The organism is Gardnerella sp. DNF00109 (assembly GCF_049262845.1).
Lineage (GTDB): Bacteria > Actinomycetota > Actinomycetes > Actinomycetales > Bifidobacteriaceae > Bifidobacterium > Bifidobacterium vaginale.
Genome location: NZ_CP058406.1, coordinates 461,372 through 576,714 on the forward strand (window position 1 = coordinate 461,372; position 115,343 = coordinate 576,714).

Consider the following 115,343-nt stretch of genomic DNA (forward strand, 5'->3'; position numbering starts at 1 on the left):
TGGTAAAAGCCCAGTTGCTTCTGGACCGTACAAAATTGTTGAAAACGAAGTTGGCAAGCAAATTGTTATGGTTAGAAACACTAATTGGGATTCCAGCGCGGATTCAATTCGAGCTAATTACCCAGACAAGATAATTTGGAAGTTTGGTGTTGATCCTTCTGTTGCTGCCCAATCTATGATTCAAGGCAATTCTGGCGCAGACAATGCTATTCTTGCAGATTTTGTGCCTCCAGCTCAACGCGCACAAGCTAAAGCAAGCTACAAGTCGAGCAATCTTTTAGTTACAAGCGGTGACGGAGCGTTGGAATATTTGGCCATGAACAATCGCCGTATTAAAGATGTTAAGATCCGAAAGGCGATTCAGTACGCTGTAGATAAGCAGTCGTATCAGCGAGCAAAGGGCGGTGCGGTTGCTGGCGGTTTTGCAACAACGCTTATTACTCCAGGCGTAAGCGAGCGCAAAGTCTATAATCTCTATTCTGCAAATCCGCGTGGGGACGTAGAAAAGGCTAAACAATTATTAAAGGAATCGGGTAAATCTAAACTAAAGTTTAGTCTTATTGCTCGCCCAGATCAGGCGCAAGTGGCATCTTCTATTCAAGCAAGCTTAAAGCGCGTTGGAATTGATGTTTCTATACGAACTGTGGATTCGCAGATTTTTACCGATATGATTACTGGCGATTCTGGCGACTACGATTTAGCTTTGTCTAAATGGCAGCCTGATTTTCCTTCTGCGTATGCAAATATTGGTCCGCTTTTTGACTCTTCGCAAATAGGCGGCGGCAATTGGAATATATCTCGCTACTCGAATCCAAAAGTGGATTCCTTGATTCGTCAAGCTGTTGGCGTTATAGATAAGTCGCGTGCAGATTTGCTTTGGCAGCATGTTGATAAAGAGATTATGCGCGATTCTCCAATCGTTCCGCTTATTTACTCTAAGAACACTTATATTCACGGAAGCAATGTGGAAAACTTCTTTGTTGGGTCTTTCCCGGCTTATCCAAACTATGCGCGAGTTTCGCTTAGAAACTAGAAAAGGATTTAAGAAAATGTTGGAAAATCGCGAAAACCCAGTGCTCAGCGTTAGTAACTTGTCTATTGCGATTGGCAAAAATCAGATTACGCATAACGTATATTTAAACTTATATGCGGGCAAAATTAGTGCGCTGGTTGGCGAATCTGGTTCGGGAAAGTCCTTAACTTCGTTGGCGTTAATGGGTCTTCTTCCAGGCGATTTTAGTGTTTCTGGCAAAGCGGTTATTAATACAAGCGCTAATGACAGTTTGGATTTACTAAGCAATAATGCTCCGTATTCTTATATTCGTTCGGGGCTTATTTCAATGGTATTCCAAGAGCCATCTACAGCATTTAATCCAGTTATGCGCATTGGCAAGCAAATTGAAGAGTCATTAAAATATCATCACGAAAAGTTTGGCAAGATGAGCGCTCGCGCTAAAAAATCGCGAGTTCTTGATTCCCTTAGCGAGGTTGGCCTAAAGGATGTAAATCGCGTTTATAGGTCTTATCCGCACGAACTTTCTGGAGGGCAGCTTCAGCGCGCAATGATTGCAATGGCAATTATTAATCAACCTTCTTTGCTTATTGCAGACGAGCCTACAACAGCTTTGGATGTTACAACTCAGCGTAAGATTTTGCAGCTTTTGCGCGATTTAGCTAAAAAGCATAATATTGCGGTTTTGATTATTACGCATAATATGAGCGTTGTTAAGGCTGTTGCAAACACAGTTTATGTTATGAACAGTGGCAGTATTGTTGAAAGTGGGCTAGTTAAAGATGTGTTTTCTAATCCTAAAAACAGCTATACGCGATCTCTTTTAGACTCTATTGTTGATTTTGATATTAGTAATTTAGCTAGCGAATCAACTAGTTCGGAGGCTGGCGATTTTTGCGTAAACATTCAAAATGTTTCTGCTAAATATGCTAAGTATTCTAAAATTTTCAACCCTTCTAAATACGCAATAAGTGATTTGAACCTTAATATTTTAAGGGGGAAAACGCATGCGCTGGTTGGCGAATCTGGTGCTGGAAAAACAACGATTGCAAAGCTTATTTCTGGTCAGCTTAAGCCAGAATCTGGCAGCATAAGCATAGAGGGTCTTAATTTATACTCCGATTGCAAAAAACGCGCAAATCGCAAGATTTTAAGCAATATTGGGTTCATTTTCCAAGATTCTGGCTCGGCGCTAAATCCTTTAAAAACTGTAGGTTGGAGCATTGCCGAGCCTCTTATTGTCAATAAAAGTCTTAGCGAAGAAGAGCGCAAAAAGCGCGTGGAGCTTGTTCTTAATCAAGTGCATTTGCCATTAAGCTTAATAAACAGGTTCCCGCACGAGCTTTCTGGCGGTCAAAAACAGCGAGTTGGCATTGCGCGAGCGTTAATAAATCGTCCTTCTTTGATTATTGCAGATGAGCCAACTTCGGCGTTAGATGCAAATCATTGCCTAAAAATCCTAAATCTTTTAAGTAGCTTGCAAAAGCAGTACAACTTTTCGTGCTTGTTTATAACGCATGATTTGGCTTTAGTAAGCCGCATTGCTAGCCAAGTTAGTGTTATAAAAGGCGGAAGGATTGTTGAGCAGGGAAGCGTTAAAGATGTATTGCGTTTACCTAAAAATCCATACACGCGCAGTCTTATTGATGCTGTTTTGCAATGATTATGTTTGTGCTAAAAAGTACCATTGTAAGAGTTTATTAGGAGGTTTTTATGTCTTCGTGCGCTCCAATAGGTGTATTTGACTCTGGGTTAGGTGGTATTTCTGTAGTTCGTGAGCTTCGAGAAGCAATGCCAAATGAGCGCATTATATACTTTGGGGATTCTGCTAATGCTCCATATGGCATAAAAACTCCGCAAGAAGTGCGTGAGCTTAGTTTTAAGATTGTTGAGCATTTTGCAAGTCTTAATGTTAAAGCTATTGTTATTGCTTGCAATACTGCCACTTCTGCTGCTGTTAAAGATTTGCGTGAGCACTATAGTATGCCGATTATTGGCATGGAACCTGCTCTTAAGCTTGCTTGCGATTTAGGTGGCGGCAAGCCTCAGCGCGTGATTGTTGCTGCTACTCCTTTAACGCTTAAAGAGCGCAAGTTTGCGGAACTTATGAATCGTTTTACGCAAGATCACCAAATTTTTTCTAGACCGTGTCCAGATTTGGTAGAAATTGTGGAAAATGGTGATTTAGGCAATAAAAATATTGTTATGAGTGCTTTGCATAAGTATTTTGATTCTTATGATTTAAACAATATTGATTCAGTTGTTTTAGGCTGTACTCATTTTGTGTTTTATAAAAGTTATTTTCGTGAGTTTTTGCCTGATTGCGTGAAGATTGTAGATGGTAATGCTGGCACTATTCATCATCTTAAAAGCGTCTTAGATTCAATGAATCTTCTTGCGGATAAAGATGACGAGGGGAGTGTTTTGCTCACTAACTCCGATTCAAGCGATCGTATTGCTAAGCTATCGCAATCTCTGCTTAATAGTGACTGCTGATTATAACTTTAATTTAAATTGCAGCTTATAAATATGTGATGAAATATGTGATGAATTTAGTTGTATAAGCTTTTGATTCAACTAAATATAGCATGACCGTATTTGCTTAAAATTAATAGCACGATTACGAATATCCATAGTGAGTCTACGATTAAATCGTAGTTAATTCTGTAATACGCGTTTAGAATTTTATTTTTTAATCCAATTCCTTGCGCGCTAACTGTTGCGTGGCTAAGTGACATGAATTGTATAGTAGTGCAAAACATTAGTACTAAGCACCATGGGCAAAGAACTTGTATTACGAACATTGATTGAGAAAACAGCCAATACGCGTACAAGAGTGCGCATAACCCGCCTACCCAACTAAATATCGCTAGCCATTTTGGAAGTTTTACTTTTGCTATTCCAATTACAGCAAGTGTTACAAATACGCTTTCGGCGGCTATTCCAAAGAAGGCGTTAGGGAAGCTTAGTTCGCCAAATCGTATGAATTCTGCTTGCCATGTTTGAGCTACTTTAGAGCATGATATGAGAGTGTTTATATCGCATCCAAGCGCTTTGTGCGGTGTGCGCGCAAGAGCTAAAGTTTCAGAAGATAATATTAGAGATGTTAGAAGGGCTATTGCAGAAGTAACTAGCATAATAGCGTAAACCCAAGTAGCAGAATGTCTCCAGCCTTTTAATGAGTTTGTTTCGTAAAGTGTTTTTTCGTCTACATTGTTTTCCGTTTTAGATAGCTCATTTATATTTGTGAGTTCTGTTTGTGAATTACAGCTATCCATAAGTACTCCTGTAAACGCTAATAATGTAGGGATTAATCGTTTATAAGATAAACGTTACATGCCACAGTTTACGATAATTGTATGACTGTAACTAGCACTAGCGCTGATATTGATTTTTTTGCAAACCCTGATGAGAATAATTCTGGTTGGGATTTGCATTGTCATACCTTTTATTCCGATGGTACAAAGTCGCCAGAAGATTTGGTAAATGAAGCTAAAACTATTGGTCTTAAAGGTGTGGCTATTACAGATCACGATACTACTGCTGGTTGGAGTGATTTTAAAGAAGCTGCTAATATTGCGGATTTTCCAGTTATTTTTGGATCCGAAATCACATCTGTAGAAGGTAATATATCTGTTCATATGCTTGCTTATCGTTATAATCCAAACGACGAGTGCATTATTGAAATGTTTGATTTAACAAGGAAACGTCGTTTAAATCGTACGCGTAAAATGGTGGAGCTTATGTCGCACGATTTTCCGATTACTTGGCAAGATGTTCTTAATCAAGCAGGTAAAGGGAATCTGACTACGATTGGCAGACCACATATTGCAGATGCATTGGTTTCTGCAGGTGTTTTTGAAACAAGATCTCAGGCTTTTGCAGGGCCAGTAGCGCCTCATGGACCTTATTACATTCCTACGCCTTCTCCCAGCGTTGATGAAGTTATTAAAGTTATTAAACATGCTGGGGGAGTGAGTGTTATTGCACATCCTGCGGATTATAGTAGGAATCCTGTTATTCTTTCAGACTCTCAAATTGCTTATTACGCTAGTTTAGGTCTCGATGGTTTAGAAGTGTATCATCGTGGTAATTCTTTAACGCAAAGACAAAGACTATTTGGATTAGCAAAAGACTTGGATTTGCTTGTTACTGGCGGCTCTGATTGGCACGGAAGCGGGAAACCAAATAGTCTTGGTGAAGAAACAACTAGCGACGAAGTAGTGAGTAAAATCCTAAATCGCTAGTTTTGTAATTACAATGCGTTGAAACCAACAGTGTGTGTTGGGGTATCTCCGATTATTGCATAGGCAAAAGAGTTGCTAGGTACAACAATTTTCCTGTTATTTTTATCTGTAATGGTGATTAATTTTTCGTCTTTGATTGCATTGGTTATAATATTCTGCACGTCTTCTTCGCTTTGTTCTGATTCAAAGCTGATAGTGTCGTTTACGTGTTTAACTCCGATTGTTACCTTCATTTTGTTTCCTTTAATACTTTTGATACTTTTAATAATTGGTTTCTTTGATTTTACTTAATATTTAGCATCTAATATTTAGCATTTACGAATTACTCAGTTTGTCTTTAGCATCTTTAATAGCTTGATCTGCATCTTTTAGCATTGGGATAATAATAGTTGCTGGCTTATCTAAATCTTCATTGTTATTTTTGCCAGTATTTTCTACATTGTTATCTTTGCTTTCGATGCTGTTATTGCTCTCAATCTTGCTTTCGATGCTTCCGTCACTATTCTTGTTACTATTATCGGCGTTATTGATAATGCTATTTATAACTTGTGTTTCTAGATTATCAGCAACAGATGTAGTTTTAGTAGCATTCGTATTATCAGACTCTTTGTAAGAATCTTCTTGCGCTTGTGAATTTGAATAGTTCACTTTTGTAGGGTTTTCACTCGTGCTGTCGTTATTGCTGTTTAAAGCAATTGTCTGACTTTTAGCACTTATATTGCTCTCATTTGTGGCATCAGAAGATTCAATAGTATCGTCTTTAACTATATCTCCTACAGTTAGAGAAGACGCAGGATTTGCGCTTGAATTGTTGTTTTGATTAGCATTTGCGTTTCTAGAATTGTTTATACGCGTAAGCTCGTGAGCAAGACGTTCTACTTGTGCTTTAAAGCGCATGATCCCAGTTGTATCCGCACGCTGCAAAGCTTGAACAAAGTCGCCAACCTGCTCCATTTGAAGCCATAGGTTTGCGCGAAGCATAATCATGCTGTCTAATCTGGCTCCTAGCATTCTTCCGTAAGCGCTAAGAAGTGCATTCCTATGCTGTTCATTAAGTTTTGCAAAAATCCACGCTAAATCTCGCGCAGGATCGTTGATTTGCATGCTCTGCCAATTGGTTATTGCAGTAATCGTAGATCCAGAAAATAGAAAATCTCCATCTTTAAAACCGCCGTGAACAGGGCAAGTGTCAAATGCCCACAATCCATCGGTTTCAAGCACTCTGGACCAGTTATCGGTGATTTCAGTAGGAATGTGACCAGCTTGACGTAGCCTTTTAATCCAAGATGTTAATTGTGCTCGAATCTGACCAGTAGTAAAAGTAGGGTAGCCGCCTTTTGTTAAAAATGCTGGGCTTAGTCGGTGAATTGCGCCCATGGCTGTGCCAGCGTTTACGCAATCGTCTGTTGTAAGAAGGCTTAATTCTCTAGCGCTTCCGTTTAAATGTGGGCAAATCAATACTGTTGGATTATTAAAATCTGCCTGTCCAAGTCTTTCGCCATATAAGCTGTTTGAATCAGATTGGTTATCTTCTTGTGTAGATTGTGTAGATTGCGCAGCTTTTGTATTTTGCGTATTTTGATTGTTCTGGTTTGAAAGGGAGCCAGGAACAAACTTAAGCATTTCTTCGTGTGCAAATCCAAGAGCTGCAAGTCCTTTGGTTTTTTGCAGCACCCATGCTGCTCTAGCTCTGTCGTGTAAGCGTTTTTGCCCTTTTTTCTCGGAGCTTACAAAAATGTCATAAAGGTTACCAGAAACGTCTTGAATAACGGCATGAGATATTCCCGCAGCGGCATCGGTGGCGTTTGCCTGCTCACTTTGGCGGGTTCCGGCGAATTGTACTTCTGGCATGACCGATGAGGCCAGCGCTACCAACTTGAATCTGCTTATCTGTGTCACAGTTCAACAGTAATACAAAGCAGCGAGATATAGTCAAATAACCTTTAACCACATTTGTGTTTTAATCTTTTATTTTTTCTTTGTTTGCTGTAACAATAGAAATATGATTTCTTCTCCAGAGTCATTATTGAATGATTTAGATGATTCACAGCGTGCAGCAGCCATGGCGTTAAATGGTCCTGTTCGCATTGTGGCGTGCGCTGGTGCTGGTAAAACTCGCACTATTACACGCAGAATAGCGTATGCGTGTGCTAAAGGAGAATGGGATGAAAATCGCGTTTTGGCGGTAACTTTCTCTGTAAAGGCTGCTAAAGAAATGCAAGAACGTCTTAAAAAATTAGGTGTTAATAATGCGACTGTTGCAACTTTTCATTCTGCAGCATTAAAACATTTACGTAAGGTATGGGATTCAGTGTGCTCAGCTCCTTTTCCAAGAATAATGGATGATCCTAAAGAAGTTACAGAGCAAGCATTGATTCATTACACAGATCTTGCAAATATGACGTCTGTGCAAATAAGAGATATTATTTCAGAAATTGATTGGGCGAAAGTTTCGCTTATTGCACCAGATGATTATGCGAAAGCATATGCTTGTGTTCATAGAGAACTCCCTGCGGGCTTAGATGTTAAACAATTCGTAGAAGTTTATAAAGCGTACGAGATTGAAAAAAATACGCGTAATCTTATTGATTTTAACGATTTGCTCCTTTTAACCTGTCATATTTTAAGATCTTTCCCTAATGCTGCTAAACAGATTCGTAGTTTAATAGGTTGGGTTACTGTTGATGAGTATCAGGATGTTTCGCCGTTGCAACATGAGCTTCTTGTACTATGGTTGGGCGATAACCGCAATATTTGCGTTGTTGGAGATCCTGCCCAAACCATCTATTCTTTCGATGGTGCTAGTAGCTACGATTTACTTGAGTTTCCAAAAGAATTTGCACCAATCTACGCGGATATTAGTTTGAATACGGATTACAGGTCTACAGAACGTATTGTTGGTCTTGCTAATCGTGTTCTTTCACAATCTGCGTGTAGGCGTGATTATTTAAAATTAAAATCAAATATTAAGGGTGGCGCTCGCGTTTCCAAAAGTATTTATAATACTGATTACGATGAGGCTCTTTCTGTTGCTCAGCAGATTTCTAAAGCTGTTAAATCGGGGGATGCGCTTCCTACGGATTTTGCTATTCTTACGCGCACTAATGTTCAGCAGAATATGTTTTGTAGAACATTAGGTAGCTTGGGCTTACATTTTTCTGTTAAAAAAGATGCTGGTCTTCAACCTGATGTGCTCGATAATAATATAGATAATACAGAAGTAAGCAATTCCAATTCATCGGTTGCTGGCGACTTATCCTTTGCTGATACAGATAATAAGTTTGTAGATAATGTTTCCGAAAAGAAGCATGTTGATTTAATTAAAAAATCTTTACTTCCTGTAACTATATCTACAATTCACGCGTCTAAAGGTTTGGAATTTAAACACGTTTTTTTGGTTGGCTGTTCTGAAGGTCTTCTTCCTTTTGGATCTTCTGTTAGTAGAAGTGAAGATGAGGATGAAGAAGAACGCAGACTTATGTATGTTGCAATAACAAGAGCGGAAAAAACCTTGCATATTTCTTACGCTCTTTGCAAGGATTATGGAAGTGGTATGCAAAGAACTGTAAGTCATTTCTTAGAATAATTTGTTTAAAATAATTCTAAGAAAATCGCAAGTTTTTCCGCTCTGTTTTATTATTTCTATTCATTTATTATTCATTTGTTATTTATTTATTGTTATTTATTATTTATTTATTTATTATTCACTTATTATTTATTTATATCTGAATCGGGATTTGAATCAGAATCAGTTTCACCGTTATCTGAATCTTCGTCAGCATTGTTGTTTGCGTCATCAGATTCGTCGTCAGACGTGTCATTAGATGCTAACAGTTTGCTTAATTCATCGTCCCAATTCACATCTTTGAGTTTCTTTTCTAAATCTTCACTATTCTTGAAGTCTTCCAAATTAGGCATATTCATGCTTGATTCTTTTGACTCTTTATTTGTTTCAGTTTCCGATTCAGAATTAGACTCAGCATTAATTTCAGCATTAGTCTCAACATTATCATTTTTCTTATTTTCATAAGAATTTTCATGTTCAGACTCGTCGTTATCAATCTTAGAAGCTGACGACTCTTCATTATCTGTAGAATCAGCCTCATAGGATTTGCTTGCCTCATCTTTGTTTGTAGAATCTGCAGAATCTATTTGCTTATTATTATCTGTGCTATTTTCATCTGTAGTATTCGTTTTTTTATCACTTGCGTTTGCCTCATCCTGAGACTCTGGTAAATCAGGCAAAAGATCAGGATGATTCCACATAGAGTCTCGCTCCTCAATGCCTTTTTCGTTTGTGATTGAATCCCATAATGCTGCAGCTTCTCGCATTCTGCGCGGTCTTAATCTCAATCCGATAAGAGATTCAAAAGTTATTTCCGAAGGTCCACCTGCAGCGCGCTCGCGTCTCATCATCTCTCTAAGTTGATCGATGTGTGGAATATGTGCCATTCCAGCACGCCAAATAACGCAATCAACCCAACCTTCTGTAAGAGCAAGAAGTGTTTCCAATCCTCTAAGAGCCTGTTTTTGACCCTCCGTGTCTGTATCTGCAACTTTAGAAATATCTACCGCTCCAGAAACAGCTTCTGGATCCATTTCTTGAATATCTCTAAGCTGGTCTTCTACAGCATCTAAGTCAATAGAAATACCATCTGCATACTTTATAATCAGAGCTTCAAAACGTGGCATAAGCCATGGTACAGACGCAAACAAGCGAGCGTGTGCAAGTTCACGTAAGGCAAGATAATTCATAACTTCTGTTACGTCTAATCCCCAGGTTTTTGCATAATCTATGCAATTGTACGGAATGAGACCTCCAGCTGGATTGTTAAGTAATGCTATACCTTGATCGAAGCTTCCATGAACCTCGTGAGATAATGCTCCAGCAGCGTATCCTAGTTGCATAGCAAAAGATGTATTTCCGAGCAATCTCATAAACTGGTCAGGTTGTTTTACCTCATCTGGCATAGGGATTGGCATAATTCCATCGTATATGCCATCCACTTCTGTATCTTGTGAATCGCCGAATCTTGCGGATATTACGCTTGTAAACGCCTCGCACACAGATTTTGCAACAGGGTTCGCGAATTTAACCCACGAATCTATTGTTCCTTCAATCCAATCAGATCTAGAAAGAATATCAGGTGTTCCTGGCGCAGGATTTAAGTTGCAACTTGTGTCTAGCCACAAGTTTGCTTGGCTAAGTGCTCTTCTAGCACAGTCCGCAACTTCAGCGTTTACGGTTCCTCCATCGCTTGTTGATCTTTGAATAGCGATAGATTGTGCAAGCTTTTTATTTATTGGACCGTCTTCGAGAGTCACTCTCATTTCAAGAGGATTGTTTAATCCTCCTGTAGAAAAAGCTTGCATCATGGCGTGAACTTCGCCTGGTGTCGGAAGTCCTCCAATTCCACACCTTTCCTTGATGTGTTCGCGTATGTCAAAAGGGAGGTTCTCAAAGTTGTGCCATGCTTTTTCGCCTTGTTCAGAACCAAAGCAGTCGACGAGCCACTGGTGAATTTCTTCTTCGCTCATAGTTAAGTCCTTACAGTCTTAGTTAAAAGTCATCTAATATTTTCTACGTTATTTCGCATTCATTTATTAGTGTGACTTTTTGCAGCTTATTACAGATTCTACCTGATATACGGCAATTTTCATTCAATAAATCAATAATTTAAGTAACTTTTTTAATTTAATATTTTAAATGAATCCTAATTCCGTTATGCGTATGGCTTGAGTATAGAATTATTTCTTATGACTAATAAGATATTTGCTGTTTTTAATAATGTATGTATGACTGTTATAAGTTTTACGAGTAGAGTTTTTAATTATTTTGTTAAATATTTTTCTTCAAAATCCGTGCAGTATTTTATTGGACTGATCATTGGTGTTCTTGCGATTATTGTGCTTTTTCTTCCTAGCGCATATGTTGTTGAAGAGCCAGGGCCAACTCAAGACGTTTTAGGAAAATCTTCTGGAAAATATGTGATAAACGTAGATAATCCTAATAATCCTAATAAAAAAGCTGCTTCAGCTGCTTCGGGTTTAAAATCGCATTCAAAAAGTGGCAAATTGCTTTTAGTCACAGTAAATACGTCTGGAGTGCCAGGGTATGAGATTCCAAATATTTACGCTGTTTTATCTTGGTTTGATTCAAAAAAGCAGATTTTGCCGCGTGAGGTGTTAGTACCTGTAAATCAAAATGCAAGTGATTATAAAAAAGAAACAAATAAGCAGATGACTTCCTCGCAATCTTCTGCGCAAGTGGCGGCTTTGGATTATGCGAAGAAACATCTTAATGTGAATGTAAAAAACGTAAAAGTTAAGATGCATATAGACGATATTGGCGGTCCTTCTGCAGGAATGATGTATGCTTTGGGTATTTTAAACAAGCTAACTGGCGTAGATTTGGCTGGCGGCAAAACAATAGCAGGCACGGGAACCATTGATAATAATGGGAAAGTTGGGGCAATCGGCGGAATTCGTTTAAAGATGATATCTGCTAAAAGAGATGGTGCAAGATGGTTTCTAGCGCCAAATAGCAATTGCGATGAGGTGGTTGGCAATATTCCGCAAGGTTTAAACGTAGTAAGCGTTAAGACTTTAGATGATGCGTATAAAGCGTTGGAGAAAATTAAGGCTGGTAAAAGTATAAAGTCTTTTAAAACGTGTAATGCGAAGATGTAGAAGATGTAGAAGATGTTGCTTCATTTTTAACTCTTTATTTCTTTAACTCTTTATTTCTATTATCGAAAATCCTATATTTAGTATGTTTTATTATGCAAAGTGCTGCATATTGTGTTTTAAGACACGCCGAGTGTGATAATTTCGATGCTAAAAGCGAAAAATATAAAGTTTCCAATATATTTTTAACGTATTTTATGGTGATCTTTATAGAATCTAGGAATTTTTACGAATGTTAAAAAATGTGTAGATTTTCCTTGAATTTTCCTATGGGGGGGGGGGTACAACTGTATACGTGCTTTGCAGTAGTGCACTGTATTATTTTGCATTTGAGCGTTTGGAGCGAATTTAACTACTGGTTTTGGGGAAGCTAGGTATGCTTACGTTTATTTAACGCTTGCACAATAGTTTTCATCAGTAGTTTCGAGTCGGCTTACGTTTATTTACGTAACTTGATTGCGCGCTTTTTTGCTTGCAATGCAGTGTTCTGCACCCCGGGCAATGCTTGTTGGCTTATAAAACCAACAAGCATGAGTATTCGAGCAGCTTTTAGATTTTAAGAAATCGAGGCGTTAGAATGTCACGGCTTCATGGCTTATTGAACTTGCGTAAGCAGTTTAGAATGCTTAATGCTTCCTCTTCAAATAGTTGCAGCCGTACTCTCTCAAAGCGTTACGTTTTCCGCGCGCTTTTAGCAATGCTCGTTGCCGTCGCCACCATAGTAACCATGCTCATCGTGCCGCCAGTACAAGAAGCTAAGGGTTATGCAGATGGTAAAGCACCGATTCACGCTTGGTGGAATAGTTTTGGTACAGGCTTTGTGTCTGGTTCTGGCTTTGGAATAGGGGATGCTCCTAGTCAGATTGCTTCTAACGTTGAAGTTGTTCGCAATGTTTATGATTCTTCTACTGGTAGAAATAGAACTCAGATTAAATGGGAAGTGTTTTTCAATACTTATTCTCAAATGTACGAGAGTATTGTAACAGGTGAACCTTATAGCGGTAAGCAAGAAGATAAAGCGTTTGGTGGTAAAAGACCTCTTCTTATGGCTTGGCTTCCAAAAGGTATTGATAGAAAGAGTATAAGAATTAGTAGAAGGAAGTCTGGTAATAGAGCTGGTTACCGTAACTATGGCTGCTGGCCTGAAACAGACAAGTGGTATAGCGCGTTTTCAAAAGATAAACAGTTTGATAAAACTGATAACGGTCGTGGATGTAGAGCAATCCAGTATCAAGAGCCTATTGTTACAATTAATAAAACATTAGATGAGTTTGTTAACAGTAGTTCTAGATGGGCTCATTCGTTCGATGGTAATTTGTATGAAGGTAAAGCTGGTAAAGAGGGTGCTGGTAAAGATCAACAGCTATTTAACTCTTATTGGGATAATGCTTTAGGTACTTCCAGACTTACATCGTATTGCGATTCGCGAGATAAGCATGACATGTGCGAAATTAGAAACTGGAAGAATGATTTCTCTACGGTTCTTGCTGACTGGGAAGTTTCAGGTAATACGGCTTTTCAGTGGAATATCACTGCGTTTGTTGATGAAAGTATGGAAAATCGCTCAGATTTAGTATTGAAGAATCTTCCGTTCTCAGCTGGATGGAACTCTGGCAAAGGTACATATTCCGAAAGCGATTTTGGAGATTTAGAAACGAAGAAAAATGGTGCTGTAGAAGTTAGAAGTAAGTGGACTTTTATTGGACCTTTCGATAGTGATGGCGATGGTATTCCAGATTCTATGGAAGGTTATGACCATAAGAATCCTGATGCTTTGCCTGATTTTAGTAATAGTGATCAGCCGCATACTGTTTTGAATAATATTACTGATCCAAATGGTAAGACTGAAATCAAGTATCCTCAATATTCGTCTAGCATGATGAATGATTATGTAAAGAAATTAAATAATCAGAATTTAAGCTCGGACACTACTTATGGTGGCGTAGAGAATGTGCCTGTTACTACGTATGGTACGCCTGTAACAATTAAGCCGTACGTTAATACTGGTTCTTGGCAGGGGTGGGATTTAGGCGACTGGGACGGTCAATATTCTCTACAAAACCATTATGGCGGTCACTATGTTGCAGGAAAAGATACGGATACTACTACTAATATTCCATCAGATTTTCCTAACGGCTCTAGCATGAAGTACGAGCTTACTTCTATTCCACAAGGTATTACGCAATCAAGTAGTTGTAGTACTGGTAAGAATAATTCTGACAAAGGCTGTGTGAGTATAGATAGTAAAACTGGTTATATTACTTATAATCCAGGAAGGTTGGATCGTAAAACCGAAGGTATTACTTTTAAGGTGAAGATTACGCACCCAACTCCTAGTGCCTACCAATACAACTGTAAGTATACGACACCGATGGTTCAGGAAAATGTACCTATAAAAATCAAGGTTGTTTCTAATGCCATGTTGTACAACCCGCAGTACAAGGAAACTACTGTTGCATACGATCCAAATCAGAAGAAGTTTAACCCTACTGATAGCGAAGAGCCTAAGAGTGTACGAGCTAACAAAAAGCCGTGGGTTAGAGTAGGTAATCTTCCTAAAGGTTCTACCTTTAAGTTAGAGAAGTATGGTAAATACGGTTCTCCTGTGCTTGATTGGTCTAAGATTGATTCGAAAAATACAGGAAACGGCAAAGTGACGTTTAGCCCGTCTAAAACACAAGCTGGTAAAAGTGAAAAGACGCCTGTGCTTGTTACGTACCCAGATGGTTCTACGTCTAAAGATAGTGATGCAGGTAATTATGACAAGGTCGTGTATGCTACTGTTAAAGTTGGTGATTTGCCAATTTCAGGCGGTGACTTGAATCTTGGTTTATATGACGGGAATAGCATAAATAATAATGGTTTCTGGGGCTTTTCCTTTAGAGATAAAACGAATCCTCACGAGATCGATAAGGGTAAGAAAATAGGTCTGTCAGATAAGGATCACAAGAACCCTAATAAGGGTATTGTGTTTGATTCTTGGGCAAAGAATGGTAAAGGTCCTATTACTTTCCGCGTGATATGCCATAGGACGGATGTACCTAATTCTCCGTTCGCGTTGCTTAAGCCTAAAGAAGGAAACAAAGAAGCTAGCGGAGAGATTAACGGCTTGCATTTTGAGGATTTCCGACAGTGGATTCGAGATAACGACAAGCGTTGCAAGGGCAAGGATTGCAGTAACGATAATCTCTACCTTCACTCTAGAGAATACGAAAATGACACTATGGAGCGTTCGCGCGCGATGATTGGTGGCACGCCTAAGGAAGGCGGCTCGTACGAGTGTAAAGTGTTTGCTTTCCACGACAAGCCTGATGATAACAAGCTTAAGGACTATAGTGGTTCGTTGGACACATTTGATAAAGCGGCAAAAAATGGTGGTTCTACTGAGTATTCAATACTTTTTGATAACTATGAAAGTATTAAAGCGGCAACAAAAGGCTTAGAGTGGATTACTGACAGTTTCTACTTTAAAATCAAGCTCAAAGACAACCAAAAGTACAACCCGACTTATGTAAAGATGCCAACTATTCAAGCTGGTAAGTCAATTAAGGATGGTAGGTATAGCAGTCCAACAAAAGACAATATCAGCACTGATCAGCCAAAGAGCACTAAAGATGGAAATGATGTTTCGGAGGATGATCGAGCTAGCATTCTTGTTGGTGACCTTCCTGATGGTACGTGGTTTGAGATTAAGAATCTGATCAAGAAGGTTGATAAGAAAGATCCTAAAGACTGCCCTAAGGAAAGTGTGCAGTGGTCTAGGTTTGAAGATTTTGAAGACAACGTTAAGCGCGGCGCTGACAACAAGCCTGTTAAAGATAAAAACGGCAAAGTAGTTACTTTAGATCAGTCTAGTCGCGAATACGGTGCCGTCACCTTCCGTCCAGATAAGTGGCAGTCTGCTGGCGAATATTGGGCGGAAGTTAGAGTTCACTACCCAGACGGCTCGGTTTCTGACGGCGAAGGCTCTGTGAACGAGAAGCATCCTGTGTATGCGAAGGTGAATGTTACTGCTAAGCCTGGCAATAATACATTTGGTCTTAATTTGTTTAGGTATACAACGGATTCTCAATACAGAACTATCAGCGTTGAAAATGGCATAAACCTTCATCCAGGAGATTTACTCGCTGGTAACGATCGCCCTATGTTTGATTCTTACTTAACAAACGCGATTGGCAATCTTCATCAGCATATGATTTGCTCAAAGCAAGACAAGAATGGTAAGCAAACCGATTACACGTATGGCATTCTTCCTGGTCATGTTAATAATGAGAAGTCGCAGAAAGATAGCGAAAAAGACGGATTGCGACTTTTGGAACCGCAGACGATTTGGAAGCATTCATCACTTAAGGATCAGTTTGAGTGCAATACTAATGGCAAAAAGTGCAAGTCTGATACTTACTTATACGATGATTGGGTTGATAGCGATAAAAGCTATAACACTTTTGAGCGCACGCACGGATCTTTTGGTGGCGTGGCGCAAAAGACTGGCGACTATGTGTGCAAAGTCTACGTTATAAAGGGTGATCAGAAGAAGTCGGATGCGTTTAAGAATGCTGTTGAGGCTAATATCAAATCTAAGAAGAACGAAGACCCAGTTACAAGCGTTCTTAACGCTAGAGGTAATCCATATGGCAAAGAAGGCGAAGACTACAAAATTGGCGCATTCTCTGTGCATATTCATAGAGATAACCACTTCTACAACCCGGAGTACGCTGCTGTGAGCGTTAAGGCTGGTCAAAAGGTTGAGAATGTTGTGCCGAAAAGCGTTAAGAGCGCTAACGGTGCGGATAAATACCAGGATGCTGTGAAGGATGGCGCGCTTCCGGACGGAACTTGGTTTGAGTTTAAGGATGCTACTCACGGCTTTGAGGTAAAGGCTGACAGCACTGTTGGGAACAAGGTGTCTTTAGACTGGTCGTATTGGGCTGGTAACGCCGCAGATAATTCAGGTGATCAGAGCAATAAGCCTGATGATACCAAACAAAAGAATGGCAAGCACAATGCAAAGGGTGACGGCACTCGTTACGGCAAAGTGACATTCCACCCGGATCAATCTGTTGCGCCTAAAGCGTACTTGAAAGAGATTGTCATCCATTACCCGGATGGCTCCACTTCGGACGACCCGGATTCTGGAAACAACGGCAAGCCTGTGTATGCGAAAGTTACGGTTGGAAGTCTCAGTGGAGCTGACAAGGATCTTAAGATGATATTGCTAAGATCCCAAGACGCTGATCCTGTTGACACGCTTGGTGGCGGTAATTCTCTTACTGTTATGAGCGGCACGAGTCTTACTAAGAACCCGTATGTGCGCGCGTGGAGCTTGAAAGATCGTAGCAATATTTCATTGCGTATGATGTGCACTAAGCAAGGCGAGAAAAAGTGGAGTCGCGGGCTTGACAATACGCTCAATATGCACCTGAACCAGAATTACGGCGAAAAGGTGCAGCCGTGGGCTTTTGCAAGTGCTGAGCAGCGAAAGTCTTGCAGTCAAGACGGTAAGACTTGTGTGGCTAACTTGCTGTATGGCTTCACGAAGAATGGTAAGCAGGACAGCATAGAAAGCGCTGTGTCTCGCAGTGAAGACGATATTGTTGGCGTACCTAAAAAGGCTGGAAATTACACGTGCGCTGTGTTTGCGTTGAAGCCGAATGCACTGACGGTGTTTAATAACACGGTTAATGCTGGGCTTAGTGATGATAAAAAGTATTCGTCTACGGATATGAAAAATACTTGGTTTGAAGGCGTAGCCATTGGAAAAGACTGGAACAGAATTGCTGTTGATGTGAACGTGATCGATCCGCCTAAATTCGCGTTGCCAAAGACGGGCGGCATGAACTGGAACATGCTTCTTAGTGGTGTTGTGTTTGTTGGTACTTCTCTGATGCTTATTGCATTATTGCTTGATCAAAGCAAGTGGGGACGTGCGCTCATCGCTGAGATTATCAATATTATTAAAGTTTTTATCCGCAAAACCGCTAGAAAATGGCGCATTGAAAGGTGGCGATGCTGATGAAAATTTTCTGCAGCGCAAAAACTGCAGTGTCAACGTTCCATGTGTTGGCAATTGCATTGCGTAGTTGCGTTGCGTAGTTGCGTTACATAGTGATGTTGCACAGTGACGTTACATAGTGACGGCAATTATGCCGAAGCATGGTTCGGATTTAATCTTGCTGCGCGCGGCGCAAATCGTAGCCGCCGACAGAGTTCATACAACTTGCAATGGCTCCGCCGACCGTGCGCAACACAAAACAGAAAACTTATCTCTTAAACCTGCTCGAAAGAGCAATAAAAAAGGAGAAATTATGAACAAGATGACTAAGCAATGCGTGGCGGCAATCGCCTCGCTCGCAATGGCTGGCACGCTGTGCGTTGCTGGCGCCGTGGTTGCTGGCAGCTCAGCTTGGGCTGTAGATAATGCAGCTGCTGCTAAGGCTCCATGGGATAATGCCAATGGGACCGGTTCCATTACCATTAAGAAGAAGGATGATACTTCTGGTACAGCTGTTGGTCTTGACGGTGCAACCTTTACAGTTCAAAAAGTTTTAAAGATTGGTACTGCTGCTGTTCCTAATCTTGCGAAGCAAGAGGATTGGATTACTCTTGCATCTAAAGTTAAGGAACTTAACGAGGCTGCAAAAGCTGGTAATCCTACAAGTAAAGTCACGTTTGATACGACTTTTGGCAAGCAAGGCAAGATGAGCCAAGAAACGAAAACAGTTGATGGTGAAGCCGGCATTGCAAAGTTCGATAAGCTTGCAATCGGCTTGTACTACGTTGAGGAAACTAAAGTACCAACAGGCTATAGCCCTGAGTTTACTCCATTCTTTATAACTGTTCCGCAAATTACGCGTGAAGATGGTAAAACCACCAACACTTATACATATGATGTAAGCGTTTCTCCAAAGAACTGGAATGCTAATGGTGGTATTACTAAGGATGCTCAAACTAGCAAGATGGTAGGCGCTGGAGACACGCTTCCATACGTGATTACCGCTAAGGTAAAGCTTCCACTAACGCCTGCTATGGATCAAACTAAGTTAGCCAGCTCTAATTTCAAGGGCTTTAAGGTTTGGGATGATGCGTTAATATCCGCATATAGCAACCTTGATGGCTTTGGTAATACTGCAACTAATTATAAGGTTCAAGTTGGCGAGTACGATGCTAAAACTAAAGCTTTGAAGAATACTGCCGTTGATTTAACTGCAGCAAATAATGATTTTAGTGTAAGCGATAGTACTAATACGCCTAACGATAATGATCGTAAGCGCATTCTGTTCACGTTCGAAGATGCTGGTTTAACTAAGATTGCTAACGCATTTGGAACAGATTCTAAAGCGTACGCTAGTAAGGATATTCGAGTTCAGGTAACTTTGAATCTTAAGATTAATAAAGATTTTGGTAAAGACACTGTAAAGACTGAACTTACTAACAAGTATGGTTTTAACCCAGGCGGAGACAGCGGTAAGGATACACCTGGTACCGATACAAAGACTGTATTCCACAAGTTCCATGTCTTGAAGTATGACGGCACTGATACCTCAAAGAAGACAGTTCTTTCTGGTGCAGAGTTCAAGGCGTTTGCCGATCATGATAAAGCTTTAGCGTGCGCAAAAGACACAACTAAGTGTGCTGAAACTAATGGAGCTATGCCTGGCTTTGCTGCTGCTGCACCTACTAAGGCAGGAGATAGTACAATCACTACAACTGGCACTAGTGGCAAGACTTCTGATTATGTTGTAAAGACTACTGATCAGAATAGCAAGATTTATCTTGTTGAGGTTAATGCTCCAAATGGTTATGTCCGCTCAGAAGATGTTCATGAAGTGGATACTGCTAAAGCAAAAGATAATGAATCGCTTGAGGTTCCGATTGCTGATGTTCCAACGAGCAATAACATTGAACATTGGTTCAAGCTTCCTAATACTGGTGCTTACGGCGTGATTATCTTCGCCATCATCGGTTTGGGCTTGGTTGGCGCTGGTACATTCATGTACATGCGCAACAATCGCAAGAAGGAAGAAGAACAGGCTTCCTGATTTGCTCAGTTTGATTAGCAAATCATAAACGATTGAGTCTATAACGATTGAGTCTAGGGCAAAAACCCTAGACTCAATCCTATGTGGACTGTTAAAGCAACAAAACCCGTCGTTTTTCCGCTTTTTGTTGTTGATTTTGTGGTTTTAAGCAACATTTTCGGTAAGTTTTTCCCGATTTTGTTGTTAATTTTGCCGTTTTGAGCAACAAAAAGCACAAAATCCCACTGCGTTTGTAGCAAAATCAAACCAAATATTATCTTTCATTAAATAGCTTTAGCTTGGAGGAGTTATGAAGCTAGCCGATATTAGCAATTGGTGCCGCTTGTTGAGCGAGCGCGCTGTTGCTAAATTGTTTAAGAATAAGGCGAAGCGTACCTCCAGTGTGGCTAGCACGAGCAGTGTGGCTAGCACGAGCAATGTGGCTGGTGCGAGTGGCGTGGCTGCGGAAAAGTCGCTAGCAACCGAAGAGCAAACTCCACGATCCAACTCAAGCAAAAAAATAAACCAAAAAACACAGAAAAACTTAAAAACACAGAAAACTTTTATACATCGCATAATTGAGCCGATTGCGTTAGTGCTAGCAGGCGTATTGTTCTTCAGCTACCCAGTGGCGTCAACACTGTGGAACAACCACGTGTCTAAACAAATTTCCATAGATTACGACAAAGTAAGCTACAATCAGGCCGCTGGCGTGCGAGAATCTATTCTAAGAAGTGCGCGAAAATACAATGCGCGCAGAAAAAAATTCTTTACAGCCGACCCGTATGACGGCAGTGACAATTACAAAAAAACAGCAGACTATAAGTCATATATCAAACAACTAGACGAACCAATGGGAATTATGGGAATCATAAAAATCCCGAAAATTGGTGTAAAACTACCGATTTACCATGGTACTTCGCGCGATGTTCTAGCTCGCGGAGCAGGGCATTTGTATGGCACAGATTTACCTGTGGGCGGCAAAAACAGGCATACCGTTATTACAGCGCATACTGGATTGCCTACAGCAACCATGTTTGACGGTTTAATCGACATGAAGCGTGGAGACTACTTCTACATTGATGTACAGGGCGACACGATGCGCTACAGGGTGTTTCGCATTAGTGTTGTAGACCCGCAGGATATCAGTTTGCTGCAGCGTGAGCCTGGGCGCGATTTGGCGACTTTGCTTACATGCACGCCGTATGGTGTGAACTCGCATAGGCTACTGATTACGGGGTATCGCGTGCTGCCGGACCCAGCGCACGCTCCAGAAGATCATCTTCAGTGGCCGCTTTGGATGACGCTGTTTGTAGCTGCTATGATTCTTTCGCTGTTGATAATTTCAATCATGGTAACTGGATACTTGCAAAAGCGTAAGAATAAATCAGATTTGCGCGGCAAGCACATACTGCGCGAGACCTGCCTTCGCGCTTAAAGCGTAACGCGCGAACGATTTTCCCGAGATTGTTTACGTATTTGGTGGTTTTGGGAACAAACACGTGGAAAAAATAAACAAACACGGGGAGCGATACGCTAACCAAGAAAAGCGGAAAGTGGGCGATGAGGGACTCGAACCCCCGACATCCACCGTGTAAAGGTGGCGCTCTAGCCAGCTGAGCTAATCGCCCGCTTGAAACAAGATACAGTATGGTGTGTACTAGATGCGTGATTCGCGATTTGCGTGTGTCTTTCAGAGTTTGTGTTTTGCGTTTTGAAGCGTCTTAACAATCGCGTAGAGTATATTCAATAATGATATGTTCAGGAGGTCTATTGTTTATGGCAAGTAAACCCGATACTGCGCGTAATTCTTCTGGTATTGAGCGCGTAGGTAAGCGCAAGAAGGGTTACAGCGTAGAGCAAGTTAATGATTTTCTTGAGCGTGCCCATTCTTTGTATGAGTCCGACGACATTCGTCTTACACAAAAAGATATTCAAGACGTGTCCTTCGATTTAGAAGATGAAGGATACGCTATACCTCAAGTTGATGCGGCTCTTTCTAGGTTGGAACGTGCTGTTGTAGATAAAACAACCGAATACGAAATTTCTCATCGCGGTAGAATCGTTTGGAAAGCACAAGCCGATAGTGAATACCGTGTTTTGCTTAATCATTCTCAGCGTGATTACAAGATGCGTTTTGATTCTGGTCAATCTCGCAAGCCTTCGTATGATAAAAAACAGGTCGATAATGTTGTTAATAAGACCTTAGATAAGATTTCTATTCTTCTTGGATATAAGCCAACGTGGGGTAATAGTTCAAGCGATCTTGATGGCATTGACGCAATGTTTGTTTCTAACGTGTTGTTTACACAGCGTTCTGGTAAACATGGATATGATGAGCGTCAAGTGGATTATTATTTGAACGCTTGCATACGATTGCTTAGTAGGCTTGAATCTTACGATCGTGTTTCTAAGTACCTAGATTTTGATTCTAATGGTGCTGCCGCATCTTCTGTTAACGCAGCATATAGTCAGACGACGCCACAGCCTGTGCAATCTGCAAATCCTATGCCTCCATCTGTTCCCGTTGAGCATAATGCGGATTCGTTTGTAGTAAATCCTGTTCAAAATACTGTTGAAGCAGATAATCCTGTTGCAAATGATATTTTTTCTAGAACTACAGTTGATGAAGTAGATTCGCATCATATTAGTGCAGATAGTGTGCCAGTCGTTGAGCATGTGGCAGGTAGTGATAATAGTTCTGCACAGCATATTGAAGATATGCCTCAAGATAGGCAAAGCATTTTCGCACCTGTAGACAACAGTGTTGATAACAATAGTGGTGCTTCTCTTAACGATTTGCACCATGGGGATAGGGCTATTTTTACGCCTCATTCTGCTAATGTAGAGCCTAATGATGATACTGATGACGAGATGTCTCAGGCTTCTACTGTTATGCCTCCTACGTTCCCACCATCGTATGCTCCGAAAGATTCCTATTCGCAGACTTATACAAGAGACAGTGCTATTCCAGCTGCACCTAGCCAAGATTCTTATAGTCAGAATCATGTTAATGCTGCTAATGCTAATGCTGTTAATACTAAAGATGATGATAAGAATGATTCAAAGAATAGTGCTTCAAACCCTGTTGGTGATTTGAATTTGTCTCTTCTTGCATCTCCTAAATTTGAGCCGTCGCAAAGTCTCAATCTAGATATTCCAGATCTTTCATTCCCAGTTATGAATCATTTTAATGCTTCTTCTGAAGATTTTAATGCTAACAATGCTGGCAATAATGATTCAGATGATTTGGATGATACTGGCGAATCTAATTTCGGTGGTTTTGTGAATCCAAGCCACAACTGATCTATAAAAATACTTTGGATTAGCAGATTAAGAGTTTTTGATTTTCATGCCGTTGTATAACGATGAGGCTGTAGTTCTTAAGACTTTTCCTTTAGGAGAAGCGGATAGAATTGTAGTTATGCTTACTAAAAAGCATGGTAAGATTCGTGCTGTTGCAAAAGGTGTTAGGAAAATAAAATCTCGTTTTGGGGCGCGTTTAGAACCTTTTATGCGTGTGAATGCACTTTTTGCTACTGGAAGAACTTTTGATGTTGTTTCTCAAGCAGTTTTAGTTTCTGCTTATGCTGAGAGCATTTGTGCTGATTATGATTTGTATAGTCGTGCTAGCATGATTGCTGAAATCGCAGATGATTTGGTTTCGTCTTCTGCACAGTATCAGGATTCTTGTATGCAATACAATCTGCTAGTTGCAGCCTTATCTGCTCTTTCTAGGGGATTGCATAGTGCTGATTCAATTGGATTCTCATATGTTTTAAGAGCGTTAAAACTAGCCGGCTGGTCTCCTATGCTTAATGAATGCGTAGTTTGTGCAACTAAAGATGATTTATCATATTTTTCCTCTTGTTCTGGAGGAGTTATGTGTTCTAAAGATCATGATTTGCAGTCAATTAAGTGTAATGATTTAGCACGTTTTCAAATGATTTCTTTGATTAATGGCGATTGGAAGAATATAGACGGAACAGATATTGATTATTTAACGTATAGATGCGTTGAGCAGTGGTGTGAATATTATCTTGAGCGTCCAATTAAATCAATGCATTTATTAGAAAATAATATGTGATTTAATATAGCTTTTTTAGCGTCTTATTTAACGTTTTTGTGAACGTTTTAGTGAGCGTTTTTGTTAATTTTTTGTTTGAATTTTATAATAATTGTCCTCGCTGTCTGATGCAATAATGATTGATATCAGACACGGGTGCTCTTTCAAAGAGCTGAGAAGATTACTGTCTAACCGTTTAACGTGATTCGGTTAATGCCGACGTACGGAGTTTTCTGCAGGGTCGCCTTTGTTTGATAACTGATAATGAAAGGAGACCCTAATGGGTGCATCTGTTGAAGAAGAAACCGTGCGTCCATCTTTGCGATGGAATGTAGCTGATATTACGCTCACGGTTGTTGTAGCTGTAGCTTCTGGTATTATCTTCTGGGGTATCGGTTTGATTAGCGAGCCTATTTCTGCTGCTCTTAAGCTTATTCCAGTTCCAGGAGTCAGCGCATTGTACTACGGTTTGTTCTATTTTGCTGGTCCTTTGGCTGCTATTATGGTTCGCAAGCCAGGTGCAGCATTGTTCGGTGAGTTTATTGCTGCAATGGTTGAGTTGACTGTTGGAAGCCACTGGGGTGGTATCGGTACCGTTCTTCCTGGATTTGTTCAGGGCTTGTTCGCTGAATTTGCATTCTTGTTCTTCATGTATCGCAAGTGGAATGTTGGCTTAAGCGCACTTTCTGGCGCATTAGCTGGTTTGGGTGGAATCGTTTCAACCTACCCGTTCTACTATGCAGGTGTTCCAATCTTTGGTTCATTCATGGTGATTCACACTATTTGCAGCATGATTTCTGGTGCTGTAATCGGTGGCGTTTTGATGTGGTACTTGTATAAGGGTATTGCTGCCACTGGCGCATTGAGCCGCTTTGCTTCTGGCAAAGAAGTGCGCGCCTGATTTTACGGGTAAGATTACAAGTAAAATCAACTTATAAATTTGATTTGTGGGCGGGGATTAATTACCTCGCCCATTTTTGTAAAGTCGCAAGTTAAATCGCAAGTTAAGTTGCAAATAAAAGTCAAAATAAAATCACAAATAATAAAATCACAAATCACTATAAAACAAAGGAGTTAATATGCTAAGAGTACGTCTTGAATATGTGCATCCATGGACGAATCACGCAGGTATGTATCTTGCAAGAAAGCGCGGATTGTATGCACAATACGGATTAGATGTAGAGTTTACAAGCACAGATACAGAGCGCGGCGATGTTCCAGCATGTTTGGAGCGTGGAGAAGTAGATATAGCTCTTGTTCGTTTAAATCAACTTTTGGCTCATCAAAATGGTGCAAACAGGCTAACGTCGTTTGCTGTAATGAATCAATCGCAAATTGGTGGAATCATAACAAATAAAAACACGGGCATTACGCGATTTAAAGATCTAGAAGGAAAGCGCGTAGTAATTCCTATGGGCGTTAAGCGCCTATACACGGAGCTTCAGCAGGCGGTTGCTGCCGACGGCGGCGATTTTAGCAAGCTGATTACAATTGACCCAGGCCCATGGGAGCCAGACATTAGAGCAGTAGAACGCGGAATGTGCGATGCTTTTATTAACGTAGCTTGGTGGGAGCCATACCAGGGTTCGCTTCCATTTGATCAAGTTGTTGTTCTTCCATTCGATTCTATTGGCGTAGCGCCGCATCATTCTTACTATGTTTGCGCTCGCCAAGAGATGATTGAGCGAAATCCGCAATTAATACGTAACTTTGCAAGCGCAACAGTTAAGGGCTATGAGATGGCAGGAAAAGACCCTCAGGCTGGTGTTGATGCTTTGCAGAATGCGCTTTGCCATATTAGCCCAGAGGCTTTGCGTGCCTCGCTAGACGAAGTGATTCCGTCTTGGTACGACAAGAATGGTCGTTGGGGCACGGCAGACATGGCTTTGGTGGAAAACTACACTCGTTGGATGGGTGAAAATGGCCACTTAAGCGTGCCTCTTGATTGCGCGCTAAAAAGTTTAGAAAACGGGTGCGTAACAAACGAGTATTTGCCAGAATAGTCGTTAGTTTTGCATAAGCAAAGTCGCCAGCAGCCGCACATGAGCTAGTTGGCGTCAAATAATTCTGCAAAAAAATGCGCGAAAATCAATGAGCCTGTAGCCAAATATCTGTAAATTGGAGCGAATATGGAAAACGAAAGCAACGACCCTCAACTAGATATTGTTGCTCAAAGATGGGCAAATGTTGATTTAGATGAGGCAAATACTGTGTGCTCGCTTTTAGAGGAGTCGCTAGAAGTAGATTGCGTTTTAAGCCATAGTTTGCGCCCGATGGCTGCAGGTTCATTGCTTCGCGCGCATTACAAAGATAATGCATCAAAGCAATCTAAAAGTTTGGACGTTTATATTAAAAGATGCAGCACAAAAGTGAGGCAAGCTAGCACAATTAGACCGTATCATCGTTTTGCTGAGCATCTTTTACAAAACAAAATAAGCACACCAAAGTACTTGTATTTTAATAAAAATAGCGAGTCTTTAGGTTTAGAAAAGAATACTTCTGGCGATATTTGCGTAGACGGAACTCTTCTTGTAATAGGCGATTGCGCTTACGAAGTTACTTTAAAAGCTAGTGGAGAAGACCGATACAAAGACGCGTACACTTGGGATCCGCCTAAAACGTGCGAAGAAGCCAAAAATCTTGGAGCGATGATGGCAAAAATCGCCTTAGCTTCACAAAGTTTTGACGAGCCAAATCCTAAGGAAATCAACGCTTTTCAATCAAGATTTAGTCTTTGTGCAAGCGAAGACGTGCAAAGTGATGCCGAAGTTTGGTTAAAAAATAGGCCCGATTTAGCGAAATTCTTAAAAGAACAGAATCGTGATTTTGTAAAAGATTTAAGCGAATTTGCTCCAACATGCAAAAAAATTTACGATTTGGGGTACGCGAATCTAAGAAAGCAGTGGACTCATGGAGATCCGCATATATCTAATTTTATGTGGGAAGGTAGTGCTCCAAGCGCAGTATTTGACTTTGGAATGGCGTATAGAAACACAGCAATCTACGATTTAGCAATGACTTTGGAACGCAACACAATTCAGTGGGTAGATATTGCGAATGGCAAAAAAGATTCATTTAGAACAGACTTAGTTAAGTCAATTTTGCAAGGATATGCTATCGTTCGACCATTAACAGATGTTGAAAAAGAGTTGCTTCCGCTTATTCTTAGCGTAAGTCAAATTGAGCAATGCGTAGAATTTGTAGACTATTATTTAAAGTCAAATGGATCTTACGACTTTAAAATTTGGGGCTACGATACTGGGTTCTTAGAGCACGCTAGATGGTATAAATCTAGTTACGGAGAGCAATATTTAAACGCTTTAATAGAGATTTTGCGAGAAATATAAATATAGAGGATTTTGGCGGATTTTTTATCTGATTTAGCTGGCTTTTATTAAGCTTTGCAAAACGGGTTTAAGTATTCGTTCAATGGGGTTGTTAGATTTTAACTATGAGTTTTGAAAACGTTGACTACACTTCGTTAAATATTCCAGCAGCTCCATTTAGTGATCCTAGCCGCGTGCCAGATTTTCCTAAAGGTAAAGTTCCTCGACATGTAGGCGTGATTATGGACGGCAATGGGCGTTGGGCTAAAGAGCGCGGAATGATTCGCACCGAAGGGCATAAAGCGGCGGAGCCAGTGGTTTTCGACACTATTGCAGGAGCCATAGAAGCAGGTGTTCGCTATTTGAGCTTGTACACGTTTTCTACGGAAAATTGGAAAAGATCTCCTCAAGAAGTGCATTTTTTGATGGGATTTTCTAGAGATATTATTCACCGCAGAGTTGCGCAAATGAACGAGTGGGGAGTGCGCGTGCGCTGGGCCGGAAGACGGCCAAAATTGTGGAAGTCTGTTATTGACGAGTTGGAAAAAGCTCAAGAGATAACGAAAAATAACACTACGATTGACGTTGTTTTTTGCTTAAACTATGGTGGTCGCGCGGAAATCGCAGACGCTTGCGCGGCAATTGCTAGGGAAGTTAAAAGCGGCAAAATTAAGGGTGATCGCATTAGTGAGAAGATGATTGCGGAACACTTGTATAACCCAGATATTCCAGATTGCGATCTTGTGATTCGCACTTCGGGAGAGCAGCGCACTAGCAACTTTCTGCCTTGGCAAGCGTCTTATGCTGAGCTTGATTTTGTGCCAGAACTTTTCCCAGATTATGGTCGCGAAGCGCTGTGGAGGTCAATTGACCGTTATGCGCATCGCGACCGCAGATTTGGTGGCGTAAAAAACGCTTAAACTTATCTGTTAGTAGAATTAATTTATTAGTCGCAAGCTAGCCAAGCGCAAGCTGCTACAACAGCTGATTCAAGTCCACGATTTAGAGTTGGTTGCAAATCTGGAGCAAAAGCTGGATTGTGATTTCCAGGAGCATTTTTCATGTCTTCAAATCCACCTAATCCCCAGTATGCGTAAGGTGTATTAAAAGCGTTCGCGACTATAGAAAAATCTTCCGAAGCAGAAGCGCGCGAAATATTTACAGAGTCTTCTCCAAAGTATTCATCAAAAGCTTTACGCACGCGCAAAGACGCATTCTTATCATTATTCGTAAGCGGATAGCGGTCATAGTATGTAAATTCTGGTTTCTTAGGACATCTTGCAAGCTCGCACTCTCCACGCACAATTCGTTCAATAGCATTGTGTACAAATTTTTGAGTATCTTCGCTATAAGTTCTTGTGTTAATTAAAAGCTCGGCATCATCAGGAATAATATTCGACTTACTTCCTGCATTAAGCGCACCAACTGTAACAATTGCGTAATCTTTAGCTGCAAGTTCGCGAGAAACAATCGTCTGCAATTTAAGCACAATTGACGAAGCAACAACCACTGGGTCAACACTCAACTCAGGCATAGAACCATGTGAACCTTTACCAAAAATGTGCACGCGAATCGAAGCTGCAGTAGTTAAGAACGCGCCCGAACGAATACCGACTGTTCCTGCAGGAATAGCACCCAACACATGCTGGCCAAGGTAAACGTCAGGCTTTGCAATCATGCTCGTAATGCCATTTTCCACCAAGTATTTTGCGCCTTGAGCTGTTTCTTCTCCAGGCTGAAAAACGCCAATGTACGTTCCTCTCCAAGCATCTTTATGCTTGTTAAAAGCCTTCAAGGCTCCAAGTAGGCTGGAAATATGAAAATCGTGACCGCAAGCGTGTGAAACTCCAACCGTTTTGCCATTTTCATCTTGTGTCGTAACTGTTGAAGCGTAATCTTTTCCTGAATTTTCTTTAATTGTAAGCGCATCGATATCCGCTCTCATAGCGACAACAGGACCTTCGCCGTTTTTAATCTCTGCCACAACGCCTGTTTTTCCAACTCGCTTTGTTTCAATCCCAGCTTTGCTAAGAATATCAATAATTGTTTGAGCTGTATGATCTTCTTTCATTGACAGTTCAGGATGTTGATGAAAGTATTTGTATTGTCTTTCTCGTTCTGCTTGGGTTTCATCTAAATCGGATAATATTTTCTGAACTGCCGTAAGTTGCAGCATAAATTCCTGCTTTCTTTTGTTTTATTATAACTTTGTTGAGTTTTGAGATTATTTGATTTTAGTTTTATTTTTCTTTATTTCGTTCTTCAAGAATCTTGTCTACAAGAGCAGCTTTTGCGTCGATTTGATCGCTAAAACCAGGGCGAATGTCTAGTTTTAAAATAACGCCTGTGCGATAGCCTTTTTCAACAAGAACCATAGTTGCGTCTTTTACAACGCGCATAACGTCGTCAAATTCGCCTTCGATGTTTGTAAACATTGCGTTTGTTTCGTTTTTTAAGCCAGAATCACGAATCACTTTAACGCAATCTGCTACGTATTCGCTAAGTTCTTCGCCAACTCCGCTAGGAGCAATGCATAATGCTGCAACTGTATTAGTTTTGTGGCAATTCTTGTTATTGCAAGTATCGCAAGTATTGTTATCAGTGTTTTCGCTCATTTTAAATCCTCTCAAAGTGAAAAATATGTGTTGCAAAATTATGCTTATACTTTATTGTATTCGTTTAGCTTATATATGATACTTATATATGTTGCTTTAGCGTCACAGGGTTTTTCTATAATAAACACCGTTTTCACCCAAATTTTCTAGATTTACGAAAAAGGTGTATTGTGGCTGTTTCAAAGCTTGATGAAGTCGTATCCTTGGCTAAGCGTCGAGGATTTGTGTTCCCAGCTGGCGAGATTTATGGTGGTACGCGTTCTGCTTGGGATTATGGTCCTTTGGGCGTTGCGTTAAAAGACAATATTAAGCGCGAATGGTGGCGTTATATGGTCACTACGCGTGGCGATGTTGTTGGAGTGGATACTTCTGTTATTTTGCCTTCCCAAGTTTGGGTTGCGTCTGGTCACGTTTCTGTGTTCAATGATCCTTTGATTGAGTGCTTGAATTGCCATAAGCGTCATCGTGCAGATAAGCTCGAAGAATCCTATGCCGAAAAGCACGGCGACAAAATGCCAGAAAATGGCTTGAAAGACATTGCTTGCCCAGATTGCGGCACTCGCGGAAACTGGACGGAGCCTCGCGATTTCAACATGATGCTTCGCACGCATTTAGGACCAGTTGAAGACGAAAACAGCTTGCACTACTTGCGCCCAGAAACAGCTCAAGGCATTTTTGTTGACTTTAAGAACGTTATGACTGCTACACGCCAAAAGCCACCATTTGGCATTGCGAATATTGGTAAGTCTTTCCGTAATGAAATCACTCCTGGAAACTTCATCTTCCGCACTCGCGAGTTTGAGCAAATGGAAATGGAGTTCTTCGTAGAGCCTGGAACAGACGAAGCTTGGCATCAATATTGGATTGATACACGCGTAAATTGGTATGTTGATTTGGGTGTAAAGCCTGAAAATTTGCGTATGTATGAGCATCCTAAAGAGAAGTTAAGCCATTATTCCAAGCGCACTGTAGATATTGAATACAAATTCGGCTTCCAAGGATCTGACTGGGGAGAGCTTGAAGGTATTGCAAACCGTACCGACTACGATTTGTCTGCTCACGCTAAGCATTCTGGCGAGGATTTGAGCTACTTCAATCAGGCTACTGGCGAAAAGTATGTGCCTTACGTTATTGAGCCTGCTGCTGGTCTTACGCGTTCGCTTATGGCATTCTTGGTTGATGCTTACGACGTTGACGAAGCTCCAAACACTAAGGGCGGAGTTGACAAGCGTACTGTTCTTAGACTTGACCCTCGCTTGGCTCCTGTTAAAGCTGCAGTTTTGCCTTTGAGCAAGAAGCCAGAATTGCAGGCTGTTGCTCAAGATTTGGCTGCGGATTTGCGCCAGCACGATTGGGTTATTGATTACGATGAGTCTGGTGCTATTGGTCGCCGCTATCGTCGTGAGGATGAAATTGGTACTCCTTTGTGTGTAACAGTTGATTTTGATACTTTGGAAGATCATGCTGTAACGATCCGCGAGCGCGACACTATGCAACAAGAGCGCGTTTCCTTAGACAAGGTTGCAGATTACGTAGCAAGCCGCATTAACGAAAAGCGCGTTAAGTATCCGCAAGGTCCTGTAGAGATTGTTGGTACTCGCGCTGCAGACGGTGGTGTGGATGTTTCTAAAGAAAACGGTGTTGATGAATCGCAGCCTGTAAAGATTGCTCAGGCTGGCGGCTTGTATTAATACGCGTATAGTGAAAAATCGCTAATAAACAAAAACAAAATATATTAAAGTGAATGGAGTTAAAGCAATATGGATTTTTCTATTAAACCAGTAGATTTAGGGAAAATTCATATTGCAACTCCTGTTGTTTTATCTCCAATGGCTGGTATTACTAACTGGCCTTTTAGAGTGATTTGCCGCGAATATGGTCCGGACGGGCTTTACGTAGCAGAAATGATTACAGCTCGCGCATTAGTTGCAAGGAATCCTAAAGCCTTGCGTTTATGCCGTTTTGCGCCTAACGAAAAAGTGCGTTCTTTGCAACTTTACGGAGTAGATCCTTCTATTGTAGAGCTTGCTGCTCGAATTGTTGTTGATGAGAACATGGCGGATCACGTTGACTTAAACTTTGGATGCCCAGTTCCTAAAGTTACAAGGCGCGGCGGCGGTTCTGCTCTTCCTTGGAAAACAGATTTGCTTCAGGAGATTTTGCATCGTGTTGTTTCTGTTTGTGATCCAGCAGGAATTCCTGTTACAGCTAAATTCCGCGTTGGTATTGACGAAAATCACGAGACTTTTATGCAAGCTGGTCATATTGCGCAAGAAGAAGGATGTGCTGCTGTAACTTTGCACGCGCGTACCACTGCAGAATATTATGGTGGTCATTCTGATTGGAGCCGTATTGCTGAGCTTGTAGATGCTTTGGATATTCCTGTTTTTGGTAATGGCGATATTTGGGGTGCGGATGACGCTCTTGCAATGTTTAAAGAAACAGGATGCGCAGGCGTTGCTATTGGCCGCGGATGCCAGGGGCGTCCTTGGATTTTTGCTGATATTCGTTCTGCTTGCAATGGAAGCGACGATCGCGTTAATCCAAGTCTTGGGCAAGTTTGCAAGGTGATTTTAAGACATCTTGAGCTTTTAGTCGAGTTTTATGATGGCGACGAGCGAATGGCTGTTCATGACTTGCGCAAGCATATTGCTTGGTATTTAAAGGGGTTCCCTGTTGGAGGTGGAACTCGTAAGAATTTTATGGAATGTGAGTCTATTGAGGATGTCCAGCGTAATATTGATGCGTTAGATTCTTCGCTAAAGCTTCCTGAGCAAGTTTTAGACACGCCGCGTGGGCGAGTTCGTTTTGCAAAAAAAGTTCATTTGCCATATGGGTGGTTGGATTCTCGAATAACATCTCATAGTGAGCGTGAGGAGTTGTTTGGCGATGATCCAATGGATGCAAGTTACTAGGTTTTACTAGTGTTTTCTAGGGTTTTTGAGTATATAAAACATAATATAAACTACTGCTTAATATTTTAAACTTTTGTTAATAAAACGCATTAATGATTTGCGTATAGCACGGTGTATTATCGAATCGGTGACATTTTTTCAGTTTTTATTCATAAAACGCCGCCATTATCGAGCGTTTTGCGCTAAAGTAATGCGTAAACGTGCGTGTGAGTGACAGGAGACAACGGTGAGCGAGATTGCCCAGACTGACAATTTCAACGACAAAACCATAATCAAGGTAGTCGGCGTCGGTGGAGCCGGTGGTAACGCCGTCAACCGAATGATCACCGAGGGTTTGCAGAACGTAGAATTTGTGGCTATTAACACTGATGCCAAGGATTTGTTGCGTTCTGATGCTGACGTGAAGATTTCATTATCTGACGCTTCGAGTCGAGGATTAGGAGCAGGTGCTGACCCAGAAAAAGGCGCTAAAGCTGCTCAAGATCATCAATCTGACATTGAAGAAGCATTAAAGGGCGCCGATATGGTGTTCGTAACCTGCGGAGAAGGCGGTGGAACTGGTACGGGTGCAAGCCCTATTGTTGCCCGCGCTGCACACCAGCAAGGTGCTTTGACAATCGCAGTAGTTACGCGTCCATTCGGTTTTGAAGGACCTCAGCGTGCTGCATCAGCAAAACTTGGTATTGAGAATCTTCGTAAAGAAGTAGACGCTTTGATTGTGATTCCAAACGATCGTTTGTTGGAAATTTCAGATCGAACCATCGGAATTATTGAAGCTTTTAAGACTGCAGATACCGCATTGCTTGCAGGCGTTCAGGGTATTACAGATTTGATTACCATGAATTCTTATATTCATGTTGATTTCTCTGATGTTACCGCTGTTCTTCGCGGTGCAGGAACTGCGCTATTTGGTATTGGTGCAGCGAAGGGTGAAGACAGAGCTACGCAAGCTGCAGAAATTGCTATTAGCTCTCCATTGCTTGAAGAAAGCATTGAAGGTGCTCATGGTGCTTTGATTAATATTGCTGGTCCAAGTGATTTGAAGCTTCAAGAAGCAAGTGCTGCAACAGAGCTTGTTCGTAAGGCAATACATCCAGAAGCGCAGATTATTTGGGGTCTTTCTTTGGACGATTCTTATGGAGACGAGGTTCGTGTTACTGTTATTGCAGCTGGTTTCGATTCTCATCCTAAGTCTGAAGACAGCAAAGCAGGTGCTTTCGTAGATATGCAGGCAGGAGTCGATTCTGTGGCTCCAGCTCATTCCACTACTACTGCTCCTTCTAAGCCTGTGGACACTGTTGAAACCGCGGAACCTGTTTCTTCTATGTTTGATTCTGTTGATCCAGTTAAGCAATATCAAACACAGGCTACTCAAGTGAAGCCTCAAGACGAACCAGACGAGCTGGATATTCCTGATTTTCTGCGTTAAGCATAACTAGGGGAGGGCATCTTAATGGCTGGTTTTATGAAGAACATGATGTCTTATGTAGGCATGAGTGATGTTCAGGACGACGATGATTTCGTTGATTCTCAAACACAGGATACTTCGTTTGACAACGACCACAGTGTTGCTCCTATGAGCCTTCATAATGGTGATGTTGCACAATCTGGTAATGGTGCTTCTACTCGATCTAATGCAGGTCGTATGAGTCGCATTACTACGATTCATCCAAAATCTTATGAGGATGCGCAATTAGTTGGAAGAGCTTTAAGAGATGGAACACCAGTAGTCTTGAATCTTACGGGTGTTAGTGAATCCGTTGCATATCGCATAGTTGATTTTTCTGCTGGCGTTGTGTTTGGTGTTCGCGGATCTATAGAAAGAGTAACTCCTAGAGTCTTCCTTTTAAGCCCTTCTCAAGTAAATATAAAAGTTGAAGATGCTCCTAATGGCGGATCTGCTCGCGACTTATTCTCCTAAAGCTAAATAACATGAGACTAGTCGCCAGCGACCGAACATTCGATTGCTACGCTTAACTTGTATTTAAGGCAGATATCTTTTAGGTATCTGCCTTAAATTTATACTTATTCTGTACTTATATTTTGGTTTACGATTAACTTAGCTATTGTGTAAAATTATTGAAAATAGTTTAAAGGAAAATCTTAATGAATTTTGTAATACGCTTAATACTAATTTTGAATATTTTCATAAACGCTTATCTAGTAATACTGTTTATTCGCGCAGTTTTAGATTGGATTCCGTTTATATTCCATTCTTTTAAACCAAATGCGATTTTGCAAAAATTCACTCAAATCATATATTTTATGACAGAACCACTTTTAAGATTTGCGCGAAAATTTATACCACCAGCAAGATTAGGTAGCATAAGTTTAGACGTGAGTTTTATGGTAGTGTACTTTTTGTTACTAGTTTTACAAATGTTTTTGAATATGCTTTACTGATGCTTATTAATCACAATTTTTAATGAAGCGACACGATAGTTATTAATTTAGAAAAATATTGGTAGATTTCGTAAAAAAATAATCGCTTTTTACACAATTTTTTCTATAGACGTGATAGCATCGAATAGATATATCAAAAGGGCTGCGCGCCCAAAAGTGAGGTGTAATGCATTATGGCTCTGTTAACGCCTAAAGACATTCGCGAGCATACCTTCCAAATCGTTCGATTCAAGGGAGGCTATGATGTTGACGAAGTTGATGACTTTTTGGATCAGGTTACAGAAACAATAGAAGCGCTTGGTCAGCAGGCAGTGCAGGGGCTTGGAGCTTCCACGCAGTCTCTTGGCGCCGATGTTGCTAGCTTGAACAATAAGATTTCTGATTTGACAAAGCAAGTTGAATCTTTAACAAAAGAAAATAATGATTTACGTGAAGCATCCAGCAGCGCGAACAAGAATGACAATGATCTTGCAGCAAAGCTTAAGGAAGCTGAAGAAAATAATCGTGCATTGAGCGAGCAGAATCAGCAGCTCAAAGAGCAGCTGGATGGTTTAGGTGCTCAGGTAGATCAGCTCACAGCACAGGCTGCAAATGCTGATAATGCTAAGGCAGACGCTGATAAGAAAGTTCATGAAGAGCTTGAAAACGTTACTCGCGAACGCGATGACTTTAGAGCAAGTAGCGAGAATTTGGGTCGCGAATTGGAAGAAGTCCGTCAACAGCTTGTTGTAACACAGCAGGAAAATGCAAAGGTTCAGGATTTGTCTCGTCAACTTGAAGAATCTCATAAGCGCGAAGAGCAGCTTCGTGAGCAGGTTGCTAAGATGGAGCCAAGCACGGAAACAGGTAGCTTGCAAAAGATTGCAGGTGCTGGTGCAGAAGTGGGCGGTTCTGAACCAGAACGCGCTACAGCAATGTTGACTCTTGCAATGCAATTGCACGATCAGTATGTAGATAAGGGCAAGGCTAAGGCAACTCAGATAGTCGAAGAAAGCCAAGCTCGATATAACGAGATCGTTACTAAGGCAGACGATTATTCTAATCGTACTCGTAGCGAGGCTGATGAATACAATAAGCAGACTCGTGGAGATGCGGATGATTACTCCGTTCGTACTCGTAGCGATGCAGACGCTTATGCTGCTCGCGCGCACAACGAGGCAGATGCTTATTCTGGTAAGGTTCGTCAGGCTGCTGATGATTATTCTAAGCAAACTCACGATCAGGCTGATCAATATGAGTCTGAAGTTCAGCATAGAGCAGCGGATTATGATTCCACTACTCGTACTGCTGCAGATGCTTACGCTCGCCAGGTACGTGAGAATCTTGAAAAGCAGACTAAGGTTATTGAAGGAAACATTCAAAGCCTCAAGCAGTTTGAAACTGAGTATCGTACTCGCTTGACTGACTTCCTTGGTCAGCTTGTTGCTCAAGTTTCCGATGAGAACACTTACAGTTCTATGGAAAATCAGGACCAACAGGATCAAAAGTAGTTATACTAAATCCAGTTAGATTGGAAAAATACATTGACGCATTGTGATATGCGTGTAGAACGGCTGCGTAATCGCGCAGCCGTTTTTGCACTGATTGCTTTTATTGGAGTGGTTTTAGACCGCATAACCAAAGTTTGGGCATTAGCAGCGCTTAGTGGAGGAAAAAGCATTGATATTCTTCCACATTTGCTCTCTTTTACTCTTGTTAGGAATCCTGGAGCATCTTTTGGCTTAGGCTCTTCTTTTACTTGGGTTATTAGCGTGTTAGCTTGCGTTGCATGCGCTGCTATGATTGCGGTTATTAAGCACACAAAATCTTTATATTGGACTATTGCGCTTGCTTTAGCTTTTGCTGGAGCTTTTGGAAATCTTATTGATAGAGCGCAATATGCTCAAGGCTTTTTGAACGGAAAAGTCGTAGATTTTATAAACTACGGATGGTCCGTTGGGAATGTTGCAGATATTGAGCTTATGTTTGCAGGAATTGCAGTTATATGCCTCATTTTGATTGGGATTCCTCTTATAGAGCGCGCTGATGAGTGATATTCGTTTTACAGTTACGAGTCAATTTGCTGGATGCAGGTTCGACGTATGCTTGTCGAACCTTATGGGAGTATCGCGTGCAAACGCAATATCGCTAATCGATAGTGGCAAAGCAAAAATCTTAGATAAAAAATCACAAAAATCCTCAACTTTGCAAGATGGAGATGCGATTGTTATAAATCAAGAGGAAGTTGAGGATCAAAAACAAAAGTCAACTAGCAAATCCACTATATGCGATATTCCAATAGTTTATAATGATGAAGATATTGTCGTAGTAGATAAGCCTGTTGGAGTTGCAGCGCATTCAGCAAAAGGCTGGGATGGCCCAACAGTGCCAGAATGTCTAGAAGCAAGCGGTGTTGAAATAAAAACAACCGTGTGCGATGAATCACGAAAAGGAATCGTAAGCAGATTAGACGTTGGAACAAGCGGATTAATGCTGGTTTGCAAAACAGATTTTGCGTATGAAGAAATGAAAAAACAGTTCGCAAATCATAGTGTGAAGAAAATATATCACGCTTTAGTCCAAGGAAATCTTAAACAAAATAAAGCTACAATTGATGCACCAATTGGGCGAGCAAAAGTTTCAGATTTTCGTTTTACAATAACTAAATCAGGTAAGTCTGCAATTACGCATTGGGATGTTATAGAGCGTTTTAAGGGAGCGACTTTAGTGAAAGTCAATCTGGAAACTGGCAGAACACACCAAATTCGTGTGCATTTTTCGTCAATAGGACATCCGGTAGTGGGCGATCCTATGTATGGTGCAAATCCTCAATTAAGTGAAAAATTAGGGCTTTCTAGACAGTGGCTTCATGCAATGAGTCTAAAATTCAAGCATCCTCGAACGGGAGAACTTATTAAAGTTGAATCGAAGTATCCGTTAGATTTGCAACACGCTTTACACGCCATACAAGAATTGTAAAAGTAGAGTTATTTAGTAAAACAGGTCATATTGCATCTATAGAATAGCCACTATGGCTAGGTTGGAAACAAACTTCGTACACTTACATAATCACACACATTATTCGCTTTTGGATGGTGCTTCGAAGATACCAGACCTAGTTGCACGTGCAAAAGAATTAGGTATGCCAGCTGTGGCTATTACAGATCACGGAAATATGCATGGTGCATACGAAATGTGGAGTACTGCTGTAAAAGCTGGAATTAAGCCGATTATTGGAATCGAAGCTTATGTGACCCCTGAAACAGCCAGACAAGACAAGAGCAGAGTGCATTGGGGAACTGAAGCGCAAAGAAGCGACGATGTTTCTGGCGGCGGTTTGATTACGCACATGACAATGTGGGCTGAAAATGATGAAGGCTTAACAAATCTACTCAAAGCGTCTTCTATAGCTAATTTAGAAGGTCGCGTAATGCGATATCCTCGAATGGATAAAGATGTGTTATCAAGGTATTCTAAAGGGGTTATAGCGTCTTCTGGATGCCCATCTGGAATTATTCAAACGCGTCTTCGTTTAGGTCAATTTGATGAGGCTTTACGCGCTGCAGGCGAGTTTCAGGATATTTTTGGGCGCGATAATTTCTTTATAGAATTAATGAATCATGGGCTTTCTATCGAAACGCGCGTTACTAAAGATTTGCTTGAGATTGCTAAGCGTCTTAATGCGCCTCTTCTTGCTACAAACGATTTGCATTACGTGCACGAAGAAGATCGCGAAGCGCAAGATGCAATGCTATGCATTAATTCAGGATCGCGCTTGGATGATCCAGACCGTTTTAAGTTTGATGGCTCTGGATACTATTTAAAATCTGCCGAGCAGATGCGTGAATTGTTTAAAGAGTTTCCAGAGGCTTGTGACAATACGCTAGAAATTGCCCGTCGTTGTAACGTTATGTTCGACGATGGTGAAGATGGCGCTTTTATGCCGCAATTTGATTGCCCTGAAGGTTGGGATGAGACTTCGCTATTCCTTAAAAAAGTTGAAGAAGGATTAGAGCGTAGATATAACAACAATGTTCCTATGGAAGTCTTAAAACAAGCAGACTACGAGTGTGGTGTTATATGTCAAATGCAGTTCTGCGGATACTTCCTAGTTGTTGCGGACTACATAAATTGGGCAAAAGCACATGGTGTTATGGTTGGTCCTGGACGTGGTTCTGCAGCAGGCGCAATGGTTGCGTATGCTATGGGAATTACTGAGCTTGACCCAATGAAGCATGGTCTGATTTTTGAACGATTCCTAAACCCAGAGCGAGTATCTTTACCAGATATTGATGTTGACTTTGACCCAGATGGTAGAGCCAAAGTTTTGGAATACGTCGGTGAAAAATATGGAAGAGATAAAGTAGCTCAATGCGTGATTTATGGAACGATTAAAACAAAGCAAGCATTGAAGGATTCAGCTCGAATAATGGGCTACGAGTTTTCCGTTGGAGAAAAAATTACAAAAATTCTGCCTCCTCCAAAAAACGGAAAAGATATGAGTTTCCACGATATTTTTGATGAAAAATCAAAGAGATACGCGGAGGCGCGCGAGTTTCGCGAAATGTATGACACTGATCCAGATACGAAGCGAATTACTGAAGAAGCAAAAGGTATTGAAGGTTTGATTCGCCAAACTGGTGTTCATGCTTGCGCAACAATCATGGGCTCGGAGCCGATTACTGATACTTCGCCTCTTTTGGAGCGTACTGATGGAACAATAACAACAACGTTCGAGTATCATACTTGCGAAACGTTGGGCTTAGTGAAAATGGACTTTTTGGGTCTTTCCAACTTAACAGTTATTAGGGATACGCTTAAAAATGTTGAGCATAATGGTAAAGAGCCTATTGATTACACTAAAATTCCGCTTGACGATAAGGAAACATATCAGCTTCTTGCTAGGGGAGACACTTTAGGAGTTTTCCAGCTTGATTCCGACGGTATGCGTGCCCTTCTGCGCACACTTAAGCCAGATAACTTTAACGATATATCGGCTTTGATTGCACTTTATAGACCAGGTCCTATGGATATGGATTCTCACACTAACTACGCCAAGCGTAAGAATGGTTTACAAGAGATAACGCCTATCCATCCTGAAGTTGCTGAGCCGCTAAAAGATGTTCTTGGCGAAACATATGGTTTGATTGTTTACCAGGAGCAGGTGCAGTCAGCTGCGCGTATTTTAGCTGGGTATAGCCTTGGTAAAGCAGATGTTTTGCGTCGAGCAATGGGTAAAAAGAAGCCAGAAGTGTTGGCTAAAGAAAAAATCCCGTTCTTTAAAGGCATGAAAGAACATGGTTATTCAGAAGAAGCTGCACAAGCTGTTTGGGATGTTCTGGTTCCTTTTTCTGGTTACGCGTTTAACAAGGCTCATTCAGCCGCATACGGTTTGATTTCTTATTGGACTGCGTATTTGAAAACGCATTATCCTGTGGAGTTTATGGCTGCATTGCTTCAAAACGAGCGCACGAATAAGGATAAGACAGCGCTCTACTTGGGTGAAGCTCGACGTATGGGTATTCGTGTTTTGCAGCCAGATATTAACGAGTCTGTTCTTGAATATTCTGCAGTTGGAGATGTAGTTCGTTTTGGACTCGGAGCTGTTAGGAATGTTGGTGATAAAGCCGTTAACGATATTATTAGCGAAAGAGAAAGTGATCGCGGAAAGTTTATTGATTTTAAGGATTTTGTAAACCGTGTATCTTTTGCCGCTTTGAATCGTAGACTTGTCGAATCTCTTATTAAATCTGGTGCTTTCGATTCAATTAATCCTTGTAGAAGAGCTATTTTTGAAATTTGTGAACCACTAATTGACTCTGTTATTTCTATTAAGCGCAGACAGGCAGGTGGTCAGTTTGATCTTTTTGCTGATCTTGATGATTCCGATAGTGATCTTGGAGATGCTCAAATCAACATTCCAGATGTTGAAGAATGGGATAAAAAAACGAAGCTAAACTTTGAGCGAGAAATGCTTGGGCTTTACGTTTCGGATCATCCTTTGAGTGGTCTTTCTGCTGTGTTGGCTGGTCTTAGGGAAATGTCGATTGCTCAGCTTTTAAATCGCGCTAAAACTATGGGCGAAAATCAGCAGGTAACTCTTGCAGGCCTTGTGACTAGCGTAGACAGGCGAGTATCTAAAAAAGGTAATGCTTGGGCGATTGTAACTATTGAAGACATGGAAAGTTCAATACAATGCATGTTCTTTGGTAAGGTCTATGAGTCATCTGCTGCAGAACTTGCGATTGATCAAGTTGTGAGAATTAGGGGACAGGTAGAGGTTCGAGACGAAACAGTGTCTTTAAGAGCAACTGAGTTTGAAGTTCCAAGCTTAGAGGCGGAAGATGCTCAGCCTGTTACAATTGTTCTTCCTTTGCAAGCATTAGAAAAGTCACGTATAAAAGAGCTTGAAAATATTGTTACAAGACATCCTGGTTGTTGCGAAATGAATCTTGCTTTGATTGATTCTAGAGGATGCGCAAAAGTGTTATCGTTTGGAGATAGATTTAGAGTTAAGCGAGATACGTCACTTTTTGCAGAGATCAAAATATTGTTTGGTCCTAATTGTTTGCCAAGCGCGTAGATTATGCTTAAAGTGTTTTTAAGTGGCGTTAACTAGCTGTTTAATAAGTTAGGGGTACAAAATGTGTGCAGATCATGAAGGTTTGAGTGAAGATAGTAGCTACAAAAACTTTGCGAATAATGGGAAAAATTCCAATAATTCTTCTAATTCCAAAGAGTCGAAAGAAGTTCGCACATCTTTTACTGATAAAGAGCTTGAAGATGCGTTACTTGGATTTGAAAAAGAATTTAGCGATGAACAAAAACATGATTCTGTCGATGATGTTGTAAACAAAATTGAGCAAGCAAACTTTGAAGAAGATTTGGAAGGTTTGCTGGGTAAAAAAGCCAAGTGTGCTCTGTTTCTAACTGTTATGGAACCAGGGGAGCTTCTTGCTGCTTTTTGTAAAATGGCTGGTATTAGAGCTAAATGTTTTAGTGACGAGAACGGTGGAGTCGCCGTTTTATGCGATTTAGACGAGGATAATCCAGAAAAATCTGTTAAACGATTCACAGAGTATTTTCGCGGTATTCCAGCGATTTTAATGGTGAATCGAGCTAATAAAATTGATGCAAAAGTCTACGAATATAAAAAAGAAGTACAGGATGCTATTCCTCCTATGGTTCTTACCATGTCTGCTAGATGTGTGGAAGATCTTATGATTTGTTATGCGACAGTTGAAGATCTTAAAGAGTCTGGGATTGAGGTTACTTATACGGATGATTTAAGTGATGAGCAAGCTAAAGAGATTTTTTATAAATATGGCAAAAAAATGTGAGTCTAATCTTGCAAATACGCTAAATTAAAAGTAAGTAAATTCATTGCTATATTTCTAAATAAAAACTAAATATAAGAGATAATATAGTCATTGCGTTTTGCTCTAAAAACATGTTGAAAAATATAAGACTTGAATACTGATTGGACTGTAGATATGGATAGACAACAAGAGTTCGCTTTGCGTACGGTTGAAGAGCGTGATGTCCGTTTTATTAGACTATGGTTCACGGATGTTCTTGGAACTCTTAAATCGGTTGCTATTGCTCCAGCAGAGCTTGAAGCTGCGTTTGAAGAGGGTATTGGCTTTGATGGGTCTGCGATTGAAGGCATGACTCGCGTTTTAGAAGACGACATGATTGTTAAGCCAGATCCTTCGACTTTCCAACTTTTGCCATGGCATGGCGGCCCAGAGGGTACGGCACGCATGTTTTGCGACGTTCTAACGCCAGACGGGGAGCCGTCTCTTGGAGACCCTCGTCATGTTCTTAAGACTGCGCTCGCAAAAGCTAAAGAAAAAGGCTTTACTTTTTACGTTCATCCAGAAATTGAGTTTTACTTATTTGAAACGCAAGACGATTGGTCTAAAGCACCTGTTCCTATTGATGAAGGTGGGTATTTCGACCACGTTCCAAGAAGTTCGGCAATGGACTTTCGTCGTAGTGCTGTGAGCATGCTTGAACAGATGGGTATTTCTGTTGAGTATTCTCACCACGAAGGCGGTCCTGGTCAAAACGAGATTGACTTAAGATATGCAGACGCTCTTACTACTGCAGATAACATTATGACTTTCCGCACTGTTGTTAAGGAGATTTCTCTTGAGCGCGGAATGTATGCGAGCTTTATGCCTAAGCCTTTAACGGATCAGCCTGGTTCTGGTATGCACACGCATTTAAGCTTGTTTGAAGGAGACTCCAACGCTTTCTACGAGGCTGGGCAAGAGTTTAATATGTCGCTTATTGCGCGCCAATTTGCGGCTGGTATTTTGCATCATGCTGCGGAAATTTGCGCTGTTACCGATCAGTATGTGAACTCTTATAAGCGCTTGTGGGGTGGAGCTGAGGCTCCTAGCTATGTTTGCTGGGGTCATAGTAACCGTTCTGCGCTTTTGCGTGTGCCTCAATATAAGCCAGGCAAAGGTAATTCTTGCCGTATGGAGTTTCGCGCGCTCGACCCTGTGGCGAATCCGTATCTTGCATACTCTGTTTTGTTGGCTGCTGGCTTAGATGGTATTGAAAAGCAGATGATTTTATGTGAGCCTACGAGCGACGACGTTTGGGAGCTTACGGATGCTGAGCGTCAGGCTATGGGCATTCAGCCACTTCCTGAGTCTTTGGATGAGGCTTTGAAGATTATGGAGAAGTCTGATTTTGTGGCTAGCGTACTTGGTGAGCATGCTTTTGAGTATTTCTTGCGTAATAAGCATCAGGAATGGGAAGAGTATCGTCGTCAGGTCACTCCTTTTGAATTGCAGAAGTATTTGCCTAGACTTTAGTTTTCTTTTGCATTGCTTTCGCGCGTGTCAAATCTAAATTTTTGAATATTTTTGAATATTTTTCAAATGTTATTATTTGTGATTGTTGACACGCGTTTTAATTTTTTGTATTCATATGTTTAGTTTGTGGCTGAGCTCACAGCTATAATCTAAACATATGTTTATATATATTAACGTTTGTTGAAAATTATAACATTTTATAACAAAATTCGTGAATATTAACAATTAAAGCAACATTATGTCTTCTTGCTTCTATTTAAATATGCCATTGCTTTTCGAGATTATAATAATAAAATTTTTAAATTGGTGATACTTAAATATCAAGTTAGATATTCAATTACACCCATGATTTACAACGACTGTAAGCCATGCCTAAATATAAGAAGGAAGGTAACTCAAGTGAAGAAGCTGATTCTTGATCTTGATACTGGTGTTGACGATACTCTCGCTATATCTTATGCTCTTGGAAGCCCTGAAATGGAGCTTATTGGCATAACTGGCACATACGGTAATGTTTTAATGGAGCAAGGTGTTCGTAACGCGCTTGCAATCACAGATTTACTTGGGCATCCAGAAGTAAAAGTTTATAAAGGTCTTTCACACGCAAGCACAAAAGATTCATTTGAAGTGCTTCCAATATCTGCTTTTATTCATGGTGACAATGGAATTGGCGATGTTGAAATTCCAGATTCTCCTCGCAAAGCAGAAGATGAATCCGCTGTTGATTTCATTATTGATTCCGTAAAGAAATATGGCAAGGACTTAGTGTATGTTCCAACCGGTCCAATGACCAATATTGCTGCTGCATTGAAGAAAGCTCCAGAAATCAAAGACGAAATCGGAAAGATTGTTTTGATGGGTGGAGCACTCACCATTCATGGAAACGTAAACGCTTGGACTGAGGCGAATATTTCCCAAGATCCAGATGCTGCAGATATTCTATTCCGTTCTGGTGCTCCAGTGACAATGATTGGTTTGGATGTTACCTTACAGACCTTGCTTACTTACAAGGAGACAAAGCAATGGCGTGATCTTAACACCAAGGCTGGCAAGTTCCTTGCAGATATGACTGATTTTTACATCAAAGCTTATGAAACCACTGCTCCGCACCTTGGTGGATGTGGTTTGCATGATCCTTTGGCTGTTGCTGTTGCAGTTGATCCAACGCTTGTTACAACGCTTCCAATTAACATGCAGGTTGATGTGGAAGGTCCAACTCGCGGTCGTACCATCGGTGATGTTACGCGCTTGAATGACCCTGTTAAGACAATGCAAGTTGCTGTTGGCGTAGACGTTCCACGATTCTTGAACGAGTTTATGACGCGTATTTCTGGCTTGGCAAAAATCGCTGGCTGAGTGTGGATTTTACGTGTTTTAATTCCGTTTTAGCTCCGCTTTTTGTTGTTCGACACGCCGCAAATCGCAACATTTTCCGCAATATGCGACGTGTCTTATTTGCCAATGTAAAAACTAAAAATATTTATTGATCGGATTATTATGACTGAAATTGCAAAATCTACTGCGGTAGATCCATACGAGGATCCAAAAACCCGCGACAAAGTGGCGATTTACTCGCTGATTTTGTTGCTTATAACCTTTATTCTTGGAACATTATGTTTGCAGGGATTTAATCTTGTATTCGACCAGATTGGCAAGGCTGTTGGTGCCCCTGATCAAGCTTCGCTTATTACAAGCTTGCCAATTATTGTTCTAGGTATCGTGTGCTTTATATACGGTTCTCTAGGTGACTTTGTTTCTCTTCGCAGACTTATAACAATCGGTCTTGTAACACTGTTTGTTGGTTCCTTGTTTGGTTTTATTGCAAACTTCTTCTTTACTCCAAATTTGTGGACTGTTATTATTGCTCGCATTATGCAAACTGCTGGTGAACAGGTAGCAGGTTCTTCCTTCCTTGTTATTGCAACTAAGTATTTGCGCAATGATTTGAAAGTTATTTTCTTTGGACTCTTTACTGCCGCATATCAGCTTTCTGCTTCTATCGGTGTATTTGCTGCTGGTGCTCTTAGCTCTATTGCTTGGCAATATTTGTTCCTTATTCCTGCGATTACCATTCTGTTCTTGCCAGTACTCGTTAAATGCTTACCAACTAAGAATGGTATTGGTGGAAAGATTGATAAACTCGGCTTTACTATATTCGGTATTGCTGTGACATTGTTGACTTTGTTCTTCTCTTACAAAGTTTGGGGATTGTTACTTGGATCCATCGTGCTGTTTGTTATGTTCGCTGGATACATTATGAAGGCAAAGAACCCGTTTGTGACTCCTGCATTCTTTAAGAATAAGCGTTGGCTTTCGGGCATTGTTTTGATATTCATCTTCTACTTTACTAACTATTGCATGCCTCCAATTTACAATGTAATTGGCGGTGCTTTATACAAGATGGATACTTCTCAGGTTTCTTCTTACCTTGTATGGGCATTCGTCGTAGCAGCAGTGTTTGGCACTTGCTCTGGAACAATCATCGGTTTCATTGGACGTAAAGCTGGTATTATTACAGCTGCTGTTCTTATGATTCTTGGATGGGTTGGTGCTGCTGTATTCATCAATTCTGGGTTCCTTACATTAACACTGTGCGCATGCGTTTACTACGCTGGGTGCGGACTTATGTATTCGCCAATCGTTTCTACTGTTCTTAGCGCATTGCCTGTTGAAGAGTCTGGTCGTGGCTGCGGTATGAACGATTTGGTTATGAACGTTACAGCTTCTATTGGTATTTCTATTTTCAGCGGATTCTTTGCTGGAAATCTGTTCAAAGGATTCTCCTTTGCGAATATTCAAGGATTAGCTGCAGGATACTCAAACTTGCTTATGATGGGCGCTATTGTAGCCTTCATAGGTTTGGTGGTTTACATAGTTCGTAGCGTTATGGTTAAAGAGTAATTAATCTTTACCCAATATATTAGTGGTCACTATCTTGCAGTCATCTTTGGCTGCGTGGATAGTGGCCACTTTTTGTAGTCTTATGCCGCGCATTTTTACGCTAACATAGTTTTTACGCTAACATAGTTTTTTCATACGCTGAATACTAATCGGGTATGCTGTTCCAAGTTCTTGTGCCCAAAGAGAAACATAGAATTCTTCGCACATCCACTTTAGTTTTTGAGCTTTTTCTTGAGCCTCATCTCTATTAGGTCCAGCAGGCAAGCTTTCTGCTCTATTTTGAGCTTCTAGCACAAGCTTATGAGCTTCATCTGCTTGCCAAGCCCATCGTACATCTCTATCCTTATTTGTTTTAGCTTTATCAAGTCTAATTAAATCAGCATGCAAGTAGCGTTCTATTGAACTAAGTGCGCTAGAATCTGCTTTTGCAATAAATCCAGGAAAAACAAGTGAGGCTGCGTGTTCTCTAATCGATTGAAGAACGCTAAGCATTGGCAAGTCGGCTTTGCCGCCAACAGCAGTGCTAACTTTAGCAAAACGCTTCAAAATAGCAATCACATCGTGCGCAATACCATAAACTGTATCTTCGTATACTTCGGCAATATTTCCAACAGCTTCCTTAAGCTCAACATCGTTAGTAATTTTTTGTGTATCTGGTATAAGTCGCTTAATAGCTGCCATTTGCAAATCTTGGGCCAAATCTTTAGAAGACTTATAAGGTGCAGAAGCAAGTATCAGAGCCTCACTTCCGAGCCATCTAGATGTAATACGTTTATCATCTAAAATAAGCATATTGAGCGCGCCCTGCCAAACCATTTGAGATCTAGAAAGATTAGTTGCACCAGACTTGTGTAACAAATCTGCTCTCTCAACAACATTTCCAGCTTGTGCAGCTTTAATCGCTTTGCTATTAACAACATTTAATGCACACTCTTGAGCTGATTTTGCAAAGCGATGCTGAAGACTTATCAGCGATTTATCTGTTCCTAAAACAGTAGGCTTAATGCGCTTTTTGCTTTGATTATGGGAATTGTTTGATTTATTTTGATTAGCTTTCTTTTGCTCAACGCTAAAAGTTATGCGCAAATAAGGAGATAGCCGTTGCAACTGTTCATCGCTTAAAACTTCTGGGTGGATTTGTGCTCCAACAACACTAATCGCAGCTTTAGTAAAGACTTCGCTAAAATCTTGCCAAATAAAATCTTCTTGTGGATTTTCGTTTATTCCTGGAAGATAGTCATAATTGTCATCTATCCACTCACGGATTTTACGAGCAGTATCTGGAGCTGGAACGAATTGTACTCGCAAAGTCTTAGGAAGAGACTTAATCATGCCAATAATAAGCTCGTCTAATAAGCCTGGCACATTCCAAGTAAACTCTTGAGGTTTAAGTCGCAAAAGCGCATGAAGTGGAACGTGCACAGTTACACCATCTAAAGGATCATGCGGATCATAAATGTAGCTTAAACGCAAGTTGATTTTCTGACCGTCTGTTCCAATCGTATGCCAAGTATCTGGATAGTCTGCCAAATCAGTGTCATTTGCGTATTGCAAGCGCTCAACACAATCTGGGTTAAAATCAAGAAAATGCGGGTCTTGGAGCCTGTAATTTTTCCACCATTTAGCTAAATCTGCAATAGTCGTAGCTTCTTGAGGAAGTTTATTATCGTAAAAAGTAAACAAATCCTCGTCGTTTACAGTTTCGCTTGCCTGTCTAGTGCGATTTGTTTGATTATCGGCATCGTTTAAAATGTTAATATTTGAGGAGATAAAATCGTTGAATGGAAAACGCTGTTGAACGTTTCCTTCGACTAAGCCTTGACGAATCATTAACATTCGAGATTCGTAAGGGTTGATTTTAGACCATTGAACAGTGCGATTTTGCACAATAGGCAAGCCGTACAAAAGCACCTTCGATTGGGCGATTGCCGCACCTTTGCTTGCGCTCCAATGAGCATCTGAATATGTTACGCGCGTAAGATTCTTAGCTAAAGACTCTGCCCAAGCAGGGTCTATTTGCGCGCAATACCTTGCCCAAAGTCTAGAAGTTTCAACTAATTCCGTACACATAATCCAAGAAGGAGTTGTTTTAGAAACAGATGAAGCTGGAAAGATTGCAAACCTTGTGCTTCTAGCACCCTGATAATCGTTTTTTGCCATTTTTTGAGCACGCTTAATAGCGCGAATTTTGGCTGTTCCGCGAAGACCTGCAAAATCCGAAGCCTTAGGCTCGCGAATAACTTGCATGCCAATCATAGAAAGCAAGCCAGAAAGCATAGAAGCGTGGATTCCTTGATAATCCCAAGTGCAGCAAAGACTGTGAGCAGCTTGCTGATTATTTGGTAATTGGCGGATTTGCAAAGGTGCGCGCTTAAGTGGCAATGCTTCACCAACATTATAATGAAGTTCTTTGCATAAATCTTTAAGCTGATTAACTAAATCTTTCCACTGTTTTAGGCGTAAAAAGTGGAAAAATTCCTCTTTGCAAAGTCGCCTTAGCGCGTTATTGCTTATTTCGCCATCCGCTTGGAATATGCGATCCCAAATATTCAATGCCGTTAAAAAGTCACTTAACTCGTCTGCATAACGATTGTGTAATCTATCTGCTTCATCGCGTTTATCTTCCGGACGTTCGCGCGGATCTTGCAAACTCAAAAACGCCACAATTACCAGCACAGCAGCAAGAGTATTAGGAGTGGTTTTACGCGCAGCTTCAATAATCATGCGTCCAAGGCGAATGTCAATCGGTAGTTTAGAAAGCTCGCGTCCAATATGAGTTAAAGTGATGAAGCCTGATTTTCTGCTTATTGCACCAAGTTCACTAAGCTCGTTAAAGCCGTCGCTTACAGCCTTAATATCTGGAGGATCAATAAATCCAAAATTCGTTATATCTTCACCAGTTTTAGCAACACCAACAGAGAGCATGTGTAAAACAACAGCGCCAAGTGAAGTGCGTAAAATCTCAGGGTCGGTAAAGCGCGGGCGAGTTTCGTAATCTTCCCTAGAATACAAGCGAATAGCAATGCCATCTGCAATTCGCCCACAACGACCAGAGCGCTGATCTGCACTTGCTTGAGAAATAGGTTCTATAGGAAGACGCTGAACTTTAGCAGACTTAGAATATCTCGAAATTCTAGCAAAACCAGGGTCTACAACGTAGCGAATCGAAGGCACTGTAAGAGAAGTTTCTGCAACATTAGTGGCGATTACAATGCGCTGATGCGTGTGGTGTTCAAAAACGCGATGCTGGTCTTTAGAAGAAAGACGTGCAAAAAGTGGAACAATCTCAATGGCGTCACTACGATTCATGTCGCTTGCACGCGCACCGAAATAAGAACGCAACGATGCTTCAAATTCTCGAATATCGCGCTCGCCAGAAGCAAAAACCATAATATCGCGCGCGCCTTGAGTGTGGTTTGAATGAATCACAAGTTGAGCACATGCGCGAGTTACAGCAGAAGCAATGTCTTCGTCGCAAATATCGCCGCTTTCCGAAAGACTTTGGCTTTGCGCAACGCTTTCATCATCCATAGCAATATCGGCAAAACCTGGAACGTGCCTCATAAGTGAAGGCGCGCTTCCAAGCGGCTCGTAAAGTACGCGCACGGGGTATGTTCGCCCCGAAACCTCTATAACAGGCACCTTAATGTGCAGCGCTTGCTCAAAATGGTCTTTAAATTTTGCAGAATCTATTGTTGCAGAAGTGATAATAAGTTTTAAGTCTTTGCGCTTTGGCAAAAGAGTTGTTAAATATCCAAGCAAAAAATCAATATTTAGGCTACGCTCGTGAGCTTCATCAATGATAATAGTGTCATAGCGCGTAAGAAGTGGATCGCGTTGAATTTGAGCGAGTAGAATACCATCCGTAACTATGCGAAGCTTTGTTTTAGATGAGCTTTCGTCGTTAAAACGCACCTGATAGCCGATTTCTTCGCCAAGCTTAACACCCATTTCGCTTGCGATTCGTTCGGCAACTGTGCGCGCAGCAAGTCGTCGAGGTTGTGTGTGAACAATTTGCTTTCCGCGACCACCTCTGCCAAGTTCCAAAGCCATTTTTGGGATTTGAGTGGTTTTGCCAGAACCAGTTTGACCAGATACGATTATAACCTGCGACTCTTTAATGGCTTCAATAATCTGGTCGTGTGCAGCACAAATCGGCAGTTCACTAGGATAGTCAAAGTTCATATTCAATCCTGTTAAATTTTGCTAAATCTTATTTTCTTAAGACTTCTATAATCCTGTATCCCTTAGAGCTTGCGTATTTTTCAACGCTAAAATCTTCCCCAAGAGTTTTAGAAAGCCAAGTGATTAAGGAATCGGAGCCAAGATTTTTTTGAACAACCAAATAAGCAGCTCCACCAACTTTTAGGCGAGGAAGCCAGGTGATCAAAATATTGTGCAAAACGTCTTTTCCAACGCGGATTGGAGGATTAGACCAAATAAGATCAATGTCTTTTAGCGCATCTTCTTTTAATGCATCTTCTACAAGATAAGTGTGAATGTTGTTTAATCCAGCATTCTTGGCATTAATACCAGTAAGATCTAGAGCACGTTCATTAACATCTACAGCATAAATTTGCGCATTAGGGGATTCAAAACCTAAAGCCAAACTAATAGCACCCCATCCGCAACCGATATCGAAAAATCGCCCATTTTCTGGAGGCTGTGGAGCGTGTTTAAGTAGAACTGCAGTACCTAAATCAAGCTTAGAGGAGCTAAAAACTCCATTAGAAACTTGCACACTAACCTCGTGACCGCGCAAATCAACATGCAAAGTTCGTCTTAAGTCTAAAGAGTTTGGATTAGCGGAAAAATACTGTTCGCCGCCAGTTTTAGCTTCTTTAGTATTTTTGTTTGTTTTAGTAGCATTAATGCTGCTTGTCTTTTTAGTTTTATTAAAAGTGTTAATAGCCATTTTAGTGTTGCGTTAAAAATTATGTCTTCTAGATTCACAATAATAAAACAAACGTTGTAAATCGTGTATTAACAGGGGATTTAGCGTTAGTAGTTAAAGCAAAATAGCAAAGGGCATAGTTTTGGTAGATACTTTAGCAAACAGCAATTTGGCGAGTGGTGATAATAATATGCCTGAGCATAAAAATGAGCATAAAGACGTTCTTTCAGGACATTCCGAAGTACTACTAGATTCCACAAACACTGGATCAAGCCTAGAAAGTAACGATGAAGCTTGGCAAGAGCGAGAATCAAGAAACGCCTTAAAACGAGTTGCGGGTCTTGGAGAATTACAAGACGTAACCGAAGTAGAATACAGAAAACTAAGACTAGAACGCGTTGTTTTAGTAGGCGTATGGTCTAGCGCTCGCGGAACTTTAAGCCAAGCAGAAGAGTCCCTTAGAGAGTTGGCGGCGCTTGCTAAAACAGCTGGTGCAGTAGTATGCGACGGCATGTTGCAGCAAAGATACAGACCAGATGCAGCAACGTATGTTGGTTCTGGAAAAGCGCGTGAACTTGCAGCGGTTGTGGCGCAAAATGATGCGGATACGATTGTAGTAGACGACGATCTTCCACCAAGCCAGAGAAGAGCTTTGGAAGATGCCACTAAAGTCAAGGTTGTAGATAGAACGGCTGTTATTCTAGACATTTTCGCTCAGCATGCAACAAGTAGGGAAGGAAAGGCGCAAGTCGAGCTTGCTCAGCTTCAATACATGCTTCCGCGACTTAGAGGTTGGGGTGCTGCTCTTTCTAGGCAGGCTGGTGGTCGCGCTGCAGGAGACGCAGGAATAGGCTCTAGAGGTCCTGGTGAAACAAAAATCGAAATGGATAGGCGCGCAATTAGGAATCGAATTTCAAAATTGCGTCACGACATTGCACTAATGGCACCAACTCGAGAAACAAAGCGCGGATCTAGGCGTCGTCAAGATATTCCAACTGTTGCAGTAGTAGGGTATACAAATGCTGGAAAATCTTCGATTATAAATAGGCTTACAGGATCTAAAGAACTTGTAGAAAACGCGCTTTTTGCAACTTTGGATACTGCTGTTCGAAAGTCTTTAACTAAAGATGGTCGCGCTTATACACTTGTAGACACGGTTGGCTTTGTTCGAAGGTTGCCAACTCAGCTAGTAGAAGCGTTTAAATCAACTTTGGAAGAAGTTGGTAATGCAGATGTAATTTTGCACGTTGTTGACGGTTCTCACCCAGACCCTGTTTCTCAAATTGAGGCAGTTAACGAGGTTTTAGCTCAAATTGACGGTGTGGAAGATATAGCGCAAATTATTGCGTTTAATAAGTCGGATGTTATGCAAGAACCAATGCGTTTACGTTTGCAATCGTTGTATCCTGATTCTTTAATTGTGTCTGCTGCAAGTGGAACAAATATTGACCGCTTAAGAACGCGTATAGAAAATTTGTTACCTTCACCACATGTTCATGTTAAAGTTACATTGCCTTATAGTGATTATTCTGGATCTTTGCTATCTAGAGTTAGGGAAAACGGTATTGTAAAATCCGCGGAATATAAGGATTCTGGTGTAGAATTAGATGCTTTTGTTGGCGATTCTTTGGCTGCAAAACTTATGCAAATTGCACTTTAAACAAAATTCCGGTGGTGTGATTAAAGTAAAAACTGTTTATACACATATAGCTCTTAATGTGAGAGCAGCCCTTGTATTTTTCTATTTATAAGTTATAAGGGTCGACTCGGTTTGTGGAAAAGGGGTTTTTCTAATGGTGAGTTCTCAGGTTAAGCCAACTAAGCTTGCGATTATTGGTGCTGGTGCAGTAGGTTCCACGCTTGCGTTTGCTGCAGCTCAGCGCGGTGTTGCTCGTGAAATTGTGCTTGAGGATATCGCTAAGGAACGTGTTGAAGCGGAAGTGCTCGATATGCAGCATGGTTCTAGCTTCTATCCAGCTGTTTCTATTGATGGCTCAGATGACGTTGAAATCTGCCGTGATGCAGACATGGTTGTTATTACTGCTGGTGCTCGTCAAAAGCCTGGTCAGACTCGCTTGGAGCTTGCAGGTGCAACCATCAACATTATGAAGTCGATTATTCCTAATGTTGTGAAGGTCGCTCCAAACGCTATCTATATGCTTATTACAAATCCTGTGGATGTTGTTACGCATGTTTCTATGAAGCTTTCTGGTCTTCCTGCTAATCAAATGTTTGGATCTGGTACAAACCTTGATTCTGCACGTTTGCGCTTCCTTATTGCGCAGCAAACTGGTGTGAATGTTAAGAATGTTCACGCTTATATTGCTGGCGAGCATGGCGATTCCGAAGTTCCTCTTTGGGCTTCTGCAACTATTGGTGGCGTTCCAATGTGCGAGTGGAACGCTCTTCCAGGTCATGAGCCATTGGATGAAGCTAAGCGCGAAGAGATTCATCAAGAAGTTAAGAACGCAGCTTACAAGATTATTAACGGTAAGGGCGCTACAAACTACGCTATCGCTATGTCTGGTGTTGATATTGTTGAAGCCGTTCTTCGCGATACTAACCGCATTTTGCCAGTATCTTCTCTTCTTGACGATTTCCATGGAATCTCAGACGTCTGCATGTCCGTTCCAACTTTGTTGAACCGTAATGGCGTAAACTCTCGCTTGAACACTCCAGTTTCGGATCGCGAGCTTGCTGCTTTGAAGCGTTCTGCGGAAACTCTTCGTCAGGCTGCTGCAGAGTTTGGATTCTAATTAATATTAGCTGTTCATAAAACGCTAATTATTAAAATTTAAATTTTGAAAGTCGTTCCTTCAATCTTTGTTTTGGGGGAGCGACTTTTAAATTATGAACAAGATTTATAAAATTTGATTGTATAGGTTGTATAAATTTGCTTAAAAGGGGATTTTGAATGTTTAATCATAAAAATCTTGAGACAGATACTGTGTTAATGCACAAGTTTGAAGATTTGAGATCTCAATTTCCAATTTTAAGTCGCAAAGTACATTCAAAACCCTTGATTTACTTAGATTCTGCAGCTACTGCTCAAAAGCCGCAGGTTGTAATCGATGCAGAGAGCGAATTTTATAAGACTATTAATGCTGGCGTGCATAGGGGGGCGCACGAGTTGGCGGCGCTTTCGACAGTTGCCTTTGAAGAAGCACGTGCAAAAGTTGCAAAACTCGTTGATGCTTGTAGTGAAGAAGGAAACGAAGAGATTATTGTTACGCCTGGTGCTACAGGCGCTCTAAATCTTCTTGCCACTTCTATTGGGAACGCTACGATTAACGCTAGATTAAATCGCACTGGTTTTGCGGAAGATAACTTAACTTTGCGCCAACATTTTGTGATTAATGAGGGAGATAATATTGTTGTTTCTCGCTCAGACCATCATTCTGTTTTGTTGCCGTTCCAAGAGCTTGCGATTCGATCGGGTGCAGAGCTTCGCTGGATCGATGTAAGTGAAGATGGTCGAGTGCGGGCGGACGCGGATTATTTGAGCACGATTGTTGACGAGCGCACGAAAATCGTTGCAGTTACGCATATTAGCAATGTTACTGGCGCTATTACGGACGTTTCGCCGATTTGCAAGCGTGCGCATGAGGTTGGTGCAATTTTTGTTCTTGACGCCTGCCAGTCCGTTCCACATATTCCAGTTGATTTTCATGCGCTAGATGTTGATTTTGCAGCATTTAGCGCGCATAAAATGTACGGCCCTACGGGCGTTGGGTTCTTGTATGGACGCCGCAATCTTTTGAACAGTCTTCCACCAGCCAATTTTGGTGGATCTATGGTGGAGCTTGCGTGGCTTAACAAGCCAGCGCAATATATGCAAGCGCCTTACCGTTTTGAGGCAGGAACTCAGCCAGTTGCACAAATGGTTGCTGCAGGAGTAGCTGCGGATTGGCTGCGCGCGTTGGGCATGAACCGAGTTGCAGAGCACGAGCAGGAACTTGCTGCAGAATTGTTGAAATTGCAGGATGTTCCGGGCGTTCGCGTGCTTGGGCCGCTTGATTTAAACAACCGTATTGCAACGGTTTCTTTTGAGGTTGAAGGCGTGCATCCGCATGACGTTGGCCAGTTTTTGGATGCGCAAGGAATTGCGATTCGCGTTGGACATCATTGTGCTCAGCCGATTCATCGCCATTTTGGCGTGTATGCTTCAAATCGCGCGTCTGTTGGAGTTTATAACACAATCGAAGAAGCTCGCGCGCTTGTGGAAGCTGTTTCCCATGTTCGCGCATACTTTGGTGCATAGTATTGTCAAATAAAATTCAAATAGAATTCAAATAAAATACTGTTTAATAACAAATAAGGAGAGCATATGTTTGATATGAGTGTTGACGACGGTAGTGGCTTAGAAAGCATGTATCAAGAAGTGATTTTAGATGCTGCTAGAAATCCGCACGGAAAAACACATTTTTCAAACACAGAAAGTCTTTCTAAAGCAGAAGAGCAGGAAGAGAAAGTTGAGGAGGCTTCGGATAAGTCGCCAGCAACCGATGAGTTAAAAAACAATTCTAATATAACAATTACAAATCATCATGAAAATTGTGCTGTAGAAGCTAATAAAAATTACGCATTAGGAAAATCTCATCAATTTAACCCAACTTGTGGAGATGAGGTTACGATGCATGTGGAACTCGCTAAAAACGTTGACAATTCAAGCAATGCGCTTGTTAAAAGTATTAAGTGGGATGGCCATGGTTGCTCAATTTCGCAAGCTAGTCTTTCGATTATGGTTGATTTGGTTGAGGGAAAAACTGTTGCGGATGCCTTGCGATTAGCCGCGCTTTTCCACAAGCTTATGGAATCTAGGGGAGCGGGATTAGAAAACGAGCAAGACGAAGATGAGTTGGAAGATGCAATGGTTTTTCAAGGCGTTTCTAAATATCCAATGCGAATAAAGTGCGCATTGCTTGCATGGGAAGGCTTAAAAGACGGTATTGCAAAGGCTATTGAGGCTTTATAAAATCGTATGTGGCTTTATAAAATCGCAGTGTAACACTAAAAATAAGGAATATTATGGCAGAAAATCAAGCTCAATCTCAGATCAACGTAAATAGCATCGGTCGCGTAACTGAGGAAGACATTCAGGATGCTTTGCATGATGTTGTAGACCCAGAGCTTGGAATTGACGTAGTTGATTTAGGTTTAGTTTACGGGATTGAAATTGATGAGCTTGGACGCGCGATTATTACGATGACGCTTACAACGCCTGCTTGCCCGCTTACGGATTTGATTGAAGACGAGTGCGCGAGTGCGCTTGTTGGATTAGTTGATGAATTTCGTATTGATTGGACTTGGAAACCGCGTTGGAGTGTTGAAAATATTACGGAAGATGGGCGCGCGCAGCTTGAGGCGCTCGGCTATAATTTGAACAATTTGCCTGCTAGCTTTGGTGCTGGAATTGGTGCTGGTGCTGGAATGTCGTCCTATGCCGGAGGAATTTCGCCAACTGAATAATTTAGGATTTGTAATGATTTGTACAGAAGATGTTTCGCCTAATCGCAATGATTGCAAGAATAGTTGTGATTATTGCGATTTATGCGCGCAAAAAATTATTGAAAACGGCATAACAGATGTTGTTTTTGACTTGCATCTTCTTGTTGATTGGGATGCGCGTCGCACGTTGGAATCGTATTACCCAGATTATATTGGCGAGGTGCTGTTTAGCTATGAGCCAGAATGGGGTTTTGAGTTTCACGAGGCTTTGCGTGAATCAGGATGGAGCATTGAGCGTGCGCTTGAATCGTTTAGTGAGCATCATGGTCCTGCCGTAACTTGGCTTTATCGCTTGTATTTTGAGAATTTTTTACACGGATTTTTAGGGGAGCGAGCGCGTTTTGCGGCTGTTGCTCGCGATTTAACTGCAAAAGGTGTGCGCGTTTGGGCGCTGGGAAATGCTTCACAAGAGTGGGTTGATTGCGCGCGCACAACTTGCCCAATACTTGGCGAGATAAATGGCGTTAGCGCATCTTATGAATATCATTTGCGCAAGCCGAATATTATGATTTATAGAGATTTTTTGAGCAAAAATGGTTTGAGCGCATCTTCTACTGTTTTTGTTGAATCTGATTTGCGTAGTTTAAAAACTGCACAAAGAATTGAGTGTGCATTTGCAAAACTATTCACACTGTAATAAAACTATTCACGCTATAGTTGACTCAACATTTGTCGGCTGCTTCAAGTGAATCGTAGCCATACATGCGCACAGTATTTGTAATAATCATTTGCGTTAGATTTAGATTTTTCGCTGTTAAATCTTCTATAAAAGACTTATATTTAGCAAAAGTTTCGGCGGAATACGTGCTTAATTCTCCTCGTAAATACGTTTCAAAAGATGTATTTTCTTCTGTATCTTCGCTTGTTTTTAGAACGCGCATTGCAAGACCTAAATGAGGGTATCGATCGCGAAAATCATCCGCCCATTTAACTTGCGTTAAAATAATCTTCTCTTGCTCGCTTTTTCTAGGCTCTAAAATCGGCTTAATATAAGGCTTAATTGTGCGCTCAAAAATTTCTGGAGCAGTAGACTCCATCATTCTTGCATATTTTTCTGTTATCAAATTTCTGCCATTGCTGTCAGCGCGCTCAAGATCTTTTTTATAAGACTCTTGCAAATCCAGAGGCCAAGTTAAAAATTGACTCATGCGCATAATGCGGAATGTTTGCCAATCTTCCTGGCAATTCGCGCGCCCGCCTTCGTTTTGCGTAAGCTGGAATTGCTGCCATTCTAGTTTTGTAATTTCTTCTGCAAGATTTTGCGTTTTTGGATTTGATAATGAATCGCACATCATAAGCTCCTTAAGCACGTTGCGCGCGAATTAATATGTGCTTCAACATACGGGCGTTGCCATTCTAAAAACGTTTCATTGCAATCGCTCAAACCTTGATATTTAAGCTCTTGCACTACTTCGTTGCACACGTTTTGAATAATCTCGTTTATTTTAGATTCAGCTTCGCTGCTGCCTTTTGTGCCTTCGCCAAATCCGATTCCACCAAAGCATGCTGCGGAGCTTAGTCGCATAAGCGATTCAAGTTGATTTGCTACGCCAGAAAGCCTAGACGCCATGCGATTGCTTAGCTTGCGAAGTGCTGCAAATTGCCACTTATAATATGGCAAATATCCTGCACTTATTGGGTTATTTAGCAAAAATACGATTGAAGCGGTTGCGCGCACAAACTCGTTTATAGAAAGCCATGCTGCAGCTCCGTCTTTTCGCGCTAGCATTCGTGGAACATTGTATTGACCTGCTTGAGCCATCATGCCAAGCCTTCTAGAGATTAGCGAGATTCGCACATCGTCTGGCATGAGTTTAAAACTTTGACGCGTTTTGCTAAATTCTCCAAGTGGGTCTGCAAAAATTTGGCCGTTCGTAGCTGCAGCAAGTGTTGGCTCGCTTAACGAAAGCCATAAATGCGGCTCGTTTTGACTTGGTGCAGTAGAAAATCCCGTTATGTTTTCAAAAAATTCGCTTATGCTAAATATTCCAACTCGCTTGCTTCCTTCGCATGATTTAGCGCGTGGAGTTTCTTCGCGAGAGCCAAAACCAGCGTATTCTTGCGGAAGAGAATCGTAAGCTGCTTGCAAATCATCGCCAATTTTCGCATAGTCTTCATCTGTAAGCCATAAGCAGAATCCTGGGCCAAAATCGTGATCGCGCGAAATCTCGTCGTCAAATCCGTAGCATTCCGATCCGTGACCTACTAATCCTGCAGCTATGCGGTTTTTATAGTCTTTAAATTGTTCAAGTTCAAGCAGTGGTTTTCCGTAAGTTTGCCAATATGATTTTGCAAGTTGCATGCCGTTTTTGATTTTTGGATTATATTCTGTTTTTACAGTTTTGATTGATTTTATGGTTTTATTTGATTGTATAGTTTTATTTGACTCTGGCTTTGGCTCATCGCTTGCTTGCGACTTTTCCGAATTGCATTGAATTGTATTTGCCGCGCTTTTCGCCGTAAATTTTTCTTCTGCATCCTGTGCTTGCTGCAGATTCTCCAACGTTATAGCGTATGACTCGCTATCTTTTCCGTAACATTGTGCTATTAAATCTAGAGCTTCGCTGTATGCTTTTACAGCGTCGGAATACTCTTTTCGTGCGTATTGAACTTGAGCATATCCAGCTAAAGCAGATGTGTAATGTGGTTGATTTTGGTTATTTCCTGCAATGTACATGCGAATACTAGTTGAAGCGTGTTCAAAAGCAGAGTTAAGGATAGTGGATTTGCTGTTTGTGCTTTCGCTAGGCTGCGAACACTCTTGCAAAATCGCAAGCGCAAGATTTGTGTGAGTTGCTGCTATATCTATGTCTGTTGAAGGATCGATACTCGATTTTTGCAATATTTCAAGCGCAATATTAAGTTCATTAATTGCTTCGCTCATGTTGCCTGTTTCGCTGTAAAGCATTGAAAGATTGTTGTGAAGGGCAGCGAGTTTTCTATCGTTTGGTTTTAGTGTTTTCGATGATTCTTTAATAGCTTGAGAATATATTTCTGCTGCGCGCTCATAGCTGCCCGCGGCTCGTAGGCTAGTAGCAGCGTTAATCAAAGTGGTTGTGCCAGCTTCGCTGCCTACTAAATCCATCTTTTTTGCCAAATCTAGCGCATTGTCAATGATTGGCTTGTTTTTTGCGTATTCTCCTCTAGACCTATAAAATCCCATCAACTCGTTTAACACAGATAGTTGCAATGCTTGAGCGTTTGATTCTTGTGATTTATCGTATGCGCAATTTGCTTTTTCTTTAGATTCTTTATTTTGTGTTTCTTTGAGTGCTTCTTCTTGCGATTGGTTTAGCGCATTTAGCAGGTATTTTTCGATTTCTTGCGCGCTTGTGTGGCTTGCAAACATATTGTCTAATTCTTTATAAAATTGCGAAACGCTTAACATTTAAGCCACCTTGCTTCTTGCGATTAAATTCCGTTTTGCTCACTACTCAATCATAGCGAATTATTTGTTTATACGAGTGTTGTAATATGCGCGATTGTGCAAAAAATCAAAAGTCGGGCTGGTGGGATTTGAACCCGCGGCCTCTTCGTCCCGAACGAAGCGCGCTACCAAACTGCGCTACAGCCCGATGTCGATTGTGCGAACTCAATAGAGATTGCACATCGTGAATCCATCTTATGAATACATGACGCAGCTACATGTTGTAATTGCGCATGCAACACTCCGACAACGTGGTTATAATAGCGTGAACTTGCTACAAATTAACAGTGTGTGTCGTTGTCAAATAAATTCTTTTAAAATTTTATTAAAAATTCACTTGTATTCTTTTGCAGCTGCATGGTCTCCGCAATATTTGCAAAATGATGTAACTTTTCGTAAATAATTTTGTATATCTTAATAAAATAATAAAAAGTTTTACTGTAAATGTATTTTTCTTTCGAAAACAGAAAAATATAAATATTTCTATAAAAATGTATATTTGTTGCAAAAATGATTAGCGCAATCGATCTAGTAACACAATAAAATGCATTTGCGACTCGCTTACCTGTATTCCCTAGTAGCTACAATTGGCGTTTATGACTGACACGAATACTGCAATGTCTGCCGCACAAAACGCCGCAGAAAATGACGTAACAGATAACGCCAATGAAATTGACACCGTTGAGCATGCTGAGATGCTGCTCGCTCAAGATGAGGCTATTGCTAAGCGCGTAAATGATGGTGCTACTCTTGACGAAGCAATTGATCCAAGCAATAAAGAGTTTGGTCCGCTTGCGCACCCAGAGCAGGTGCAGATGCGTGTTGCTAAGCGCGCGATGATGCTTAAGGAGGGTGTGCAGCCATACCCAGTGCATCTTAATGTTACGGATACTATCGAAAAGGTTCGTGCTGATTTTGATGGCAAGCTTGAAGCTGGCGAAGAAACTGATACCGAGGTTGGTATTGCAGGTCGCGTGCTTTTCTTGCGTAATGCTGGTGGCTTGTGCTTCGTTAAGCTTGCTGCTGGTGACGGCACTACGATTCAGGCGATGGTTTCCAAGAAGGAAATTGGCGAAGAATCTATTAAGAGCTTCAAGCAGATGGTTGATTTGGGCGACCATTTGTATGTTCGCGGTCGCGTTATTTCTTCTAAAACTGGCGAGCTTTCCGTATTCGCAACTGAGTGGGCAATTGCAGCTAAGGCTTTGCAGCCACTTCCGGCTTTGCATAAGGAATTAAGCGACGATACTCGTACGCGCAAGCCTTATATTGGCATGATTGCGGACGAGAAGATTCGCGATATGGTTCGCAGGCGTTCTCATGCTGTAGCTTCTCTTCGCCGCACTTTCGACAGCCATGACTTCTTGGAAGTTGAAACACCAATGTTGCAAACGGTTCACGGCGGCGCTGCTGCTCGTCCGTTTACAACTCATATGAACGCGTTCGACATTGATCTTTATTTGCGTATTGCGCCAGAGCTTTTCTTGAAGCGCTGCTTGGTTGGTGGCATTGATCGCGTGTTTGAAATCAACCGTGATTTTAGAAACGAAGGCGTAGATGCAACTCACGCTCCAGAGTTTACAATGCTCGAAGCTTACCAAGCTTATGGCACTTACGATACGATTGGAGCTCTTACTAAAGAGCTGATTCAAAAGGCTGCTGTCGACGCTTTTGGCTCCACTAAGGTGACTTTGCTTAACGGCGAAGAGTACGATTTTGGCGGCGAGTGGAAGCAGATTACCATGTACGGCTCGCTTTCTGAGGCTTTGGGCGAGGAAATTACGCCGGAAACTTCTGTTGAGCATTTGGGTGCGATTGCAGACAAGCTTGGCGTTGAGCGCGACGAAGTGGAGAATCACGGCAAGTTGGTTGAGCACTTGTGGGAGCACTTCTATGAGGATAAGCTTTATGAGCCAACGTTTGTGCGCGACTTCCCAGTGGAAACCAGCCCGCTTGTTAAGGGTCACCGTACTAAGCCAGGAATGGTTGAAAAATGGGATTTGTATGTGCGTGGCTTTGAGCTTGCAACCGGCTACTCCGAGCTTAACGATCCTGTTGTGCAGCGCGAGCGCTTTGTTGCTCAAGCTAAGGATGCTTTGGCTGGCGATGTTGAGGCAATGGATATTGACGAGGACTTTATTGAGGCTCTCGGCGTCGGTATGCCTCCTGCTGGCGGCATGGGAATGGGTATTGATCGCTTGCTGATTGCGCTTACGGGCGCAACTATTCGCGAGACGATTACGTTCCCACTCGTTAAGCCTCTTCGCTAATTGATAGATTTTAGTAGATTGTAAAGCCGTTGGATGTCGTTTAAACATTCATCGGCTTTTCTATTAAATTTTTCGTGTTTGTTTACTTTTATGCAAGTAGTCTTACGAAACGAATAGACTGGGTAACTATGACATATAAATTAGTATTGCTCCGACATGGTCAGAGCGCATGGAATAAGACCAATCAGTTCACTGGTTGGGTTGATGTACCGCTGACTGAGCAGGGTGTCGAGGAAGCTAAGCATGGTGGCGAGCTTCTTAAAGAGAAGAATGTTCTTCCAGACATCGTGTTCACTTCTTTGCTTCGTCGTGCTATCAATACCGCGAATTACGCGCTTGATGCAGCCGACCGCTTGTGGATTCCAGTTCGCCGTAGCTGGCGTTTAAACGAGCGTCATTATGGTGCTTTGCAAGGTAAGAACAAGTCTGAGATTCGTCAGGAATATGGCGATGAGAAGTTCATGATTTGGCGTCGTTCTTACGCAACTCCACCTCCTGAGATTGATCCAAACGATGAGTATTCTCAGACGAATGATCCTCGTTACGCAGGTGATCCAGTTCCAGAAACTGAAGCTTTGGCGAACGTTGTGACTCGCGTAACTCCTTACTGGGAGTCCGATATTATTCCAGAGCTTAAGTCTGGCAAGACTGTGATGATTGCAGCTCACGGCAATAGCTTGCGCGCAATTGTTAAGATGCTCGACAACTTGAGCGAGGAAGAGATTTCCAAGGTGAATATTCCAACCGCTATTCCTCTTCTTTACGAGTTGGACGAGAACTTTAAGCCAATCAAGCCTCGCGGCGAGTATTTGGATCCAGAAGCTGCTGCTGCTGGTGCTGCCGCCGTGGCTGCTCAGGGTCAGAAGTGAGTTTGATTAGCTTAAGTTAGCTTAATTATCTTAAATTAACTTAAATAAAAAGTAGGTTTGCAAAATTAATTGCAAACCTACTTTTGTTTTACAAGCTACTTTTTAGATTTCTATTCAAAAATCGTGTTCTATGCCACAACCGTATTTATGCCACAACCGTGTCTTTATCTGGTTCTGGCTTCTTAGTTGGGTCAAATCCCGAAACAATAAATACAACTTGCCTTGCTGCAGCAACTGAATGATCGCCGATTCTCTCCATGAATCTGCTTAGAAGTACTAAGTCAATCAATTGTTTTCTAGTGCCATTCCAATCTTCGCCTTCTACAAGCGCAAAAATGTGTTCGTGCAACTTATCCATTACATCGTCGCCGTGAATAATTGCATCTGCTACATTAACGTCTCTATTTGAAAGCATGTCTGTTAATTGACCTGCAAGAACATGCAAAAAGTCAACCATTTTTTCAACAGTTTCTTTTGCTTGATTTGGTATTGCGCAATCAGGCCAATTTCTTCTTGCGATTTGCGCAACGTGACTTGTTAAATCTCCCATGCGCTCAAAAGTCGCAGCCAAACGCATGGTTGCTACTACTTCTCGCAAATCTGTTGCTACAGGATTTTGTCTAGCTAGCAATGTTAAGCATTGATCTATAACGCTATCTTCTAGTGAATCTAGTTGAGTATCATTGTCTATAACTGCTTGTGCAGATTCTAAATCAGCATTTAATAAAGCATTTCCAGCATCGTTCATGGCTTTTGCAACAAGCTCTGCCATGCGTTCAATGTTTAATGCAACTGCCTTCATCTCTTCGTTGAAAATCACTCGCATGGTGCGTCCTTTCTTGCGTTCAATCGCGCTCAATTGCGTTTGGAGCATATTCGCGTTTGTTTAGATTGCCCTAATCAAGTATAGACTACTGTGCGCACGTGCGTTAAATGTATTAGTCGCTGTATTAGTTGCTTAAATGTGAGCGCGTTAGAGTATTCTTTAAGAGTATGCTTCAAGATTCGCCATATTCGCCTTTAATGGTGTTTGTTGTTTTTGCTTTGATTGCGCTTTGTGTTGCAATCGTAATTGTTATGTTTGTTGTTGATTCGCTTTTTCCAATATTTCGTAGTGTTTTTAGACCGTTTTTTAGTTCTGTTGTAAATCCTATAGCAGGTGGTTTGCGTAGGATTTTTCGTAGTAGCTTTAAGAAGATCTTAAAAATTTTAGGTAAACGTAATTTTGGTGATGATGAAGATGATGAAGATTCAGTTGATAGTAATTCAGATGATATAAGTTCAGATGCGTGTGCGATTTTATCCATGCTGTCTGCTGCGACTATTGTTATCGATGCTGATAATGATGTTTTACGAGCTAGTTCTGATAGTTATACGCTTGGTGTTGTTGTTGATGATTCTATTGTTCAATCGAGAGTTCTGGATTCTGTAAATCGTGTGCGCGCGTCTGGCGGTTTTGAGAGTTTTGATTTAGTTACTTTTACTCCTGAACAGTATATAACTATTGGTGAAGATTCTGATTTTAATAGTAATTTTTCTGGTGACAGTGCTGTGTTATTAAAATCAGCTACGGTTGCTGGCGACTTTTCCTCGAATAAAACTGATAAATCGTCTGATGCTTCTACAGTTTCTAGACCTAATTGGCTTAATGTTACTGTTGGAAGTGTTGGAGCAGGCAAGGTTGTTGTTATTTTAAATGATACGAGTGCTGCGCATCGTTTTGAGCAGACTAGAGATGATTTTATAAGTAATGTTTCTCAACAACTTATTAGCTCTACTCGAATGATTTCTAGTCTTATAGAACTTTTGCAGGATAGTAATGTTACTCTTAATCGTGTTAAGGAAGTGTCTTTAAAAGCTCAGAGGTCTTCTAAACGCTTGGAACATATGTTGGAAGATCTTCTGCTTCTTATGAGTGCTCAGAAGCCTATAGATGTGTCTAAGGCGAGTGCTGTGAACGTCTTGAGTGTGTTAAAAGATGTTCAGAATCAGGTTTCATATCTTGCTTTGAGCCGAAATGTGCGTCTTTGCGTTAAGTCTGATTCTTCGCTTAGTGTTTTAGGCAGTTTTTCACAAATCAGCGCTGCCGTGCGTAAACTTGTTGAGAATGCTATTATCTATTCTTCAGCAAATAACAGTGTGGCGATTTCAGCGTTAAAGTCTGATGACTCTCAGTTTGCAGTGATTCGTGTTGTTGATTGTGGCTCTGGTATTGCGTTGCGTGATCAGCCTCGTATTTTCGAGCGTTTTTATCGTTCGGATAACCAGAATGACGGCAGTCAGGATGGTGTTGGTTTAGGTCTTGCTATTGCTAAGCACGTGGCTCTTACTCATCACGGTAGCATTACATTGTGGAGTAGACCAGGGAAAGGTACTACGGTTAATTTTGCGATTCCGCTTTCAAGATCGGATGCAAAATAGTTCGCTTAATCGTATTAAGCGTTTTACTTTCCTAGTCTTCTATAATCCCAACGGTCAAAGTGTTCCCAGATTAAAAGCAAAATACCTATTACGAATCCGCTAAGGCAAGCTATAGCAAAAAACCATAGTAGAAAGTGCAAGATTGCGAGCACAACAGTGATTATTGATGCTATAAGCCATAGAACTGTTCCAACCATAAATGCTTTGCACAGGTCTACGCGCAATGGCTTTGGTGCCTCTTTGCGTGCATCTGGGTTAAGAATCGGTGCTAGCTTCATATGATTAACCATACATCTAGTGATGTCTAATATCAATTTTTGGTTATATTTTTTGATGATATACGTTTATGATATACGTTTAAATTTTACTATTTTCTTTTTCGACACCATTTTTATCACATCCGCACCACGTTGTAGTCTTGAGCTTTGTAGGTGCCGTTTTGACGTGATACTTTAACAATTCGGGAGTGGTTTTTTATGAGACATGGTGCACATGGTGCTAAGAAAGCAAAGGGGCGTTTCGTTTCGCCTTTTATGCTTTTTTCCTCTTCTCATATTTCCAGTGCTACTTCTGAGCGTTCTACCGAAGCGGTTTGTGCGAATAATGGTGCAGTTGTGGGCTTGAGCGAATCTGTGGCTCAGAGTTTGCAAATGTCTTCTGCTCCTCGTACTCGTCGCGAGATTCGTTTAGCTCGCGAATCTAGAGAACGTAAGAATTGTATTATTGTTTCTACGTCTTTAGTAGCTATAGTTGGTGCCGCATTGACGTCTATGGCTTTGAGCAAGACTGATGGTTTGGGTTCTTTTGCTTCAAAGCAATATGCTTCTGAGATTAATTTTTCCAATGATTCTAATGATCAAGCTGCTTCTCGTTCTAGTCAGCGTGAAAAGTTAGATCGTGCTGATAAATATTTGAAGTTCAGCAGTGCTGTTGCTGGTCTCGAAGCTGATTTAAACGCTTTCTCTACTAGATCGTCTCATGAGTCTAAGTGGGATTTAGGTTCTAATTCAGATTTTAAAGTTTCTGAAATGTCTAAGTCTTCTGCGAATAATCCGCAGGTTGCTATTTTAATGGATTCAGACGTTAATTCTTTGCCTGCTGGATTTAATCCAAATCATAGTTCTGGTGATTCTGGGAATGCATATGAGTTTAGCCAGTGCACTTGGTGGGTTTATATTCGTAGGCATCAGCTTGGTCTTCCTGTTGGTTCCAATATGGGAGACGGCTGGATGTGGGCTTTGACTGCTCGAAAACTTGGATATTGGGTAGATCGTACGCCTCGTCACGTTGGCGATATTATGGTGTTTGGTCGCGGTCAGGCTGGCGTTAATCGTACTTATGGTCATGTTGCTGTTGTTGAAAAAATTAATCCTGATGGTTCTATTGAAACATCTGAGTCTAGTGCGGAGCTTCACGGTAGGACCTTCTCTAGGGTTGTAAATCCGAATGAAACTTCGGCTTTTGAATTTATCCATTACTAGATTATTTGGAATTTTAATATTTTGACATTTTAATATTGATATCTGTTACTACGTTTTGCGGTTTTCTAGTCTATTCTGGCTGTTATGCGTGTAGGTGTGCATTGTTGTGCTGTAAATAGTGCGTGCAAATTTTGTTTGTGGTCTTAGTTTGTAGTATTAACATGCTAACATCGCTAATGATGATTAAGCGAGATAAGATTTTTTCTTCTGTATTTGCAGGTTTTGTATCTGCAGCGCTGGTTGCTGCTATGATTCCGCTTGCTTGTGCTTCCGCTTCTGCTGAAGAATCAGCAGTTACATCTACACGTTCTTTCCCTAAGATTACTGATGTTAAGCGTGATTTGTTTACAGAATCCACTTCTACCGATGTTGATGCTAATTCTCATTGGGGCAGTATTGAGTCTTTGGATGTTCCGCAGACTAAGAGTGCTGCTGAACTTGCACTTGAACAGGCTCGCCAGCAACAACAGGCACAGAATAATTCTGTTGATGGCTTCGACGCTACTGCAAGTCGTTCTGGAGCGCGTAATGGCGTTGGACCTATGACGTACTTTGTTGCTCCTCCAGATAATCAGTCTGTTTCGGCGATGCTTAATTTTGCGGCTCAGTTTTTAGGTAAAGTGCCTTATCGTTCTGGTGGTACAAGTCCTGCTGGCTGGGATTGCTCTGGTTTTGTGCAGTACGTTTTTGCCAATATGGGTATTTCTTTACCTAGAACTTCTGGAGCTCAGGCCACTGTAGGTACGGCTGTTCCGAGTTTAGCTCAGGCCCAGCCTGGTGACATAATTGCCAATGGTGCTCATGCATCTATTTATGTTGGTAATGGAATGGTTATTAATTCTCAGTACGCTGGAACTCAGTATGATCCTATTAGATACGTTTTTTCGGGATCTTATTCTATTCGTAGAATCTTCTGACAATTTGATTTTGAGTGGTATTCATGATTTTATGGATACAACTTTTAGTTTTTGTTAGTAGTTTTGATACGTTTTTAGGTTATTTTTAATTAATTTTGCCATTAATACTTAGGTTTGTTGTGTCGCGATAGACGCGACTACCTTAAACGCGCTATTCTAGTATTTAAAGTATTTAAGAAAATAAAAAATCGCGCGATGCTAGGAGGATCTAGATGGCACAAGGTGTTATTACACAAGAAAAAGCTGTTCTTGTAGGTGTTGATGGTTCTCATGCGAGCTATAAGGCTGTATGGTGGGCATCTAATTATGCTAAGCATGCTGGATTACAGCTTCAAATAGTTTGTGCATATTCTTTACCTAGTTATGCAGCTGTATCTTTTGATGCGACTTATACTGCGATTGGTGATGATAATGTTGCTCATCAAGACGCTCAGGAAATTCTTTCTAAAGCAAAAGCTGTAGCTTTAGAACAGGGTGTGGATGCAACAACGTTAATCGTTACTGGCGATCCTTCTTCTGTGTTTGTAGAGCTTTCTAGGAACTATCAGCTTATTGTTATTGGTAACCGAGGTAAAGGTGGATTGGCTGAGCGTTTGCTTGGCACGACAAGTTCTTCGCTTCCAGCCTACGCTTATTGCCCAATTGTTGTTGTTCCATATACAGATGATGATGGTCAACGAATCCACTTGAATAATAAGATTTCTAAGATTGCTGTTGGCTCCGACGAGTCTAAGTGGGGATTAAAAGCTCTTGAGATTGCTGCAGATTTGGCTGATAGTTGGAACGCACAATTAGATGTGATTTCTGCTGTTCCTAGCGTTCAGGGTGCAGAAGGTGACACTGCTGTTATGGGATCTTATATGGAAGATCTTGATGAGAGAGTAAAGCCTATTTTGCAGCGTTTGCCAAATCTAAAGATTCATCGTTCTGTAGTTCCAGGTTCTGCTGTAAACGCTTTGACTCAAGCGAGCTTAAACAATGATTTGGTTGTTGTGGGTTCACGAGGACGTGGTGGTTTTACAGGATTGCTTCTTGGTTCTATTAGCCAAGGTTTGTTGCAGCATTCTTCTAGACCGGTGTATGTGGTTCCACGTAAGTATGTGGAGTTAAGCGCTGCTCAAGTAGCACAGCAGTCTAAGGTAAGTAATGATACTAGTGCTATTGATTCTATAAGTGGCGTTCATACAGTTGATGTTCCAAAAGCTGGTGTGGAAGCTGCTAAAGAAATCGAGCAAACTATTGATCCGCTTCACTAGTAGTTTGTAGTAGAGAAGTAGCTTGTAGTAGAAAATAGCGTCCAAAGCACTAAAACAGTGTTTTGGACGCTATTTTGTTGCAAAGCTAGCCCAGGCATGTACTATGTGCTTTTTATTTGTTTAAGTTTGATTTTTACTTGTTTTTAAGTAAAAATCGTGCGCGTCTTTTTTCGCGAGCAGCGCGTTTTTTAGCAAGTTCGTTATTGTTCATTTCAATAGCAAGTTTATAAATTTTAATTAGCTCTTGAGCTTGCTTTTTAAAGTCATTGTTCTTTGAGTATTCGAGAACATTTGCTTTTAGTTGTGCTTGCTCTTCTTCACTCATGTTAAGAACGTGACTAAACACTTGCTTAAAGTCTTCTTTAGAATCCCACTGATAACCATTTTTGCCACTAATAATCTGATTCTCATTAGGGATATCGTGCTTTACGAGAGCAAATAATCCAGATGCCATGGCTTCAAGCATAGAAAGTGAATGCATTTCCGATAGGGAAGCGGTAGTGTAGTAGTCCATAGCGTGCAAATACTTAGGGATCTGCGTGTGTTCAATAGGGCCAAGTAGGTAGATTCTATCTTCAAATCCTTTGCTAGCTACTTTCTTACGCAAGTCTTCTAAATCAGGTCCTCCGCCAATAACAACGAGTCTAGCTAATTCGCGTGGAAAATCGCAATACATAAAGTTGTCAATAAGCTCAGAGATATTCTTTTCTGCTCCGATTCTTCCAACAAAAACGAAGAGTTTCGTGGAATCAGCAATACCGTATTTTTTACGGAATTCTTTTCTAAAAGCAATTCGCTCTGGTGTAGGCAAGAACTTTTTATATTCAACTGCATTGCTAAGAACAACAACTTTTTTATCGACTTTTTGACGATCAATATAAGCTTGAGCCTTAGCGGACATACTAGTAATAATTGTTGCATTTTTAGAAAATCGCGTAAAATATTTTGCTGAAATATTCCTAGAAAACTCTGTAAAATGCTTTAGACCAATATAAAACAGGAACTTATCGTATTCTGTATGAAGAGTATAAATAACAGGAACATGTTCTTTTTTAGCAACTTCTAGACCTATTTCACCAATACCAAACTCATTTTGTATATGAATAACATCTGGTTTAAAGTTGATAGGGAATTTTTTGCGCATGTTTCCAATCGGAATTGCAACTCTATACTTGTATAGCTTTTTAAGAAGTATTCCTGGAACGTATACAACTCCGTCTACAAGCTTAGTTTTTCGCTGTTTTTCGGATCCAACCGTAACAACAAGAACCTCGTGTCCAAGTTCCTCGTACATTTTTTTAAGCATGTATGATTGCGTTGCTACGCCATTTATGTATGGTGGATATGTTTCTGTAAAAATCGCGATTTTCAAAGTTTCCTCCAGTTACATAAATAGCTCTAACAACGTTAAAAGTGTAGCATTGTGTAAGTTATTGCGCCACAAATTGTGATTTTTAGCGTTTTTAGTGTCTTACATTTACTGTTACACGCACTTGCGCGCCGCGTTCAAGAGTGTGCTTAACTGTGCAACCCTTGTTGATATGTCTTTCCATGCGTTCTTTTAGTTCTTTTGCATTTTCATCGTTTAAAGCAGGTTTTGCGCTTGTAGCATCAACTGTTACATCCTCTTGGAATCTTAAGTAAGTTCCTTCTTCTGGATCATAAGTTCCATTTACAAGAACTCGAGCGCCTTTTCCTTCTCCGAGCGCATGTTCAACAGCGTATTGGCTGCTTAAAGCTGTGCAACCAGCTAGAGCTATTTGCATTAGTTCCACAGGTGAAAATTGTCCTTCTCCTTTACCAAATTTTAGTGTTGCACCATCATCACTTTGTGCTTGCCAAGATCCGTCTTCTAAACGTTCAACCCATATTCTTCTAGTCATTTTTGCTCCTTTGCATTTTTATACATTAACACATTGTGATTATGTTTGTGCTTATGTCTATTTGTTTTTAACTTTTATTTTTTAAGACAAACCTATTATAACTAGCATGCTTTGATTTCAGTTTGATTCTTGTTCTTATATTTCTTATATTTACTTTTGGTGGTGTTGAATTTAGCTAATGATAAAATAATCTCATGGCTTTAACTCAAGAAGAACTTGCGGATATCCGCTCTCGCGTACCACAGAAACCTACTTCCGATATTCCTACACCTTATGAGGATTTGGTTAGAAAAATACTTATGGAAGGTACTTTAAAATCGGATCGCACTGGTACTGGAACAATATCTCTTTTTGGTCAACAAATTCGATTTGACTTAAGCAAGAGTTTTCCGCTTATAACCACAAAAACAGTGTTCTTTAAGGGACTTGCATATGAGCTTCTTTGGTTCCTTAAAGGTTCTAGTAATGTGCGCTGGTTGCAAGAAAACGGTGTGCATATTTGGGATGAGTGGGCAGATGAAAATGGCGATTTAGGTCCTGTTTACGGCGTTCAGTGGCGTAGTTGGCCAGCGCCTACGCAAGAAAATCCTAATCGAACAATCGACCAGATTGCAAACGTTATGGAGCTTATTAAAAATCATCCAGATTCTCGTCGAATGATTGTCAGTGCTTGGAATCCTGCAGAAGTAGAGAATATGGCTTTGCCGCCTTGTCACTCGCTTTTCCAGTTCTATGTTGCTGACGGCAAGCTTTCTTGCCAGCTTTACCAGCGTTCTTGCGATATGTTCCTTGGCGTGCCATTCAACATTGCTTCTTACTCGCTTTTAACAATGATGATGGCTCAGCAAGCAGGATTGGAACCAGGAGAGTTCGTGTGGACAGGTGGCGATTGCCATATTTACGATAATCACGTAGAGCAAGTGCTTGAGCAGCTTTCGCGTGAGCCGTACCCGTATCCGCAGCTTGAGATTCGTAAAGCTGATTCAATTTTTAGCTACGACTATAGTGATTTTAAGGTTGTTGATTATAAGCATCATCCTACGATTAAAGCTCCTGTAGCTGTGTGATCTTATTTATTAGTTGCTTATTAGTTTGAGTTTTTGACTAGGAGTTTTATGGCAAACGATATTCCTGTGCGTTTAATTTGGGGGCAAGCATACGATTTGGAAGGCCGCGTAGGCGCAATGGGTGTAAATGGTGGTATGCCATGGAGACTTTCCACAGATTTGCGCTATTTTAAAGCCATGACAATTTCTTGCCCAGTAATAATGGGTAGGGGAACTTGGGATTCTATGCCAGAAAAGTTCCGTCCTCTTCCTGGGCGAGAAAATATCGTTGTTTCTAGGAATCCAGATTTTAATTCAGATGGTGCAAAAAGTTTTACAAGCATTGAAGAAGCAATATGTTACGCAAAAAAATGGATTGAAGATAATCCTATTGAGCATGTAGATTCTTCAGATTTGCCTAAAGATGGTAGCGCAGTTTGGATTATTGGTGGCGGAGCAATTTTTAGAGAAGTGATTGAGTCGCAAATTGTTGACGCTGCCTATGTAACTCAAATTGACACTAGAGTAGAAGCTGATACGTTTGCTCCTAACATTCAGAAACTTGTAGATGATGGATTGTGGAAAGTTGCACGTGATTGTGATTGGCAGGAATCGACTATAAAAGTTGGCGCAAATCAATTCAATACAAAATATAAGTTTATGGTTTATGAGCCAGTTAAATCTAAAAATAAGCTAGATTAAGGATATGTATGGAATCTTTAAACAAAATTCACGTAGATGCTAAGCATCCGTATGTTGTTATGACGGTTTGTACAGGGAATATTTGCAGATCGCCAATGGCAGAAATTGTTTTGCGTAACGAGTTTAAGCTTAGAGGATTAAGCGATGTTGTTGCTGTAAAATCATGTGGCGTAAGTGACGAAGAATACGGAAATCCGATTGATAGACGTGCGCAAAGAGAGCTTAAAAGTAGGGGTTATTCTTTGCCGTTAAGCCATTTTGCGCATAGGATTGAGCGAGATGAAATAGAAGAGACGAATCTTTTTCTTCCAATGACTGCTTCGCATATGCAATCTTTGCTCAGGATTATTCCGCCACAAAAGCGTAGTCTTGTTCACATGTATAGGTCTTTTGATCCGTCTTTAGAAAAGCCACAAGTTGGTCGCGAAGCTGTTTTGGATTTGGCGGACCCATGGTACGGAGGTCCTAAAGAGTTTGAGATTGCAATGGATCAAGTGGAGGAGTGTGCTCCTTACATTGTGGATTGGGTAGAGTCGCAGATAACGCGCGAATAATAATTGCGTAAAGTCATATAAAGTCGCTTAAAATATATTAAAACCAGACGAACCAATTGGAACGTCTGGTTTATTTTTATGCCTTTTATTTAAATAAAACCTACGATTTATTTTCCTCTTAAAGCTCTGCGACTTACTCGAGGAGCATGAGTTGGGTCAATTCCTTTTGGAATACCGAACCCAGATTTGCCCTGTAGTGTACGCAAACGATCATTCAAAATTGCAAGCTCAGTTTTAGTGAGGAAGAAGCGACGATTAGGGTGAATCATCTTAAACAAAGCAAACTTGTGATTTGTAGGCATTAAAGTTTTAGATTTTAAAACCTTACTTCTTAGATCCCTAAGTTTAACTTGATTTTCACCATTACCGACGCAAATGCGGTAAACAGGAATATTAGATCCTGCTGTAACACTTTTAATCGCGTGCTCTTGGCGATTCATAGCTTGGCTTAAACGCTCATAGTTACCTTCGCCAACAAGGAAGATTCCGTTAAAACCAGTTCCTCTCCAAATAGCATCTTTTGTGCGAGGATCAACCCACACAGGTTGTTGAGGGAAAGTAAATCCGCCTTTGTTAATAGCAGATACAATGCCAGCCGCAGCTCCAGGCTTTCCTTCTAGTCTTGCATAGCCAACCTTATCTGCGCGTTTAGTGAGAACAACAGTAAACAGTAAAAGACCCAGCATAAGTGCTGTTATTACCATCATAATCCAAGTCAAAATGGACCATCTAAGAATAACACCAGCTACAATGCACAGCACAACAGGAGCTACAAAAGCTAAGCCAAGCCAAAGTGGAAGCTGCTTATCGTCTGTATGCGTGTACTTGTAGATACGCATAATTTGTGAAATCATGCCTGGCTTCTTAATGCCTTTTGGTTTATCGTTTGCCATTTGCGTTTATCCCCTAATACATAATATTAGCGTTTTATTGCTTTGTATTTTGTTGCTTTATTGCTTAGTAATCATACCCTAAACACGCTTATGCTATAAATCATAGCTTTGTTAGTATACTAGCGATTTATTTAGGCCAATTACCGCGCTTTGGTGTACTTGGCTTTGGGAGTCTCCATCTGCGCATTTGTATTGCTCGACTGCAAGCATACATAGCAGATCTAGAGCTTTTGCCAACAGAAACTTCGCCGTATCGCTTAACAAGCTCTTTACGAAGCTTGCGCCACATTATTATAACGTCAATAATTGCAGCAAAAAGATATGCGTAAAGAACAATCGCAAGAGCAAAATATAGAGCAATATACTTAGTGGATAAGAAGTTTTGAGTTAAGAATATGCAGAGCATAATAACGATTGCAAACGGCACAAAAAATTCGCCAATATTGAAACGCGCATCTACATAATCTCTAATATAAACTCTCCATGGAAGCTGCTCTGACTTTGGCATATGAGCTAAGTCTCCATTTTTCATCGCATCGTATTGAGCATTTTCTTTTTCGCGCAATCTGGCTCGCGCAGCCTTTGCGCTTGCTTTTCTATCCGTTGGAACTAACGGTCTAAGATTCTGCGCTGTAGCTTCGCTTTGCTTCGGCGTTGGAGCGTTTTTTGTGCGAGTCTTTGCCTTATTTTCTATTTTATTTTCACTATTTTCATTAGTCGCTGATTGATTGCCATTTTGTGCACCATTATCAGCAGATTTTTTTACGAATGGATTCCATGTCATGTTTGCAGATTACCCAACAGACTAGACGCGTTATGAGCAATTTCGTTGGTTATGAATAGTCTGATAGTAGTAATTCAACTAATGTTTTTACTAATCTACTGTTTTTTGGAGGACTTATGGCTAGTTTAGAGGTTGCTGATGTGCGTTCGCGCGTGCAAAACGCTTGGGAAGACGTTATTAGCGTATTAAATAAGAAGATCTCTTTAGGAGCTGTTTCTGCTAAAGGCATTACTGGAGATCATATGCGTGCTTCGGCTGAGTATGTGGCTGAAGTTTTGCGCGAAGTGGGTGTAGATGCTCGCGTTGAGCAGTCTCAGAATCCGGATGGTACTCCTGGAGCTTTTGAAGTAGTTGGATCTCGTATTGTGGATTCTAGCGCTCCAACTGTTTTGCTTTACGCTCATCACGATGTTCAGCCTGTTCCAGATGCAAGCGAATGGAATACTGATCCTTTCAAAGGAACTGAAGTAGATGGTCGCTTGTATGGCCGCGGTAGTGCTGATGATGGCGGCGGAATTGCAATTCACTACGGTGCTTTGCGCGCTTTAAGCGAAGATTTAGGCGTAAATATTAAGGTATTTATTGAAGGTGAAGAGGAAATGGGCTCTCCAAGTTTCATTCCATTCATCGAAGCTCATAAAGATGAGTTTGAATCAGACGTTATTATTGTTGCCGACTCTGGAAATTGGTCTGCGGATGTTCCAAGTCTTACGACTAGTTTGCGCGGAAACACTACTGTAGACGTTAAAGTGAAAGTTCTTGGACATCAGGTTCATTCTGGACAGTTTGGCGGACCAATTTTAGACGCATACACGCTTGCTTCAATGCTTATTGCTTCTCTTTATAACAAGGAAGGTGATTTGGCCGTTCCTGGAATTGAATCGCAAGAGCCTGTTGGCGGTTTGCAACGTGATTTGGATGAGGCTCAAGTTCGCGCAGATTCTTCAGTAGTGGATTCTTACAAGCTTGCTGGTACTGGTTCCCTTGCTGCTCGTATGTGGACTAAGCCTAGCTTGACTGTTATTGGTATGGATGCTCATCCAGTAGAGGAAAGCTTTAATGTGATTGCTCACGAAACGCGTTTGCGACTTTCGCTTAGAACTGCGCCTTGCCAGCGTCCAGAAGAAGCGCAAAAAGCTTTGAGCGACTTTTTGGTCGCAAACGCCCCATTCGGTGCGCAAGTTACTGTAGAGCCAGTTGACAATGGTATGGGTTGGGCTATGGATCCTGATGCTGTAGCAACTAAGGACGCTTTAGCTTCTATGAAGGATGCTTTTGGCGTGGATCCTATTAACAAGGGCGAAGGTGGTTCGATTCCATTTATTCCAGAATTGCAACGAATTTTCCCTAAAGCTCAGGTTTTGGTGACTGGACCTGAAGATCCAAAGTCTAATGCGCATAGTCCTAACGAGTCGATTTCTCTTTCTGGCTTGAAATCGAATATCGTAACTGAAGCTTTGCTTTTAGATCGTCTAACTAAGTAAACTTAACAACTCGTATACAATCGCTATATAAAATTTTAGCGTTTGTATACGAGTCTACGCAATGACGTAAAATCTTCACACGACACGGGTGCTTTGCATTAATTTGTAAAGCTGAGAGAAACCGCTTGAACGTGAATCCAGGTAATGCTGGCGCACGGAGATCTGTTTTTCCCGTGCCTTAATGGTGACCTACGATTTAAGCCAACGCATAAGTCGTAGTGAAAGAACAGTAAGGCACATATCTATGTCGAAAGAAAATGTCTTATTGCAATGCAATCAGCGATGTAAATCACTGATATGACGTTTTGTTATTAGGATAAGTCAAAAACGTGTTTGTAATAAAGACATTTTAGGATTTTTAGGTCGTTAAAAAGTCCGTAGCAGATCTAAATGATTCTAAAAGAAAAAATTAAAAAATAGATAGAAAATAATTAAATAAAAATCATTGCCATAAAGGATTTTGCTATGCCCGATGCATTTGAAACGCCAGTTTTGAACAAAACTAATACGCAGGATGCCGAAACATTCCTTCCATCGGCTAGCTGCAATGCTCAGCTACGTTTTGATAATTGGGGTTATCGTCATGCTTCTCGCAAACATTTTGCTGTACGCGGGTTGAACCTAACAATTGAAGCAGGGCAAAGAGTTTTGTTGCTTGGTGCATCGGGCATAGGCAAATCCACAATTCTTGAAGGTGCTGCTGGGCTGATTGGTAGTGATATTGTTAAATCTAGCTCAAATAATTCAAAGCCTGATTCGAAGAAGAATGTTTTAGTAGAAGATGAAGATGGCGGTGTAAGCGAAGGCTCAGTATTCGTAGATGATTTACCAGTTCATAAAGCGCGTGGGCGAGTAGGATTAGTGTTACAAGATCCAGAGGCTCAAGCTATTTTTCAGCGTTTAGGGGATAACGTCGCCTTCGGTCCTGAAAATATGAATGTTCCTCGTAAAGAAATATGGGATCTTGTTAATAAAAGTCTTGAAGAAGTAGGTTTAGAAGGATTACAGTTACACCGTTCTACCGCCCATTTAAGTGGTGGTCAAATGCAGCGTCTGGCATTGGCTGGAGCATTGGCTATGAAGCCAAGTGTGCTTCTTTTAGATGAGCCTACTGCGAATCTAGATCCAGATGGTGTTAATCAGATTGTAAAAGCTGTTGGTAAAGTTTTAGACGATACCAATGCAACAATGGTTCTTGTAGAACATCATGCGCAGCCTTGGATTGATTTGATTGATAGAGTAGTGGTTCTTGGTCTTGATAATTCTGTGAACAATACTGAAGAGAATAATTATGTTCACGATGATGATATTGCGCGAGACGAGTTTGCGCAAACAGTTATTGTTGCAGATGGAACTCCAGACGAAGTGTTCAGTAGAAGCGATCTTGATTTTGAAAACCTTGGGATTTGGCTTCCTGACAAGTATAAAGATCCGCAAGATTGCAGAATTGGTAGGATTTATGTTGAATGTGAACCAGATTGCGATCCAGCAAAAGGTGATGGAAGAGTAGTTCTATCAACAGAAAACCTTGCGATTAGTCATACGAGTACTCCAATAGCCAAAAATATCAATTTGAAATTTAATTCTGGACAAATCACAGCATTAGTTGGAGCAAATGGTGCTGGAAAATCCACTTTATCTCTAACTTTGGCAGGATTAATTCCAGCTTTAGAAGGTCAGGTTGTAGCTAGTGAGGATCTTTGCGAAGGCGCTGGTGGCACCGATCCTATGAAATGGAAGTCTACTGATCTTGCTAAAAGAATTTCATACGTTTTCCAGAATCCAGAACATCAGTTTGCGTGTGGAACTGTTCTTGAAGAAGTTATGCTAGGTCCTATTAGAACTGGAATGAGTGAAGAAGACGCTAAAACTAAAGCAGAGTCTTTATTAGATAGATTCCGCCTATCTAGATATTCTAACGCAAACCCATACACTTTATCTGGAGGTGAAAAGCGTAGACTTACTGTTGCCGCATCTTTGGCTGCAGCTCCAAGAGTTTTAATTTTAGATGAACCGACTTTTGGACAGGATCGTAAAACTTGGTTACAAATTATAAAACTCATTGCAAGCCTTCGCGCAGATGGCGTTAGTGTTATTGTTGTTACTCATGATAGAGAGTTAGTAGATGCGCTTGGAGCGCGTTTAGTGGAACTTAAAACTAATGTGGATTCCACTAATGACGAATCTTATGAGTCTGAAAATGTAGATAATTCACAAGAATCTTTAGCATTATCTTCGTCAACAGATGCAACGAATATATCTCGAATAGAAGTTAGCGATGTGAACCATCGTGATGAGGCAGCTCGCGCATCAAGTTATTCTCCATTCTTGGCATCTTTGAATCCTGTGTATAGGATGCTTGGAGCTTTCCTACTTTCGGTTCCGCTTTTGTTTACTCTCGACTGGCTTTCTGCAACAATAGCTTTGGTTTTGGAGTTTGTGATTCTTTGGGTTGTTAAAATGAACCCTTTGCGAGTTATTAAACTTTCTTGGCCTGTATGGGTTGGTGCTCCTGGATCTGCATTAGCAGTGTGGTTGTATGGTAAATCAGGTGGAGCAACATGGTTTGATTGGGGAATTATTCATGTAAGTGATCATTCCACAACTCTTGCAATTGCAACATTCATCAGAATTTTAGCTATCGGTGTTCCAGCTATTGTTACTGTTATTGGCATTGATGCAACTGATTTAGCTGATGCCTTTAGTCAAGTTATGAAATTGCCAGATAGGTTTGTTTACGGTGGATTAGCTGGTATGCGATTGTTTAGCGTCCTTCAAGATGATTGGGCTGCTCTCAGCGCATCTAGGCGTTCTCGCGGACTTGGCGATGATAGTAAGATTAAGGCTTTTATGCCTCAAGCTTTTGCTCTTTTGGTGCTGTCTATTCGAAGATCTACAACTTTGGCTACGGCTATGGAAGCTCGTGGATTTGGCGGAGAAAACCCAAGATCTCATGCACGTATAAGCCATGTGAATAAACGCGATTATGTGTTTATGATTGGGTGCTTAATTATTCCTGCTATAGCTTTAATCGCTGCTGTATATTACGGTACTTTTGCTCTTCTTGGAGGAAATTAATACTAACACAAAATGTGGGCTTGATGAGATTCGAACTCACGACCTTCTGCTCCGGAGGCAGACGCTCTATCCACTGAGCTACAAGCCCGCAACTTGTGAAAGTATACACGTTGCTAGGGATTGAAAGTATACGCTATTAGCCAATCTTTGTGACTTTAATGCATACTTTAGCGAGTTATTACGCTTTTAAGATCGCTTGCTACTTTTTTAGGATCTTCAGCGCACATGAGAGCAGATACAGTGCATACTCCATCAATGCTTAGGTCTTTGATTGGAAAAACGGTGTTTTCGTGTATTCCACCAATCGCTAGAGTTTTTACACCCATGCTGTGTGCTACTTTTGCTACTTCATTTACGCCTTCAATTCCAAGAGGAGGAACATCATGCGCCTTAGTATTTGTGGCAAATGCAGCTCCGATTCCTATAACATCAGGAAGTGGAGTATCGTTCTCTTTGCACTCTTTATATGCTTTTTCCATTAGGTCTACTCTTGCGCAAGAAAGTCCAATCATCCATTCGGCTGGCATGGATTTACGTGCTGTAACGAAAGGCGTATCTTTTTGACCAATATGCAGGTTGAATCCCAGTTTTGCTGCGGTGTCAACGTGATCGTCTATGAAAATCGGTATATCTCCATGTTTTGCTTTTATAAGTGTTTTGCGTAACTTTATGGCTTTTTCTGATATTTCAGTATCGTTGGAGTATTTATCTCGCAATTGAACTACTGTCACTCCTCCATCTATGGATTCTACTGCAACTTGTTCTTCGCTACGGTTTCCCATTCGTGGATCTGTGACTAGGTAAAGCGTCCAATCTGTTGGTTCTATGCTAAATTCAATGTTTGTTAGTTCAAACATGTTGTTTACACTTAATGTTTGCAATGCGTCGATCCACAGTGTTTTGAATGTTCCTGGTGCGGTTGTTTGTCTTGCTGCAAACGTTCCAGCTGCTGCAGCGTGCACGTGTGCAGCCACTGTTGCTGCCACTGGGCGCTCTGGGTTTGCACCCACATATGCCGCCACTAATGATCCAAGAGCGCACCCAGTTCCTACAACTTTTGTCATAGCCTTGTGTCCGCCAGTTATTCGCACTAGGCATCCGTGACCGTATACCGCGTCTTTTTCTCCAGATATTGATATTACAGATCCGTATTCTTTTGCCAGTTTTTTGGCTGCTTCTAGCGCGGAGTTTACTGGATCTTGCGCATCTACGCCTTTCATCTGACTGTTTTGCCCAACTAAAGCTAATATTTCGCTTGCGTTCGCTCGTATTACTGTTGGGTTTCGTTTTACTATTTCTCTTACAAATTTTGTTCTAGTGGTTAATTCGTCTACTCCAACTCCAACTGGATCTAGTACCCAAGGAGTTTGTGTTTCTTCGCAAGTTTCTATTGCTTTGCGTATGGCTTTGCCTTTTATCTCTTCGAATGTTCCAACATTTACTAGAACGCCTGACGCTATTTTTGCAATGCCTGCTGCTTCATCTGGGTCGCATACCATTATTGGCGTAGCTCCTGCGGAAAGTAGTACATTTGCTGTTATTTCTTGAACAATATTGTTTGTTATGCAATGAGTTAGTGGCTTCTTTGCTCTCACTCTTTCTATGCATGATCTAACGTCATTTAGAAACATTCGTCTTCTTGCGCGAACGCTAAAACTTGTATCTATATTTGTATCTATATTTGCATTTGATTCGTTTAATTCTTCCATGATTTTCCCTTCGCTAGCACTACCTAGATCAGGTTTAACGGGTGTAATCTCAGCGTTTTTACGCACCCCGAACCGACTTTGACTATATCGTTTGTGTATGACGTTTGGCTATGTAATATTTTATTTCGCGCGTTTTGCGTTGTTTCGCTTGAAATTTCGGGGATGATTGAAGATTATTGTTTTGGATTTTATAAAATTTTTCCATTAATTTTTTATTTTTGTTTGCATTTGTACTTTTATAGTGTTAGCATCAAACACAACACAAACGGATATCGTAAATTTTACGATTTACGATTTTGGATTTGTGATTGACCACATTAAGCGTTTAGCTTTGCAGCTAAGTATTAAGGAGGCGGCTATCATGCGTAACATGAATGCTCAAGCTCGCGATACTTTTGATGCTGCTCGTATGTGGTGGTGGCAGACTTCTCTTTGGCGTAGTTTACTCTAAAGCTTTAGAAGCTGCTTGTTTAGGCTTGTAAAAGACCTCTAGGGTAAACCTGGAGGTCTTTTTTATATCTCCAGAAAGCCAAATCTATTTGGATTAATTTTACGTCTAAAACAAATCTATAAACATAAAAAACAATTAAAAAATTGTTTAAAACAATCAACATAAAAATCTACATAAAAGGAGAAAATCATGGCTCAGGAAATTAATGAAACTAAGCAGGAAACCTCATTTACTTCTGCTGAATCTAGTGTTAATCAGGCTGCGGATTTACTTAAAGGTGTAAATGTTAAAAAGCATGCTTTAGATATTACGTCTTTGGTGTTGGTGGCTGTTCTTTTTGCAGCAGGATGTATTCTTGACTTTACAGTTGCAAAAGCGCTTTCGATTGGGAATATTCAGCCAGAGTTTGTAATTGCATCGTTTTGCCTTGCGATTTTGTTGGTTCGTCCAAATGTTATTCAGGGTGCGATTATTGGTGCTTTGGCTGCGACTTTAATTCAATTTAACACTTCAATTCCTGGTCTTGAATACGCTTGCGATATTCCAGCAGCAATTATTATGACTTTGATGTTGATGGGTTATTTAAAGGCTTTTCCTAAGGATGCTGCTAGAAAGTTCAGTATTTTCCCATTAATTTCTTCCTTTATTGCAACTGTTATTTCTGGAATGATTTTTGCAACAATCGCATCTTTCTTTATTCTTCACTCTCCAAACACTGTTCTTGTTATGCTTCCAATCATTTTGGGTACTGCTGTGTTTAATGCTGTTGTTGTTGAAGTTCTTTACACTCCAATTCGACTCGTTCTACACAAGTAAATCAGAATTGAAAAATAATTAAACAAATTAATTTAAATCAATATAAATAAATATCAAAACATATATAAATAACAAAAGTCGATAATTAAAACTTGATTATCGCAACTTAAAGGAGAAGATTATGAATCAGGAAATTAACGAACATGAAGGTAATATGCTTAATGCTGTAAGTATTAAAAAGCACGCTTTAGATATTACGTCTTTAGTGTTGGTGGCTGTTCTTTTTGCAGCAGGATGCATTCTTGACTTTACAGTTGCAAAAGCGCTTTCAATTGGAAATATTAAACCAAACTTCTTAATCGCATCATTCTGCCTTGCGATTTTGTTGGTTCGTCCAAATGTTATTCAGGGTGCGATTATTGGTGCTTTGGCTGCAACTTTAATGCAATTTAACGCATCTATTCCTGGTCTTAATTATGTTTGCGATATTCCAGCAGCAATTGTTATGACTTTGATGATTATGGCTTATGTCCGCGTTTTCCCTAAGGATGCTGCTAGAAAGTTCAGTATTTTCCCACTTATAGCAACTTTTATAACCACAGTTGTTTCTGGTTTAATATTTGCATCTACTGCATCTTTCTTTGTTCTTCATTCTCCTAAGACGATTCTTGTTATGCTTCCAATCATTTTGGGAACTGCTGTGTTTAATGCTGTTGTTGTTGAAGTTCTTTACACTCCAATTCGACTCGTTCTACACAAGTAAGTATTTGAATTTATTTTAGATGATATTCAGTAAGTCATATAATCGTCAGAGAGTAATCAATAAGTAATGTTCATAGTATTGTTGGGTTTTTAAGAGTTAGGAATTGTTGTGTCTTTGCTTGAGCTTAGGGAAGTATCTTTTAAATATTTGAATCATAATAAGGATGATTCTTTAGACTCTGCAAAGGCACAAGATTCCACTTTTGCCTTGAACAATATAAGCCTTAGTATTGAAGCTGGCGAATTTGTTGGAATTATTGGACCATCTGGATCTGGTAAAACAACTCTTGCCTCTATTTTCTCTGGTGCTATTCCTCATCATTATTCTGGAGAACTTTCTGGAATCGTTAAGATTGCAGGTCAAGAAACTAAAAATCTTGCTTTAACTAATATAGCCTGCTTAATTGGATCAGTTATCCAAGATATTGATGCGCAAATGGTGGCTGCAAACGTAGAAGATGAGATTCTTTTTGGTCTAGAAAACTTTGGTGTTGCACACAATGAAATACCGAATCGAATCGATGAAGCTTTACAAATTGTTGGCATTAGTGATTTGCGCAACCGCGATTTAGACACTCTTTCTGGAGGTCAAAAGCAGAAAGTTGCGATTGCTGCTATTCTTGCGCTAAAACCTAAAGTTATGGTGTTAGATGAGCCTACGTGCGCTTTAGACCCTGTTTCTTCTAAAATGATTTTTTCGATTCTTAAAGATTTGAATAAGAATTTTGGAATAACGGTTGTTGTAATTGAGCAGAAAGTGGCGCTTTTAAGCGAGTATTGCAAGCGTTTGGTTGTGCTTTCTAATGGCACTTTATCACTGGATTTGCCTGTTGGACAAGCGCTAAAAAATATGGATTTGCTTTATTCTATTGGAATAAATTATCCGCGCACTACACATTTGGTTAATGATTTACAGCGTGAGAGTGTTTGCTCTAAAAGCGATTTGCCTGTGTCTGTAGAAGATACAGTAAATACTATTGTTAATACGATTAATAGTGGAAATTCTTTAGTTTCACATGATGATTCACATAGTGAATGTGATGAAGATAAATGTGCGGCTGCTTTCGACTTTTCCAATGCATCGCAAAACTTAGCACAAAATTCTTCACCATGTCTTTCTTTGCAAAATGTTAGTTTTTCATATCCGAGTGGTGTTAGTGCTTTAGAAAACGTGTCTTTTGACGCTTATCCTGGGGAGCTTGTAACTCTTGTTGGAAGAAATGGTGCTGGAAAAACAACTGTTACTAAGATAATAAACGGTTTGCTTAAGCCAAATAGTGGAAGTATTTTTATTGATGGCAAAAATACTAGCAACATGAAAATAAGCCAAATTGCCCACTATGTTTCGACTCTTTTCCAGAATCCAGATCGTCAGCTTTGTAAAGATACTATTTTAGAAGAAGTAGCGTTTAGTTGTATTCTTTTAGGTGAGTCTGTTAAAGAAGCTAATGATCATGCTATGCAAGTGATTGAAAAGCTTAATTTAGATCCTAATGCTAGCCCTTTTATGCTTTCTAGAGGTCAGCGTCAGATGGTTGCTTTGGCTGCAACTGTTGTAACTAAACCTAAGATTCTTGTGTTAGATGAGCCTACTTGCGGACTGGATTACATGGAATGCTTGAGAATCATGCAAGTTGTAGAAGACCTTAGAGACCATGGTTGTTGCGTGATAATGGTTTGCCACGATATGGAAGTGGTTCTTGATTTTGCAACGCGTTTAATCGTAGTAAATGATGGACATATTCTTGAAGACGGAAGCATAAGCCATGTGTTTGAGAATAAGAGTATTTGCGATGAAGCTGCTTTATGTGCTCCTCTTTTGTGCGCTGTATCTCAGGGCTTAGTTAAAAATGGTTTTGCTAAGTGTAAAGGATTGTATAAGAGAGATATGTTGGTTAATGCTCTTAAAAAGAGTTGCAATTTGTAAAACAAATGGGTGATTTTTATGCAAACTAAGATTCTTACTTATAATGCTGGTTCAACTTTCTTGCACAAGGCAAATCCTATTGCAAAACTTATATTAGCTATAAGCGTTGTTGTGTCTGCTTTTATAGCTCAACAATTTAGCGTTCTTGTAACTATTGCAGTATTGATTCTTGTTGCTATGGCTATGGCTGGGATTCTTAAAACTCTGTTTCCTCTTGTGCGCGCAATGCTTATTCTCGGCGTTGTAATGTTCTTTTTGCAAACGATTATTGCTCAGGGTGGAAATTATATGTTCTTGTGGTTTACATCAAGAGGAATTTCTGTTGCTGCAAGAGCATCTTTTAGACTATTCTGTTTTGCTTTGCCTCTTGTTAGCGTTCTTAGCATTACAAAATTGAACGATTTAGCTAATGCTGTTGTTCAATATCTACATGTTCCTTACTGTTATGTTTTTACTATTACTACAGCTGTGCGTTTTGTTCCTATTTTTGCGTACGAAATGTCTCAGATTACGGAAGCTCAAATGGCAAGAGGAGTTGAGTTCGATACTAAGAATCCTTTTAAAAAGATTAAGCTGATGATGCCTTTGATTGTGCCTCTTTTGGTTTTGTCTGTTCGTAAAGCCGATAGTTGTGCTTTGGCTGCGGAAGAACGTGGATTCTATTTGCGCACTCGTAAGTCATCTTATAAAAAGTACACTTTTGGATGGCGTGGGCTTGTTCTTATTGTAATATCTGCGATTATGATTGCTTTGCCTATAGTTGTGTCTATATTAGCTCCACAAATTATTTAAAATAGTTTAAACTAATCTAGAATAAGTTAAAAAATTCTAGAATCTAGGCGATTTTTGATGAATAATTTAAAGGTTTGGCTTAAAGGTGCAAGACTTTATACTCTTCCAATCGGAATAGTGCCAGTTATTATGGCGATTTCGATTTTTGCAAGATATTTATTCAGTGGTCAAATACTTGTAAAACCTTATAATATTGAAAATTTTGTTATTCAATCACTATTGTGTATAGGTGTTGCTGCTTTTATGCAGATTTCAGTGAACTATGCGAATGATTATTGTGATGGTTTGCGCGGATTAGATGATCAAAGATCTAATAGAGATTTAGGCGATAAAACATTGTGTGATGTGTCTTGGAGACTTGCAGACGCTGGTATTAAACCAAAATCAGTTTTGTATGCTGTTTGCATATCTGCCTTAGTATCATGTGTTTTTGGGTTAATCATTACTGTTAGAAGTGGAATTTGGATATTTATTCTTCTTGGACTAGTTTGTCTTATGGGAGCGTGGTTTTATGCGGGAGGATCGCATCCTTACGGTTACCGTGGTTGGGGAGAATTTAGTGCGTTTTTGTTCTTTGGACCTGTTGCTTTTCTAGGAACATTGTGTGCTCTTAGTTTTGGAAGTGGTTTTCCTAAAGAATCAATAACAACGGCAAGCGTTCCACAAATTGTGTTTTGTGTGTTATTGTCCATCATTCCAGGCGGGTTCTCTGCTTGTCTTATGATGATTAACAATTTAAGGGATATAGAAAGTGATACAAAACACGCAAAATTTACAGCAATGTCAATTGTTGGGGAGAATATAGGGCGAATTATATTCGTTTCTGTTGTAATTATGTTTACGCTTCTGCAGTGTGTTTATGTTTTTCTTAATATATTTTTTGCTAAGTTTATGACAATAATTTGGAATGTAGCCAGATTGAATAAAAATGCTTTCAGAATAAATTGCTTCTTGTTTAATCAGGGTGTGTTTATTGTTTGCTGCATTTTGTTATTATTGCTTACCTACATGTTTATTAAAAAAGCGTATTCGCTAGCATATGCGGTTATATGTGGGAATTATGCTAATGCTTTTCCAATATGCGTATCTTTAGCAATGCTTGGTGCTTTGACTTTTGTATTGTCAATATTTGCATGCTAGCTTTACCGCATTAAAAAGCGGTTTATAATGTATTTTATACATGCGTACTAGTAAAATCGTATGGCAACGCGCACGGTGTGCTTTTAGTGTTTGTGCAATGAATATGCATGATGCTGGTTCACGCAATGACCGCAAAGCTGGCGTGTATTAGAGTGTGCAAAATGTGTGTTGGTGGAATACATAGCGCTGTTGCCTTGTGTTTTAGGGTAAGGAAATGAGGTTGTAAAATGTCTGCTGTAACCAGCGATGAAGAGATGGGGAAGTCGCCAGTTGTGCTTACCGATGATGAGTTGCGAGATGCGGCTGAGTTGTCTACTCCTAAAAAAGACGATGATAACAGTGAAAGCAAAAAAGAAAATGCTGAAAAAACTGTTGTAGTTGCAGAAGACGAGGCAGTGAACCGTATGGATCTTGTAGCAATGTTGGAAGATAATGGCTACAAGGTTGTAGGACAAGCAGCTAATGGAGAAGAAGCGGTTAATCTTACTCGTCAATTCCATCCAGATGTTGTTTGCATGGACGTTAAGATGCCAGTAGTAGATGGTATTCAAGCGGCTGCCACTATTTGTGACGAGAATATTGCTCCAGTTGTTATGCTCACTGCTTTTTCTCAATCTGATTTAGTTAAGAGAGCTACTGGCGCTGGTGCTATGGCTTATGTTACAAAGCCGTATGAGGAGTCAAAACTTTTACCTGCTCTAGAAGTAGCTATGGGTAGGTTTAGTGAAATTAACGATTTATTAGATAGTGTTGAGCGTACTGAAAATAAGCTACAGGATGCGCAAGATCAGCTTCGTAAAGCAGAAGAGAAGCTTAGGAAGGCTGAAGATACTCTTGAAGAGCGTAAGCTTGTAGACAGGGCAAAAGGTTTGCTTATGGACAAGGCTGGATTCTCGGAACAGGGTGCTTTCCGCTGGATTCAAAAAACTTCTATGGATCAGCGTATTCCAAAGAAGCGTCTTGCTTTGGCTATTATTGCTAAGTATGGTGAAGAAAAACCATCTGCAGAAGCGTAAACAGTATTTCAAAGCATTATTTAAAAACAATATTTTGTAGTTGTTACAATTAATGGTTGTGACAGCTATGGTAAATAATTTCATAAAAAATTTATTTTACGAGAACGCAGGTGGGTAGTTAAGTGAATGCCAGCATCGTTGCAAACGAGGATTCTTTGAATAATGAGGATGAAAATGGAACGTTGTTGGTGGTAGATGGCCACTCACTTGCGTTTCGTGCTTTTTACGCAATATCTGCGGATAATTTTTCAACAAAATCTGGTTTTGCAACCAATGCAATATGGGGTTTTTCAACAATGCTTTCTCAGGTTATTGAAAAAGAAAAACCAGATAAGCTTGCTGTTGCTTTTGATGTTAAAGGCGGAACTTTTAGGAATAAACTTTTGCCGCAATATAAAGGAACTCGAGAAGCTGCACCAGAAGAGCTTCTAGCTCAACTTCCTGTTATACAAGAATTGCTCAATGCATTAGGTGTTAAATATATTACAAAACAGGGTTATGAAGGCGACGATATTATTGCAACCTTAGCCACAATGGGCGCTAAAGCTAAATATAAGACTCTTGTTCTTTCTGGAGATCGTGATGCGTTCCAACTTATTGATGAATATATAAATGTTTTGTATCCAGGCAGGCATTTTAAAGATTTAAAACAAATGGATACTGATGCGATTATTGAAAAATATAATGTTACGCCTAAGCAATATTCAGATTTAGCAGCGCTTAGAGGAGAAACTTCCGATAATATTCCAGGTGTTCCTGGCGTAGGCGATGGTTATGCAGCAAAGTGGATTAATCAATTCGGTGGATTAGAAGGCATTATAGAACACGCGGATCAGGTGACTGGCAAAAAAGGTGAGTCTTTGCGAGAAAGCATAGATCAGATTCGTCTGAATAAGAAAGTAAATACTCTTGTTAAAGATTTAGATCTTGGTGTTAGTATTAATGATCTTGAATTTGGAAATGTTGATGCCACGTCAGTTGGCGAATTATTTGAAAGACTCGAATTTGGTACTCGCAGTAGAAGGAAGATTTTAAAAGAATTTACGCGTGGAAGCAAAGAGCTTTTAGAAGAGAACATTAAGATGATGATTTCTGCTGGAAGCACTCATGCTGGCAGTGATGTTAGTTCTACAGAGTCTGATAATTCAGATGATTTAGAGGATTTCAAAACTATAGTAGATAAAATAAATATTCATAAAATTTATTCAGAATCTGATTTAGATAATTGGATTAATCTCGTTTCACCATGTATTGAGAAAAGTGAGTCAAATGGATCGTCAGAATTAGTTAAAGAGAATACGGAATATAAATCTAAAGCAACCGTAGATTTGTTTGAATTACTTGAGTCTCAAGAAAAACCTTCTTTAAATCTTATAAGAAATGATTTAGAGTGTGCAAAAACTATTAAAGATCACAAAGAACTAGTTATATATGCATTGCAAAAACCAAATGATAGCAGTCAGTTTGGTATTTATGCAGATGTGCTAGTAATGCTATCGCAAAATAATGCTGCAATTGTGTATTCTGATGTTCTTAATGGGGATTCTAGCGAAGATTGTAATAAAATCTGCCACAAGCTAAAAGATTTCATAAAAATGTATGAATCTTCAATTGTTTTGCATGACTACAAAAAACATATAGCTCTTCTTAAATCGCTGAAAATTGTAGATAATAATTACTCTTTTAATCCATTACTTGACACTCGTTTAGCATCTTATTTGATAGAACCAGATTTTCGCAATGAAAATATTGAAGATATGGCGGAACATGTTCTAAATATTCATGTAGAAAATGAAAAATCTAATGAAGAGCCTGCACAAGGAGAGCTTGATTTTGTTTTAGAAGATAGTGATAATCCTGAAGAGTTAAATCAAGAAGAGGATAAGCGTAAAAAGCAAGAAAAGCGTATTTTGGAAACTGCTATAACAATAAGATTGTTGGCAAAGCAATATGCTATAAAACTAGATGAACGTAAACAAACAGGATTAATGGTCGATGTCGAAATGCCTGTTTCTAGGGTCTTAAGAGGCATGGAAGATGCAGGTGCTGCCGTAGATATGAACAGGCTCGTATCTATGAGAGATAATTTTGCGGCAGAAGCTCAATTTGCCCAAAAAATGGCTTTGGATGTAGCAAACAAGCCGATAAATTTGCAAAGTCCTAAGCAGCTTCAACAATTGCTATTTGAGGATATGGGTTTAAAGCCTACAAGAAGAACGAAAAGTGGATCTTATACTACTAATGCAGAAGCATTGCAAGAATTATATGCAAAAATTGATCCGGATGAAAAAGCTAGTCAATTCTTAGGGGCTTTGCTAAAACATCGTGAGACAAACAAGTTAAAGCAGATTGTACAGAGTCTTATTGATTCTGCAAGATATAAAGATGGCAGGATTCATACCACTTTTGAACAAACTATTGCAGCTACTGGGCGTTTAAGTTCTTCGGACCCAAATTTGCAAAATATACCGAATAGGAATGTGGTCGGTAGGGAAATTAGAGCTGCTTTTATTCCAGGAAATCAATACGATCAGCTTATGAGTTGTGATTATTCTCAAGTAGAGCTTAGAATTATGGCTCATGCTTCTGCAGATGAAACACTTATTAAAGCTTTTAAGTCTGGTGTTGATTTTCATAAGTTTGTAGCAAGCTTGGTTTATAAGATTCCAGTTGAACAAGTTAGCCCAGATCAGAGATCGCATGTTAAAGCAATGAGCTACGGATTGGCATATGGGCTTAGTACTTATGGTTTAGCAAAACAGCTTTCTATTAGTCCTGCTGCTGCAGAAGTTCTTAAAGAAAAGTATTTCGATACCTTTGGTGGCGTGCATGACTATTTGGAGTCTTTAGTAGATAAAGCTAGAAAGCTTGGATATACTCAAACGATGTTTGGTCGTAGAAGGTATTTTCCTAAGCTAAATTCCACGAATAGAGCATCTCGTGAATCTGCAGAGCGAGCAGCTTTAAATGCTCCTATTCAAGGAAGTGCTGCAGATATTATGAAGCTTGCAATGATTCAAGTAGATAAGGATTTGCGAGAAGCTAAAGTAAAAAGTCGTGTGATTTTGCAAATACACGATGAACTTGTTCTCGAAATAGCACATGGCGAAGCAGATATCGTAGAAAATATTGTTAAAAACGCTATGGAACATACTGTTGAGCTAGACGTTCCGCTTAACGTGTCTACTGGATTGGGAGCTGACTGGCAGCTTGCTGCTCACTGATTTTATTTGTGAGAATTATTGTAAAGCCCGCTGTAGGTTTATTGTAGGTTTATTGTAAAGGTGTAAAATATGGCAACTTTAGTTGATGTTGTTAATGTTTTAGAAGACTTGTATCCTCTAAATCTTGCTGAATCTTGGGATAATCCTGGACTAATTGTTGGAAATCCTACGGATAAGGTGAATAAGATAGTTTGTTTATCTGATCCAACTTTAGAAGCTGTTGAAGAATCATGCAAAATGGGTGCTAATTTGATTGTTTCTCACCATCCTTTATTCTTTAGGTCAGTTCATGAAGTTTCTGGTTTTTCTGTTCGCGGAAAAATAGTTCAGACACTTATTGAAAATCATTGTGGATTGTGGGTCGGTCACACTAATGCGGACGCGGCTTTTAGGGGAGTGGCGGATGCTGCAGCTAATGCTTTTGGTCTTAAAGATTTGCATCCTCTTGTTCCAGCAAGTAATAATGACCTTTCTCTTGGTCTTGGCAGAGTTGGAGTGCTTGAGCAAAAAATCACGCTTAAAGAGTTTGCTATGCGCGTTTTTAACGCTTTGCCTACTACTAATCTAGGCATTCAAGTGTGTGGAGATATTAATGAAATGGTTAGTAAAATAGCTGTTCTTCCAGGTTCAGGTGATTCTTTATTTGATGAAGTTCGCGCTTGCGGAGCAGATGTGTATGTAACAAGTGATTTAAGGCATCATCCTGCAACGGACGCGTACGAGCAGGCTGTGTATGAAGCGAAATTAGAAAATTCTAATATTATTAAGCCCATGCTTATAAACACTCCTCATAGTGCCATTGAGTCGTTGTGGTTTAAGTATGCTGTGCAAGATGTTCATGATTCTATATACAAGAATTTTGGTGAATCGTTGGATGTTTCTTGGATTGGTAGAGCTTTTGACCCTTGGAATTATGTGATTAATTAGAGTGATTGATCAGCGCGATTAGCGGATATTATGAATATGAAAAACAGAAAAGTCTTGCCGATTTCTCAGCAAGACTTCATTCCGTGTCCGGAGCGGGACTTGAACCCGCACGCCTGTACAAATAGGCACTAGCACCTCAAGCTAGCGCGTCTACCATTCCGCCACCCGGACGGGTGTTTTAGACAACAGATAGAACTATAACATCTTTTTTAACTCTTTGCTTCGGCGTGTTGAAAATTAATCTATTTTTGTCATAATTTTGTTAATTTCATCCTTATTTTGATGATTAATAGGCTTGTTTGGGTCAAAATCGACAATTATTACTGGAATATTTTGCACTTCGCCGCTTGAATCCACTATAGAATGTTGTGGATTTTGATTGTTATTACGTTTTGGATAGTCCAATCTTGTGAATGCTCCACGAGATTCATGTCTTGCAAGTGATGCTTGCAGAACCGATTTTGCAAGCGTAATCATGTTTTGTAATTCCCAAATAGTGATTAGCTCTTGATTAAAAACAAGATTTTGTGAATGTAAAACAAGAATTTTAGCTTGCGGAATAATAATCGTATCGATTTTTTGCAAAGCATCTTTAAGGGTATTTTCGCTACACCTAACCGCTGCAGCATTTTCCATAATATTTTCTAGTTTTTCTAGTAGATTATATGGGTTTGTTGTGTTGCTAGATGTGCTTGTATTTTGAATAAGACCGATTATCTCTTGTACACGATTTTCTGATAATTTGTCTAGATTTTCAAAAGTATTAGGAGTGCTATCGTACACATTTTTTGATGTATCTACTATATGCTCTTCGTGTTTTTCCTGACTTTTTTCCTGACTTTGTTCTTTTAATTCTTTTGCAATAGACTTACCAGATAGTTTTCCGAACAGGCATGCATCAAGAAGAGAGTTTCCGCCAAGGCGATTGGCTCCATGTACTCCCGAGCATGCGCATTCTCCTGCGGCATATAATCCTATTATTCTCTGTTTTTTATTATTAACCAGTTTATAAACTTGCCCGTTAAGCGATATGGGTATTCCCCCCATCGTGTAATGCGCTGTAGGTCTAATAGGTATAAGATCTTTTGAAGGATCTAAATGCGCATATTTTTCAATAGTTTCTACAACCTGTGGAAGAGCACTCAGCATATGTTGCTTTTCTATACGAGTCATATCTAGCCATACGCAATCTTTTCTATCAATGCTGCTAGTAGTATCTTCAACGCCTCTTAAAGCATCTATTTCTGATACAATCGACCTGCTTACTACATCTCTTGGAGCTAAATCCGCATGCGTGTCGTCGTAGTTTTTCATAAATGCTTCATTCTTGCAATTCCTAAGAACTCCGCCTTCTCCTCGAGCTGCTTCCGAAAGCAATATTCCAGTATGAGCTAGACCAGTCGGATGGAATTGTATGAACTCTATGTCTTCTAGTTGCAATCCTGCGTTTAGTGCTAAAGACATTCCGTCCCCAGTTAAATCCCAGGAATTAGATGTTGTTGAAAATAGTCTTCCAGCTCCACCAGTTGCTATAAGAACATTTCTTGCACATATTTTTTCTACTTTTCCACTTTTTTCGTTTAGCGCGATTATGCCCTCTACGCTATTAGATTTGTGGTTTATAGCAAGGTCTGTTACATAAATATCTTCTTCGATTTTAATATTTTCCTCTATGCATTTTTGCCATAGGCTGTATAGAATTTGGTGTCCAATTCTGTCTGCAGCGTACGCAGCTCGTCTAATTGGCTGCTGACCGAAGTCGGCAGTATGCCCACCAAAAAATCTTTGATTAATATGACCATCTTCTGTTCTAGAAAAGGCAACTCCAAAGTGTTCTAGTTCAATAACTGTATCTCTAGCTTCTTTTGCTAGCATTTTTGCTGCGTCTTGATCGCTTAACCAGTCTCCACCGTGAACGGTGTCGTAATAGTGCCATTGCCAGAAATCTTTTTCTATGTTTCCTAATGATGCTGCGATTCCACCTTCGGCAGAACCTGTATGAGACCTTAACGCTTGAAGCTTGCAAATCACTAATATTTTAGGCTGTTTTCCTTGAGATTTTAGCGTTTTATATTCTTCAGATTTCACTAATCCCAGTGCTGCAGAAAGTCCTGCTGCTCCTGCGCCGATAATCACAACATCGTATGATGATTGCTCTACTTGTATTTGCACAGTTTTTTCTTTAACTGTAGTAGTATTTTCTTTTTGCTGACTCAAGTTTGACTGCATAACATTTATTTTCTCATATTTTCTGCTTTTTATTTAAGATTTTTCCTATTTAAACTAAAAACACCATTTTGGTTTTTGACTATTCCATTTAATTCAAGAATTGCTATTTCTCCAGAAATCTTAGATATTGAAAAATCATTATTTGAGTTTGTATGAAGCATGATTGCGTGTATATTGTCAATGTTTGCGCATATTTTTTTGCTCTTACACTCTTGAATTGCTTTCAATACAATTTTTTGAAAATCATTACACGTATCTGGAATAATATTGTTATTGCTTAAAGAGTGTGGCAAATAATGGTGGGAATTAGGATAGATACTATCTATATCATTTTGTGAACATATCATCATAGCTTTTCCATCGTGAATAAGCATATTGCATCCAGCATTACTCGGTGATGTTACATCTCCTGGAACAGAATAAATCTCGCGATTTAAGCTATTCGCCCAGTTTGCTGTGTTTAAAGCTCCAGATCGTAATCGTGCTTGAGATACTATTACCTTGCTGGCAATAGCCGCAATAAGGCGATTTCTGAGTAAGAATCTACGTGCAACAGGAGTAGTGTCTGGGCATAATTCGCTAATACATGCTCCGCCGCTAGAAAGAATCGCATCAAAAAGTTGAGCATTGCTTGAAGGTCCCATTTTGTTCAAACCTCCAGCAAAAACAACAATTGTTTTGCCAACAGGATTAACATTTGCTGCATGAGAGTCTAAAGCATCCAAGGTTCCCCAATGAGCTGCAGCGTCAATACCATAAGCTCCGCCAGAAATAACTGTGTGCCCCTTTTTAGCGCACGATTTAGCGAATGTAAAGCTAAGCTCGTATCCGTAGTCATTGCAACCTCTAGAGCCAACAATCGCAAGTGGCTGATTACATTGAATAAGCGCGTTGGGATCTCCAATTCCCCACAAACACAATGGGGGAGCTACTTGGCATTGGGTTGCTAAATCTTGTAGCTGTTTTGGCCAATATTTACTGTTTGGTGAAATAATCCATTGCGTTCCGTTAGAACTAAACCATCTTTTAAGTTGATTTGAATCCCAAGAAGGCAATTGTTTTAGTCTTAAACACCATTTTTTAATGGATCTGTGTAATATATCAAAATTGTTAATAGCAATTTTATTGTCAGCATTATTGCTTCCCCATATTTTAAGACCTTTCAGAAAATATTCTTCTAAAACAGAAACTTTTGAGTGATTTTTTATAATGTTAAGAATTTTTCCATTATTTTCTAAATCATCTAAATTCGATTTAGTCTGGTTTTCTAAAGATCCGTCTATGTAAAAATCATCTTGACAGCAGCCATTTTGCAGATTTAATTCTAGCTGCTTGTTTTTTGTTTTGCCAATAGATTCACTTATAGATTCGCAAATAAGGTGAAGTGCTTCCACAATACTGCCAGTGTTTACTGACCCTATTACAAGTGTGTACATTATTGCATCTGCGCCATCAATACAAAATGTGAGTATTGCGCGCGATAAAGTATCGTTATCTATTCTGTAAGTATTGTTGTTGCCATTTATGCTACTAATATTGTTCATATTCTGGTCCTTAAACTAATTGCCTGAGCCATGTCAGTTAAATCTGGAGAAGTGTGCCCATAAAGATCAGCTAAAGTCCATGCAAGCCTTAAAGCTCGATCTGCTCCGCGTAAACTCAACTTGTGGTTTTCAAGTGATTTATTAATCAACTCAATAGCGTATTTAGATGTGTATTTTCTAAGCCATGTTCCAGACGCTTGAGCGTTACAACTCCATCCGAGTTTTCTAAAACGATTTTGAGCAACCAGCCTTGCGTTTTTTACGTTTTCTCGCATCATTGCACTAGTTAGAATTTTTTCTGACATTTGACTAGATCCATGTTCTGATTGCGCTTTTGAAGTAATAATTTTTTCTACAGGTGGAACATCCATTTGAATATCAATCCTGTCTAGAATTGGTCCAGAAAGTCTAGAAAAATAACGTATTCGTTCCTTCTCTTTGCATGTGCATCGTTCGCCATTGCCATAGGCGTATCCGCATGGGCATGGATTTGCTGCGATAACAAGTTGGAATTTAGCAGGATATAATGTTGTTCCTTTAGATCTTGAAACAGCTATATGACCAGATTCCAATGGTTCTCTAAGAGTTTGCAAAACTCTTGGTGAGAATTCTGGAGCTTCATCCATAAACAAAACTCCACAATGTGCACGAGTTATTATTCCAGGCTTGGCTAGACCTGCGCCTCCTCCTATAAGAGATGCTGCAGAAGATGTATGATGAGGTGCCTCAAAAGGCGGAACATCTGTTATTCCATAGTATGGTAGTGTTCCGCAAAGTGACCTAATAGATGCCACTTCAAGCTGTTCTTGTTCGTTTAGTGGGCACATGATGCTTGGCATTCTAGATGCCAGCATAGTTTTACCAGATCCTGGAGGTCCAATCATCATAACGTGGTGTCCGCCAGCTGCAGCTACTTGCAATGCCCACTTTGTGTGTTCTTGCCCTAATACTTCCGACATATCACCGATTTCTCCTAGCGGATTGGCGCTTTTTATTGGATCAACATTATCCGTATTATTCATGTTTGAAGTCGTATTATCGTTAAGTGCTGATTTGGAATAGAGTCTTGTATTATCGATTTCTTTAATATGAAGATGATCATAAGGGTTAATTGCTTTTAATGCTCGTTCTCTGTTCTTTTCGGCAATCGGTCTAGCCTTGTTTTCTAATTTCCCGTTTAGTTCGTCTACCAAATCTAAAATGTGTTTAATCCCAATTACTTCAATTCCATTTATCAGCTTGGCTTCTGAAAGATTTTCGTAGGGAATAATCATTTTTGTAATATTTTTTTGCTTGGCATATAAACAAATTGGTAGCATGCCTTGAATTGGTAGAACTGACCCATCTAAGTTAAGTTCTCCTAAAATAATCGTATTTTCTAGCTCGTTAAGTGGAATAATTCCTCTAGCACTAAGTATGCTTGCTGCAATTGCAAGATCGTAAGATGCTCCACTTTTTGGCATAGACGCAGGTGAAAGATTCACTGTTAACCTTGTTTCTGGCCATTCGCAGCGTAAAGACGTATATGCTGATTTAACTCGTTCTCTCGCCTCGCTTAAAGAGGTGTCAGGAAGACCAATAATAGAGAATCCTGGCAATCCACTAGATATGAATGCCTGCAATTGTATTGTAAAGGCTTTCAAACCCAGTAATCCTACAGATAATGCGTTTCCAATAACCATTAGAATGCTCCTAAAATGTGACGTAGTTGAATATTTTTATCTTTTGAAATTAGTATTGATACAACGTCGAATCGTATTTTTCTGTGTTTAAAAAAGTTGTGCTCGTCTAACCACTTAAATCCAGCTTTATGTGTTTTTAAGCATTTTTCGTTTGTTACTGCTTCTAGTGGAGTTCCAAATCTTACGCTTCGTCTCGTTTTTACTTCTATGAATACAATTCTTCCAAACGGATCCATCATCACAACATCAAGCTCTCCAAAACGACTATGCCAATTTCTGTCTAATAGAATCCAATTTTTAAGAATTAGTTTTAGAGATGCGTATTCTTCTCCAAGATTTCCTATTGTTTTATTAGGGATTGAAAAATCGCATAGTTCTACTTCAATTTCTGCTATGCGATTTAAAATTTCTTCTTTTAATCCCACGCCATCCGTGCAATATTCGTTTTGCTTATATGTCATATTGCTATTTCATCAACACTAAAAACGAATTACCAGATTTTTCAATCAATGTGGTTAAAGGATGTTTTTGGCGTGTTGCGTTGGTTTTAAAGGGAAATTAGCACATAAATATAATTCATATTTTTTTTTATTATGCGTTAATTGTGATTATTTTTAAATCTTTTTCATCTTTTATAAAGAATCGCCTACGGTATTAATGAAAACTATATAAATATATGCAATACTTGAATTATGCAAATTAGACCAGGTTCTATGTATCCGCTTGGAGCTACCTACGACGGTGCAGGCGTGAACTTCGCATTGTTCTCTGAGGTGGCAAAGCATGTTGAGCTATGCTTGTTCGATGAGCAAGACAATGAGACTCGCATCGATATGACCGAGCAGAATTCTTACGTTTGGCATACTTACATATCTGGAATACAGCCAGGGCAGAGATACGGTTATCGTGTGCATGGACCGTATGATCCAAATCATGGATTATGGTGTAATCCAAACAAACTTCTTTTGGACCCTTATGCAAAGGCAATAGAAGGCAATATTGACGGTGACGAAAGCCTATTTTCGTATTGGTTTGCTAATCCAGATGATTTAGCCGCAATGAACACTTTGGATTCTGCAGATCACACTATGAAAGCAGCTGTTATTAACCCATATTTTGATTGGGGTAACGACCAGCATCCAATGATTCCGTACCACGATAGCGTGATTTACGAGGCTCATGTTAGAGGAATGACGAATTTAAATCGTAATGTTCCTCCAGAAATTCGTGGAACATACGCAGGTTTAGCTCATCCAAGTGTAATATCTTACTTAAAAAAGCTTGGTATTACTGCTATTGAGCTTATGCCTATCCACCAGTTTGTAAATGATTCTTTCTTGCAAAATAAGGGATTAAGCAATTATTGGGGGTATAACACCATTGGATTCTTTGCTCCTCAGAATTCGTACTCGAGTTCTGGACAACGCGGCGAGCAAGTTAACGAATTCAAGGCAATGGTTAAGGCGTACCATGCTGCAGGAATGGAAGTTATTCTAGACGTTGTTTACAACCATACCGCTGAAGGAAACGATAGAGGTCCAACCTTAAGCTTCCGCGGAATCGACAATCGCGCATACTATCGTCTTGTAGATAACGATCAGAGACATTACTTCGATACTACTGGTACTGGAAATTCGCTTCTTATGCGTTCTCCTAAAGCATTGCGACTAATCACAGACAGCTTGCGCTATTGGGTAACTGAAATGCACGTAGACGGATTCCGATTTGACTTGGCAGCAACGCTTGCTCGTCAATTCCAAGAAGTAGATAAGCTTTCTGCATTCTTTGACATTATTGAGCAGGATCCTATTATTTCTAGCGTAAAACTTATTGCAGAGCCTTGGGATATTGGCGTAGGAGGATATCAAGTTGGAGGATTCCCTCCAAGCTGGTCCGAGTGGAATGGTCGCTACCGCGATTGCGTACGCGATTTTTGGCGCTCGCAGCCTTCAACTTTGCCTGAATTTGCAAGCCGACTTATGGGAAGCTCCGATTTATATGAGCAAAATGGACGTAAGCCTGTAGCTTCTGTAAACTTTATTACCGCTCACGATGGTTTTACTATGAACGATTTGGTGAGCTATAACGAAAAGCATAATGAAGCGAATAAAGAAGGTAATAACGACGGTGCTAACGATAATCGTTCGTGGAATTGTGGAGTAGAAGGTCCTACTAATATTCACGATGTTAACGAACTTCGTCAACGTCAAATGCGAAACCTGTTCTCAACTTTGTTGATGAGCCAGGGCATTCCTATGATTTGCGCTGGTGACGAGATTATGCGTACTCAAAATGGAAACAACAACGCATATTGCCAAGATAATGCTATTTCTTGGATTAATTGGGATTTTAATTCCACACAAAAAGATATGTTTGATTTTGTTTCTAAGCTTATTCATTTAAGACTAGATCATCCTGTTCTTCACAGGCGTAGATTCTTTACTGGTCGAGAACCAGGGGATGATGTTTCAGAGATTCCACAAGTAGAATGGTTTGATCATACTGGTTCTGTTATGGATATGGAGGCATGGAGTAATACGCATGCTCTTTCGGTAATGATTTATTTGAATGGTTCAGATATTCCAGAAACCGATTGGTATGGAAGCAGAATGGTAGATAATGACTTCCTTCTTATTTTCAATGCGCATTATGAGCCTATAACATTTACTTTGCCAGATAAGAATTATGGTGAAAAGTGGACTCTTGTTGTGGACACTCATAATCCAAAAGGACCGCAATTGCATTATGAATCAGGATTCAATATTGTTGCTCAATCGCGAAGTTTCCTTCTGCTTATGAGTGAAAATCAAGAAGAAAATAATCTAGCATAAAAATATTCATATATAAAACTAATTTTCATATATAAAACTAATTGAGGCTTAGATTCTAAAAACTAGATTCTAAGCCTCAACTTTTTTATTGATTAATCTATATCATATTGAATATTGTTTTTAGAATGTTCATTTATTTTAATCTGCAAACGGTCGCTTTGCATTGCAGCGACCTGTCTTGAAAATACTATTATCCATCCTAAAAAGAGTAAACAAGATAATGCTTCTACATTAGTTAATGTGTTATGACCATGTACCCATTGGTTTCCAACCCATGCGGTAAGGACTACTGCTAAATCTGAAGCTACGTAGAATGTTTTAGAAAGTCTAGGAGCAAGCCAAGGAAGGCAAATAAGCATAGTGCAAATAAGACCAGTAACACCTCTTGCGCATAAATCATGTATAACTGGGTGAGGAGTGTATCTAAATGTTCCTATGCCAATAAACGCAATTCCTCCCAAAATTAGTAATGTAGCCATAATGGTGGTTCTAGTTTTAAAGTGTTTTGTAATATTAGCGTCTTTATGTTGCAAAATTTCTTTCTGAGTGGCAACGAACTCTGTTATAGCAAAGTAGCTTGTAATAATAATGCATATTCCAGATAAAATCAGCGTAGCATTAAACATGCTTGCAGCAAATGTTGTTTTATCTCCTAGTTGAGAGAAGTTATTGTTGTACCAATACGGGTCGTCGGATGTCAATCCAGCTGTTGCTGCACCAGAAATCACAAATAGTGGTAGCAGTGATGCAACGGTTTTCGCCTCTAAGAGTTCCGCTTGAACCAGAGTTGCGTATCCAACAATTCCACTTAAAGCACAACAAAGTACAGGAAGATAACTGTTTACTGCGCTTCTTCCAATAATGCTATTGATTATAGAAAGCAGAGCGAAAGACATAAGCAGCATTGTTGCGCCATAAATCGTAGATAATGCGATTATTTCAAAAGCATGTTTTGCAATTTGTAGCCAATTCTTTTTAAGTATTTCTTTGTGTGTTCTTAAATATCCGACTACAAAAGTACACATGCTGCAAATAGCCACTATTCCAGATGCTACCGTAAATAATCGTTGCGTAACTTGCCAAATCGCTGGCATAGTTTTCATGTATACAGACATTACGACTATGCTGAATATTGCACAAGCTAAAAAAGCTATTAATCCAGCCGCTTCTGCACGCTGAAAACGCCCCATGCTAACCTCTAAAATCTATCGCCTATTTTCAATGCTATTTATATTCTATCGCGCGTGTTGCAAATTTGCGTTTGTCTGCGATGTGCGCTATTGTAGTTGATTGTGCTTGGAGCTGGTAGTCAGCTTGGAAGCCTCGGGGTGTAGCGCAGTTTGGTAGCGCGCCTGCTTTGGGAGCAGGATGTCGCAGGTTCGAATCCTGTCACCCCGACTTTTTTGTATTTGCTTGTATTTACTTGTTTTTGTGTAATTTTTAATTAAACTGTGTACGTAGTTGTGTACTTATATAAATGTGCTTATATAAAATTGCGTATTTGCATTTTCAACACTTACTATACAAAAAAGTACTCTATGTGTATTCTTGTAAAGGTGAGTTTTTGATGCATTATTTGCGTTGGATTCTTACATTGTGATTATAAATATTTGACTCGGGAGCCGTTTCTGGCTGAGAGGAAGCGAAAGCTTCGACCGATTGAACGTGTGCTAAGTAATGTTAGCAACGGATGTCGCTCTTTTCCCGTGCCCAAATCTTTCAATATTGAAGAAAGGCACTTATTATGACTAATGTTTCAATGGAACATTCTAATCGCTGGCGTATTCTTGATATCGTCATAGCTGCTATTATCGCTGTTGCATCTGGCGTATTATTCTGGGCTTGGGATATTGTGTGCGCAGCTCCTACTAATCTTTTTGCAAGCCTGTTGCCTGGTGCTGAAGGTTTATCTAATGGTTTTTGGCTTTTTGCTGGACCTTTAGCTGCAATAATCGTGCGTAAGCCTGGTGCTGCATTGTTTGCTGAAACTCTTGCTGCTTTTGTGGAACTTATGTTAGGAAATCAATGGGGTGTTGGCGGATCGTTAATCGTCGGCATTATTCAAGGTGTTGGCGCTGAACTTGCATTCATTTTCTTTATGTATAAAACATGGAATTTGCTTTCCACTGCAATATCTGGATCGTTAGCAGGCGTAGCTTGCTTTATTTATAATTGGGTTAGCGGCGGTCAAGGCTGGAGTACTCAGTATATTGTTGCAAATCTAATTACTTCTATTATTTCTGGTTTTATTGTTGCAGGCGTTGTAGTGTGGTTTGTTCAAAAGGCATTAGCTGCAACGGGCGTGCTTGATCGTTTTGAATCAGGCCGTCCTCAAGCATTAGTGTGAGTTATATCTAAATACTCATTGCAACTTGTAAACTATCGTGTTTTGTGTAAAGAGTACAAAACACGGTAGTTTACTCGTATGACGCTTATATTTTGTATTTGTTTTACTCTATATTTTTGAAATTGTGTTATGCAATTTTTATATTTTAGATTTTGCTATGCAATGAAAATTTTGCTATGCAATGAAAGTTTGTTTGTATGCAATTTGTGAATAAAACTGAATGGACTCCAGCTAGTGTAGTTGCTAAAGACTGGGGTTGGAGACACGCTACTCGCAAAGATTTTGTGTTGAGGAATGTAAATATTGATATTAAGCCTGGTGAACATGTGTTGCTTTTAGGTGCTTCTGGCGCTGGAAAAAGCACATTTATGGCTGGTTTAGCAGGTGTTTTAGGCGATGAAACAGAAGGCATGGAAGAAGGTAGCCTTCTAATCGGTGGTGTTCATGCTAGGGATGCTCGTGGAAAAGTTGGACTTGTTATGCAAGATCCAGATTCACAAATCATTCTTGAAAGAGTAGGCGACGATGTAGCTTTTGGAAGTGAGAATCTTGGAGTTGATAGCGAAGAGACTTGGAATCGCGTAAAGCTTTCGCTAAAAGCTGTTGGTTTAGACAATATTACTCAAGGAAGTCAGGGTCTTAGACGCTCAACACAATCTTTATCTGGAGGCCAAAGGCAACGTCTTGCTTTAGCAGGAGTGCTTGCAATGCATCCTGGATTGCTGCTTTTAGATGAGCCTACAGCTAATCTTGATCCTGAAGGTGTTCAGCAAGTGCATGATGCTGTAGCGAATATTCTTAAAAAAACAGGTTCTACAATGATTGTAGTTGAACATCATATTGATGTGTGGCTGGATTTGATTGATAGAGTTATTGTTATTGGAAAAAATGAAAATAATAATGATTCAAATGTAGGATGCGTTATTGCAGACGGCAAACCTGAGGATGTTTTTGAAAAATATGGCGATATGCTTGCAAAAGGTGGTGCTTGGGTTCCAGGAAGAACAGTTAAATCTTTTGCTCCTAAACATTGCGATGGCAGAATTAATGGCGAAATCGATGGCAAAATCAAAGATACGGAAGAATCTGTTGCGCTCTATACTAATGATTGCTCTTTTGGAAGAACTTTGCCACTAGCGGAACATGTTAATGTAGCTTTTCGTTTTGGTGAAGTAACTGCTTTAATGGGACCTAATGGTGCTGGTAAAACTACGCTAGCGTTAACGCTTGCAGGCTTGTTAAAACCAATTGCTGGCAGTGTGTGCATGATGGAAAAGTATGTGCCAAAACGACGTAAAAATAATCTTTTTACTTGGAAAAGTCAAGAATTATTAGGGCGAGTTGGCATGGTGTTTCAAGAGCCAGAACATCAATTCATAACATCTTCTGTAAGAGATGAAGTTGCTGTAGGGCCTAAAAAGCAAGGAAAAAGCGAAAAGGAATCTTACGATATTGCCGATAGCATGCTTGAACGTATGGATTTGAAGCGTTTTGCTCTTGCTAATCCTTACACATTATCTGGAGGAGAAAAACGTAGACTTTCTGTAGCTACGCTTTTAGCTGCTGCTCCGCGTGTTGTTATTATGGATGAGCCTACTTTTGGACAAGATTTTAAAACTTGGACAGCAATGGTAAAACTTATTGCGCAAATCCGCGATAGTGGCTCAGCAGTGATTGTTGTTACTCACGATGATGAGCTTGTAAAGTCTTTAGATGCCAGAGTAATAAGAGTTGAGTACGAAAAAATCGTAGAGTCCGCTCATAACTATAGCGAAGGGAATGAGTAGAAGTGAATAAAACTAGTAGTGCAGAAGAATCGTCTAGTATTAAAGTTAAAGACTTTGAAAGTTTATTAAAAGTTTCGCATATTGATGTAACAGCGTCTTCTAAACGTTTAGAAAGTGAACGACTAGTTTCGCCTTCTTGGTTTATTCGTAAGCTTAATCCAATAAGTCGTTTTATTGGAGCGTTATTACTTTGCTTGCCTATGTTTGTTACATTAGATATTGTTTCTGCTTCTATTGCATTTGGTTTAGATATACTGTTATTTGCAATTGCTGGAGTAACTCCTTGGTATGTTTTACGCCATACTTGGCCAGTTTGGATTGCTGCTTCTGGTAGTTTTATATCTGTGCTTTTATATGGCCAAAGTTCTGGAGATGATATATTTAAGTTTGGCTGGATGCATATAAGTCAAGGATCATTGTATTTGGCAATTTGTACGTTTGTTCGTGTTGCATCTGTAGCAGTTCCAGGCGTTATATTAGCCATTGGATTAGATCCAACTGATTTAGCAGACGGCTTAGTGCAGATTTTGCATTTTTCTCCACGATTTGTGTACGGAGCATTAGCTGGATTGAGAATGTTTAGTCTATTGCAAAATGATTGGCGTGCTTTTGGTTTAGCTCGCAGGTCTCGTGGTATATCGGATGGTAAAGCGTTACAGCGCATGCTTTCGCAATCTTTTGGTTTGCTCGTGTTATCTATTCGCAGAGGTACGAAACTTGCTACAGCTATGGAAGCTAGGGCTTTTGGAAGTAGTATTAAACGTGTTCCAGCACGAAAATCGAAGTTAACAGCATACGATTGGATATTTTATGTAATTTGTATTGCTGTTCCTGCTATTGCTTTATATGCTTCAATACAAACAGGATATTGGCATAATGCGTTTATTCATATGTAAAGCATTGTGAAAATTACAATGCGTACATATTTATAGATAGTATTCATAATATGAGCGAAATAATGAATCCTTATAATCATGATGATGTTTGGCAAGCTCCATCGTGCAATATGCCTTTGAATGCAACAGTGAATATTCCTGGAAGCAAATCATTGTCTAATCGTTATTTGATTTTAGCAGCTCTTGGTAAAAAACCAGTTGTTCTAAAGGGATTGTTGCGGTCAAGAGATACGGAACTTATGATTAACGCGCTAAGCGTATTTGGAGTTAAATGCGATTCGCTAAGCTGCGATGGTACAACAATTTGCGTTATTCCGCCCAAAAATGGCGTTTTTAGTGTAGATGATTGTGCGGTTGTTAATTGCGGCTTAGCTGGAACGGTTATGCGTTTTGTAACGGCTTTAGCGCTGTTTGCAAATAATTGTGTGAAATTTGATGGAGATGAGCAAGCATATGCTCGTCCAATGAAGCCTGTTCTAGATGGATTGGAACAATTGGGCGCAAAAATCGTATATCACGGAAAAGTCGGATTCTTACCATTTAGCGTTATTCCGCCTAAAAATCTTGAATCATATGGTATAAATGACGCGCAAAATTCTTGCAATAATCGCGTTATTCGTATCGACTCTTCGTCATCGTCTCAATTTATATCTGCACTTCTGCTAATTGCATCTCGTGTTCCAGGAGGGCTACAAATCGAGCATATTGGAAGCAAATTGCCTAGTATGCCGCATATTCAAATGACAATGGAAGATGTGCGCAAAGCTGGCGGAGTGGTAGATATGCCAGAAAGTGGAGTATGGCGTGTTAAAGAGCATGATTTGACTTTGCCGCATGAAGTTGTTGTAGAGCCAGATCTTTCTAACGCGGCGCCTTTTATTGGAGCAGCGTTGATTGCTGGCGGATGCGTTAAAATCCCTAATTGGCCGCTTAAAACAACTCAGCCTGGGGGGTTGTTGCCTGGTATTCTTGAGCAAATGGGCGCAAAAATTGTTTTTGAGCATTCTAGATCAGATTCTTCAACATTGTGCGTAACTGGTAGCGGAAAAATTCGTGCTATTAAGTCGCTTGATTTGGCTGCTGCTGGCGAGGTTGCGCCAAGTATTGCTGCGATTCTTGCGTTTGCAGACAGTGTAAGCGAGTTACGCGGTATTGCGCATCTAAGAGGCCACGAAACAAACCGCTTGAGTGCAATAGTTACGGAACTAAATCGCGTTGGAATAGGCGCAGAAGAGCTAGATGATGGAATTCGTATTATTCCTAGCAAAAATATGCATGGGGAAGTGATGGAGACTTATGCGGATCATCGCATGGCAACTTTTGCGGCAATGTTAGGGCTTCGTATATCTAATATAAGCGTAAAAAATATTGCCACTACGCGCAAAACGCTTCCTGATTTTCCAACAATGTGGAATAACATGCTTAAAGAGTGAGCCTAAATAGTGAGCTTAAATAATATGCTTAAATAACAAATAATCCCGAGTTTTTTAACCCGGGATTATTTATGTGTTACGTTTTTACGTTACGTTGTTTTACACTACGATTTAGCGTTCAAACTTGTTGCCGTAAGAATCGACTCCATCTTCTGCAATTTGTGCAGACTTTCGAGCGATTGCCAACTCTTCGTTAGTTGGGATTACAGCAATAATCACAGAGCTATCTGGAGTGGAAATAATGCGTGGCTCCTTAGAACGAACCAAGTTCTTCTCTTCATCGAGCTTAACGCCGAATGGAGCAAGCTTTTCGCACACAAGAGCGCGAACAATCTCGTCGTTTTCACCAACGCCAGCGGTGAATGTGATTACGTCCACGCCGCCCATTTGAGCAGTGTAGTTGCCAATATAGCCAACAATGCGGTGAACGTACACGCCGAGAGCAAGCTTAGCGTCTTCGTCGCCTTCTGCAATTAGATTGTGAATGTCTCGCAAATCGCCGTGGCCAGTCATACCCATCATGCCAGAACGCTTGTTGAAGAGCGTATCAAGCTCGTCTACGTTCATGTGAGCGTTGCGAATAAGGTGGAACACTACAGCTGGGTCAATATCTCCAGTGCGGCCGCCCATCATTAAACCTTCGAGAGGCGTTAACCCCATAGAAGTTTCAACTGGCTTGCCAGAAATCTGAGCGGAAGCAGAAGCGCCATTGCCAATGTGCAAAACAATCTGCTTTAAGCCTTCTGCAGGCTTTCCAACAACGCTTGGAACTACAGAGCCAATGTATTCGTGGGAAGTGCCGTGAGCGCCATAGCGACGAATGTGGTACTGGTTTGCAATATCTTTGTTTAATGCGTAAGTTGCAGCAACTTGTGGCAAATCGTGGAAGAACGAAGAATCGAACACCATAATTTGTGGAACATCTGGCAAAAGTTCAGTCATGACTTCAGCGCCAACAGCCTCAGGACCGTTGTGAAGTGGAGCCAAAACAGCCAAATCCTTCACCTTATTAATGGTCTTTTTGTTTACTAATGCAGGCTTAGGGAATGTTAAGCCACCCTGAACAACGCGGTGTCCAACAGCTACGATTCCAGACTTGGAAAGATTTGGACCATATTCCTCGAAGAAGCCGAGTACGCGCTTTAAGCCTTGCTCGTGATCATGCACTGGCTCGTCAAACTCATGCTTTTCGCCATTGAATACGTGCTTGTAGTGTCCGTCAACTGGCTCGCCAATTTTTTCTACAATACCAGATGCAATACCTTCGCCGCTTTCCAAATCGACGAGCTGGTATTTAATCGAACTAGAACCAGAATTGATAACAAGAACGGTTTTTGCCATGAGGGAATCCTCCATAAAGTGTTGATAAGGCTAGTAAATTGCCACGTTTAAGTGTACAGGTAAGTTCCTACAATGAGTAGGTTTTATTAGTCAGAATCTCTGCAGGAACTTACCTATTTATTAAATTTGTTATTTATTGTTAGAATTGTGCTTCCAATGCTGTAAGAGCAACAGTGTTAATAATATCTTGAACCAACGCTCCTCTAGACAAGTCGTTAACAGGCTTGTTTAATCCTTGTAGGATTGGTCCAACAGATAAAGCGCCGCTAGAACGCTGAACAGCTTTATATCCAATGTTTCCAGCGCATAAATCTGGGAACACAAACACATTTACGTGACCTGCTACATCATTTCCTTTAGCTTTGGACGCAGCAACAGTTTCAGACCATGCAGCGTCAAATTGAATAGATCCAACAACTTTCAAATCTGGGTCTTTTTCTTTTACAAGCCTTGTAGCTTCCTCAACTAAATCAACGTCTGGGCCTTTTCCAGATCCAAGAGTGGAGTAAGATAGCATTCCAACTTTAGGATCTAATCCGAAAGCTTTAGCGGTTTGTGCAGATTGAAGAGCAATGTTAGCCAATTGTTCAGCGTCTGGGTTCAGATTAATAGCACAATCAGCAAATACTGCTACATGATCCTTAAAGCACATAATGAATGCGCCAGAAACAAGCTTAGATCCAGGCTTAGTTTTAATAACTTGAAGAGCAGGGCGCACAGTATTTGCTGTTGAGTTAACAGAGCCAGAAACAAGTCCGTCTGCTAATCCAAGTACTACTAGCATTGTGCCAAAGTAGCTTGCGTCTTTAAGCTGTTCTCTAGCTTGCTCTTCGGTCATGCCTTTCTTTGCGCGCAATTCGCAAAGCTTGCTAATCATTTTGCTAAGAACCTCTTCGTCGCTCATAGACTGGAAGCTTGCTTTGCTAAGAGACTTTAATCCAAGCTCTTGTCCTCTTGCAAGAATAGATTCGCGTTCTCCAACAATAATAATGTTTACAATGTCTCGTTCTAGCAAATAGTCAGCTGCTTTTAGAATGCGGTCTTCTTCTCCTTCTGGAAGCACAATTGTTTTCTTATTTGCTTTAGCTTTTCCAAGCAAGCTGTATTGGAAGGCGTACGGGGTAGTAGGTGCATTAAATGGCTGTTTCAAAGCGCTAATAATCTCTTCATCTGCTACATAGTCGTTGAATTTATCTGATTCTGATTCGCTTATAGAAGGCAAAGTCCAAAGTGGAGTGCCATTATTGTTTTGAGCGTAGTTTTCTTTTACTTCTTTTGCTAAGTCTTCTTTGCAATCAGTTACAAATACGCCGAATACTTTTGTGTATTCTTTGCTAACGCTTGCACATTGTGCTTCGATTGTTTGCAAGATTTGCTTGCTATCTCTGCCTTCTGCGCAAATGCTTAGGAACACTGGAGAAGCTAAGTCGGCTGCCACACTTGCATCAAATCGGAATAAATCTGGATCAAATACAGAAGTAGAATCGCTTGCTACAATAACGCATCCTTGAGCGTTCGTCACGCTAATCAGCTCGTTGAAGTGAGCTACAATGTCTCCTCTTAGTGTGTCTTTGTTTTTACGAACTGCGCATGGGCATGCTGCGATCACTTGTTCTAGAGTCGGTTTTGTATTGCTTGATGCTATTAATTCGCTTGTAAACGCGTCATCATGCTTTGCGGATGGTCTAAAAACAGTTGTTGGATAATGACTTGAAAGAGCTTTTGTAACTCCTAGTGCTACGACATTGCGACTTTGTGCGCAATCTGCGCTGATAATAGTTACGTTAACTAACGACACGACTTTTCTCCTTTGATGCGTCTGTGTTTATTCTATTTTGCATTGCATTTTCGTTTTACTATTCTTCGTATTTCAACGTTGAAAAATTTACATATCAAACGAAGAATCCTCTAGTTATTCTAGAGCTATTTGCGGAACAACAAGCTGATTTTTTAATTTTTTGCATATTTTTTATTAATTTTTTAGGGAGCCAACCTTTCGATTGACTCCCTAAAAATCAACTAAGCAATTTTAGCATTGATAGCTTAAAACTACTCGTTATCGCCAGCGGTTGCAGCGGTAGCGGTGACAGCGCCTGGCTTGTCGGTCTTAACGCCTGGCCATACCCAATCGGTGTAGTCTGGGTGATCAAGACCCTTGTCGACTGCATACTGGAAGGCTTCGAGGCGGAAGTCCTCGAGCTTCTTGATTTCGTCGGCATACTTAGCGGCGTCAACCATGCGCAATGCTTCAGCAGTAAGCTCGTAACGATCCATGTCGTTCACGCGAACCATATCGTATGGCGTGGTGGTGGAGCCCTGCTCCTTGTATCCATGAACGTTGAAGTTGTCGTGGTTTGGACGATCGTAAATCAAGCCGCGAACGTCATGTGCGTAGGAGTGATAAGCGAAGAGGACTGGCTTGTCAGCAGTGAAGAGATCAGTGAACTCTTCGTCAGTCAAAGCTTCGTTGTTTTCCTTAGCAGACTGCAACTTGAGCAAGTCAACAACGTTAACAACCTTGAACTTAACGCCAAGCTTGTTCAACTTGTCGGCAGCTGCCATCAATTCCTGCTGTGGAACATCACCAACACCAGCGAGAACAACCTGAACTTCGTCATTGTTCTTAGCGTTGGAAGCCCACTTCCACTCAGCAGCACCCTTCTCGAGCTCTTCGCGAGCTTCGTCGAGAGTCAACCAAGTAGCAGCTGGCTGCTTACCAGCGAAGATGGCGTTAATCATGTTGGTGGACTTGTAAGCCTTTTCAGCAACAGCAAGCAACATGTTGGAATCTACTGGGAAGTAGATGCCGATTACATGATCGTTGTTGAAGGTCTTGTTCAAGAGCACGGAAGTTACGCCTGGATCCTGATGCGAGAAGCCGTTGTGATCCTGACGCCACACGTGAGAGGATACCAACAAGTTCACAGAGGAGATTGGCTTACGCCATGGAATCTCACGAACGGTAGCTTCAAGCCACTTTGCGTGCTGGTTCAACATGGAATCGATGACGTGTACGAAGGACTCATAAGAGCTCCAGATGCCGTGACGACCAGTGAGCAAGTAGCCCTCGAGGAAGCCTTCCATCTGATGCTCGGAAAGCTGTTCGGTGACCTGGCCGGTAACAGCCATGTGCTCATCGACTAAGCCAGAAAGGTAGCCAGCATCCCACTGCTTGTTGGTTACCTCGTAAGCAGCCTGCAAACGGTTGGAAGCGGTCTCATCTGGGCCAAAGATACGGAAGGAATCTGGGTTGTTCTTGATGATGTCGCGAGTGTAAACGCCAAGACGACGGGTAGCTTCGAGCTGACCCCAGCCGTGACCGAATTCCTTAACTTCCTTGACTTCGTAATCCTCAAGCTTTGGAAGCTTCAAATCTTCACGAATACGACCACCGTTGGCGTTTGGATTTTCACCAATACGGAGTTCGCCCTTTGGCATGAAGGAAAGAACGTCTTCCTTAACAGCACCCTTTTCGTCGAAGAGCTCTTCAGGCTTGTAGGACTTCATCCAGTTCTTCAAAACCTCGAAGTGAGCTTCGGTATCGCGAGCAGATGCCAGTGGCACCTGGTGTGCACGCCAAGAGCCTTCGGTCTTCTTGCCGTCGATGAACTTCGGGCAGGTCCAACCCTTTGGAGTGCGGAAGATGATCATTGGGTAGTAAGGACGAGTTACATCGTTAGTCTGAGCTTCAGCCTTAATATCGCAAATCTCATCGAAGATGGTTTCGAACATGTCAGCGAAGCGACGGTGGATGGAAAGATGATCCTCATCGTCGAAGCCAGCAACGAACTCGTATGGTTCGTAACCCATGCCGTGGAAGAACTCATGAAGCTCTTCGTCAGAAATACGGGAAAGAATAGTTGGGTTAGCAATCTTATAACCGTTCAAGTGCAAGATTGGAAGCACGATACCGTCGGTACGTGGGTTCACAAGCTTGTTGGACTGCCAACCAGTGGCCAAAGGACCAGTTTCAGCTTCGCCATCGCCGACGATTGCTGGAACGAACAAGCTTGGGTTGTTCATAACAGCGCCGTAAGCGTGAGAAAGTGCATAACCAAGCTCACCACCTTCGTGGATGGAACCTGGGGTTTCAGGAGCGAAGTGAGAAGGAATACCGCCTGGGTAAGAGAACTGACGGAAGAACTTCTGTAAGCCAGCTTCGTCCTTAGTGATCTTTGGATAATATTCAGTGTATGTGCCGTCGAGGTAGGACTGAGCAGTACCAGCTGGGCCGCCGTGGCCTGGACCCATGATGATTACAGTATTCTGCTGGTGATCAGCGATAAAGCGGTTGATGTGTCCAATAAGGAAGTTAAGGCCTGGAGTAGTTCCCCAGTGACCTACCAGACGATGCTTAACATCTTCGCGAGTAAATGGCTCCTTCATTAGAGGGTTGCTGCGAAGATAAATCTGACCGATTGCGAGATAGTTTGCTACGCGCCAATACTTGTCTACGCCTTCGATGGCCGCCTCAGAAACTGGAGCATTTAGCTTCTTCCAAGGGGTGCCAATAACAGGACTCGTCATGTGTACTCCTGTACTCAAGCACTTTTCAGTGCAATTTTAATCATTACCATTTGGTCATAGAGGCTTAAAAACGAATGTATTAGCCTCTTTTTCCATCATTCTCAGTATAGTAACAGCTTTTGACTTTTGTGCGTTTGATTACTCACTACGTGCGATTTTGTTGAAAAAATGTGTTAAAGTGTTCGCAAAAATTTTCTTAAAATTATCATTTATGTTATGTTTTATGTTCACTTTATTGTTATATAAAGCTTGATTGGTTTTAAAACTAGATAAGTCACGGCGTTTCGAAGCGCTGCAACGTCGCAAAGCGCCATTAGTATAAAATGAATCAGCCTTAAATATCACCTTTAAAACATTTGCAAAAAATAAAGTGATAAATAAGTAATATATAAGAAGCGTGTAAATAAGGAGAATCATGGCAAAAGGTCCGGTACTTGTAGTTGACTTCGGTGCCCAATATGCCCAGCTAATCGCTAGAAGAGTGAGGGAAGCAAACGTTTATTCGGAGCTTGTTCCGCACTCTATGCCAGTAGAAGAAATGCTGGCAAAAGATCCAAAAGCCATAATTCTCTCTGGCGGGCCTGCTTCCGTTTATGAGCCAGGAGCGCCAAAAATTGACACAAAGATTTTTGAAGCAGGAGTTCCAGTGCTCGGAATTTGCTACGGATTCCAAGTTATGGCTCACGAGCTTGGTGGCGTTGTAGACAAAGCTGCATTGGGTGAGTACGGAAAAACGCATGCAACTATTGATGAAGCAGAAGGATTGCTTGCTAATTCTCCATTAGATCAAAATACTTGGATGAGTCACGGAGTGGCAGTTAAGAGCGCGCCAGAAGGATTCGAGGTGCTTGCTCACACTCAAGGTGCTCCAGTTGCAGCTATGCAAGATAAAAGTCGCAAGCTTTACGGAGTGCAATGGCATCCAGAAGTCAAGCATACGCCTTTAGGTCAAAAGCTGATTTCCACATTTTTGCACGAGTGTGCAGGATTGGAAAATGATTGGAATCCTTCGAATATTATAGAAGATCAGGTTGCAAAGATTCGCGCTGAAGTTGGAGATGCACAAGTTATTTGTGGACTTTCTGGAGGAGTCGATTCCGCCGTTGCAGCAGCACTGGTACATAAGGCAATCGGAGATCAGCTCACTTGCGTTTTTGTAGACCATGGCCTTCTCCGTAAAGGCGAAGTTGAGCAAGTTAAGCACGATTTCGTTGAGGCCACTGGAATCAAGCTTATTGCAGTAGATGCAGAAGATGACTTTTTAGATGCGCTTAAAGGCGTGAGCGAGCCAGAGCGCAAGCGCAAGATTATTGGCGAAAAGTTTATTCGCACATTTGAAAAAGCGCAACGTCAAGTTATTGAAGAAGCTGGAAAATCTGGAGCAGAAGTTAAGTTCCTTGTACAAGGCACACTTTACCCAGATGTTGTGGAATCTGGTGGCGGAGACGGTGCTGCAAACATTAAGTCGCATCACAATGTTGGCGGCTTGCCAAAGGACTTAAAGTTTAAGCTTATTGAGCCTTTACGCACTTTGTTTAAGGATGAAGTTCGCGCA

General features: G+C 40.5%; 84 protein-coding genes, 5 tRNA genes and 2 riboswitches (2 of these 91 running past the window's edge). Of the genes, 60 read left to right on the forward strand and 29 right to left on the reverse strand.

Annotated features, from left to right (window positions below; genetic code table 11):
* The 3 genes in view from HXT20_RS01710 to murI are tightly spaced (at most 50 nt apart) and all read left to right on the forward strand, a layout consistent with a single transcriptional unit that may run on beyond the window.
* A protein-coding gene (locus HXT20_RS01710) for an ABC transporter substrate-binding protein (protein WP_174190559.1) crosses the window boundary here: on the forward strand, window positions 1–1,033 show its 3' portion. 716 nt of this gene lie to the left of the window's left edge; only the last 1,033 of its 1,749 coding nucleotides appear in the window; the start codon falls outside the window, past its left edge; its stop codon occupies window positions 1,031–1,033.
* A gap of 16 nt (window positions 1,034–1,049) precedes the next feature.
* Window positions 1,050–2,675 (forward strand): ATP-binding cassette domain-containing protein, encoded by a 1,626-nt coding sequence (locus HXT20_RS01715; protein ID WP_421786181.1) that lies wholly within the window; start codon window positions 1,050–1,052, stop codon window positions 2,673–2,675.
* A gap of 50 nt (window positions 2,676–2,725) precedes the next feature.
* A complete protein-coding gene (murI, locus tag HXT20_RS01720) occupies window positions 2,726–3,508 on the forward strand; it encodes a glutamate racemase (RefSeq protein ID WP_004115668.1) in 783 nt (260 codons plus the stop codon).
* Window positions 3,509–3,585: 77 nt separating this feature from the next.
* Here the strand turns inward: murI and HXT20_RS01725 are convergent, their stop codons facing one another.
* Complete coding sequence (locus HXT20_RS01725; protein WP_004112337.1) at window positions 3,586–4,290, reverse strand: vitamin K epoxide reductase family protein; 705 nt, start codon at window positions 4,288–4,290, stop codon at window positions 3,586–3,588.
* Window positions 4,291–4,371: 81 nt separating this feature from the next.
* Between HXT20_RS01725 and HXT20_RS01730 the strand changes: the two genes are divergently transcribed.
* Window positions 4,372–5,259 carry a PHP domain-containing protein gene (locus tag HXT20_RS01730; protein ID WP_004137925.1) on the forward strand — a complete coding sequence of 296 codons (888 nt, stop codon included), beginning with the start codon at window positions 4,372–4,374 and terminating at the stop codon, window positions 5,257–5,259.
* A gap of 8 nt (window positions 5,260–5,267) precedes the next feature.
* Here HXT20_RS01730 and HXT20_RS01735 read toward each other — a convergent pair whose 3' ends face one another.
* Both HXT20_RS01735 and HXT20_RS01740 read right to left on the reverse strand, forming a co-directional pair.
* Entirely contained in the window at window positions 5,268–5,492 is a 225-nt protein-coding gene (locus HXT20_RS01735) for a DUF3107 domain-containing protein (RefSeq protein ID WP_004112344.1), read from the reverse strand.
* An 82-nt stretch (window positions 5,493–5,574) separates the two neighbouring features.
* The gene (locus HXT20_RS01740) at window positions 5,575–7,110 is read right to left on the reverse strand and encodes a phosphotransferase (protein ID WP_004575051.1); all 1,536 of its coding nucleotides are present in this window, start codon (window positions 7,108–7,110) and stop codon (window positions 5,575–5,577) included.
* 151 nt (window positions 7,111–7,261) lie between these two features.
* On the opposite strand from HXT20_RS01740, the gene HXT20_RS01745 reads away from it, so the two are divergent.
* The gene (locus HXT20_RS01745; protein WP_422114415.1) at window positions 7,262–8,845 is read left to right on the forward strand and encodes an ATP-dependent helicase; all 1,584 of its coding nucleotides are present in this window, start codon (window positions 7,262–7,264) and stop codon (window positions 8,843–8,845) included.
* A 125-nt stretch (window positions 8,846–8,970) separates the two neighbouring features.
* Here HXT20_RS01745 and HXT20_RS01750 read toward each other — a convergent pair whose 3' ends face one another.
* Entirely contained in the window at window positions 8,971–10,797 is a 1,827-nt protein-coding gene (locus HXT20_RS01750; protein WP_101886360.1) for a zinc-dependent metalloprotease, read from the reverse strand.
* A gap of 219 nt (window positions 10,798–11,016) precedes the next feature.
* Here HXT20_RS01750 and HXT20_RS01755 point away from each other — a divergent pair, with 219 nt between their 5' ends.
* The 4 genes from HXT20_RS01755 to HXT20_RS01770 all read left to right on the forward strand — a co-directional run bounded on the left by HXT20_RS01755 (window position 11,017) and on the right by HXT20_RS01770 (window position 21,402).
* The gene (locus tag HXT20_RS01755; RefSeq protein WP_004112354.1) at window positions 11,017–11,949 is read left to right on the forward strand and encodes a YlbL family protein; all 933 of its coding nucleotides are present in this window, start codon (window positions 11,017–11,019) and stop codon (window positions 11,947–11,949) included.
* Window positions 11,950–12,568: 619 nt separating this feature from the next.
* On the forward strand, window positions 12,569–17,959 hold the full coding sequence (locus HXT20_RS01760) for a Rib/alpha-like domain-containing protein (RefSeq protein WP_422114457.1): 5,391 nt from the start codon (window positions 12,569–12,571) through the stop codon (window positions 17,957–17,959).
* 130 nt (window positions 17,960–18,089) lie between these two features.
* Window positions 18,090–19,985, forward strand: coding sequence for a SpaH/EbpB family LPXTG-anchored major pilin (locus tag HXT20_RS01765; protein ID WP_422114416.1), 1,896 nt, complete (start codon window positions 18,090–18,092; stop codon window positions 19,983–19,985).
* A 289-nt stretch (window positions 19,986–20,274) separates the two neighbouring features.
* On the forward strand, window positions 20,275–21,402 hold the full coding sequence (locus HXT20_RS01770; protein WP_248903194.1) for a class C sortase: 1,128 nt from the start codon (window positions 20,275–20,277) through the stop codon (window positions 21,400–21,402).
* Window positions 21,403–21,521: 119 nt separating this feature from the next.
* Here HXT20_RS01770 and HXT20_RS01775 read toward each other — a convergent pair.
* Window positions 21,522–21,595, reverse strand: a tRNA-Val gene (locus tag HXT20_RS01775).
* Window positions 21,596–21,743: 148 nt separating this feature from the next.
* On the opposite strand from HXT20_RS01775, the gene HXT20_RS01780 reads away from it, so the two are divergent.
* The 6 genes from HXT20_RS01780 to HXT20_RS01805 all read left to right on the forward strand — a co-directional run bounded on the left by HXT20_RS01780 (window position 21,744) and on the right by HXT20_RS01805 (window position 28,276).
* Window positions 21,744–23,270 (forward strand): DivIVA domain-containing protein, encoded by a 1,527-nt coding sequence (locus tag HXT20_RS01780; protein ID WP_014554714.1) that lies wholly within the window; start codon window positions 21,744–21,746, stop codon window positions 23,268–23,270.
* 46 nt (window positions 23,271–23,316) lie between these two features.
* The gene (gene recO, locus HXT20_RS01785; protein WP_004115648.1) at window positions 23,317–24,051 is read left to right on the forward strand and encodes a DNA repair protein RecO; all 735 of its coding nucleotides are present in this window, start codon (window positions 23,317–23,319) and stop codon (window positions 24,049–24,051) included.
* Between the two features lie 121 nt (window positions 24,052–24,172).
* Window positions 24,173–24,275, forward strand: a riboswitch (TPP riboswitch).
* A 35-nt stretch (window positions 24,276–24,310) separates the two neighbouring features.
* Window positions 24,311–24,931 carry an ECF transporter S component gene (locus HXT20_RS01790; RefSeq protein ID WP_004112368.1) on the forward strand — a complete coding sequence of 207 codons (621 nt, stop codon included), beginning with the start codon at window positions 24,311–24,313 and terminating at the stop codon, window positions 24,929–24,931.
* Between the two features lie 178 nt (window positions 24,932–25,109).
* A complete protein-coding gene (locus HXT20_RS01795; RefSeq protein ID WP_009993809.1) occupies window positions 25,110–26,033 on the forward strand; it encodes an ABC transporter substrate-binding protein in 924 nt (307 codons plus the stop codon).
* A gap of 126 nt (window positions 26,034–26,159) precedes the next feature.
* Window positions 26,160–27,377 carry a phosphotransferase enzyme family protein gene (locus HXT20_RS01800; RefSeq protein ID WP_248898659.1) on the forward strand — a complete coding sequence of 406 codons (1,218 nt, stop codon included), beginning with the start codon at window positions 26,160–26,162 and terminating at the stop codon, window positions 27,375–27,377.
* A gap of 104 nt (window positions 27,378–27,481) precedes the next feature.
* Window positions 27,482–28,276 (forward strand): isoprenyl transferase, encoded by a 795-nt coding sequence (locus HXT20_RS01805; RefSeq protein ID WP_004112377.1) that lies wholly within the window; start codon window positions 27,482–27,484, stop codon window positions 28,274–28,276.
* Between the two features lie 26 nt (window positions 28,277–28,302).
* Here the strand turns inward: HXT20_RS01805 and HXT20_RS01810 are convergent, their stop codons facing one another.
* The gene (locus HXT20_RS01810; RefSeq protein ID WP_020759884.1) at window positions 28,303–29,532 is read right to left on the reverse strand and encodes a M20 family metallopeptidase; all 1,230 of its coding nucleotides are present in this window, start codon (window positions 29,530–29,532) and stop codon (window positions 28,303–28,305) included.
* 64 nt (window positions 29,533–29,596) lie between these two features.
* A complete protein-coding gene (locus HXT20_RS01815) occupies window positions 29,597–29,971 on the reverse strand; it encodes an MTH1187 family thiamine-binding protein (protein WP_004112383.1) in 375 nt (124 codons plus the stop codon).
* A 170-nt stretch (window positions 29,972–30,141) separates the two neighbouring features.
* Here HXT20_RS01815 and HXT20_RS01820 point away from each other — a divergent pair, with 170 nt between their 5' ends.
* The 13 genes from HXT20_RS01820 (at window position 30,142) to HXT20_RS01880 (ending at window position 47,000) form a co-directional block, all read left to right on the forward strand.
* Window positions 30,142–31,662: a glycine--tRNA ligase gene (locus HXT20_RS01820; protein ID WP_009993551.1), complete on the forward strand. Its 1,521-nt coding sequence runs from the start codon at window positions 30,142–30,144 to the stop codon at window positions 31,660–31,662.
* 69 nt (window positions 31,663–31,731) lie between these two features.
* Window positions 31,732–32,886 carry a tRNA dihydrouridine synthase DusB gene (gene dusB, locus HXT20_RS01825; RefSeq protein WP_004116830.1) on the forward strand — a complete coding sequence of 385 codons (1,155 nt, stop codon included), beginning with the start codon at window positions 31,732–31,734 and terminating at the stop codon, window positions 32,884–32,886.
* Window positions 32,887–33,112: 226 nt separating this feature from the next.
* Window positions 33,113–34,315: a cell division protein FtsZ gene (ftsZ, locus tag HXT20_RS01830; RefSeq protein ID WP_004574977.1), complete on the forward strand. Its 1,203-nt coding sequence runs from the start codon at window positions 33,113–33,115 to the stop codon at window positions 34,313–34,315.
* A 24-nt stretch (window positions 34,316–34,339) separates the two neighbouring features.
* Window positions 34,340–34,807, forward strand: a complete 468-nt coding sequence (locus HXT20_RS01835; RefSeq protein WP_004112394.1) for a cell division protein SepF — start codon at window positions 34,340–34,342, stop codon at window positions 34,805–34,807.
* A 185-nt stretch (window positions 34,808–34,992) separates the two neighbouring features.
* Entirely contained in the window at window positions 34,993–35,289 is a 297-nt protein-coding gene (locus tag HXT20_RS01840) for a YggT family protein (protein WP_004116829.1), read from the forward strand.
* 173 nt (window positions 35,290–35,462) lie between these two features.
* On the forward strand, window positions 35,463–36,779 hold the full coding sequence (locus tag HXT20_RS01845; RefSeq protein ID WP_004112400.1) for a DivIVA domain-containing protein: 1,317 nt from the start codon (window positions 35,463–35,465) through the stop codon (window positions 36,777–36,779).
* A 48-nt stretch (window positions 36,780–36,827) separates the two neighbouring features.
* Window positions 36,828–37,322 carry a signal peptidase II gene (locus HXT20_RS01850; protein ID WP_004116823.1) on the forward strand — a complete coding sequence of 165 codons (495 nt, stop codon included), beginning with the start codon at window positions 36,828–36,830 and terminating at the stop codon, window positions 37,320–37,322.
* The gene (locus HXT20_RS01855; protein ID WP_285085212.1) at window positions 37,315–38,247 is read left to right on the forward strand and encodes an RluA family pseudouridine synthase; all 933 of its coding nucleotides are present in this window, start codon (window positions 37,315–37,317) and stop codon (window positions 38,245–38,247) included. Before HXT20_RS01850 ends, HXT20_RS01855 begins: the two co-directional genes overlap by 8 nt.
* A gap of 52 nt (window positions 38,248–38,299) precedes the next feature.
* Entirely contained in the window at window positions 38,300–41,851 is a 3,552-nt protein-coding gene (dnaE, locus tag HXT20_RS01860) for a DNA polymerase III subunit alpha (RefSeq protein ID WP_004115626.1), read from the forward strand.
* A 61-nt stretch (window positions 41,852–41,912) separates the two neighbouring features.
* On the forward strand, window positions 41,913–42,608 hold the full coding sequence (locus HXT20_RS01865; protein ID WP_004116818.1) for a hypothetical protein: 696 nt from the start codon (window positions 41,913–41,915) through the stop codon (window positions 42,606–42,608).
* A gap of 153 nt (window positions 42,609–42,761) precedes the next feature.
* Window positions 42,762–44,099, forward strand: a complete 1,338-nt coding sequence (gene glnA, locus HXT20_RS01870; RefSeq protein ID WP_004112411.1) for a type I glutamate--ammonia ligase — start codon at window positions 42,762–42,764, stop codon at window positions 44,097–44,099.
* Between the two features lie 399 nt (window positions 44,100–44,498).
* On the forward strand, window positions 44,499–45,455 hold the full coding sequence (locus tag HXT20_RS01875) for a nucleoside hydrolase (RefSeq protein ID WP_004112414.1): 957 nt from the start codon (window positions 44,499–44,501) through the stop codon (window positions 45,453–45,455).
* Between the two features lie 141 nt (window positions 45,456–45,596).
* The gene (locus HXT20_RS01880; RefSeq protein ID WP_064623330.1) at window positions 45,597–47,000 is read left to right on the forward strand and encodes an MFS transporter; all 1,404 of its coding nucleotides are present in this window, start codon (window positions 45,597–45,599) and stop codon (window positions 46,998–47,000) included.
* A 117-nt stretch (window positions 47,001–47,117) separates the two neighbouring features.
* Here the strand turns inward: HXT20_RS01880 and hrpA are convergent, their stop codons facing one another.
* Together hrpA and HXT20_RS01890 are read right to left on the reverse strand one after the other, a co-directional pair.
* On the reverse strand, window positions 47,118–51,185 hold the full coding sequence (gene hrpA / locus HXT20_RS01885) for an ATP-dependent RNA helicase HrpA (RefSeq protein ID WP_004112419.1): 4,068 nt from the start codon (window positions 51,183–51,185) through the stop codon (window positions 47,118–47,120).
* Window positions 51,186–51,213: 28 nt separating this feature from the next.
* On the reverse strand, window positions 51,214–51,915 hold the full coding sequence (locus HXT20_RS01890; RefSeq protein ID WP_064623328.1) for a class I SAM-dependent methyltransferase: 702 nt from the start codon (window positions 51,913–51,915) through the stop codon (window positions 51,214–51,216).
* Window positions 51,916–52,084: 169 nt separating this feature from the next.
* On the opposite strand from HXT20_RS01890, the gene hflX reads away from it, so the two are divergent.
* The 6 genes from hflX (at window position 52,085) to HXT20_RS01920 (ending at window position 58,039) form a co-directional block, all read left to right on the forward strand.
* Window positions 52,085–53,554, forward strand: a complete 1,470-nt coding sequence (gene hflX / locus HXT20_RS01895; protein WP_013399502.1) for a GTPase HflX — start codon at window positions 52,085–52,087, stop codon at window positions 53,552–53,554.
* Window positions 53,555–53,687: 133 nt separating this feature from the next.
* A complete protein-coding gene (locus HXT20_RS01900) occupies window positions 53,688–54,650 on the forward strand; it encodes an L-lactate dehydrogenase (protein ID WP_004112440.1) in 963 nt (320 codons plus the stop codon).
* Window positions 54,651–54,808: 158 nt separating this feature from the next.
* Window positions 54,809–56,155, forward strand: coding sequence for a SufS family cysteine desulfurase (locus HXT20_RS01905; RefSeq protein WP_080575217.1), 1,347 nt, complete (start codon window positions 54,809–54,811; stop codon window positions 56,153–56,155).
* A 66-nt stretch (window positions 56,156–56,221) separates the two neighbouring features.
* Window positions 56,222–56,869, forward strand: a complete 648-nt coding sequence (gene sufU, locus HXT20_RS01910; protein ID WP_004116808.1) for a Fe-S cluster assembly sulfur transfer protein SufU — start codon at window positions 56,222–56,224, stop codon at window positions 56,867–56,869.
* A 53-nt stretch (window positions 56,870–56,922) separates the two neighbouring features.
* Window positions 56,923–57,363: a metal-sulfur cluster assembly factor gene (locus HXT20_RS01915; RefSeq protein WP_004115603.1), complete on the forward strand. Its 441-nt coding sequence runs from the start codon at window positions 56,923–56,925 to the stop codon at window positions 57,361–57,363.
* Window positions 57,364–57,376: 13 nt separating this feature from the next.
* Window positions 57,377–58,039, forward strand: coding sequence for an HAD family hydrolase (locus HXT20_RS01920; protein WP_162860857.1), 663 nt, complete (start codon window positions 57,377–57,379; stop codon window positions 58,037–58,039).
* 25 nt (window positions 58,040–58,064) lie between these two features.
* On the opposite strand, the gene HXT20_RS01925 is transcribed toward HXT20_RS01920, so the two are convergent.
* From HXT20_RS01925 to HXT20_RS01935, 3 genes are all read right to left on the reverse strand, one after another.
* The gene (locus HXT20_RS01925; RefSeq protein WP_004115596.1) at window positions 58,065–58,694 is read right to left on the reverse strand and encodes a DUF4125 family protein; all 630 of its coding nucleotides are present in this window, start codon (window positions 58,692–58,694) and stop codon (window positions 58,065–58,067) included.
* Window positions 58,694–60,790 (reverse strand): DUF4037 domain-containing protein, encoded by a 2,097-nt coding sequence (locus tag HXT20_RS01930; RefSeq protein ID WP_248912220.1) that lies wholly within the window; start codon window positions 60,788–60,790, stop codon window positions 58,694–58,696. The genes HXT20_RS01925 and HXT20_RS01930 overlap by 1 nt, the downstream gene beginning before the upstream one ends.
* 113 nt (window positions 60,791–60,903) lie before the next feature.
* A tRNA-Pro gene (locus HXT20_RS01935) sits at window positions 60,904–60,977 on the reverse strand.
* 448 nt (window positions 60,978–61,425) lie between these two features.
* Between HXT20_RS01935 and lysS the strand changes: the two genes are divergently transcribed.
* Together lysS and HXT20_RS01945 are read left to right on the forward strand one after the other, a co-directional pair.
* Entirely contained in the window at window positions 61,426–63,099 is a 1,674-nt protein-coding gene (lysS, locus tag HXT20_RS01940; protein ID WP_004115592.1) for a lysine--tRNA ligase, read from the forward strand.
* Window positions 63,100–63,227: 128 nt separating this feature from the next.
* On the forward strand, window positions 63,228–63,968 hold the full coding sequence (locus HXT20_RS01945) for a phosphoglyceromutase (RefSeq protein ID WP_004112459.1): 741 nt from the start codon (window positions 63,228–63,230) through the stop codon (window positions 63,966–63,968).
* A 145-nt stretch (window positions 63,969–64,113) separates the two neighbouring features.
* On the opposite strand, the gene phoU is transcribed toward HXT20_RS01945, so the two are convergent.
* A complete protein-coding gene (gene phoU, locus HXT20_RS01950) occupies window positions 64,114–64,794 on the reverse strand; it encodes a phosphate signaling complex protein PhoU (RefSeq protein ID WP_192381793.1) in 681 nt (226 codons plus the stop codon).
* 167 nt (window positions 64,795–64,961) lie between these two features.
* On the opposite strand from phoU, the gene HXT20_RS01955 reads away from it, so the two are divergent.
* The gene (locus tag HXT20_RS01955) at window positions 64,962–66,389 is read left to right on the forward strand and encodes a sensor histidine kinase (protein WP_422114417.1); all 1,428 of its coding nucleotides are present in this window, start codon (window positions 64,962–64,964) and stop codon (window positions 66,387–66,389) included.
* A 23-nt stretch (window positions 66,390–66,412) separates the two neighbouring features.
* Here HXT20_RS01955 and HXT20_RS01960 read toward each other — a convergent pair whose 3' ends face one another.
* On the reverse strand, window positions 66,413–66,667 hold the full coding sequence (locus HXT20_RS01960; RefSeq protein WP_422114418.1) for a DUF2530 domain-containing protein: 255 nt from the start codon (window positions 66,665–66,667) through the stop codon (window positions 66,413–66,415).
* Window positions 66,668–66,865: 198 nt separating this feature from the next.
* On the opposite strand from HXT20_RS01960, the gene HXT20_RS01965 reads away from it, so the two are divergent.
* From HXT20_RS01965 to HXT20_RS01975, 3 genes are all read left to right on the forward strand, one after another.
* Window positions 66,866–67,870, forward strand: coding sequence for a CHAP domain-containing protein (locus HXT20_RS01965; RefSeq protein ID WP_004116799.1), 1,005 nt, complete (start codon window positions 66,866–66,868; stop codon window positions 67,868–67,870).
* Window positions 67,871–68,031: 161 nt separating this feature from the next.
* Window positions 68,032–68,787 carry a C40 family peptidase gene (locus HXT20_RS01970; protein WP_421786208.1) on the forward strand — a complete coding sequence of 252 codons (756 nt, stop codon included), beginning with the start codon at window positions 68,032–68,034 and terminating at the stop codon, window positions 68,785–68,787.
* Between the two features lie 212 nt (window positions 68,788–68,999).
* Entirely contained in the window at window positions 69,000–70,043 is a 1,044-nt protein-coding gene (locus HXT20_RS01975; RefSeq protein WP_004115580.1) for a universal stress protein, read from the forward strand.
* Window positions 70,044–70,176: 133 nt separating this feature from the next.
* Here the strand turns inward: HXT20_RS01975 and HXT20_RS01980 are convergent, their stop codons facing one another.
* Window positions 70,177–71,415, reverse strand: coding sequence for a glycosyltransferase (locus HXT20_RS01980; protein ID WP_004116793.1), 1,239 nt, complete (start codon window positions 71,413–71,415; stop codon window positions 70,177–70,179).
* Window positions 71,416–71,506: 91 nt separating this feature from the next.
* Complete coding sequence (locus HXT20_RS01985; protein WP_004116790.1) at window positions 71,507–71,926, reverse strand: OsmC family protein; 420 nt, start codon at window positions 71,924–71,926, stop codon at window positions 71,507–71,509.
* A 194-nt stretch (window positions 71,927–72,120) separates the two neighbouring features.
* Here HXT20_RS01985 and HXT20_RS01990 point away from each other — a divergent pair, with 194 nt between their 5' ends.
* From HXT20_RS01990 to HXT20_RS02000, 3 genes are read left to right on the forward strand one after another with little or no spacing between them, the layout of a single operon-like run.
* Window positions 72,121–72,993, forward strand: coding sequence for a thymidylate synthase (locus HXT20_RS01990; protein ID WP_004574972.1), 873 nt, complete (start codon window positions 72,121–72,123; stop codon window positions 72,991–72,993).
* A 48-nt stretch (window positions 72,994–73,041) separates the two neighbouring features.
* Window positions 73,042–73,674: a dihydrofolate reductase gene (locus tag HXT20_RS01995; RefSeq protein WP_004115573.1), complete on the forward strand. Its 633-nt coding sequence runs from the start codon at window positions 73,042–73,044 to the stop codon at window positions 73,672–73,674.
* An 8-nt stretch (window positions 73,675–73,682) separates the two neighbouring features.
* Window positions 73,683–74,228, forward strand: coding sequence for a low molecular weight protein-tyrosine-phosphatase (locus HXT20_RS02000; protein ID WP_004112487.1), 546 nt, complete (start codon window positions 73,683–73,685; stop codon window positions 74,226–74,228).
* Window positions 74,229–74,335: 107 nt separating this feature from the next.
* Here the strand turns inward: HXT20_RS02000 and HXT20_RS02005 are convergent, their stop codons facing one another.
* Together HXT20_RS02005 and HXT20_RS02010 are read right to left on the reverse strand one after the other, a co-directional pair.
* On the reverse strand, window positions 74,336–75,121 hold the full coding sequence (locus HXT20_RS02005) for a DUF4191 domain-containing protein (RefSeq protein ID WP_004112489.1): 786 nt from the start codon (window positions 75,119–75,121) through the stop codon (window positions 74,336–74,338).
* A 127-nt stretch (window positions 75,122–75,248) separates the two neighbouring features.
* Window positions 75,249–75,905 (reverse strand): DUF3043 domain-containing protein, encoded by a 657-nt coding sequence (locus HXT20_RS02010; protein WP_009994839.1) that lies wholly within the window; start codon window positions 75,903–75,905, stop codon window positions 75,249–75,251.
* A 116-nt stretch (window positions 75,906–76,021) separates the two neighbouring features.
* Here HXT20_RS02010 and HXT20_RS02015 point away from each other — a divergent pair, with 116 nt between their 5' ends.
* Both HXT20_RS02015 and HXT20_RS02020 read left to right on the forward strand, forming a co-directional pair.
* Window positions 76,022–77,389, forward strand: a complete 1,368-nt coding sequence (locus HXT20_RS02015; RefSeq protein ID WP_248912216.1) for a dipeptidase — start codon at window positions 76,022–76,024, stop codon at window positions 77,387–77,389.
* 465 nt (window positions 77,390–77,854) lie between these two features.
* Window positions 77,855–80,467: an ATP-binding cassette domain-containing protein gene (locus tag HXT20_RS02020; protein WP_422114419.1), complete on the forward strand. Its 2,613-nt coding sequence runs from the start codon at window positions 77,855–77,857 to the stop codon at window positions 80,465–80,467.
* A gap of 15 nt (window positions 80,468–80,482) precedes the next feature.
* Here HXT20_RS02020 and HXT20_RS02025 read toward each other — a convergent pair.
* Together HXT20_RS02025 and thiM are read right to left on the reverse strand one after the other, a co-directional pair.
* A tRNA-Arg gene (locus tag HXT20_RS02025) sits at window positions 80,483–80,555 on the reverse strand.
* 79 nt (window positions 80,556–80,634) lie between these two features.
* The gene (gene thiM / locus HXT20_RS02030; RefSeq protein WP_415682122.1) at window positions 80,635–82,176 is read right to left on the reverse strand and encodes a hydroxyethylthiazole kinase; all 1,542 of its coding nucleotides are present in this window, start codon (window positions 82,174–82,176) and stop codon (window positions 80,635–80,637) included.
* Window positions 82,164–82,256, reverse strand: a riboswitch (TPP riboswitch). (Overlaps the previous gene by 13 nt.)
* Window positions 82,257–82,816: 560 nt before the next feature.
* Here thiM and HXT20_RS02035 point away from each other — a divergent pair.
* The 8 genes from HXT20_RS02035 (at window position 82,817) to HXT20_RS02070 (ending at window position 93,171) form a co-directional block, all read left to right on the forward strand.
* Window positions 82,817–83,443 carry a hypothetical protein gene (locus tag HXT20_RS02035; RefSeq protein WP_004575046.1) on the forward strand — a complete coding sequence of 209 codons (627 nt, stop codon included), beginning with the start codon at window positions 82,817–82,819 and terminating at the stop codon, window positions 83,441–83,443.
* Window positions 83,444–83,564: 121 nt separating this feature from the next.
* Window positions 83,565–84,146, forward strand: coding sequence for a tryptophan transporter (locus HXT20_RS02040; RefSeq protein WP_004115564.1), 582 nt, complete (start codon window positions 83,565–83,567; stop codon window positions 84,144–84,146).
* A gap of 108 nt (window positions 84,147–84,254) precedes the next feature.
* Entirely contained in the window at window positions 84,255–86,072 is a 1,818-nt protein-coding gene (locus HXT20_RS02045; RefSeq protein WP_020760174.1) for an ABC transporter ATP-binding protein, read from the forward strand.
* Window positions 86,073–86,090: 18 nt separating this feature from the next.
* Window positions 86,091–86,864 (forward strand): energy-coupling factor transporter transmembrane component T family protein, encoded by a 774-nt coding sequence (locus tag HXT20_RS02050; RefSeq protein ID WP_101887866.1) that lies wholly within the window; start codon window positions 86,091–86,093, stop codon window positions 86,862–86,864.
* Window positions 86,865–86,921: 57 nt separating this feature from the next.
* On the forward strand, window positions 86,922–88,004 hold the full coding sequence (gene menA / locus HXT20_RS02055; RefSeq protein WP_004115559.1) for a 1,4-dihydroxy-2-naphthoate octaprenyltransferase: 1,083 nt from the start codon (window positions 86,922–86,924) through the stop codon (window positions 88,002–88,004).
* A gap of 227 nt (window positions 88,005–88,231) precedes the next feature.
* Entirely contained in the window at window positions 88,232–89,020 is a 789-nt protein-coding gene (locus HXT20_RS02060) for an ANTAR domain-containing response regulator (protein WP_004112506.1), read from the forward strand.
* Between the two features lie 122 nt (window positions 89,021–89,142).
* Window positions 89,143–92,244: a DNA polymerase I gene (gene polA, locus HXT20_RS02065; RefSeq protein ID WP_422114420.1), complete on the forward strand. Its 3,102-nt coding sequence runs from the start codon at window positions 89,143–89,145 to the stop codon at window positions 92,242–92,244.
* A gap of 69 nt (window positions 92,245–92,313) precedes the next feature.
* A complete protein-coding gene (locus HXT20_RS02070) occupies window positions 92,314–93,171 on the forward strand; it encodes a Nif3-like dinuclear metal center hexameric protein (protein ID WP_009994795.1) in 858 nt (285 codons plus the stop codon).
* Between the two features lie 84 nt (window positions 93,172–93,255).
* Here HXT20_RS02070 and HXT20_RS02075 read toward each other — a convergent pair.
* The 5 genes from HXT20_RS02075 to HXT20_RS02095 form a co-directional block, all read right to left on the reverse strand.
* Window positions 93,256–93,342: transfer RNA gene (locus HXT20_RS02075), tRNA-Leu, on the reverse strand.
* Between the two features lie 66 nt (window positions 93,343–93,408).
* The gene (locus tag HXT20_RS02080; RefSeq protein ID WP_422114421.1) at window positions 93,409–95,400 is read right to left on the reverse strand and encodes an FAD-binding protein; all 1,992 of its coding nucleotides are present in this window, start codon (window positions 95,398–95,400) and stop codon (window positions 93,409–93,411) included.
* Window positions 95,401–95,429: 29 nt separating this feature from the next.
* Entirely contained in the window at window positions 95,430–96,944 is a 1,515-nt protein-coding gene (gene dprA, locus HXT20_RS02085) for a DNA-processing protein DprA (protein WP_422114422.1), read from the reverse strand.
* Window positions 96,941–98,626 carry a YifB family Mg chelatase-like AAA ATPase gene (locus HXT20_RS02090; RefSeq protein ID WP_004574938.1) on the reverse strand — a complete coding sequence of 562 codons (1,686 nt, stop codon included), beginning with the start codon at window positions 98,624–98,626 and terminating at the stop codon, window positions 96,941–96,943. The genes dprA and HXT20_RS02090 overlap by 4 nt, the downstream gene beginning before the upstream one ends.
* Entirely contained in the window at window positions 98,626–99,087 is a 462-nt protein-coding gene (locus HXT20_RS02095; protein ID WP_004112513.1) for a YraN family protein, read from the reverse strand. Before HXT20_RS02095 ends, HXT20_RS02090 begins: the two co-directional genes overlap by 1 nt.
* A gap of 231 nt (window positions 99,088–99,318) precedes the next feature.
* Here HXT20_RS02095 and glgX point away from each other — a divergent pair, with 231 nt between their 5' ends.
* Entirely contained in the window at window positions 99,319–101,457 is a 2,139-nt protein-coding gene (gene glgX, locus HXT20_RS02100; protein ID WP_004118272.1) for a glycogen debranching protein GlgX, read from the forward strand.
* A gap of 92 nt (window positions 101,458–101,549) precedes the next feature.
* Here glgX and HXT20_RS02105 read toward each other — a convergent pair whose 3' ends face one another.
* Window positions 101,550–102,647, reverse strand: a complete 1,098-nt coding sequence (locus HXT20_RS02105; RefSeq protein ID WP_004112515.1) for a hypothetical protein — start codon at window positions 102,645–102,647, stop codon at window positions 101,550–101,552.
* A gap of 134 nt (window positions 102,648–102,781) precedes the next feature.
* On the opposite strand from HXT20_RS02105, the gene HXT20_RS02110 reads away from it, so the two are divergent.
* The 5 genes from HXT20_RS02110 (at window position 102,782) to aroA (ending at window position 107,920) form a co-directional block, all read left to right on the forward strand.
* Window positions 102,782–102,855 (forward strand) — tRNA-Pro (locus tag HXT20_RS02110).
* Window positions 102,856–103,201: 346 nt separating this feature from the next.
* Window positions 103,202–103,804, forward strand: coding sequence for an ECF transporter S component (locus HXT20_RS02115; RefSeq protein ID WP_004112516.1), 603 nt, complete (start codon window positions 103,202–103,204; stop codon window positions 103,802–103,804).
* Between the two features lie 197 nt (window positions 103,805–104,001).
* A complete protein-coding gene (locus HXT20_RS02120) occupies window positions 104,002–105,591 on the forward strand; it encodes an ABC transporter ATP-binding protein (RefSeq protein WP_248912213.1) in 1,590 nt (529 codons plus the stop codon).
* Between the two features lie 2 nt (window positions 105,592–105,593).
* Entirely contained in the window at window positions 105,594–106,487 is an 894-nt protein-coding gene (locus tag HXT20_RS02125) for an energy-coupling factor transporter transmembrane component T family protein (RefSeq protein ID WP_004112518.1), read from the forward strand.
* A 62-nt stretch (window positions 106,488–106,549) separates the two neighbouring features.
* Window positions 106,550–107,920: a 3-phosphoshikimate 1-carboxyvinyltransferase gene (aroA, locus tag HXT20_RS02130; RefSeq protein ID WP_174191109.1), complete on the forward strand. Its 1,371-nt coding sequence runs from the start codon at window positions 106,550–106,552 to the stop codon at window positions 107,918–107,920.
* A 111-nt stretch (window positions 107,921–108,031) separates the two neighbouring features.
* On the opposite strand, the gene HXT20_RS02135 is transcribed toward aroA, so the two are convergent.
* From HXT20_RS02135 to HXT20_RS02145, 3 genes are all read right to left on the reverse strand, one after another.
* Window positions 108,032–109,261, reverse strand: coding sequence for an acetate/propionate family kinase (locus HXT20_RS02135; RefSeq protein WP_048730364.1), 1,230 nt, complete (start codon window positions 109,259–109,261; stop codon window positions 108,032–108,034).
* Window positions 109,262–109,400: 139 nt separating this feature from the next.
* Window positions 109,401–111,059, reverse strand: coding sequence for a phosphate acetyltransferase (pta, locus tag HXT20_RS02140; RefSeq protein ID WP_422114423.1), 1,659 nt, complete (start codon window positions 111,057–111,059; stop codon window positions 109,401–109,403).
* A gap of 251 nt (window positions 111,060–111,310) precedes the next feature.
* Window positions 111,311–113,788, reverse strand: a complete 2,478-nt coding sequence (locus HXT20_RS02145; protein WP_004112522.1) for a phosphoketolase — start codon at window positions 113,786–113,788, stop codon at window positions 111,311–111,313.
* A 415-nt stretch (window positions 113,789–114,203) separates the two neighbouring features.
* On the opposite strand from HXT20_RS02145, the gene guaA reads away from it, so the two are divergent.
* Window positions 114,204–115,343: the 5' portion of a glutamine-hydrolyzing GMP synthase gene (guaA, locus tag HXT20_RS02150; RefSeq protein ID WP_004112523.1), read on the forward strand. The gene runs 423 nt beyond the window's last position; 1,140 of the gene's 1,563 nt are visible here — the first part of the coding sequence; the start codon lies at window positions 114,204–114,206; its stop codon lies beyond the right edge, outside the window.

Coding starts and splice junctions, on each gene's coding strand:
- HXT20_RS01715 (WP_421786181.1), top strand. CDS start 1,050: ATGTTGGAAAATCGCGAAAACCCAGTGCTCAGCGTTAGTAACTTGTCT.
- murI (WP_004115668.1), top strand. CDS start 2,726: ATGTCTTCGTGCGCTCCAATAGGTGTATTTGACTCTGGGTTAGGTGGT.
- HXT20_RS01725 (WP_004112337.1), bottom strand. CDS start 4,290: ATGGATAGCTGTAATTCACAAACAGAACTCACAAATATAAATGAGCTA.
- HXT20_RS01730 (WP_004137925.1), top strand. CDS start 4,372: ATGACTGTAACTAGCACTAGCGCTGATATTGATTTTTTTGCAAACCCT.
- HXT20_RS01735 (WP_004112344.1), bottom strand. CDS start 5,492: ATGAAGGTAACAATCGGAGTTAAACACGTAAACGACACTATCAGCTTT.
- HXT20_RS01740 (WP_004575051.1), bottom strand. CDS start 7,110: ATGCCAGAAGTACAATTCGCCGGAACCCGCCAAAGTGAGCAGGCAAAC.
- HXT20_RS01745 (WP_422114415.1), top strand. CDS start 7,262: ATGATTTCTTCTCCAGAGTCATTATTGAATGATTTAGATGATTCACAG.
- HXT20_RS01750 (WP_101886360.1), bottom strand. CDS start 10,797: ATGAGCGAAGAAGAAATTCACCAGTGGCTCGTCGACTGCTTTGGTTCT.
- HXT20_RS01755 (WP_004112354.1), top strand. CDS start 11,017: ATGACTAATAAGATATTTGCTGTTTTTAATAATGTATGTATGACTGTT.
- HXT20_RS01760 (WP_422114457.1), top strand. CDS start 12,569: ATGCTTAATGCTTCCTCTTCAAATAGTTGCAGCCGTACTCTCTCAAAG.
- HXT20_RS01765 (WP_422114416.1), top strand. CDS start 18,090: ATGCCGAAGCATGGTTCGGATTTAATCTTGCTGCGCGCGGCGCAAATC.
- HXT20_RS01770 (WP_248903194.1), top strand. CDS start 20,275: ATGAAGCTAGCCGATATTAGCAATTGGTGCCGCTTGTTGAGCGAGCGC.
- HXT20_RS01780 (WP_014554714.1), top strand. CDS start 21,744: ATGGCAAGTAAACCCGATACTGCGCGTAATTCTTCTGGTATTGAGCGC.
- recO (WP_004115648.1), top strand. CDS start 23,317: ATGCCGTTGTATAACGATGAGGCTGTAGTTCTTAAGACTTTTCCTTTA.
- HXT20_RS01790 (WP_004112368.1), top strand. CDS start 24,311: ATGGGTGCATCTGTTGAAGAAGAAACCGTGCGTCCATCTTTGCGATGG.
- HXT20_RS01795 (WP_009993809.1), top strand. CDS start 25,110: ATGCTAAGAGTACGTCTTGAATATGTGCATCCATGGACGAATCACGCA.
- HXT20_RS01800 (WP_248898659.1), top strand. CDS start 26,160: ATGGAAAACGAAAGCAACGACCCTCAACTAGATATTGTTGCTCAAAGA.
- HXT20_RS01805 (WP_004112377.1), top strand. CDS start 27,482: ATGAGTTTTGAAAACGTTGACTACACTTCGTTAAATATTCCAGCAGCT.
- HXT20_RS01810 (WP_020759884.1), bottom strand. CDS start 29,532: ATGCTGCAACTTACGGCAGTTCAGAAAATATTATCCGATTTAGATGAA.
- HXT20_RS01815 (WP_004112383.1), bottom strand. CDS start 29,971: ATGAGCGAAAACACTGATAACAATACTTGCGATACTTGCAATAACAAG.
- dusB (WP_004116830.1), top strand. CDS start 31,732: ATGGATTTTTCTATTAAACCAGTAGATTTAGGGAAAATTCATATTGCA.
- HXT20_RS01835 (WP_004112394.1), top strand. CDS start 34,340: ATGGCTGGTTTTATGAAGAACATGATGTCTTATGTAGGCATGAGTGAT.
- HXT20_RS01840 (WP_004116829.1), top strand. CDS start 34,993: ATGAATTTTGTAATACGCTTAATACTAATTTTGAATATTTTCATAAAC.
- HXT20_RS01845 (WP_004112400.1), top strand. CDS start 35,463: ATGGCTCTGTTAACGCCTAAAGACATTCGCGAGCATACCTTCCAAATC.
- HXT20_RS01850 (WP_004116823.1), top strand. CDS start 36,828: ATGCGTGTAGAACGGCTGCGTAATCGCGCAGCCGTTTTTGCACTGATT.
- HXT20_RS01855 (WP_285085212.1), top strand. CDS start 37,315: ATGAGTGATATTCGTTTTACAGTTACGAGTCAATTTGCTGGATGCAGG.
- dnaE (WP_004115626.1), top strand. CDS start 38,300: ATGGCTAGGTTGGAAACAAACTTCGTACACTTACATAATCACACACAT.
- HXT20_RS01865 (WP_004116818.1), top strand. CDS start 41,913: ATGTGTGCAGATCATGAAGGTTTGAGTGAAGATAGTAGCTACAAAAAC.
- glnA (WP_004112411.1), top strand. CDS start 42,762: ATGGATAGACAACAAGAGTTCGCTTTGCGTACGGTTGAAGAGCGTGAT.
- HXT20_RS01880 (WP_064623330.1), top strand. CDS start 45,597: ATGACTGAAATTGCAAAATCTACTGCGGTAGATCCATACGAGGATCCA.
- hrpA (WP_004112419.1), bottom strand. CDS start 51,185: ATGAACTTTGACTATCCTAGTGAACTGCCGATTTGTGCTGCACACGAC.
- HXT20_RS01890 (WP_064623328.1), bottom strand. CDS start 51,915: ATGGCTATTAACACTTTTAATAAAACTAAAAAGACAAGCAGCATTAAT.
- hflX (WP_013399502.1), top strand. CDS start 52,085: ATGCCTGAGCATAAAAATGAGCATAAAGACGTTCTTTCAGGACATTCC.
- HXT20_RS01900 (WP_004112440.1), top strand. CDS start 53,688: ATGGTGAGTTCTCAGGTTAAGCCAACTAAGCTTGCGATTATTGGTGCT.
- HXT20_RS01905 (WP_080575217.1), top strand. CDS start 54,809: ATGTTTAATCATAAAAATCTTGAGACAGATACTGTGTTAATGCACAAG.
- sufU (WP_004116808.1), top strand. CDS start 56,222: ATGTTTGATATGAGTGTTGACGACGGTAGTGGCTTAGAAAGCATGTAT.
- HXT20_RS01915 (WP_004115603.1), top strand. CDS start 56,923: ATGGCAGAAAATCAAGCTCAATCTCAGATCAACGTAAATAGCATCGGT.
- HXT20_RS01920 (WP_162860857.1), top strand. CDS start 57,377: ATGATTTGTACAGAAGATGTTTCGCCTAATCGCAATGATTGCAAGAAT.
- HXT20_RS01925 (WP_004115596.1), bottom strand. CDS start 58,694: ATGTGCGATTCATTATCAAATCCAAAAACGCAAAATCTTGCAGAAGAA.
- HXT20_RS01930 (WP_248912220.1), bottom strand. CDS start 60,790: ATGTTAAGCGTTTCGCAATTTTATAAAGAATTAGACAATATGTTTGCA.
- lysS (WP_004115592.1), top strand. CDS start 61,426: ATGACTGACACGAATACTGCAATGTCTGCCGCACAAAACGCCGCAGAA.
- HXT20_RS01945 (WP_004112459.1), top strand. CDS start 63,228: ATGACATATAAATTAGTATTGCTCCGACATGGTCAGAGCGCATGGAAT.
- phoU (WP_192381793.1), bottom strand. CDS start 64,794: ATGCGAGTGATTTTCAACGAAGAGATGAAGGCAGTTGCATTAAACATT.
- HXT20_RS01955 (WP_422114417.1), top strand. CDS start 64,962: ATGCTTCAAGATTCGCCATATTCGCCTTTAATGGTGTTTGTTGTTTTT.
- HXT20_RS01960 (WP_422114418.1), bottom strand. CDS start 66,667: ATGAAGCTAGCACCGATTCTTAACCCAGATGCACGCAAAGAGGCACCA.
- HXT20_RS01965 (WP_004116799.1), top strand. CDS start 66,866: ATGAGACATGGTGCACATGGTGCTAAGAAAGCAAAGGGGCGTTTCGTT.
- HXT20_RS01970 (WP_421786208.1), top strand. CDS start 68,032: ATGCTAACATCGCTAATGATGATTAAGCGAGATAAGATTTTTTCTTCT.
- HXT20_RS01975 (WP_004115580.1), top strand. CDS start 69,000: ATGGCACAAGGTGTTATTACACAAGAAAAAGCTGTTCTTGTAGGTGTT.
- HXT20_RS01985 (WP_004116790.1), bottom strand. CDS start 71,926: ATGACTAGAAGAATATGGGTTGAACGTTTAGAAGACGGATCTTGGCAA.
- HXT20_RS01990 (WP_004574972.1), top strand. CDS start 72,121: ATGGCTTTAACTCAAGAAGAACTTGCGGATATCCGCTCTCGCGTACCA.
- HXT20_RS01995 (WP_004115573.1), top strand. CDS start 73,042: ATGGCAAACGATATTCCTGTGCGTTTAATTTGGGGGCAAGCATACGAT.
- HXT20_RS02000 (WP_004112487.1), top strand. CDS start 73,683: ATGGAATCTTTAAACAAAATTCACGTAGATGCTAAGCATCCGTATGTT.
- HXT20_RS02005 (WP_004112489.1), bottom strand. CDS start 75,121: ATGGCAAACGATAAACCAAAAGGCATTAAGAAGCCAGGCATGATTTCA.
- HXT20_RS02010 (WP_009994839.1), bottom strand. CDS start 75,905: ATGACATGGAATCCATTCGTAAAAAAATCTGCTGATAATGGTGCACAA.
- HXT20_RS02015 (WP_248912216.1), top strand. CDS start 76,022: ATGGCTAGTTTAGAGGTTGCTGATGTGCGTTCGCGCGTGCAAAACGCT.
- HXT20_RS02020 (WP_422114419.1), top strand. CDS start 77,855: ATGCCCGATGCATTTGAAACGCCAGTTTTGAACAAAACTAATACGCAG.
- thiM (WP_415682122.1), bottom strand. CDS start 82,176: ATGGAAGAATTAAACGAATCAAATGCAAATATAGATACAAATATAGAT.
- HXT20_RS02035 (WP_004575046.1), top strand. CDS start 82,817: ATGGCTCAGGAAATTAATGAAACTAAGCAGGAAACCTCATTTACTTCT.
- HXT20_RS02040 (WP_004115564.1), top strand. CDS start 83,565: ATGAATCAGGAAATTAACGAACATGAAGGTAATATGCTTAATGCTGTA.
- HXT20_RS02050 (WP_101887866.1), top strand. CDS start 86,091: ATGCAAACTAAGATTCTTACTTATAATGCTGGTTCAACTTTCTTGCAC.
- menA (WP_004115559.1), top strand. CDS start 86,922: ATGAATAATTTAAAGGTTTGGCTTAAAGGTGCAAGACTTTATACTCTT.
- HXT20_RS02060 (WP_004112506.1), top strand. CDS start 88,232: ATGTCTGCTGTAACCAGCGATGAAGAGATGGGGAAGTCGCCAGTTGTG.
- HXT20_RS02070 (WP_009994795.1), top strand. CDS start 92,314: ATGGCAACTTTAGTTGATGTTGTTAATGTTTTAGAAGACTTGTATCCT.
- HXT20_RS02080 (WP_422114421.1), bottom strand. CDS start 95,400: ATGCAGTCAAACTTGAGTCAGCAAAAAGAAAATACTACTACAGTTAAA.
- dprA (WP_422114422.1), bottom strand. CDS start 96,944: ATGAACAATATTAGTAGCATAAATGGCAACAACAATACTTACAGAATA.
- HXT20_RS02090 (WP_004574938.1), bottom strand. CDS start 98,626: ATGGTTATTGGAAACGCATTATCTGTAGGATTACTGGGTTTGAAAGCC.
- HXT20_RS02095 (WP_004112513.1), bottom strand. CDS start 99,087: ATGACATATAAGCAAAACGAATATTGCACGGATGGCGTGGGATTAAAA.
- glgX (WP_004118272.1), top strand. CDS start 99,319: ATGCAAATTAGACCAGGTTCTATGTATCCGCTTGGAGCTACCTACGAC.
- HXT20_RS02105 (WP_004112515.1), bottom strand. CDS start 102,647: ATGGGGCGTTTTCAGCGTGCAGAAGCGGCTGGATTAATAGCTTTTTTA.
- HXT20_RS02115 (WP_004112516.1), top strand. CDS start 103,202: ATGACTAATGTTTCAATGGAACATTCTAATCGCTGGCGTATTCTTGAT.
- HXT20_RS02120 (WP_248912213.1), top strand. CDS start 104,002: ATGCAATTTGTGAATAAAACTGAATGGACTCCAGCTAGTGTAGTTGCT.
- aroA (WP_174191109.1), top strand. CDS start 106,550: ATGAATCCTTATAATCATGATGATGTTTGGCAAGCTCCATCGTGCAAT.
- HXT20_RS02135 (WP_048730364.1), bottom strand. CDS start 109,261: ATGGCAAAAACCGTTCTTGTTATCAATTCTGGTTCTAGTTCGATTAAA.
- HXT20_RS02145 (WP_004112522.1), bottom strand. CDS start 113,788: ATGACGAGTCCTGTTATTGGCACCCCTTGGAAGAAGCTAAATGCTCCA.